Annotated in this window: 104 protein-coding genes, 5 tRNA genes, 1 pseudogene and 1 riboswitch (1 of these 111 running past the window's edge); of the genes and pseudogenes, 73 read left to right on the forward strand and 37 right to left on the reverse strand. The window is 42.5% G+C overall.

Annotated features, from left to right (window positions below):
• Nucleotides 1-126: 126 nt before the first annotated feature.
• From HX743_RS01095 to HX743_RS01110, 4 genes and pseudogenes are all read left to right on the forward strand, one after another.
• Nucleotides 127-933 (forward strand): annotated as a pseudogene (locus HX743_RS01095) (MFS transporter); the annotation flags it as partial.
• Between the two features lie 441 nt (nt 934-1,374).
• A complete protein-coding gene (locus tag HX743_RS01100) occupies nt 1,375-2,583 on the forward strand; it encodes an MFS transporter (RefSeq protein ID WP_178318290.1) in 1,209 nt (402 codons plus the stop codon).
• Nucleotides 2,584-2,777: 194 nt separating this feature from the next.
• Nucleotides 2,778-5,150, forward strand: a complete 2,373-nt coding sequence (locus HX743_RS01105; RefSeq protein ID WP_178318291.1) for a YgiQ family radical SAM protein — start codon at nt 2,778-2,780, stop codon at nt 5,148-5,150.
• A 344-nt stretch (nt 5,151-5,494) separates the two neighbouring features.
• Nucleotides 5,495-6,037, forward strand: coding sequence for a DUF2726 domain-containing protein (locus tag HX743_RS01110; RefSeq protein ID WP_178318292.1), 543 nt, complete (start codon nt 5,495-5,497; stop codon nt 6,035-6,037).
• A gap of 117 nt (nt 6,038-6,154) precedes the next feature.
• Here HX743_RS01110 and HX743_RS01115 read toward each other — a convergent pair whose 3' ends face one another.
• The 5 genes from HX743_RS01115 to mdtD all read right to left on the reverse strand — a co-directional run bounded on the left by HX743_RS01115 (nt 6,155) and on the right by mdtD (nt 11,383).
• The gene (locus HX743_RS01115; RefSeq protein WP_070154775.1) at nt 6,155-6,511 is read right to left on the reverse strand and encodes a RidA family protein; all 357 of its coding nucleotides are present in this window, start codon (nt 6,509-6,511) and stop codon (nt 6,155-6,157) included.
• Nucleotides 6,512-6,974: 463 nt separating this feature from the next.
• Nucleotides 6,975-8,030, reverse strand: coding sequence for a DNA polymerase IV (gene dinB / locus HX743_RS01120; protein WP_167845693.1), 1,056 nt, complete (start codon nt 8,028-8,030; stop codon nt 6,975-6,977).
• Between the two features lie 45 nt (nt 8,031-8,075).
• The gene (locus tag HX743_RS01125; protein ID WP_178318293.1) at nt 8,076-9,086 is read right to left on the reverse strand and encodes an MBL fold metallo-hydrolase; all 1,011 of its coding nucleotides are present in this window, start codon (nt 9,084-9,086) and stop codon (nt 8,076-8,078) included.
• A 34-nt stretch (nt 9,087-9,120) separates the two neighbouring features.
• Nucleotides 9,121-9,912 (reverse strand): GH25 family lysozyme, encoded by a 792-nt coding sequence (locus HX743_RS01130; protein ID WP_178318294.1) that lies wholly within the window; start codon nt 9,910-9,912, stop codon nt 9,121-9,123.
• 79 nt (nt 9,913-9,991) lie between these two features.
• Nucleotides 9,992-11,383, reverse strand: a complete 1,392-nt coding sequence (mdtD, locus tag HX743_RS01135; protein WP_178318295.1) for a multidrug transporter subunit MdtD — start codon at nt 11,381-11,383, stop codon at nt 9,992-9,994.
• Nucleotides 11,384-11,566: 183 nt separating this feature from the next.
• Here mdtD and HX743_RS01140 point away from each other — a divergent pair, with 183 nt between their 5' ends.
• Complete coding sequence (locus tag HX743_RS01140) at nt 11,567-13,453, forward strand: choice-of-anchor I family protein (protein WP_178318296.1); 1,887 nt, start codon at nt 11,567-11,569, stop codon at nt 13,451-13,453.
• A 151-nt stretch (nt 13,454-13,604) separates the two neighbouring features.
• On the opposite strand, the gene HX743_RS01145 is transcribed toward HX743_RS01140, so the two are convergent.
• Nucleotides 13,605-14,225, reverse strand: coding sequence for a TIGR00730 family Rossman fold protein (locus HX743_RS01145; RefSeq protein WP_096902251.1), 621 nt, complete (start codon nt 14,223-14,225; stop codon nt 13,605-13,607).
• Nucleotides 14,226-14,349: 124 nt separating this feature from the next.
• Between HX743_RS01145 and HX743_RS01150 the strand changes: the two genes are divergently transcribed.
• From HX743_RS01150 to HX743_RS01180, 7 genes are all read left to right on the forward strand, one after another.
• Nucleotides 14,350-14,562, forward strand: coding sequence for a hypothetical protein (locus HX743_RS01150; RefSeq protein WP_165492541.1), 213 nt, complete (start codon nt 14,350-14,352; stop codon nt 14,560-14,562).
• Complete coding sequence (locus tag HX743_RS01155; RefSeq protein WP_178318297.1) at nt 14,559-16,142, forward strand: TerC family protein; 1,584 nt, start codon at nt 14,559-14,561, stop codon at nt 16,140-16,142. Before HX743_RS01150 ends, HX743_RS01155 begins: the two co-directional genes overlap by 4 nt.
• 141 nt (nt 16,143-16,283) lie before the next feature.
• Entirely contained in the window at nt 16,284-16,751 is a 468-nt protein-coding gene (locus HX743_RS01160; RefSeq protein WP_178318298.1) for a YchJ family protein, read from the forward strand.
• Nucleotides 16,752-16,816: 65 nt separating this feature from the next.
• The gene (locus tag HX743_RS01165) at nt 16,817-17,461 is read left to right on the forward strand and encodes a trimeric intracellular cation channel family protein (RefSeq protein WP_004975638.1); all 645 of its coding nucleotides are present in this window, start codon (nt 16,817-16,819) and stop codon (nt 17,459-17,461) included.
• 156 nt (nt 17,462-17,617) lie between these two features.
• Nucleotides 17,618-18,937, forward strand: coding sequence for an MFS transporter (locus tag HX743_RS01170; protein ID WP_178318299.1), 1,320 nt, complete (start codon nt 17,618-17,620; stop codon nt 18,935-18,937).
• Nucleotides 18,938-19,111: 174 nt separating this feature from the next.
• A complete protein-coding gene (gene parC, locus HX743_RS01175; RefSeq protein ID WP_178318300.1) occupies nt 19,112-21,331 on the forward strand; it encodes a DNA topoisomerase IV subunit A in 2,220 nt (739 codons plus the stop codon).
• 148 nt (nt 21,332-21,479) lie between these two features.
• Nucleotides 21,480-23,156, forward strand: a complete 1,677-nt coding sequence (locus HX743_RS01180; RefSeq protein WP_178318301.1) for an AMP-binding protein — start codon at nt 21,480-21,482, stop codon at nt 23,154-23,156.
• Between the two features lie 108 nt (nt 23,157-23,264).
• On the opposite strand, the gene HX743_RS01185 is transcribed toward HX743_RS01180, so the two are convergent.
• On the reverse strand, nt 23,265-23,645 hold the full coding sequence (locus HX743_RS01185) for a hypothetical protein (protein WP_004975646.1): 381 nt from the start codon (nt 23,643-23,645) through the stop codon (nt 23,265-23,267).
• 104 nt (nt 23,646-23,749) lie between these two features.
• Here HX743_RS01185 and HX743_RS01190 point away from each other — a divergent pair, with 104 nt between their 5' ends.
• Both HX743_RS01190 and ppa read left to right on the forward strand, forming a co-directional pair.
• Nucleotides 23,750-24,148 (forward strand): MAPEG family protein, encoded by a 399-nt coding sequence (locus tag HX743_RS01190; RefSeq protein WP_096902243.1) that lies wholly within the window; start codon nt 23,750-23,752, stop codon nt 24,146-24,148.
• Between the two features lie 124 nt (nt 24,149-24,272).
• Complete coding sequence (gene ppa / locus HX743_RS01195) at nt 24,273-24,809, forward strand: inorganic diphosphatase (RefSeq protein WP_178318302.1); 537 nt, start codon at nt 24,273-24,275, stop codon at nt 24,807-24,809.
• Between the two features lie 99 nt (nt 24,810-24,908).
• On the opposite strand, the gene HX743_RS01200 is transcribed toward ppa, so the two are convergent.
• Entirely contained in the window at nt 24,909-26,219 is a 1,311-nt protein-coding gene (locus HX743_RS01200; protein ID WP_096902242.1) for an OprD family outer membrane porin, read from the reverse strand.
• 1,140 nt (nt 26,220-27,359) lie between these two features.
• Here HX743_RS01200 and HX743_RS01205 point away from each other — a divergent pair.
• A complete protein-coding gene (locus HX743_RS01205) occupies nt 27,360-28,112 on the forward strand; it encodes a TorF family putative porin (RefSeq protein WP_026438393.1) in 753 nt (250 codons plus the stop codon).
• Between the two features lie 118 nt (nt 28,113-28,230).
• Here the strand turns inward: HX743_RS01205 and HX743_RS01210 are convergent, their stop codons facing one another.
• Nucleotides 28,231-29,718, reverse strand: coding sequence for a YifB family Mg chelatase-like AAA ATPase (locus HX743_RS01210; protein ID WP_178318303.1), 1,488 nt, complete (start codon nt 29,716-29,718; stop codon nt 28,231-28,233).
• 69 nt (nt 29,719-29,787) lie between these two features.
• The gene (locus HX743_RS01215) at nt 29,788-30,015 is read right to left on the reverse strand and encodes an accessory factor UbiK family protein (RefSeq protein ID WP_168525650.1); all 228 of its coding nucleotides are present in this window, start codon (nt 30,013-30,015) and stop codon (nt 29,788-29,790) included.
• Nucleotides 30,016-30,290: 275 nt separating this feature from the next.
• On the opposite strand from HX743_RS01215, the gene glnK reads away from it, so the two are divergent.
• From glnK to HX743_RS01250, 7 genes are all read left to right on the forward strand, one after another.
• Entirely contained in the window at nt 30,291-30,629 is a 339-nt protein-coding gene (gene glnK / locus HX743_RS01220) for a P-II family nitrogen regulator (protein ID WP_004650081.1), read from the forward strand.
• 63 nt (nt 30,630-30,692) lie between these two features.
• Complete coding sequence (locus tag HX743_RS01225) at nt 30,693-32,105, forward strand: ammonium transporter (RefSeq protein ID WP_178318304.1); 1,413 nt, start codon at nt 30,693-30,695, stop codon at nt 32,103-32,105.
• Between the two features lie 139 nt (nt 32,106-32,244).
• Complete coding sequence (gene nrdR, locus HX743_RS01230; protein ID WP_004975665.1) at nt 32,245-32,703, forward strand: transcriptional regulator NrdR; 459 nt, start codon at nt 32,245-32,247, stop codon at nt 32,701-32,703.
• A 36-nt stretch (nt 32,704-32,739) separates the two neighbouring features.
• Nucleotides 32,740-33,843, forward strand: a complete 1,104-nt coding sequence (ribD, locus tag HX743_RS01235; protein ID WP_178318353.1) for a bifunctional diaminohydroxyphosphoribosylaminopyrimidine deaminase/5-amino-6-(5-phosphoribosylamino)uracil reductase RibD — start codon at nt 32,740-32,742, stop codon at nt 33,841-33,843.
• Complete coding sequence (locus HX743_RS01240; protein ID WP_178318305.1) at nt 33,840-35,132, forward strand: DNA adenine methylase; 1,293 nt, start codon at nt 33,840-33,842, stop codon at nt 35,130-35,132. Before ribD ends, HX743_RS01240 begins: the two co-directional genes overlap by 4 nt.
• Before the next feature lie 34 nt (nt 35,133-35,166).
• A complete protein-coding gene (locus HX743_RS01245; protein ID WP_178318306.1) occupies nt 35,167-35,826 on the forward strand; it encodes a riboflavin synthase in 660 nt (219 codons plus the stop codon).
• A gap of 123 nt (nt 35,827-35,949) precedes the next feature.
• A complete protein-coding gene (locus HX743_RS01250) occupies nt 35,950-36,495 on the forward strand; it encodes a VTT domain-containing protein (RefSeq protein ID WP_019838149.1) in 546 nt (181 codons plus the stop codon).
• Between the two features lie 107 nt (nt 36,496-36,602).
• On the opposite strand, the gene HX743_RS01255 is transcribed toward HX743_RS01250, so the two are convergent.
• The 4 genes from HX743_RS01255 to HX743_RS01270 form a co-directional block, all read right to left on the reverse strand.
• Nucleotides 36,603-36,821 carry a hypothetical protein gene (locus tag HX743_RS01255; protein ID WP_026438238.1) on the reverse strand — a complete coding sequence of 73 codons (219 nt, stop codon included), beginning with the start codon at nt 36,819-36,821 and terminating at the stop codon, nt 36,603-36,605.
• Between the two features lie 142 nt (nt 36,822-36,963).
• Entirely contained in the window at nt 36,964-37,584 is a 621-nt protein-coding gene (locus HX743_RS01260) for a hypothetical protein (protein WP_178318307.1), read from the reverse strand.
• Between the two features lie 48 nt (nt 37,585-37,632).
• Nucleotides 37,633-38,040 (reverse strand): DNA polymerase III subunit chi, encoded by a 408-nt coding sequence (locus tag HX743_RS01265; RefSeq protein ID WP_131260997.1) that lies wholly within the window; start codon nt 38,038-38,040, stop codon nt 37,633-37,635.
• The gene (locus tag HX743_RS01270) at nt 38,033-39,481 is read right to left on the reverse strand and encodes a leucyl aminopeptidase (RefSeq protein ID WP_178318354.1); all 1,449 of its coding nucleotides are present in this window, start codon (nt 39,479-39,481) and stop codon (nt 38,033-38,035) included. The genes HX743_RS01265 and HX743_RS01270 overlap by 8 nt, the downstream gene beginning before the upstream one ends.
• 158 nt (nt 39,482-39,639) lie before the next feature.
• On the opposite strand from HX743_RS01270, the gene lptF reads away from it, so the two are divergent.
• The 4 genes from lptF (at nt 39,640) to HX743_RS01290 (ending at nt 44,693) form a co-directional block, all read left to right on the forward strand.
• Nucleotides 39,640-40,740 carry an LPS export ABC transporter permease LptF gene (gene lptF / locus HX743_RS01275; protein WP_004975682.1) on the forward strand — a complete coding sequence of 367 codons (1,101 nt, stop codon included), beginning with the start codon at nt 39,640-39,642 and terminating at the stop codon, nt 40,738-40,740.
• A 1-nt stretch (nt 40,741) separates the two neighbouring features.
• On the forward strand, nt 40,742-41,812 hold the full coding sequence (gene lptG, locus HX743_RS01280; RefSeq protein WP_004975683.1) for an LPS export ABC transporter permease LptG: 1,071 nt from the start codon (nt 40,742-40,744) through the stop codon (nt 41,810-41,812).
• Between the two features lie 145 nt (nt 41,813-41,957).
• Complete coding sequence (gene gpmI / locus HX743_RS01285) at nt 41,958-43,505, forward strand: 2,3-bisphosphoglycerate-independent phosphoglycerate mutase (RefSeq protein ID WP_004975686.1); 1,548 nt, start codon at nt 41,958-41,960, stop codon at nt 43,503-43,505.
• A 24-nt stretch (nt 43,506-43,529) separates the two neighbouring features.
• Complete coding sequence (locus tag HX743_RS01290) at nt 43,530-44,693, forward strand: S41 family peptidase (protein ID WP_004975690.1); 1,164 nt, start codon at nt 43,530-43,532, stop codon at nt 44,691-44,693.
• Between the two features lie 49 nt (nt 44,694-44,742).
• On the opposite strand, the gene HX743_RS01295 is transcribed toward HX743_RS01290, so the two are convergent.
• The 3 genes from HX743_RS01295 to HX743_RS01305 form a co-directional block, all read right to left on the reverse strand.
• Nucleotides 44,743-46,176, reverse strand: coding sequence for a sigma-54 dependent transcriptional regulator (locus tag HX743_RS01295; RefSeq protein WP_178318308.1), 1,434 nt, complete (start codon nt 46,174-46,176; stop codon nt 44,743-44,745).
• A gap of 69 nt (nt 46,177-46,245) precedes the next feature.
• Nucleotides 46,246-47,808 carry a PAS domain-containing sensor histidine kinase gene (locus HX743_RS01300; RefSeq protein ID WP_004975700.1) on the reverse strand — a complete coding sequence of 521 codons (1,563 nt, stop codon included), beginning with the start codon at nt 47,806-47,808 and terminating at the stop codon, nt 46,246-46,248.
• 40 nt (nt 47,809-47,848) lie between these two features.
• The gene (locus HX743_RS01305; RefSeq protein WP_178318309.1) at nt 47,849-48,484 is read right to left on the reverse strand and encodes a response regulator; all 636 of its coding nucleotides are present in this window, start codon (nt 48,482-48,484) and stop codon (nt 47,849-47,851) included.
• 215 nt (nt 48,485-48,699) lie between these two features.
• On the opposite strand from HX743_RS01305, the gene HX743_RS01310 reads away from it, so the two are divergent.
• Nucleotides 48,700-49,791, forward strand: a complete 1,092-nt coding sequence (locus tag HX743_RS01310; RefSeq protein ID WP_131260992.1) for a serine hydrolase — start codon at nt 48,700-48,702, stop codon at nt 49,789-49,791.
• A 120-nt stretch (nt 49,792-49,911) separates the two neighbouring features.
• On the opposite strand, the gene thrC is transcribed toward HX743_RS01310, so the two are convergent.
• The 4 genes from thrC to xerD form a co-directional block, all read right to left on the reverse strand.
• Nucleotides 49,912-51,051: a threonine synthase gene (gene thrC, locus HX743_RS01315; RefSeq protein ID WP_004975706.1), complete on the reverse strand. Its 1,140-nt coding sequence runs from the start codon at nt 51,049-51,051 to the stop codon at nt 49,912-49,914.
• A gap of 57 nt (nt 51,052-51,108) precedes the next feature.
• Complete coding sequence (locus tag HX743_RS01320; protein ID WP_004975708.1) at nt 51,109-52,413, reverse strand: homoserine dehydrogenase; 1,305 nt, start codon at nt 52,411-52,413, stop codon at nt 51,109-51,111.
• A gap of 199 nt (nt 52,414-52,612) precedes the next feature.
• Nucleotides 52,613-53,428, reverse strand: a complete 816-nt coding sequence (locus HX743_RS01325; RefSeq protein WP_178318310.1) for a DsbC family protein — start codon at nt 53,426-53,428, stop codon at nt 52,613-52,615.
• 150 nt (nt 53,429-53,578) lie between these two features.
• On the reverse strand, nt 53,579-54,496 hold the full coding sequence (gene xerD, locus HX743_RS01330; RefSeq protein ID WP_004975712.1) for a site-specific tyrosine recombinase XerD: 918 nt from the start codon (nt 54,494-54,496) through the stop codon (nt 53,579-53,581).
• A gap of 185 nt (nt 54,497-54,681) precedes the next feature.
• On the opposite strand from xerD, the gene HX743_RS01335 reads away from it, so the two are divergent.
• From HX743_RS01335 to ftsW, 5 genes are all read left to right on the forward strand, one after another.
• Complete coding sequence (locus tag HX743_RS01335; RefSeq protein WP_004975713.1) at nt 54,682-54,942, forward strand: FeoA family protein; 261 nt, start codon at nt 54,682-54,684, stop codon at nt 54,940-54,942.
• Nucleotides 54,939-56,795: a ferrous iron transporter B gene (locus HX743_RS01340; RefSeq protein ID WP_178318311.1), complete on the forward strand. Its 1,857-nt coding sequence runs from the start codon at nt 54,939-54,941 to the stop codon at nt 56,793-56,795. Before HX743_RS01335 ends, HX743_RS01340 begins: the two co-directional genes overlap by 4 nt.
• Before the next feature lie 32 nt (nt 56,796-56,827).
• The gene (locus tag HX743_RS01345; RefSeq protein WP_004975717.1) at nt 56,828-57,079 is read left to right on the forward strand and encodes a DUF6587 family protein; all 252 of its coding nucleotides are present in this window, start codon (nt 56,828-56,830) and stop codon (nt 57,077-57,079) included.
• Nucleotides 57,080-57,250: 171 nt separating this feature from the next.
• Nucleotides 57,251-58,597, forward strand: a complete 1,347-nt coding sequence (gene murD, locus HX743_RS01350) for a UDP-N-acetylmuramoyl-L-alanine--D-glutamate ligase (protein WP_178318312.1) — start codon at nt 57,251-57,253, stop codon at nt 58,595-58,597.
• Nucleotides 58,598-58,616: 19 nt separating this feature from the next.
• Nucleotides 58,617-59,813, forward strand: a complete 1,197-nt coding sequence (gene ftsW / locus HX743_RS01355; protein ID WP_104852919.1) for a putative lipid II flippase FtsW — start codon at nt 58,617-58,619, stop codon at nt 59,811-59,813.
• Nucleotides 59,814-59,824: 11 nt separating this feature from the next.
• Here the strand turns inward: ftsW and HX743_RS01360 are convergent, their stop codons facing one another.
• From HX743_RS01360 to HX743_RS01390, 7 genes are all read right to left on the reverse strand, one after another.
• Nucleotides 59,825-60,064: a zinc-ribbon domain-containing protein gene (locus HX743_RS01360; protein ID WP_104852920.1), complete on the reverse strand. Its 240-nt coding sequence runs from the start codon at nt 60,062-60,064 to the stop codon at nt 59,825-59,827.
• 52 nt (nt 60,065-60,116) lie between these two features.
• Complete coding sequence (gene gluQRS / locus HX743_RS01365; protein WP_004975723.1) at nt 60,117-61,046, reverse strand: tRNA glutamyl-Q(34) synthetase GluQRS; 930 nt, start codon at nt 61,044-61,046, stop codon at nt 60,117-60,119.
• A gap of 2 nt (nt 61,047-61,048) precedes the next feature.
• Nucleotides 61,049-61,576 (reverse strand): RNA polymerase-binding protein DksA, encoded by a 528-nt coding sequence (dksA, locus tag HX743_RS01370; RefSeq protein WP_004975725.1) that lies wholly within the window; start codon nt 61,574-61,576, stop codon nt 61,049-61,051.
• 212 nt (nt 61,577-61,788) lie between these two features.
• The gene (gene cpdA / locus HX743_RS01375) at nt 61,789-62,595 is read right to left on the reverse strand and encodes a 3',5'-cyclic-AMP phosphodiesterase (RefSeq protein WP_178318313.1); all 807 of its coding nucleotides are present in this window, start codon (nt 62,593-62,595) and stop codon (nt 61,789-61,791) included.
• A gap of 10 nt (nt 62,596-62,605) precedes the next feature.
• The gene (locus tag HX743_RS01380) at nt 62,606-63,226 is read right to left on the reverse strand and encodes an NUDIX domain-containing protein (protein WP_178318314.1); all 621 of its coding nucleotides are present in this window, start codon (nt 63,224-63,226) and stop codon (nt 62,606-62,608) included.
• A gap of 77 nt (nt 63,227-63,303) precedes the next feature.
• Nucleotides 63,304-65,199, reverse strand: coding sequence for a phosphomethylpyrimidine synthase ThiC (thiC, locus tag HX743_RS01385; RefSeq protein ID WP_178318315.1), 1,896 nt, complete (start codon nt 65,197-65,199; stop codon nt 63,304-63,306).
• Between the two features lie 97 nt (nt 65,200-65,296).
• Nucleotides 65,297-65,444: riboswitch (TPP riboswitch) on the reverse strand.
• Nucleotides 65,445-65,543: 99 nt separating this feature from the next.
• The gene (locus HX743_RS01390; RefSeq protein ID WP_178318316.1) at nt 65,544-66,608 is read right to left on the reverse strand and encodes a hypothetical protein; all 1,065 of its coding nucleotides are present in this window, start codon (nt 66,606-66,608) and stop codon (nt 65,544-65,546) included.
• Between the two features lie 432 nt (nt 66,609-67,040).
• Here HX743_RS01390 and HX743_RS01395 point away from each other — a divergent pair, with 432 nt between their 5' ends.
• Together HX743_RS01395 and phoU are read left to right on the forward strand one after the other, a co-directional pair.
• Entirely contained in the window at nt 67,041-68,378 is a 1,338-nt protein-coding gene (locus HX743_RS01395; protein WP_104852922.1) for a TolC family outer membrane protein, read from the forward strand.
• Nucleotides 68,379-68,828: 450 nt separating this feature from the next.
• Nucleotides 68,829-69,551: a phosphate signaling complex protein PhoU gene (gene phoU, locus HX743_RS01400; protein ID WP_004975736.1), complete on the forward strand. Its 723-nt coding sequence runs from the start codon at nt 68,829-68,831 to the stop codon at nt 69,549-69,551.
• A 568-nt stretch (nt 69,552-70,119) separates the two neighbouring features.
• Here phoU and HX743_RS01405 read toward each other — a convergent pair.
• Both HX743_RS01405 and argH read right to left on the reverse strand, forming a co-directional pair.
• The gene (locus tag HX743_RS01405) at nt 70,120-70,392 is read right to left on the reverse strand and encodes an oxidative damage protection protein (RefSeq protein ID WP_004975738.1); all 273 of its coding nucleotides are present in this window, start codon (nt 70,390-70,392) and stop codon (nt 70,120-70,122) included.
• Between the two features lie 14 nt (nt 70,393-70,406).
• A complete protein-coding gene (gene argH, locus HX743_RS01410) occupies nt 70,407-71,837 on the reverse strand; it encodes an argininosuccinate lyase (protein ID WP_171458207.1) in 1,431 nt (476 codons plus the stop codon).
• Between argH and HX743_RS01415 the strand changes: the two genes are divergently transcribed.
• From HX743_RS01415 to HX743_RS01560, 30 genes are all read left to right on the forward strand, one after another.
• A complete protein-coding gene (locus HX743_RS01415; protein WP_178318317.1) occupies nt 71,828-72,982 on the forward strand; it encodes a sensor histidine kinase in 1,155 nt (384 codons plus the stop codon). The two genes, argH and HX743_RS01415, sit on opposite strands and share 10 nt — an antisense overlap.
• A 70-nt stretch (nt 72,983-73,052) precedes the next feature.
• Complete coding sequence (locus HX743_RS01420; RefSeq protein ID WP_004975743.1) at nt 73,053-73,793, forward strand: LytTR family DNA-binding domain-containing protein; 741 nt, start codon at nt 73,053-73,055, stop codon at nt 73,791-73,793.
• 122 nt (nt 73,794-73,915) lie between these two features.
• Nucleotides 73,916-74,836, forward strand: coding sequence for a hydroxymethylbilane synthase (gene hemC / locus HX743_RS01425; protein WP_178318355.1), 921 nt, complete (start codon nt 73,916-73,918; stop codon nt 74,834-74,836).
• A gap of 21 nt (nt 74,837-74,857) precedes the next feature.
• Entirely contained in the window at nt 74,858-75,637 is a 780-nt protein-coding gene (locus HX743_RS01430; RefSeq protein WP_178318318.1) for a uroporphyrinogen-III synthase, read from the forward strand.
• On the forward strand, nt 75,634-76,470 hold the full coding sequence (locus tag HX743_RS01435) for a hypothetical protein (protein ID WP_178318319.1): 837 nt from the start codon (nt 75,634-75,636) through the stop codon (nt 76,468-76,470). Before HX743_RS01430 ends, HX743_RS01435 begins: the two co-directional genes overlap by 4 nt.
• Nucleotides 76,471-77,664: a heme biosynthesis protein HemY gene (locus HX743_RS01440; RefSeq protein ID WP_178318320.1), complete on the forward strand. Its 1,194-nt coding sequence runs from the start codon at nt 76,471-76,473 to the stop codon at nt 77,662-77,664.
• Nucleotides 77,665-77,673: 9 nt separating this feature from the next.
• Nucleotides 77,674-78,105 carry a thioesterase family protein gene (locus HX743_RS01445; RefSeq protein WP_178318321.1) on the forward strand — a complete coding sequence of 144 codons (432 nt, stop codon included), beginning with the start codon at nt 77,674-77,676 and terminating at the stop codon, nt 78,103-78,105.
• 145 nt (nt 78,106-78,250) lie between these two features.
• On the forward strand, nt 78,251-78,577 hold the full coding sequence (locus tag HX743_RS01450) for an H-NS family nucleoid-associated regulatory protein (protein WP_178318322.1): 327 nt from the start codon (nt 78,251-78,253) through the stop codon (nt 78,575-78,577).
• Between the two features lie 162 nt (nt 78,578-78,739).
• On the forward strand, nt 78,740-79,480 hold the full coding sequence (gene gspN / locus HX743_RS01455; protein WP_131260974.1) for a type II secretion system protein N: 741 nt from the start codon (nt 78,740-78,742) through the stop codon (nt 79,478-79,480).
• The gene (locus HX743_RS01460) at nt 79,480-80,319 is read left to right on the forward strand and encodes a type II secretion system protein N (protein ID WP_178318323.1); all 840 of its coding nucleotides are present in this window, start codon (nt 79,480-79,482) and stop codon (nt 80,317-80,319) included. The genes gspN and HX743_RS01460 overlap by 1 nt, the downstream gene beginning before the upstream one ends.
• A 60-nt stretch (nt 80,320-80,379) precedes the next feature.
• Nucleotides 80,380-82,635 (forward strand): type II secretion system secretin GspD, encoded by a 2,256-nt coding sequence (gene gspD, locus HX743_RS01465; RefSeq protein ID WP_131260972.1) that lies wholly within the window; start codon nt 80,380-80,382, stop codon nt 82,633-82,635.
• A 69-nt stretch (nt 82,636-82,704) separates the two neighbouring features.
• Nucleotides 82,705-83,355, forward strand: coding sequence for an FHA domain-containing protein (locus HX743_RS01470; protein WP_004975761.1), 651 nt, complete (start codon nt 82,705-82,707; stop codon nt 83,353-83,355).
• A gap of 61 nt (nt 83,356-83,416) precedes the next feature.
• Nucleotides 83,417-84,088 carry a phosphoglycolate phosphatase gene (locus HX743_RS01475; RefSeq protein WP_004975764.1) on the forward strand — a complete coding sequence of 224 codons (672 nt, stop codon included), beginning with the start codon at nt 83,417-83,419 and terminating at the stop codon, nt 84,086-84,088.
• A gap of 160 nt (nt 84,089-84,248) precedes the next feature.
• On the forward strand, nt 84,249-85,742 hold the full coding sequence (gene trpE / locus HX743_RS01480; protein WP_104852931.1) for an anthranilate synthase component I: 1,494 nt from the start codon (nt 84,249-84,251) through the stop codon (nt 85,740-85,742).
• Nucleotides 85,743-85,840: 98 nt separating this feature from the next.
• Nucleotides 85,841-85,916: transfer RNA gene (locus HX743_RS01485), tRNA-Thr, on the forward strand.
• A gap of 55 nt (nt 85,917-85,971) precedes the next feature.
• A tRNA-Tyr gene (locus tag HX743_RS01490) sits at nt 85,972-86,055 on the forward strand.
• Nucleotides 86,056-86,091: 36 nt separating this feature from the next.
• Nucleotides 86,092-86,167: transfer RNA gene (locus tag HX743_RS01495), tRNA-Gly, on the forward strand.
• Between the two features lie 14 nt (nt 86,168-86,181).
• A tRNA-Thr gene (locus HX743_RS01500) sits at nt 86,182-86,256 on the forward strand.
• A gap of 148 nt (nt 86,257-86,404) precedes the next feature.
• Nucleotides 86,405-87,595 carry an elongation factor Tu gene (gene tuf, locus HX743_RS01505; protein ID WP_004975768.1) on the forward strand — a complete coding sequence of 397 codons (1,191 nt, stop codon included), beginning with the start codon at nt 86,405-86,407 and terminating at the stop codon, nt 87,593-87,595.
• Nucleotides 87,596-87,646: 51 nt separating this feature from the next.
• Nucleotides 87,647-87,722 (forward strand) — tRNA-Trp (locus HX743_RS01510).
• Nucleotides 87,723-87,795: 73 nt separating this feature from the next.
• Entirely contained in the window at nt 87,796-88,236 is a 441-nt protein-coding gene (gene secE / locus HX743_RS01515) for a preprotein translocase subunit SecE (protein WP_004975769.1), read from the forward strand.
• Nucleotides 88,237-88,243: 7 nt separating this feature from the next.
• On the forward strand, nt 88,244-88,777 hold the full coding sequence (gene nusG, locus HX743_RS01520) for a transcription termination/antitermination protein NusG (RefSeq protein WP_004975770.1): 534 nt from the start codon (nt 88,244-88,246) through the stop codon (nt 88,775-88,777).
• Between the two features lie 116 nt (nt 88,778-88,893).
• A complete protein-coding gene (gene rplK, locus HX743_RS01525; protein WP_004975771.1) occupies nt 88,894-89,322 on the forward strand; it encodes a 50S ribosomal protein L11 in 429 nt (142 codons plus the stop codon).
• A 3-nt stretch (nt 89,323-89,325) separates the two neighbouring features.
• Entirely contained in the window at nt 89,326-90,021 is a 696-nt protein-coding gene (rplA, locus tag HX743_RS01530; protein WP_004975774.1) for a 50S ribosomal protein L1, read from the forward strand.
• 321 nt (nt 90,022-90,342) lie between these two features.
• Nucleotides 90,343-90,849, forward strand: coding sequence for a 50S ribosomal protein L10 (gene rplJ / locus HX743_RS01535; RefSeq protein ID WP_096902333.1), 507 nt, complete (start codon nt 90,343-90,345; stop codon nt 90,847-90,849).
• A gap of 48 nt (nt 90,850-90,897) precedes the next feature.
• Nucleotides 90,898-91,269, forward strand: a complete 372-nt coding sequence (gene rplL / locus HX743_RS01540; protein ID WP_004975779.1) for a 50S ribosomal protein L7/L12 — start codon at nt 90,898-90,900, stop codon at nt 91,267-91,269.
• Nucleotides 91,270-91,576: 307 nt separating this feature from the next.
• Entirely contained in the window at nt 91,577-95,665 is a 4,089-nt protein-coding gene (rpoB, locus tag HX743_RS01545; RefSeq protein ID WP_178318324.1) for a DNA-directed RNA polymerase subunit beta, read from the forward strand.
• A gap of 157 nt (nt 95,666-95,822) precedes the next feature.
• Complete coding sequence (gene rpoC, locus HX743_RS01550; RefSeq protein WP_178318325.1) at nt 95,823-100,022, forward strand: DNA-directed RNA polymerase subunit beta'; 4,200 nt, start codon at nt 95,823-95,825, stop codon at nt 100,020-100,022.
• Between the two features lie 151 nt (nt 100,023-100,173).
• A complete protein-coding gene (locus HX743_RS01555; RefSeq protein WP_154321134.1) occupies nt 100,174-100,734 on the forward strand; it encodes a hypothetical protein in 561 nt (186 codons plus the stop codon).
• Nucleotides 100,735-100,843: 109 nt separating this feature from the next.
• Nucleotides 100,844-101,200 carry a DNA transfer protein p32 gene (locus HX743_RS01560; RefSeq protein WP_096902329.1) on the forward strand — a complete coding sequence of 119 codons (357 nt, stop codon included), beginning with the start codon at nt 100,844-100,846 and terminating at the stop codon, nt 101,198-101,200.
• A gap of 102 nt (nt 101,201-101,302) precedes the next feature.
• Here HX743_RS01560 and HX743_RS01565 read toward each other — a convergent pair whose 3' ends face one another.
• On the reverse strand, nt 101,303-102,154 hold the full coding sequence (locus HX743_RS01565) for an alpha/beta hydrolase (protein WP_096902328.1): 852 nt from the start codon (nt 102,152-102,154) through the stop codon (nt 101,303-101,305).
• Between the two features lie 208 nt (nt 102,155-102,362).
• Nucleotides 102,363-102,848, reverse strand: a complete 486-nt coding sequence (locus HX743_RS01570; protein WP_178318326.1) for a DUF4442 domain-containing protein — start codon at nt 102,846-102,848, stop codon at nt 102,363-102,365.
• A gap of 121 nt (nt 102,849-102,969) precedes the next feature.
• Here HX743_RS01570 and HX743_RS01575 point away from each other — a divergent pair, with 121 nt between their 5' ends.
• The 5 genes from HX743_RS01575 to htpG all read left to right on the forward strand — a co-directional run bounded on the left by HX743_RS01575 (nt 102,970) and on the right by htpG (nt 109,037).
• Complete coding sequence (locus HX743_RS01575) at nt 102,970-103,860, forward strand: alpha/beta fold hydrolase (RefSeq protein WP_178318327.1); 891 nt, start codon at nt 102,970-102,972, stop codon at nt 103,858-103,860.
• Between the two features lie 91 nt (nt 103,861-103,951).
• Nucleotides 103,952-105,328, forward strand: coding sequence for a Na+/H+ antiporter family protein (locus HX743_RS01580; protein WP_178318328.1), 1,377 nt, complete (start codon nt 103,952-103,954; stop codon nt 105,326-105,328).
• Between the two features lie 573 nt (nt 105,329-105,901).
• Complete coding sequence (locus tag HX743_RS01585; RefSeq protein ID WP_104852935.1) at nt 105,902-106,507, forward strand: OmpW family protein; 606 nt, start codon at nt 105,902-105,904, stop codon at nt 106,505-106,507.
• 174 nt (nt 106,508-106,681) lie between these two features.
• Nucleotides 106,682-107,026 carry a lysozyme inhibitor LprI family protein gene (locus tag HX743_RS01590; RefSeq protein WP_136144567.1) on the forward strand — a complete coding sequence of 115 codons (345 nt, stop codon included), beginning with the start codon at nt 106,682-106,684 and terminating at the stop codon, nt 107,024-107,026.
• A 94-nt stretch (nt 107,027-107,120) separates the two neighbouring features.
• A complete protein-coding gene (htpG, locus tag HX743_RS01595; RefSeq protein WP_178318329.1) occupies nt 107,121-109,037 on the forward strand; it encodes a molecular chaperone HtpG in 1,917 nt (638 codons plus the stop codon).
• Nucleotides 109,038-109,177: 140 nt separating this feature from the next.
• Here the strand turns inward: htpG and HX743_RS01600 are convergent, their stop codons facing one another.
• From HX743_RS01600 to HX743_RS01615, 4 genes are all read right to left on the reverse strand, one after another.
• Nucleotides 109,178-110,323 (reverse strand): hypothetical protein, encoded by a 1,146-nt coding sequence (locus HX743_RS01600; RefSeq protein WP_104852938.1) that lies wholly within the window; start codon nt 110,321-110,323, stop codon nt 109,178-109,180.
• Between the two features lie 94 nt (nt 110,324-110,417).
• The gene (locus tag HX743_RS01605; RefSeq protein WP_178318330.1) at nt 110,418-111,914 is read right to left on the reverse strand and encodes a hypothetical protein; all 1,497 of its coding nucleotides are present in this window, start codon (nt 111,912-111,914) and stop codon (nt 110,418-110,420) included.
• Between the two features lie 10 nt (nt 111,915-111,924).
• Nucleotides 111,925-112,104, reverse strand: a complete 180-nt coding sequence (locus tag HX743_RS01610) for a hypothetical protein (RefSeq protein WP_004975807.1) — start codon at nt 112,102-112,104, stop codon at nt 111,925-111,927.
• A 318-nt stretch (nt 112,105-112,422) separates the two neighbouring features.
• Nucleotides 112,423-112,587, reverse strand: coding sequence for a hypothetical protein (locus HX743_RS01615; RefSeq protein WP_178318331.1), 165 nt, complete (start codon nt 112,585-112,587; stop codon nt 112,423-112,425).
• A gap of 374 nt (nt 112,588-112,961) precedes the next feature.
• Between HX743_RS01615 and HX743_RS01620 the strand changes: the two genes are divergently transcribed.
• A complete protein-coding gene (locus tag HX743_RS01620) occupies nt 112,962-113,162 on the forward strand; it encodes a dodecin family protein (protein ID WP_178318332.1) in 201 nt (66 codons plus the stop codon).
• A 171-nt stretch (nt 113,163-113,333) separates the two neighbouring features.
• On the opposite strand, the gene HX743_RS01625 is transcribed toward HX743_RS01620, so the two are convergent.
• Nucleotides 113,334-114,035: a DsbA family protein gene (locus tag HX743_RS01625; protein WP_004975810.1), complete on the reverse strand. Its 702-nt coding sequence runs from the start codon at nt 114,033-114,035 to the stop codon at nt 113,334-113,336.
• 253 nt (nt 114,036-114,288) lie between these two features.
• Here HX743_RS01625 and HX743_RS16300 point away from each other — a divergent pair, with 253 nt between their 5' ends.
• From HX743_RS16300 to HX743_RS01635, 3 genes are all read left to right on the forward strand, one after another.
• On the forward strand, nt 114,289-114,687 hold the full coding sequence (locus HX743_RS16300) for a hypothetical protein (RefSeq protein WP_250316186.1): 399 nt from the start codon (nt 114,289-114,291) through the stop codon (nt 114,685-114,687).
• A gap of 33 nt (nt 114,688-114,720) precedes the next feature.
• Entirely contained in the window at nt 114,721-115,038 is a 318-nt protein-coding gene (locus tag HX743_RS16305) for a hypothetical protein (RefSeq protein ID WP_228262054.1), read from the forward strand.
• Between the two features lie 108 nt (nt 115,039-115,146).
• A protein-coding gene (locus HX743_RS01635) for a hypothetical protein (protein ID WP_004975814.1) crosses the window boundary here: on the forward strand, nt 115,147-115,343 show its 5' portion. Its footprint extends 76 nt past the window's final position; the window shows 197 of its 273 coding nt (coding positions 1-197); it begins with the start codon at nt 115,147-115,149; its stop codon lies beyond the right edge, outside the window.

Raw genomic sequence — 115,343 nt, forward strand, 5'->3', positions numbered from 1 at the left:
ATCGTTTGAAGGATAAAAAAAGAATTGGGATTCAGCCCCAGGTTGAAATTTAATACGAGATCAAAGGGGTCAATTTTACTTTGCCATTTGTAAGGTGAAAGGGGTCAATTTTAGAATGCCGTTGACATTGCAGGTATCCCATTGTTTTTATTGCCTGTGATTTGGAAATTCTTGCCAGAATCTTTAACCTTTATTGTCAAAGAAAATAAGCAAGATCAAGCCCGTCCAATCGTAGCGCGTTTAGCACCAGATTTAAAAATTACCGAAGACGCCACTTTTGAATTGTATCAGGTTGGTGTGCCTGAAGCTGCTAACGTGGTGAGCTTGTTCAAACGCGGTCGTGCAGTGAATACTTTATTGTTCTGGTTAGCGTTCTTTACTTGTCTATTAACCATGTATGCACTCAGCAGCTGGTTGCCAAAACTGATGATGGCGGCAGGCTATTCTATGGACAACAGCTTAATGTTCATGATGGTGATGAACGTAGGTGCAGTCGTTGGTATCGTGGGTGGTGGTATTTTAGCAGACCGTTTCCACTTAAAACCTGTATTGATGTTCTTGGGAATCATGGGTGCATTGGTGATGAGCCTCATGGGCTTCCAATCTAATCAATTCTTACTTTACATCTTAGTATTCTTGGCGGGTGCAGCATCTATTGGTTCACAAATGTTGTTGTATAGCTATGTGGCACAATATTACCCACTTGCGGTACGCTCAACAGGTATTGGCTGGTCATCTGCCATTGGTCGTATGGGTGCGATTGTGGGTCCAATTTTAATTGGCGGCTTATTGGGTATGAATTTACCTGCACACTTCAACTTTATGGCAGTAGGTTTGCCAGTGTTGATCACTGCAATTGCGGTTGCCTTGATTATGAGTGAAGATGAAGCTGAGCAAATTAAAGCAGGCAAAGCAGTTGCTGCCAAAGCTTAAACTTGTAATGTGCTAAGTTCAAAAGTCCTCAACCTTGTTTGGGGACTTTTTGATTATGGGGCGTGTAAATAGAAAGTGATGATAGATAAAGTTATATATTCAAGACACAGATAAAAATAAACCCCATCATCCTGACGGGGTTTATTTGTATTTCGTGTTTAGGTATAACTCCTGTCGTACCTCACGATCCTGTCGTACCTCACGATCCTGGTGCTCAAACCTATTAGTGTTGTTTTCTGTTTGGGAAACATCCTGTCTCCTTATGCTTTAAAGAATACCGTAAGCTCAAAATACTGCCTAGCCTCATTTTGCTTCAGTGCATGTAAGCAAAAACTGACAAAGTGATGAATGATACTGACGCTGTTTTTGAGCAAACGATAAAATACCGAGCTTATTTTTGTCCATAAACAGGCGTATACTGATTGCGTGATTGGAGTAAATATGTCTGATTTAGCTGCAGCATCTCATGTTCAGTATGGTACTAAGCCGTTTAAAGCCATTCTTTTTTCGTTGTTTCTAGCTGGTTTCGCTTCTTTTTCGACCTTGTACTGTGTGCAACCGATGATGCCAATTTTGGCCGATTTTTTTACGGTTACACCAACCCAAAGTAGTTTCCCGCTGTCATTTTCTACTGTGGCTTTGGCGATAGGTTTGCTTTTCACAGGTTTTATTTCAGATCGTTTTGGGCGTAAACCTATTATGGTTTTGGCTTTATTTTTAGCTGCCATTTTATTAATTCTGAGTGCCTTACTTCCAATCTGGTCATTCTTTTTAACCACACGAATTTTTATTGGCATTGCTGTGAGTGGTGTAGCTGCGGTCGCCATGACCTATATTGGTGAAGAAATTCGACAGCAAGATATTGGTTTTGCTATGGGGCTGTATATTTCGGGTACGGCCATTGGTGGCATGGGTGGACGTTTAATTGCTGGGGTCTTGGTCGATTTTATTTCTTGGCAAGCGGCAACCTTAATTATTGGTAGTTTGAACTTACTGATTGCAATCACCTTTTATATGTTACTGCCCGCATCGAAAAATTTTACAGCGTATCCGATTCGCTTCTCGCGGTTTAGAGATGCTTTTGTTGCCAATTTGGCAGACCGTAAATTAAGAATCCTGTTTTTACAGGGCTTTTTGCTGATGGGCTGTTTCGTTACTATTTTCAATTACATTAGCTATTATTTATTGGCTAAACCATTTGAGCTTTCTCAAGTTTGGATTGGGGTAATTTCAATTGCCTATTTGGCCGGTATTTACAGTTCACCACGCGCAGCAAGCTGGGGCAATCGTATTGGACGTGAACGTGTGTTGCCTATGGTGATTGTCCTAATGTTGATCGCATTATGGTTGATGTCGATTGCATATTTAGCCGTCGTATTGGCTGCCTTAGTGTTATTTACCTTTGCCTTTTTTGCTGCACATTCTACTGCCAGTAGTTGGGTGTCGATTCAAGCCCTGCAGTATCGTGCAGTGGGATCATCATTATATTTATTTAGCTACTACATGGGTTCAAGTTTGCTCGGCAGTGGTAGCGGATTGATTTGGGAACAATGGGGATGGTCTGGTCTGACATGGGTGATGACTGCAGTCTTGGGTGTGGCGCTTTATGGTACGTGGCGTTTAAAGCTTAAACCAACAGCGCTGCGATAAGCATTCAGGATTATTGCTTTTGGCATATCCGTTTACGCTTTTCTTATTTAGATACAAACTTAGGATATAAAAATAGTTTGCTGATTTTGTGTGTTTTATAATCAAGCAAGATGAAAGGAATTCATGCTAAAATAGTCGGCTTTCATCTTTGATCGACTTTTGATCTTCCACTTCCCAGCCGAGAATTGCAAGCCATGTCTACTGCTTATACTGCTCAGACCGCACCCAAAGCGTTGTTTGATTACGACAAATATTGGGCGTCATGTTTTGAGCCTGCGCCATTTTTGCCGATGTCACGCGAAGAAATGGATCAGCTTGGTTGGGATGCCTGCGATTTTATTTTGGTTTGTGGTGATGCTTATATTGATCATCCCTCTTTTGTATCGGGCGTGATTGGTCGTGTGCTTGAGGCGCAGGGCTTTCGTGTCGGGATCATCGCCCAACCAGACTGGACCAATGTGGAATCTTTTCGGGTACTAGGGAAGCCGACCATTGCTTGGGGTGTTACCGCGGGCAATATGGACTCGATGATCAACCGCTATACCGCAGACCGTAAAATCCGTTCTGATGATGCTTATTCGCCAGACAATCAGCCGAATAAACGTCCTGACCGTGCAGCTACGGTGTACTGTCAGCGTTGTCGTGAAGCCTTTCCAGATGTGCCTGTTTTACTTGGCGGGATTGAAGGCTCGTTGCGTCGTATTGCACATTATGATTATTGGTCGGATAAAGTTCGTCGCTCGATTTTAATGGATTCCAAAGCCGACTTATTGATGTACGGCAATGGCGAGCGTTCGATTATTGAAGTGATGCACCGTTTGGCCAAAGGCGAAAAAATCCACGAAATTACAGATGTACGTGGTACAGCATTTATTATCAATAAACATAACCGTGCGTCTAAAGCTCAATTTGTTGAAATTGCATCTAATGATGTAGACAGCGTAGGCCGTGTCGATCCAATCATCAACCCTTATGTGATGACCGAAGATTTAGACGGTTGTGAGATTGAAAAAGATAAGGGCAACAACCTCGCGCAATATCAAAATTTCCAGAAAGATGTAGTCAGCAATCCAATTGTTCGTGAAGGTGATCAGCTAGATGCAGATACCCAGATTGTGCAATTGCAGCCTGCTTCAAAAGCAATTAAACACAAATTACCCCCACGTGAATTGGCAGTGATTCGTTTGCCTTCTTTTGAGGAAGTGGCGAATGATCCTGTGCTGTATGCGCATGCTAACCGTATTTTGCATTTAGAAACTAACCCGGGCAATGCGCGTGCTTTGGTGCAAAAGCATGGTGAACGTGATGTGTGGTTGAATGCACCGCCTATTCCGTTGACTACGGAAGAAATGGACTATGTATTCGATTTACCGTATGCACGTTTGCCGCATCCATCTTATGGCAATGCACGTTTCCCTGCTTTTGATATGATCAAGTTTTCGGTCAATATCATGCGTGGTTGTTTTGGTGGCTGTACTTTCTGTTCGATTACCGAACACGAAGGCCGAATTATCCAAAACCGTTCTGAAGAATCCATTTTGCGTGAAGTGGAAAAAATTCGGGATACTGCACCCGGCTTTACTGGCATTATTTCAGACTTGGGTGGCCCGACTGCAAATATGTACCGTTTGCATTGTAAAGACCCTGAAATTGAAAAGAATTGTCGTAAACCTTCCTGTGTATTTCCGGGCGTATGTCAAAACTTACACACTGATCATGCACCTTTAACTCAATTGTATCGTAAAGCACGTGAACTGAAAGGCATTAAAAAAATTCTGATTGGTTCAGGTTTGCGGTATGACTTGGCGGTGTTGAACCCTGAATATGTACGTGAATTGGTGACGCATCATGTGGGCGGTTATTTAAAAATTGCACCAGAGCATACCGAAAAAGGTCCATTATCTAAGATGATGAAACCGGGTATTGGTACGTATGACCGCTTTAAACAAATGTTTGATCGTTTCAGTAAAGAGGCGGGCAAAGAGCAATATTTAATTCCGTACTTTATTGCCGCGCATCCGGGAACGACCGATTACGACATGATGAATTTGGCGTTGTGGCTGAAAAAGAATGGTTTCCGTGCCGATCAGGTGCAGACCTTCTATCCATCGCCAATGGCAACCGCTTCGACCATGTATTACACAGGTAAAAACCCACTGGCCAAAGTGGCGCGTTATACCGAAAATGTGGATATTGTCAAAGGCGAAAAACGTCGTCGTTTGCATAAAGCTTTCTTACGTTACCATGATCCAAACAACTGGCCGTTGTTGCGTGAAGCCTTAAAAGAAATGGGACGTGCAGATTTAATCGGAAACTCTAAACAGCACCTGATTCCAACTTATCAGCCGCAAGGCACAGATGGACAGTATCAAACGGCACGTAAGAAAAACTCGACTGTCGCGGGTGATTCACAAAAACGTACGGGGCAAAGTGGTAATCGTGCTCAGAACAGTAATCGTCCGAAGAAAGGGCAGATATTGACTCAGCACACAGGTTTGCCGCCACGTGAAACAGGTGAAAAACGTCCATTTTCACACAAAAAATCTAAGCCAAAATCGAAAGCTTAGTACTTGAAGTTAAGATCCATCAAAAGGCGCTGCAGCGCCTTTTTTGTTTGCTTTTCATTTCATCGGAATTGTCCGACAATCGAATCTGTTAAGCATTGCTTTGTTATTTTTTTGCATGCTATACAGTATTCGTATCTAATGATAAAAACACGCTTAGATGCTACAGCACTTAGACAAAAGGCTGGCTTGTGAAACAAAATTTCTGTTTCTATGATGGTTTTGTCAATGTTTCATGTAGTTTCTTAAATGGAACGTTTAAATATAAAAGCGTGTTATATACTGATTTGATGAAAAAATCGGCATGAAGCCGAAACAACTATAAAAATGATTTTAAGGATTGAATAATGACCATTTATATTTTGATTGGGGTTTTGATACTGATTTTCTTTCTCTTGATGGCGGTTAAGGGCTTGGAAAATAGAGAAAAACCTCAGGACAGTGCACTAAAGCAACGTGCAATTTTTAGCTTAAATGAACAGCTGACGTATACACGTTTGCAGGAAATTTTACCTCAACATATCATCTTGGCGCATGTGTCTTTTGATGCCTTGCTGACCACGAAATTTTCACGTACTCGACATAAATACCGCAATATGATTGCCGATTTTGTGGTGTTGGATGCCAATCATCAAGTTGTTGCAATTGTGGCTTTAGATGATTTGTTGATGTTGAAACGTAGCCGCAATGCACAATACCAAGATGAATTGCTGCGTTTGGCGGGTTATAAAGTGCTGCGTTATGAAGATGTGCCTGAATATCACGAATTACGCGAAGCTTTTGGGCAGTCATCGTCATCTTATGCAGATTTAGATGATTTGGATACTGCCTTAAAGAAGTATGATTTTTTAGCGCATTCTGTACGCCATAAAGTGAAGGTATTGGGCTAAACGCTTGCCGCTAAAGTCACTAGATAGACAATATGAATCAGCATGTCGCCATGACATGCTGATTTTTTTAATTGGCTGTGACTCTTGATTTAATCGTGTCTATTTTACGTTGGGTTGCTATTCAGGTTTGACTGCAACCACAGTCATCTCAACCAAAACGTCAGGATGGTATAACTTGGCTTCTACGCAGGTACGCGGTAAAGCTTGTATATCTGCCACCCAAGCATCCCAAACTTGATTCATTGCGGCATAATCGCGCTCAATGTTTTTTAGAAAAATCATCACCGACATGATGTGACTTTTATCTGTACCCGCATCTGCCAGTAAACGATCAATCAGGGCAAGTGTTTGTTGGGTTTGCCCCACAATATCTTGTTGTGTGTCTTCTGCCAGTTGCCCTGCCAAATGGACTAAATTTCCAGAAATTGCAATTTCAGAATAACGTTTTTGAATATGTAGACGTTGAACAGCCATTGGGTGTAATCCTCGCGCCAAGCGATTAGGTATAAAAAGCGTGAGGTATTATAGAGGCAGGCAAGCACGTGGAAAATATGCAGGCAGTAGTCTGCTTAAAATAAAAAGTAGTTGAATGGAAAATATGAGGAAAAGAGAGATGCGGTATTAAAGCGGCGAAGTGCCAAGCGCAGAGTTGTCCTGTAATCTTCGGATTTGATCGTCACGCCAATCACAGGACAAGTATGCCAAAAGTAATGGTGATTTTTGACATCTCAGCGTATGTACGGATAAATACATCGCGCGCATAGATTACTCTAAAAAGCACAACTGTGAAGGGTAAATTGTCTTATTTTTATTCTTTTGGCTGAAATTTATACAAAAGTTGGCTTTAGTATTCATCGGCAAGTATTGGCTAGGTATGTTTTATGTAGAGCGGGAAGTTTACCGCTTTAAAATCCGTGATATTTATGAGTTGTGATATTTACAGCAAAGATAGTTGTGCTTGCTCATCGGCAGGGCTGAGTTGATACAGACCGACCCCAATTAAACGGAATTGATCCTGTGCGGGAATATGCATTTCGTGAAGCAAAAGCTGCAGGACTTTTTCAAGATCATTTTTAGTTTCAAGAGGCTGTTTAAAACTTTTGCTATGTTGTAAGATCTGAAAATTTTTGAGTTTCAATTTGGCCGATACGCCACGTGCAACATATTGTTTTTTCACTAAACTGTGCCAAACCTGATCAATCAAGCTAGACCAGTAAGCTGCACATTCGGCTAAGTTTAAGTCATCATCAAAGGTGATTTCTTTGGAAATTTGCTGGCGCTCACGTTCTGCCTGCACAGGACGTTCATCAATCCCTTGGGCAAATAAAAACAGGCGTTTTCCATATTTGCCAAAATGATGAATCAACAGGTTTTCTTCAATGTGTTGCAAATCGCCCAAGGTATTTAAATTCAAGCTTTTTAATTTTTCCTGCGTGACTTTACCTACGCCTGGAATTTTCTTTAAGGGTAAGTCCTGAATAAACTGCTGCACTTGACTGGGTTTAATCACGCAAATGCCATTGGGTTTATGCCAGTCCGAAGCAATTTTGGCTAAAAATTTATTCGGTGCGACACCTGCCGAGGCCGTTAAACCTGTACTTTGAAAAATATCTGCCCGAATCCGCATTGCGACTTCAGTTGCACTTGGAATACCTTGTAAATTTTCGGTGACATCTAAATAAGCTTCATCTAAAGACAAGGGTTCAATAAGTGGTGTATAACGCTGAAAAATCTGATGAATTTGTGTGGAAACCTCACGATAGAGTGCAAAATTGGGTTCGAGTACCACCACCTGCGGGCAGCGTTTGCGGGCTTGTGCCATCGACATGGCAGAACGTAAACCAAACTCACGCGCAGGGTAAGATGCCGCGGCAATCACAGCACGAGGATGATGCGAAGCAATCACCACAGGTAAATGCTGCAATTCAGGACGACTGCGCAGCTCAACAGAGGCATAAAAGGCATCCATATCAATATGAATGATTTTCCGCATGGCACAAACTAGATGAAGCGTTTAGATTTCAACAGTATCGCATGTTTAGGAAGTCGGTTGTAGCATCGGAGCAAGCGGATAAGGCGTGTTGCTATTCAGCAAAATCACCTGTGTCGATTGCTGTTCTGCATAGTCGATCAAACGCTGTAAACTCCGTGGGCTATGGTCGGCAATGTGGGGCAAAAACTCTAAAGGGCGCGCTAAAGGCTGGAAAAAATTATCCCAATGAATTGGAATCACGACACGAGGGCGCAACGTTCCCACAGTTTCATCTAAATAATGCTGTTGAAAAGCAACCGATTGTTTAGAGAGCTGTGCAATCCCTAAAAATAAAGTATCTACCTGCAAGTGTTGTAATTGTTTAGAAATCGCGCCTGTACTGGCTTTGACTAAAATGTTCTGTTCAGGATGCTGAATGTAATAATCAAAACTGCCGCCTTCTTTAAATTCATAAAAACGGGCAGGTAAGGACAATGGTTGTTGAATTTGTTCACCTAAATCATTATTCACAGCGGTGGCAGGGGTATGCTGTGATGGAATAGCCGTAATCTTAAACTTTCCAATCTGTATTGGTTGGGCAGGATTGACAAGGCTTAATCGAGATTCAGGAATTGCGGCACCACGGGCAATGTTCAAACTACTTTCTGAACCGATGATTTGACTGTGTTTGAGTTGCTGCGCCAAAAATGGCAAATCTAGCGTGTGATCATAATGCGAATGGGTGATCAAAATCGCACGTGTGCGTTGTAATTGATGCTGTTGAATCAACTTGTGCAATAAGGCTGGTTGGCTGTCTAACTTGTTCCACATGACTTGTGCAAGAGAGGGGCGACTAAAAAATCCATCAATCAGAATTTGGTTTTCACCATCATCAAACAATAGGGTAGATACGCCAAAATAATGTACTTTTAAGTTGGCATTTGCGGTTTTTGTTGAATATTGCCATGCGGAAAATTGTTCTAGTTTGCCTGCGGGTTGTAATAGGTAAAGCAGTGCGAATCCTGCACAAATGCTGAGCGTAAGCGCAGCCCAAAGCAGTCCTTTCATAATTTTCATGACGGTACTTTTTTATTGTGATGCGGCTATCTTGTTATTTTTTCTGGTTCGGTTCAAGTCTTGCGGGTTGAATCGCGTTGTCTGTTAAAAAACGCTGCCATTGTTTGCTATTGCCATAAAAAACATTCAGGTCAACAGGGCTGTGAATACCTTTTATTTGACCCTGATTGGTATGTTGCCAAAATAACCATTTTGGCTGACCTGCCAGTTGTGGTTCACCCTGATATTCTCTGACCCAAAGTGGTGTTTGCTTAAAGCTTTCAGTTAATACCATATTGTAAAAGGCTTTAGATACATAAAAAATCGGTTGTTTTTCATAATGTTGATATAGCGCATCATGCATGATTTGAATTTCGCGCAGTAACTGTTCTTTGGTATAGGTATTGATGCAGTTGCTGTCATACTCCAAGTCAATTACAGGTGGCAAACTGTCGGATTTTTTTGGAACAGTCGCAATAAAGTTTTCTGCCTGAATTGCTCCATCACGGCATAAGCGATAAAAATGATAGGCGCCGACCAAAAAGCCATGTTCACGGGCTTTGAGCCAGTTATCCTGAAATTTACGGTCTTTAAAATCGCCCCCTTCGGTGGCTTTTAAATAGACAAAGGCATATTTTTGTGGGGAAATTTTATGCCACTGAACATCGCCTTGATGATGTGACACGTCAAAGCCTTGAATTGGATATTCTTCGGTTGCCGCAGGTTGTTGGCGCAACACACCCAAATACAATAAAACCGCCAAAACAGCACTGCCAAGCATCGCAATGGTCATACGATAGTGCGGTGTAAAAGCTGAGTTTTTAGCTTGATTGGACGGTTTGCGCATGTTGAAAAAGCTTCGCGGAGCAAAGTCATATCATAACGCGCAGTGCGGTGTAGCACCATGCGCTTTCGGTAATGGCGTTTTAAACAGCCGTGTGTTTGGGGATACTCCAAAACACTAAAAATGCCAAAATATTTAATACACCCAAACAAATTAAAGTGGCATGAAAGGCACTGACTAACTGTTCTGCGCCGTAATAGGCACTAAACATATTCACCAAAGTACCTGCCAATGCCACGCCAATACTCATCGACAGCATCATAATCATTGATAAAAAACTATTGCCGCTGCTGGCATCTTGTTGAGGTAAATCTTTGAGCGTAAAGGTATTCATACCCACAAACTGCAATGAATTAAGCACCCCAAATATAAAAAAATGTAAGGCACGTAACCAAGTCGCAGTTTCAGCAGTGGTCAGCGAAAAACTGGCAATACACGCCCCGACCAATAACGTATTGGTCAGTAAAAACTGCCGATAGCCAAAACGTTGAATTAAAGGCCGAATAATTGGTTTAGATACCAAAGAACCAAGCACAGTTGGAATCATCATCAAACCCGTGAGAAACGGTTCAAAACCAAAAGCCACCTGTAGCATGATTGGCATGATAAAAGGCATGGCATTGCCCCCGAAGCGGGCAAAAAAGTTACCTAAAATACCAATGGCATATAAGCGATTTTTAAATAAATCGCTGCGAAATAAGGCATTTTGATGAGTATGGGCATGGCGGGCATAGCATGCTGCGGCAATACCGCCAGCCAAGATTAACGCTAAATTCCAAAGCAGATTATGTTGTGGGTTGGCAAAATTTTCGATGCCTAAAGATAAGCCCGCCATCGCCACAACTAATAGGATAAACCCGAGAAAATCAAAGTTTTTAACTTCAGTTTCAGTCACATTTGGCATGGCTTTGATACAAATCCAACAGCCCAAGATGCCCATAGGAATATTGATCAGGAAAATCCAGTGCCACGTGGCGACTTCGACCAACCAGCCACCCAGCGTTGGGCCAATTAAGGGGCCAATCAACCCTGCCAGACTCATCAGGCTCATGGCAGATAAAAACTGGGTGCGTGGAATAATTTTTAACATCGCCAAGCGCCCGACAGGCAAGAGCAATGCGCCACCAATACCTTGAATCACCCGATAAAACAGTAATTCATTCAGACTCGCTGCTGCAGCACAACCCAAAGAGGCAAGGGTGAAAATGATAATCGCTGCAAAATAGGTGTTGCGTACTCCAAAACGATCTGCCAGCCATCCACTTAATGGAATACACGCTGCCACCGAGAGCACATACGCCACCACAACACTGTGCATCCGCAGCGGGTCTTCCTGCAGGCTATTCGCCATTGCAGGGATTGCTGTATTCACAATGGTGGTGTCGAGCGCCTGCATAAAAAAGCCAATTGAAACTAGAAATACCAAAAGGCGGTATTCAGGATGCAGGGCTTGATGGGTCGGTGTTTGGTTCATAACTCGGCAAAATGGACATTTGGTCTAGTTTAAACCATTTTGCAATCTAACGGATTGCATCTGAAAAAACATGAAAAGTGTTTGAAAATTCAAATAAATGCCATGAAATTGTCATTTATTTGTCACCGATTATTCACTTTGAGTTTGTAAGTTGGGTGCATTTAGAAAAATGATGAGTAATTTATGAAAACGAAAATTTCTGCATTAATGTTGGCTTTATTGTCTGTGGGGATGGTGGGCTGTAATGATAATAATGATCCTATTCCTGTAAAAGAAGAAGTTGTTGAAGCAACACCTACAACAATTAGTTTGGAGCGTTTAGGGGAATACGATGCACAAGTTTTTGGTGCGAGTGCTGCGGAAATTCCTGCTTATGATGCTGAAAGCAAACGTTTATTTGTAGTCAATGCGAAAAATGGCGTGGTCGATGTACTGGATTTAAGCAACCCAAGTGCACCTGTTAAGCTGAACAGCTTGGATGCCAAGACTCATTTAGCGAATTCTGAAGTCAATAGTGTTGCGGTACATCAAGGTATTGTCGCTTTAGCTGTTCAGGCAACACCTAAAACTGATAAAGGCATCGTGGCATTTTTTAAAGCCAAAGACCTGAGCTTTATCAGCAAAGTTGAAGTCGGTGCATTGCCTGATATGTTGACTTTTACTCCAGATGGCAAAAAAGTCTTGGTTGCCAATGAAGGTGAGCCAAATGAAGGTTATAAGATTGATCCAGAAGGTTCAATCAGTATTATTAATCTAACTGACATCAACAAGCCTACTGTAAAAACTGCAGATTTTCAGGCATGGAATACACGTAAGCAGGAATTGCTTGATGCGGGCTTGCGTATTTTTGGGCCAAATGCGACTGTCGCACAAGATTTAGAGCCTGAATATATTGCGGTGAGTGACGATGGTAAAACTGCTTGGGCAAGTCTACAAGAAAACAATGCTATTGCTGTGATTGATTTGATTCAAGACCAAGTGGTCGATATTTTCCCCTTGGGCTATAAAGACTTTGGCTTAGCTGCAAATGCTTTAGATGCTGGTGATCGTGATTGTGTTGTTGGTAAACAAGACTATAACGGTAAAACGATTACAGCCTGTGCTAAAAATGAGGGGATGATTAATATTCAAGCTTGGCCAGGCTTATACGGCATGTATATGCCAGATGCAATTGCGCAATATCAAGCCAATGGACAAAGCTACTTGGTCACTGCCAATGAAGGTGATGCGCGTGAATGGTTGGTTGATGAAGACTTATATTTTGGTACGGATGAAATAACTCAGGGTTATGCAGAAGAAATTCGTGTTAAACACTTATTCAATAATAAAGGCTTCAGTACCAATGGCGATTATGCAGCGCATTTACGTCTATTAAAGTCAGGGGTTAAAGGCGCAAAGCTTGATTCAAACGTATTTAAAGCATGTACCACTACAGATGCCAATGAAGTTTGTGCAGATAATTTAATTAAAGATTCACAATTGGGTCGTTTGACGATTACTTGGACGCAAGGTTACAAGAAAGATACAAATGGTGAGCCTGTGCTAGACAGCGATGGTTTCATGACCTATGACAAACTATATGCTTATGGTGGCCGCTCGTTCAGTATTGTAGATCCTAAAACCAAAAAAATTGTTTGGGACTCAAAAAATGACTTTGAACGTAAAGCTGCTGAATTATTTCCAGAATACTTTAATACCAATCATGAAAAATTAAGTATAGATGATCGTAGTGACAATAAAGGCCCTGAGCCTGAAGGCATTGCTTTAGGTAAAATTGGTCAAAAAACTTTTGCCTTTATTGGGTTGGAGCGTATGGGTGGCATTATGGTGTACGACATTACCCAACCGACACAAGCATCTTTTGTTGAGTATTTTAATGATCGTAAGTTTGGTGAAACCCGTACATCTTTCGATGCAGAAGGTAATGAGGTTACCGTTGAAAATTCAAATCTCGGTCCCGAAGGTTTGATCTTTATTGCAGCCAAAGACTCGCCTAACGGCAAGCCACTGTTAGTTGTGGGTAATGAAGTCAGTGGAACTACTGCTGTGTACCAAATCAAGTTTAACTAACAGCATTGCAAAATTAGAAATCTATTAAAGAGGGCACTTTGGTGTTCTCTTTTTTGTGCTGTAAAAACCAATGAACAGTGAATTAAAAAAAGCGAGTCACCGACTCGCTTTCACTTTCATTTTTATTGCTATTTCATGTAGCTAAAAAAGTTCAACCCACAAAATGACGTGGAGAATCCAAATTCTTCAAGGCATTAATAATTTTATGGGAGTGGTTACATACAATTAGTTTAGCGCGGTGTTGTGGCGGTAAAAAACCTTCGTGCACCGCATGATCTAACTGCTGAATCAGCGCATCATAAAAGCCATTTACATTATATAAAATCATCGGTTTTTGGTGCTGATTCAATTGCCCCCAAGTGGCAATTTCCAAAATTTCTTCAAAAGTACCCAAACCACCTGGCAACGCCACAAAGGCACTGGCGCGATCTGCCATCATCGCTTTACGCTCATGCATACTTTTTACTACGTGTAATTCGGTTAAATTGCTGTGGGCAATTTCATAATCCAGCATAAATTCAGGAATTACTCCCACCGCTTGCCCACCATGTTGCACAACGGTGTCAGCAACCAAACCCATTAATCCAATACTCGCGCCGCCGTAGACCATACCAAAGCCTTGCTCGGCTAGTTTTCTTGCCAGTTGTACTGCTTTTTCCTGATAAATCGGGTTATTGCCAGAGCGCGAACCACAGTACAGTGCCACCAAAGGTTGAGAGGTTTGAGGAGATGGATTATTGATATATTGGGTCATTCTTAATTCGCTATTCATTTATTTTCTTCACCATAGCATGTTCTTTTTGTTGGCTCTAGCTTAGTACTCAAATATGACAAACCCGTCAGTATGCAGTGTTCAATTTGCAAAGATTTGTGAAAGTGCTGCATTGGCGTGGATGATGTCGCAAAAAGGGGATGAATCTGAGCGCAAACTTTCCTATACTCAAAGCTTGTCTGACAACTATAGAATCGTCATGGACAGTGGCAGTAGTCGCACCGAACGAATATTTTTAAATTACATGCTGTGCCAACCAGAGCAAGCAAACTTATCTTTTCAGTGTCATCGCCGTGTGGCACGTTTGACCCATGATATTCAGGAGAAGAGCGCATGATCTTTGAATGGATGTCTGACCCCGCTGCGTGGGTTGGGTTATTGACCCTGATCGTACTCGAAATTGTATTAGGCATTGATAACTTGGTGTTTATTGCCATTTTGGCAGAAAAGTTACCGCCAGAACAACGCAATACGGCACGGGTGGTGGGCTTGCTTCTCGCCTTGGGGATGCGCCTGATTTTACTCGCCTCTATCGCGTGGGTCGTCACTCTGACCCAACCACTGTTTCATATTTTTGAACATCCTTTCTCTGGACGTGACCTGATTTTACTGTTTGGTGGTGTGTTCCTGTTGTTTAAAGGCACCATGGAACTGCGCGAACGCATTGAAGGCAAACCAGCACTAAAAGAAGAAAACCCTGTGCACGCGACTTTCTGGATGGTGATTGTGCAGATTGTGGTGCTAGATGCGGTGTTCTCACTCGACAGCGTGATTACCGCTGTGGGCATGGTGCAGCATTTATCGGTCATGATGATTGCGGTGATTATCGCCATTGGCATTATGTTGTGGGCCTCTAAAGCGCTCATGGACTTTGTCAATAAGCATCCTACCGTGGTGATTCTATGCCTGTGCTTCCTGATGATGATTGGTTTCTCATTGGTGGTGGAAGGCTTTGGTTATCACATTCCAAAAGGCTATTTATATGCCGCCATCGGTTTCTCGGTGATGATTGAATTCCTGAACCAAACCATCCGCAGAAATCAGGAAAAAACCGTGACCACCACCGATTTGCGCTACCGTACTGCTTCGGCTGTGATGCGGATGTTAGGTGGCAAAAGTCAAAATACGGCAGAAAGCAGTCATATCAATGAAGATGTTTTAGCTACCCGCGCCTTTGCCGATGAAGTCTTTGATGCTGAAAATGGCGTCTATCACAGCGTGATGGTACAAGGAGTGTTGGGCTTATCTGAGCGTCCTGTAAAGTCGGTGATGACGCCACGCCCTGAATTGGAATGGATTGATTTAGACGAAGATGATGCTTCAATTCGCAGCCAATTATTAAGTATGACCCATTCACGAGTGATTGTGGCACGTGGTGAACTGGACAATATTTCAGGCATTGTCTTAACCCATAAAGTTATGAATCAATACATTGAAACAGGTGTACTGGACTTTGAAACACATTTGCGTGAACCCGTAATTGTGCATGAAAATGCCCAAGTTTTGATGGTGATGGAGCAATTGCGTCAAGCACCGCTGCAAATGGCGATTGTGCTGAATGAATACGGCTCGATTGAAGGCGTTGCCACACCCATTGATATTCTGGAAGCAATTGCAGGTGAATTCCCAGATGAAGATGCACTCGAAGCCAGTGCTGAAAGTTTGGAAGATGGCACATTATTGCTAGATGGTTCCATTGATATTCGCCACGTATCTTTATTATTAGGTCGTGATTTGGTGGATGAAAGCGAGCAATATTCAACTTTATCAGGCTATATTTTATTCCATTTGGGACGTTTGCCTGAAAATGGTGAAAAGCTGCTTTCCGATGGTTATGTTTTTGAAATTGTGACCATGGATGGACATAAAATTGAAAAAGTGCATTTGATTCAGCAGGAATCTTCAAGCGCATCATAAACTGAGTGCCAAACTGTATTTCAGTCTTGTGCTTCCGCTAAAATAGCCTGCATTGTCAGGCTGTTTTGGGGCTGTTGCCATTGCAAATATAGACGAAGTGTCAACAGACCCTATTATTGATTTAAATTTCTGGAATTTTCTATGCATCACTTGGCATGTCCGTGCGGGCAAGGCGATTATCAATACTGCTGCCAACCTTTACACGTAGGGCAGGCACATGCGGAAACTGCAAGCCAACTCATGCGTTCACGCTATAGTGCTTTTGCCTTACAACAAATTGATTATATTGTGCAAACCACTGCGCTAGGACAACAGGCAAGTCTGGATGTTGGCGCAATTGCAGATTGGAGCAAGTCGAATCAATGGTTAAAGCTCGAAGTGCTGAATAGCAATGAAAAGTTAGATAAAAGCCATGCCCAAGTTGAATTTAAAGCCCATTACCATGATGCTAAGCAGGCGCAAATTCACCATGAATTTTCCCATTTTGTGCAACATCAGGCACGCTGGTATTTTCTAGATCCGACCACAGGGCAACAGCCGACCATGAAACAGCCGTGTATTTGTGGTTCGGGTAAAAAATTTAAGCAATGTTGTGCGCAATTTTTATAACTTTATCTTGGTTTTTCGCTTATTATAACGCGCATCTATTGGCCTAGTGAAAGAAGGGCAAGTCCATGTTGTTGTTGGTCATTTACTTAATCGCGATTACCGCAGAAGCGATGACAGGCGCATTGTCTGCAGGGCGTCGCAGCATGGACTGGTTTGGTGTCACCTTAATTGCCTGTGTCACCGCATTGGGTGGTGGTTCGGTGCGAGATGTGTTATTAGGGCATTATCCACTGACTTGGGTCAAACATCCTGAATATTTGGTGCTGACCTGTATTGCAGCTTTTATCACCATTTTAATTGCCAAATGGATGCGTCATTTACGTTCCATTTTCTTGGTGCTCGATGCTTTAGGCTTAATTGGCTTCACTATTATTGGTTGTCAAATTGCTTTGGAAATGGGGCATGGCTTTGTGGTGTCTGCCGTTGCAGGCGTCTTAACAGGTGTGTCAGGTGGGATTCTGCGTGATATTCTGTGTAACGATGTGCCTTTAGTGTTCCGCCGTGAGCTATATGCCAGTATTTCTTTTGTGTCCGTGATTTGCTATTGGTTGTGTATCGAAATCGGTTTGTCGCTTGAATTGACCGTGATCTCAACACTTGTTTTTGGTTTTACTTTGCGTTTGATTGCGATTTATTTTGGCTTAGAAATGCCTAAATTTATTTATCAGGACGATGATGAACATTCAGCATCCTCTAAAGATGAAACCTAATTGGTTATAAGAATTGTATTGAATATCTAAATAGAAGCGAACCGATCACCAGATCGGTTTTTTAATGCTATCCACATCCTGTCAACTCATAGTATAAAAATACAACAGCAGTTGTGTTTTAGCCCATATCCTTTTAGCCAACTTAAAGAGTGTGTTATGGATTTAGTTTCGCGTGTGCAACGTCTACCCATTGGAAAATTCCACTATAGCCTACTGGTGGTGATTGGTCTGGGCTGGATGTTTGATGCCATGGATACAGGACTGATCTCCTTTATTTTGGCAAAGATGGCAGAAGACTGGAGCATGACTCCTGCCGAAAAAGGCATGGTGGTGTCAATTGGCTTTGTCGGAATGGCCATTGGGGCAGTCTTTTCGGGCGGTCTGGCTGATAAAATTGGACGGAAAACCGTATTTGCTACAACCTTGGTGATTTACAGTCTAGCCACGGCCGCCTGTGCCTTTGCACCGAATTTAACTTGGTTGCTGGTCTTTCGCTTTATTGTCGGTTTGGGTTTGGGCGGGCAACTTCCCGTAGCAGTCACTTTGGTCAGTGAGTACATTCCTGCGCATGTGCGTGGGCGTTTTATTGTATTGCTGGAAAGTTTTTGGGGCTTGGGGTGGTTGTGTGCGGCATTGGTTTCTTATTTTGTGATTCCAAAATTTGATTGGCACACAGCATTTTTAATTGGTGGTTTGCCTGCTTTATATGCCTTAGTCATCTGGAAAAAAGTCCCTGAATCTATCCCTTATCTGATCAATCGTGGTCGCATTGCCGAAGCACATGCACTGGTACAAAAGTTTGAGCGTCAATGTGGAGTTGAGGTCATTGAACACATTGAAGTTCAGCCTGTTTCCGCCAAACAGCATATTTCTTTTATCCAATTGTGGTCGGGGCCATTTGCGCGTCGTAGTTTAATGCTGTGGCTGATTTGGTTTGGTATTGTTTATTCCTATTATGGCATTTTCACTTGGTTGCCTAGTCTGTTGGTGCAGCAAGGCTACAGCATCGTACAGTCATTTGAATATGTGCTAGGCATGATTTTGGCACAATTACCTGGTTATATTGCAGCCGCCTGGCTGGTCGAAAAATTAGGACGCAAAGCCACACTGGCAGGTTTTATTGGCATGTGTGCCTTATCGGCGTACTTCTTTGGTCAGGCGGATAGCGTGGCGATGATCATGTTCTGGGGCTGTTTGATGTCGTTCTTCAACTTGGGCGCGTGGGGGGTGCTATACACTTATACCCCTGAACAGTACCCAACCAATATTCGTGCTTTTGGTTCAGGTTGGGCCTCGGCCATTGGACGCATGGGCGGTATTGTTGCCCCAATGGTGGTCACACACATGATGGTCATGCAAAATGGTTTTAGCTATGTCTTTATGATGTTTACCGCGGTTTTATTGGCCGTTGCCTTAGTGATTGTGGTGTTGGGTGAAGAAACTAAAGGCAAAACTTTAGAGTCGATAGGTTTGTAAAATGACTGCAAGCCATCGTATATTTTGCATTGCTGTTTTTTATAAAATGAATATTTTTACGGCATAAGACACAAATTGTCGCAGAGCATCCTTACTAGCCCTTGTGCAGGATGCTGCTGCGGCATAGCATAAGCCGATTGATACAAAAACAAATGATTTAGGACGACAGGTTTTATGACAAGCCTTGCGCATCATGCAACAGAAAACCGTTCCGTAGCAGAATTTACTGAACGTGCATACCTTAACTATGCCATGTACGTGATTATGGATCGTGCATTACCCCATATCAGCGATGGTTTAAAACCTGTACAGCGCCGTATTGTGTACGCCATGAGTGAGCTTGGACTCAAACACAGTGGCAAACCGAAAAAATCGGCACGTACCGTGGGGGATGTATTGGGTAAATACCATCCGCATGGCGATTTTGCTTGTTATGAAGCTATGGTGTTGATGGCGCAGCCGTTCAGTTATCGATATCCATTTATTGAAGGACAGGGCAACTGGGGGTCACCCGATGATCCTAAATCCTTTGCGGCCATGCGTTATACCGAAGCCAAACTATCGCAATATAGTGAAGTACTTTTGGCTGAATTGGGGCAAGGTACTTGTGATTGGCAAGATAACTTTGATGGCTCATTAAAAGAACCTGTCAATTTGCCTGCGCGCGTACCGAATATTTTGCTGAATGGCACCACAGGTATTGCAGTAGGGATGGCCACCGATATTCCACCGCATAACTTGCGTGAAGTGGTGAAAGGCACAATTGCCCTGATTCGCAACCCAAATTTAACCGATGAAAAAGTTGCAGAATATATTCCTGCACCAGATTTACCGACCAAAGCTGAAATTATTACCCCGCCTGAAGAATTGCTGAAAATGCAAAGTACAGGTCGCGGTAGTTACCGTATGCGTGCGGTGTACAGAATTGAAAAAAATGAAATCGTGATCACAGAATTGCCGTATCAGGTTTCGGGTTCAAAAATCATTACTCAAATTGCTGATCAGATGCAGGCGAAAAAATTGCCGTTGGTGAGTGACGTGCGTGATGAATCTGACCATCAAAACCCAACTCGTTTGGTGATTGTGCTGCGTTCCAACCGTATTGATGCCGAAGCAGTGATGAGTCACTTATTTGCCACGACCGATTTAGAATCGAGCTATCGTGTCAATATGAACATGATTGGCGCAGATGGTCGTCCACAGGTGAAATCAATTCGTCATATTTTGCTGGAATGGATTGAGATTCGTAAAAATACCGTCACACGTCGTTTGCAATATCATCTCAATAAAATCGAAAAGCGACTGCACATTTTAGCAGGTTTGCTGATTGCCTATTTAGATATTGATACCGTGATTCGGATTATTCGTGAAGAAGATCATCCTAAAGCCGAGTTGATGGCACATTTTGGTATTGATGAAATTCAGGCCGAAGCCATTTTGGAATTAAAGCTACGCCATTTGGCCAAGCTTGAAGAAATGGAAATTCGCCGTGAACAAGAAGAATTAGAGGCACGCGCAGCCATTATTCGTGAACAATTGGCCAATCCTGAATCGTTGAAAAACTTAATTATCAGTGAGTTAAAAGAAGACGCGAAAAGGTTTGGTGATGATCGTCGTTCACCTATTGTATTGCGTGCCGAAGCGACTGCAATTAATGAACAAGATATGCTACCTGCCGATCCTGTAACGGTGGTGTTGTCTGAAGCAGGCTGGATTCGGTGTGCTAAAGGGCATGAAGTTGATGCGGAAAATCTGAACTTCCGTGCGGGTGATCAATATCTCAGTCATGCACAAGGCAAGTCTAATCAGCGCGTCTATATTTTAGATGATACGGGGCGTAGTTATGCGTTGCCAATTAATAGCCTGCCTTCGGCACGAGGTTTGGGTGAACCATTAAGTTCAAAACTTGCTCCTGCCAGTGGTGTTGGCTTTAAACAATTGCTGATTGCCGATGATGAGGCTGAAATTCTAGCAGTCAGTAGTAAAGGTTATGGTTTTAAAACACAGGCCAAACAGTTAGATACCAGTGCTAAAGCAGGTAAAGCATTCCTGTCTTTGCCTGAACAATCGACCGTGATGAACTTGCAAATGATTGAACACGCGAGTCATGTTGCACTGCTCAGTTCAGCAGGGCGTTTACTGGTGATTGAGCTGTCAGAATTGCCAATTTTGAACAAAGGTAAAGGTAATAAATTGATACAACTTGAGGAAAAAGATCAGTTGGTGTCTATGTTACCTTTAAGTTTAGATGAAACAATTCAAGTATTTGCAGGACAGCAACAACTCAAACTCAAAGGTGATGATTTGCTGAAGTATGTGGCGAAGCGCGGCACGAAAGGTCATCTCTTACCACGCGGTTACCAAAAAGCAAATAAACTGTTAATTCAAAGATAATACTAGCGTTTTTTAAGCAAAATACGTTATATATGGTTTGTGTTCGTGAAAATGGATGCAATACAGGGCATAAACAAGCAAACAACGACGTCTTGTATTGAGAAAAATAGTTTAAAACTAAGGATTACTGATTGGAGAAATTGGCATTATGGAAAAGATTTGGTTTGCTGAATACCAAAAGACGGGAATTCCAGAAACTGTAGAACTGCCTGCAGAAAATACGTCACTCGTAGACATTTTTGAACGTAATTTCCAAAAATTTGGTTCACGTGATGCCTTTATCTTTATGGATAAAGTTTTAAGCTTTAGTGAACTAGAAGAAGCTAGCCGTAAATTTGCAACTTATTTACAAAGTTTAGGTTTGGCACCAGGCTCGCGTGTTGCGGTGATGATGCCGAACGTACTTCAATATCCAGTAGTTGCATTAGGGGTGTTGCGTGCAGGCTTAGTATTGGTGAACGTGAACCCACTTTATACTTCACGTGAGTTAGAGCACCAATTAAATGACTCTGGTTCTGAAGTTTTAGTGATTATCGAAAACTTTGCATCGGTTTATCAGGCAATTATTGGTAAAACTCCTGTGAAGCATGTGGTTGTTGCTTCTGTGGGCGATATGCTAGGTGCATTAAAAGGCACGTTGGTGAATTTTGTTTTACGTTCAGTGCGTAAGCAAATTCCTGCATGGAACATTCCGGGTCACGTTAAATTTAACGCAGCAATGTCTAAAGTAAGCCCAAGCAACTACAAACGCCCAAGCTTAACTTTAAGTGATACGGCTGTGTTGCAATACACGGGTGGTACAACAGGTGTATCTAAGGGTGCAGAATTAACACACCGCAACCTTGTGGCAAACATGCTGCAATGTGATGGTATTTTCCAGAGTAAATTCGGTGCACAAGATGGTCAGCCAGATGACCGTATTTTCTGTGCATTGCCGCTGTATCACATCTTTGCATTCATGGTGTGTGCGCTTTACGGCATGTACAAAGGTCAGGCAAACGTCTTAATTCCAAACCCGCGTGACTTACCTGCGGTGATGAAAGAATTACGCAAATATCAACCAACTTTCTTCCCTGCGGTGAATACTTTATTCAATGCGCTTGTGAACAATGAAGAGTTTAAACAGCTTGATCACAGCAAATTGAAAATGGCGATGGGCGGGGGTATGGCAGTATTACCATCAACTGCTGAAGCATGGAAAAAAGTGACAGGCACTAACATCATTGAAGGTTATGGCTTGTCTGAAACTTCGCCAGTTGCAACGGCAAACCCGCCTGCATCTGAAGAATTCACTGGCACAATTGGTATTCCATTACCATTAACTGAAGTGGCTATTTTGGATGATGACGGCAATGAAGTTGCACTGGGTGAGCAAGGTGAAATTTCAATCCGTGGTCCACAAGTCATGAAAGGCTATTGGAACCGTCCAGATGAAACCGACAAAGTCATGATTAATGGTTTCTTCCGTACAGGTGACATTGGTGTTATGGATTCACGCGGCTATGTGAAAATTGTAGACCGTAAAAAAGACATGATTTTGGTATCAGGTTTTAACGTTTATCCATCTGAAATTGAAGAAGTGATTGCGAAGCATCCGAAAGTATTGGAAGTGGCTGCAATTGGTGTACCAGATGAAAAATCAGGTGAAGTGCCAAAACTGTTTGTGGTGAAAAAAGATCCATCATTAACCACAGAAGAAGTATTAGCATTCGCTAAAGAGAACTTAACTGGCTATAAACGCCCACGTTATGTGGAGTTTATGGATGAATTGCCAAAATCGAACGTAGGCAAAATCTTGCGTAAAGATTTGCGTAAAACTGCGTAATTCATTCTGCTTTGAAATAAAAACGCCCCCGAAAATTCAGGGGCGTTTTTTTATATGCTTAGAAAATTGATTGCTTCTTGTTCAACATAGATGAAGTATTAACAGACCCTACTCTTTCATCAGCCAACGGTCAAAGTAACGACGCCCAACACCCACAATACCCAAGAAAATAAACATCGCACCAAATTGGCGACTAAAACCTGATTGATTAAAACTGCCATAACTTAAAATATTATCAATTAAGCAATACACCACAATCACAATAATCCAGTGCCAGAGCGGTAAGCGCTTAATCCCCACCGCATAAAACGCCACCCAAAGCACAACGAAGGTAAAAATGGTCGACCATACGTTCATGTTGGCGCAAATCACCATCAATAAAAATGCCACAATAGGCAACACAATTTTTAAAACACGATCCACTCGCAGTTGATGTTGGCGCTGCTTTTCAAGTACATCTAACATTTCCTTTTGATCTGGGCTGACCATAATGGATCCTTTATATAATTCCTTAAAACATGCTATTTAACAAAATTTATTCAAGAAATGCCATGTTATGATAAGTTCTCAATACAGTTTATGAGAAAAAATTGATGCAAAGCATAAGTGGAATTGTTTATCTAATTATAATTGCTTGCTTATTGCCGTATGTCTTTGCTGTTGTCGCAAAAATGGCAGGCGGCTTTAAACGCGAAGATAACCAAAATCCACGTGAATTTTTAGCCAAAACCACAGGTTTTGCTGCACGTGCTAACGCCGTACAGCAAAACAGTTTTGAAAGCCTGCCTTTGTTTATTGCTGCAGTGCTCATGGCGGAATATATGGTCATCCCACAAGTGGTGGTGATGATGTTTGGTATTGCTTATATTGTGCTGCGCATTATTTATGGAATTTGTTATTTAGCCAATTGGGCGACGCTGCGTTCAATTGTTTGGATGCTGTCTTTACTTTGCCCTATTTGTATTTTACTGATGGTGATTAAACTGACCTGATCAAGTCAGGTGTGAAAATATGTATTTTTGCCTTGCAGATGTATAATCGCGCAGTAATTCAGGACAGAAAACCGTTATAATTGACGCGGTTTTAAAAAGATTTAACTTGTTTAAGAGTGATGCTATGAGCTACAGCAATATCCCTGCGGGTAAAGATGCACCAAATGACATCTATGTGATCATTGAAATTCCTGCCAATGCAGCGCCAATCAAATACGAAATTGACAAAGATTCTGATGCATTATTTGTAGACCGTTTCATGGGTACAGCAATGTTCTACCCAGCAAACTACGGTTATGTACCTAATACACTTTCTCTTGATGGTGATCCACTTGACGTATTGGTTGTAACGCCACACCCAGTAGAGCCAGGCTCTGTGATCCGTTGCCGTCCTGTCGGTAAACTGAACATGGAAGATGATGGTGGTGTTGATGCGAAACTGGTTGCAGTTCCACACGACAAATTGACTCCAATTTATAAAGATGTTCAAGAATATACTGATCTTCCACCATTATTGATCAGCCAAATTGAACACTTCTTCCAGCACTATAAAGACTTAGAGCCAGGCAAATGGGTTAAGTTAAGTGGTTGGGAAGGTGCTGATGTTGCGAAACAAGAAGTATTGAACTCAATTGAAGGCTACAAAGCTGCAAATCCATAATTTGCGTAGCCTGTTTGGCTTTTACATAAAAGCTAAAATATAAAAAAACCTGCACAGAATATGTGCAGGTTTTTTTATTGGATTGGCTATTCTGAGAAATTAGAATAATTTCACAGGAATATCTAACCAGATACGCCATTCATTAGTTGAGCCAATACCTTCGCTGTTATTCACTTTTTGGTTATTGTAGCTACTACTTGAACGCAAGTAAGAGTAGCGTAAGCGTAAGCTCGCATCTTTAAATGCACCAGATTGAACGGTGTATTTCACTTGGTTGAAAAATTCATGTTCTTCAGCTTGATCAATAATTTCAGTTCGATTGTTGCGATCCGCAACATCAATATCCCAACCGTAAACAAATGCACTTGTCCAGTTCAAGCCAGGTAAACCGTGGTTTTTAAAGTTGTAGTTATATTGCAAGCCAACTGATTTTTCATCATTGCCGTTGAAATCAGATAAGTATGAATTTGGTACATAAATACTTTGTAGACCATCTGCATTGTATGCATAGTCGTAACCTGTATTGCCAGCATTATCTTGATAAGCCAGCATTACATTGTGAGCATCTTTATTATAGGTTGCCGAAACTCCCCAAATAGTGTTTTCACGGTCTGCAAGGTTATCTGTAGTATGTGAACCTGTGGCTGCACCAGCTTCCCACTGTGTGTTATAAGCCACAGCATCTAAGGTTACATTTGCATCGTTAGGTACAGCAAAGTTGTAATTTGCATTGGCATAGTGGCGTTCTAATTTATCTTTAACATCTACCCCATAATAAGAGGCATTAACTTGGTCGTTAAATTTGTATTTTGCACCCCAGAAAATAGCACTATCCAAACCTTGTTGGTCTGAGCTGATGTCATTTGACCATTGGTTTTTAGTAAATTTACCACCAATTAACGTCAAGTCTTTAATTTCGTTACTTTCAATATAAAGACCAGTGTAGTATTCAGGTGTTAAGCGTGCTGTATTGCTTGCAATTACTGGTATTTCAGATACTTGCGTACCATATTTAGCTGTTGTATTTGATACGCGTGCTTTTACATAAGCACCACCACGTGCCCAGTGGTCATAAGCAGAACCATCGTTGTGGACTGGAATCATTTGGTTGCCAGTATTTTTGTTTTCACCTAGTTTGAATGAAGCATCACCAATGATACCTGCACCAAAACCAACAATACCTTTAGTAAAGCCAGAATCTAGATTGATAATTGCTGTTTGAGCTGCAGAGCTTGTGTCGTTTGTTAGTCCATCTTTTTTATCACGATTCAAATAACCTGTACGGAATAAAACCGAACCGTTTGCGTCTTCTACAAAGCCTTTAGATTCACTTTGTTCGCTAGCAAATGCAGTTGAAACAAGCGCTGCGTTGATCAGCAACGCAAGTGTTAATTTTTTAGATTGCAGCATTGGGAGATGGCCTCATGCAGTAAATGTGTAGTTGAAACGTAGGCGAATTGTATCGCTATTTATGCGCGAAAATATCACTTTTAAAGCACTTATGACACTAAAGTTAAGCATTTTTTCGATAAACTGTGGGGTCATTAAAAATATCGACTTTTCAAAAGTTGAATAAATATTTTATTTTTTAGTAAAAATAAAAACATAATTTTAAATTTATTGAATTGCTGTAATTTACCAAAATGAAGCGCATCTGAAACTTTTTTGTAACTCGCACATTAAAAATACAGTTTGTTTAATATTTCAACAGTTTAAAGTGTGATAAAAGGTCGTAAAACACAACATAAGCCTTAAAATGGCGTGAAATTTTTTCTGTGATGCAGTTATCTTTTGAGTCTAACTTTGGATGATAGGTGAGTTGGAAAATGAATTTATAAATCTTTATTTGAATTAAGAGTATAAAAATTACATTTTATTTAAGCTTTGAGTAATAGCTTTTGGCTATTACGGATTTCATGTGAAACATCGGTGTTTAGTTTTGGCATTACGATGAAAACAGAACTGTTTAAGCAGATATTTTATACATAACTTTTATATGGTCGTTGGCTTGCGAAAATTAAAATTGATCTATCGTTTTGGTCATTGAATTATTTTTGATGTGAAGATTGAAGTGTCGCGTCGTATATTGATGTCAAATTTTGGTGCAGAAATCTAGTGCAGTTTAGGACAGGATTTCTGTCTGTTCACTGAGTTTTGATAGTTGATGGCGTAAGGATGAACAGAGGATAGGCATGACTTTCTATTTTTTGATCAGGATAGGCTTGTGATTCTTGACTGCACTTTTTTAGGTATGTGATTTAGCTTTATTGCTATGCAAGGATGCAAAAAATAATCATAGCACTGTGTAAATTCATGTTTAAAGTGCAGTGGTTATAAGACGAGTATTGATGCAAATCAAAATTCATTCCAATCAAAACAAAAAACACACTAAAAATAATTGATGTATAACAATAGTTTAAATTTATATCTATTGCTTTTAAACGTAAAATTGCTGTTCTGAATTTCATCGTTGGCATAGAGTTTGCAATTCCTTCATTGAGTCAAAAAAAATAGACAAAGGCATCTCATCCGATGCAGGGGGAATCTAAAATGAAATTCGTACTTCAAACACTTTCTTTGGCGATGTTCGCAGCCACATCAAGTCTCAGCTTTGCTGCAGAAAATGCGACAGGCATGTCGTTTAGCGGGACAGCAGCCTTAACCAGTGATTATCGCTATCGTGGTTTAACTCAAACCTTTAATGATCCCGCAGTGCAAGCAGGTTTTGCTCTCAGCCATGATTCTGGCGTGTATGCAGGCGTGTGGGGTTCCAATGTCGATTTTGGTGGTACGGCACATTTAGAGCTTGACCCTTATATGGGCTATACCACAAGCCTAGATTATTTTGCCAGCAAACCCATTTTGGATGTGGGTTTTTGGTATTACGCCTACCCAAGTGAGAGCGATTTAAACTGGCTCGAAGCTTATGCAAAATTAGGTTTTAGTGATGTTTTGTTTAAAGATGCCAGCTTATTAACAGCCATTAACTACAGTAATGATTTCTTAGGTGGTGACACCGATGCTTGGTATTTCAATGCCACTTATACCGCACCCATTGGAAGTACCGGCTTTTCTGGGGTTGCTGGATTAGGTTACACCCAAGCAGATGACTTTGATTTTGGCGGTGGAAAAGACAGCTATGTAGATTGGAAAGTCGGTGTAAGCTATAACTTTGCTTCAGTTGAAGGTTTATCTGCTGAATTGGCTGCTGTAGGAACTGATATTGATACCGATGGTTTTTCGCATGCGGCAAAGCGTGGCGTTGAAACAGGAGCTGTATTTACTTTAACTAAAGCCTTCTAAAGATAGGGCTACGACGATAAATAAAAGCTTCAGTTTGGAGTGAAACTTAAAACAATAAAAACAACTCGCCCATTGTCAGGCATGGCAATGGGCTTTTTTTCATCTCTTAGACTTTCAATCAGGCTTCATGGGCACGATAAGACAGCGCTTCACTCAAATGTGGACTTTGAATCTGTTCACTTTGGGCTAAATCTGCAATGGTGCGTGCCACCCGTAACACCCGATGATAAGCACGCGCCGATAAGTTCAAACGCTGCTGCGCAATGGCTAAAATATTTTGGGCAGTATTATCTAAGTGTGCAAATTGCTCTAATTGTTTGGGACTGAGCGCCATGTTTAAACACTCTTGGCGTTGCAATTGTCGTGTATATGCTTGAATGACACGGCTTCGCACGGTTTCAGAATTTTCCACTGGTCGGGTGTCCTGTAATTCATGTGCTTGCAGAGGTGGTACATCAATGTGTAAGTCGATACGATCCAATAACGGCCCTGAAATACGGTTTTGATAGCGTTTAATACTTTCTGCAGAACATTGGCAGCGCACATCCTGATTAAAAGCATAACCACAAGGACAGGGATTCATGGCGGCAATTAGTTGAAAGTTGGCTGGAAAGGTAATTTGCCGAGAAGCGCGGGAGATCACAATTTCTTTGGACTCTAAAGGTTGGCGCAGCACTTCTAACACTTTTTTATCAAATTCAGGTAATTCATCTAAAAATAAAACGCCTAAATGCGCCAAGGTAATTTCACCGGGTTTGGGATATGAGCCTCCACCGACCAAGGCTACAGCAGAAGCGGTATGATGTGGGGCGCGAAAAGGACGCTGTCCAAACGTATGCGGGCTATTGGCCACTGAATAGATACTGGCAACCTCTAAATTTTCCTGCATATTCAATGGCGGTAAAATACTGGAAAGCCTAGATGCCAATAAGGTTTTGCCTGTACCGGGTGGGCCTTTGAATAGCAATGAATGTCCACCTGCAGCCGCAATTTCCAAAGCACGTCGTGGGCGCAACTGTCCTTTAACATCGACTAAATCAAAGGCGGAATGTGATAACTGTGGTTGGGCAGTCGCGGTGACTTTATTTAAAGGCTGGCTTTGTGCCAAATGTTCGCAAACTTGTTTTAAATGTGTGGCGGCAAAGACTTCAAAGTCAGGCAATTGAGCAGCTTCTTGTGCATTTTGTTCAGGTAAAACCAAACGATGCTGTGCCTGTTGGCAGGCAATCGCAATACTGAGTGTGCCTGTGGTGGGACGCAATTGACCATCTAAAGCCAATTCTCCAATAAACTCTAAACTTTCAGTGCTTTGTTCGGGCAATTGTCCCGAAGCAATTAAAATGCCTAAAGCAATGGCTAAGTCCAAACGCGAACCATCTTTGGGCAAGTCGGCAGGCGCTAAATTAATGGTCAGACGTTTGGTCGGAAATTGAAAACCACTGTTAATAATGGCAGAGCGTACCCGATCTTTACTCTCACGTACGGCAGCTTCGGCTAGACCGACAATGGTTAAAGAAGGTAAACCTTGACTCAGATGGACTTCGACTTCAATTGCAGGGGCGTGCAAGCCGAGCAGCCCCCGCGTATACACTTTGGCAAAAGACATTATTATTATGATCCGTTTTGGTGCGTTATTTTTATAGGTGTTTGGTCTTTTATGGCACTAAATTGGTGCTTATTTTTTGATCTGCATCTTTTGTTCGAGCATTTCGACTTGTTTTAACAATTCATTTAAACGCAAATTGGCATTATTCAGCGCGGTACGTTGGCGATCTAGCTCATCTTGAGAGACCAAATCCATTTTTGTCACGGCTTCATTCAGTAAAGCACGTAAATTATGTTCTAAATCTTTTTTGGGTTGTTCAATTTGTTCCAAAATGGCTTGTAATAAAGTTTCAATCATTGTTGTTTCCACACAGATGGACAAAGGTAGGCAGTGTAGCACTGGTCTTGAATAGACTATAGCATTTCAGACGAAATATGGATTTATTCGATGAGTAAAATCGTAAATTTTCTAGTAAATATGTCTATTTTTTGAAGATCAAAACCATATAAATGTATAAAATAAGGTATAAAGAAAACTCATGTCACGGTTTCTAATTTCCCCCGACCTTAGAACTTTGGCATGGAATTTGAACATAAAACCTTACTGGTGAATTAAGCCGAAGGAAAACAAACATGAAGCTCGTAACTGCAATTGTAAAACCCTTTAAATTAGATGATGTGCGTGAAGCATTATCTGAAATTGGTGTTCAAGGGATCACCGTAACAGAAGTCAAAGGCTTCGGTCGCCAAAAAGGTCACACCGAACTTTATCGTGGCGCTGAATACGTCGTTGACTTTTTGCCTAAAGTTAAAATTGAAATCGCAATTAGCGATGAAATGGTGGATTCGGTGATTGAGTCAATCACTCGTGTTGCTAGTACAGGCAAGATTGGTGATGGCAAAATCTTTGTGACTAACCTCGAACAAGTCATCCGTATTCGTACAGGTGAAACGGGTGCAGACGCTGTTTAAGAAAATGGCACGAAGTTTGCTGAGTACCTAATAACTCACAAAAACAAAGGTCGGGGGACACAAATGAAAAAAATGCTACTCGCGCTGAGTCTATCAGGCGCACTTCTTGGTGGTTCTGTTGCTTGGGCTGAAGAAGCCGTAACAGCCACCGCACCAACTTCAGATGTTGCAGTGCTTGAAACTGCCGAAACATCTCCTATCGAAACAACAAATGCAACAACAGAAGTTGCAGCCGTAGCAGAAGTCAGCACGACTGAAGCTGCTGAACCAGAAGCTGTATTAGATACAGGCGATACCGCTTGGATTTTAGTTTCGACTGCTTTAGTTTTACTCATGACCATTCCTGGTTTGGCACTGTTTTATGGCGGTATGGTACGCAAGAAAAACGTACTCAATACTATGGCTTATAGCTTTGTAGCAGCAGCCGTGGTCAGTATTGCCTGGGTTGCAGTGGGCTATAGTTTGGCTTTTGGTGAAGGTAATGCCTTTATTGGTGGTCTAGACAAAGTCATGCTGGCAGGCATTGGTACCGATGCGCTCAGTGGCAGTATTCCTGAAATTCTATTTGTGATATTTCAAATGACCTTTGCCATCATTACTGTGGCAATTATCAGTGGTTCAATTGCAGAACGAATGAAGTTTGGTGCCTTTGTTGCCTTTATCGCGATTTGGGTGGTCGTGGTCTACGCACCAATTACCCACTGGGTATGGGGTGGTGGTTGGTTAGGCAATGATGGTGCTCTCGACTTTGCTGGTGGTACTGTTGTTCATATTAACTCGGGTGTTGCAGGTTTAGTTGCTGCATACATGTTGGGCAAACGTATGGGCTTGGGCCGTGAATCTATGGCTCCGCACAACCTGACTTTGACTGTACTGGGTGCAAGTTTACTCTGGGTGGGCTGGTTTGGTTTCAACGGTGGTTCTGCTTTAGGTGCCAATGGTGCAGCGGGTTATGCCTTAGTTGTGACTCAAGTGGCAGCCGCAGCCGCAGCAATTGCATGGCTTGTAGCAGAAAAACTGGTACGTGGTAAAGGTTCTGTATTAGGTGCTGCATCGGGTGCTGTAGCAGGTTTGGTGGTGATTACTCCAGCAGCAGGTTTTGTGACTGTTGGTGGTGCATTAGCGATGGGTTTAATTGGTGGTGTGGTATGTTTCTGGGGTATTACTGCCTTAAAACGCGCCCTGAAAGCTGATGACTCTCTAGATGCCTTTGGACTACATGGTGTAGGTGGTATTGTTGGTGCAATTTTAACAGCCTTCTTTGCCAGCGAGTTTATTATGGGCGATGCTGCACCAAGCAACTTGATGAGCCAACTTTGGGTGCAAGTTGAAGGTGTGTTAGCGACCATTGCTTACTCTGCTGTACTGACTTTCATCATCTTAAAAGTAATTGATCTAACCATTGGTATTCGTGTGGCTGCAGAAGATGAGCGTATGGGACTCGACTTAAGCCAACATGGTGAACGTGTAGAATAATCTAGACAGTACATAATCAATATATTGTGTAAAACAGCCCTTCGGGGCTGTTTTTTTTCTATATGTTGCGTAAAACTCTACAAAGTTTGGAATTTTTGCTACACTGCATTTTCATTCAAATTTGTGCAATTAAACCGCTATGCATTGTCCATTTTGCAACGCTGCAGACAGTAAAGTGATTGACTCACGTTTGGCGGCAGAAGGCTGCCAAATTCGCCGACGTCGTGAGTGTATTGGCTGTGGTGAACGCTTCACCACTTTTGAAAGTTATGAAGTCGTCATGCCACGTGTGATTAAATCGGATGGGAAAAGTGAACCCTTCGATGAGGCCAAGCTGCGTCGTTCACTGATGCATGCTTTACAAAAGCGTCCTGTGACCCAAGAGCAAATCGAAACTGTACTCAGCGACATCCAATTACAAATTCGCCGTTTGGGTGAGCGCGATGTGAAATCGCGTACCATTGGTGAAATTGTCATGCAGGCCTTATTTGCACTGGATCATGTGGCGTATGTTCGTTTTGCTTCGGTGTATCAAGACTTTCAGGATGTCGAAGCGTTTCGTCGTCAAATTGAACAAATGCAGTTACGTGAGCAATAAACCCTCATGTCAGCAAAAAGCACACAACATCTGAATATGACTGAATCCACTTCCAATTTACCACCCGATGATCTTTTTTGGATGCGTCGTGCGATTGTATTGGCACGTTTGGGGCAATACAGCACCAAACCCAATCCAAATGTCGGCTGTGTGATTGTCAAAGATGCGCAATTATTGGGCGAAGGTTATCATCCGCGTGCAGGGCAACCGCATGCCGAAGTCTTTGCTTTACGTCAGGCAGGTGAACAGGCACGTGGTGCAACTGCCTATGTAACTTTGGAACCGTGCGCGCACTATGGGCGCACGCCACCTTGTGCCAAAGCATTGGTCGATGCAGGTGTGGCCAAAGTGGTGGTGGCATGTCCAGACCCAAATCCATTGGTGGCAGGTAAGGGTGCTCAGATTTTAAAAGATGCAGGCATTCAGGTGGAGGTCGGTGTGGCAGAAGCTGAAGCGCGTCAGTTAAATTTAGGCTTTTTAAAAGCCATGGCTACGGGCATGCCCTATGTGCGTTTAAAAGTAGCTTCAAGTTTGGATGGTCGCACGGCAATGGCTTCGGGTGAATCCAAATGGATCACAGGCACGGCTGCACGTGCCGATGTGCAGCATTGGCGGGCAATTTCTGCTGCAGTATTAACGGGGATCGACACGTTACTGGCCGATGACTGTCTGCTTAATGTACGCCACTTAGCGGGTGTAGATGACACTCACAGCGTAGTACAACCTAAACGGATTATTTTAGATCGCCAAGGTCGTTTGCCTTTGAGCGCACAAATTTTGCAGCAGCCTGAAACGGTGATGGTGATGGGACCGTATCGTGCAGAGTTGGCTGCTTTGGGCGTGTTACAATTGGAACCGCAACCTTTAGCCACCTTACTTGCCCAATTGGTACAGCAACATCAAATTTATGATGTATTGGTTGAAGCGGGAGCAACCTTATCGACCGCTTTCTTGCAGGAAGATTGGGTAGATGAAGTGATCAGCTATGTGGCACCTACATTGTTAGGGAGCTCGGCTCGTACCATGTTTAATGCAGAATTTGAGCAGATGTCAGAGCAACTTCGATTTAAACTTTACGATGTCACTCAATTGGGTGATGACGTGCGCCTTAGGTTAATTCCTTCTCAAGAGACACTATGAGTTCAGAGTCAACGGTTTATCATAAACGCCGTCATGCGGCACGCACTACTGATGAGTATTTATTTCATCAGTTAGTGCCTTATTTGGGCAATAAACGCCGTTTGCTGCATCTGATTTTAGAAGCGCTTGAACAGACAGGAACGCTGCATCCTAAAAATGGTCGTGCCCCAATTTTTGCCGATTTTTTTGCAGGTTCAGGAGTGGTATCACGTTTGGCGCGCCAAAATGGTTATCGCGTGATTGCCAATGATTGGGAACCGTACAGCCATGCCTTAAACCATGCGATTTTGGCCTGCACTGAAGCACCTGCATTTAAAGAATTAGGCGGCTATCAAAAAGCCATTGATTATTTGAACCGTTTGCCTGAAGTCAAAGGCTGGGTGACGCATAATTTATGTCCGCGCAATGACGAGATTTATGACCCAAGTCGTGACCGTTTGTTCTTTAAACGTCGAAACGGCATGCGCATAGATGCGATTCGTCAACAAATTGCCACGTGGCAAGCGCAGGGCGCCATTGATGATGTCGAGATGTCGGCATTGTTGGCGCCGTTGTTGTACTCTGCCAGTTTTGTCAGCAATACCAGCGGGGTGTTTAAAAGCTTCCACCACGGCTGGGGCGGCAAAACCCAAACTGCACTCGAACGAATTGAATCATTATTGTGGCTCACGCCAAGTCGTTTTTGTGACATTGGCGAACCGAATAAACCTGCTGCAGAAATGTGGTGTGTAGATGCCCAACATCTTGCCAATCAAATGAGTGGTTTTGAGGTGGATGTGGCTTATTTAGACCCACCGTATAATCAACATGCTTATAGCAGTAACTATCATGTGTTAAATGCCTTAACTTTGTGGGATCAGATTGATTTACCAACTCCAGACACCAAAGGCTTTAAAAGCGGTATTGACCGCGCATGGCGCAAAGAACGCCCAAGTCCATACAACTCATCTAAGTACGCCAAAGAGGCGTATGAAACCTTATTGGACACCATTAATGCACGTTTTATTCTAACCAGTTATTCTACCGATGGTAATATTAGTGCCACAGACTTGTTGCAAGCCAATTTAAAACGCGGTCGAGTGACGTTATTGACGCAAGATGTTCCGCGTTATCGCGTGAGTAAACAGCGTCAGTCTGAGCGTGCGCGTGTACTGGAATTTATTGTGATTACCGATACGCATGCCAAGTCAGGCCCACCTATTCGCCAGTTGTTAGGGCAACTTTACCATTTTGCAGAATTGGGTGGTGTAGACACCTCAGGTGTGAGTACCCAATTGGCGTTGTGGTAAATCCACAAATCCTCAGTGAATGAGAGAAAAGATTATGTTTACAGGCATTATTGAAAGTTTAGGTAAAGTAGAAAGCCTGCAAAGTGTGGGCGGTGATGTACGTTTGCGTATTCAGACTGATTTGGATATGTCGGATGTGCATTTGGGCGATTCAATCGCCACCAATGGTATTTGCCTGACTGTGATTGAATGGGGCGACAATTGGTATGCCGCAGATGTTTCCCGTGAAAGTTTAAACCGTACCACTTTAGGCACATGGAAAGTGGGGCAGCCTGTGAATGTTGAAAAAGCCATGCTGCCGACCACACGTTTTGGTGGGCATATCGTAAGTGGTCACGTTGATGCAGTCGGTGAAATTACCGTGGTACGTGAAGATGCACGTTCGATTTACTATGAAGTAACCGCACCTGCAGAAATTGCCAAATACTTGGCAGAAAAGGGTTCGGTGACAGTTGATGGGATTAGCCTGACCATTAACCATTTACGCGGTAATGTCATTAGTCTGAATTTAATTCCGCACACGGCAGAGCGTACCAATATTGGCACATGGAAAGTTGGTAGCAAGGTCAACTTAGAAGTGGATGTCTTGGCACGTTATATTGAGCGTTTGCTCTTGGGCGATAAAGCGGCAGAAACAACGCAGCAGTCTAAAATTAGCATGGAATTCTTGGCAGAAAATGGCTTTTTAAAATAAGCACTGAGCCGAATGAAATTTAAACAGTCTGATTGAAAAATTAGACTGTTTTTTTGTTTTTAGGGATAATTAAAGAAATATAGATAGTTTTTTCATCATAAACACCCTTTTGGCTTAATGTAGATGATTGATTTTTTAATGAATTTGGAACACTGGTTACCATTATTACTCGATAATTATGGTCTGTGGATTTATGCCATTTTGTTTCTGATTATTTTTGCAGAAACAGGTTCCGTGTTCATGTTTTTTTTACCAGGCGATAGTTTGCTGATCGCCATTGGTGCCTTGTGTTCCACTACCGATGTGGTGCATTTGCACTATATGGGGGTTTTGCTTTTTGTCGCTGCGGTCTTGGGGTATAGCGTCAACTATTACACTGGACGAATTCTAGGTGTGAAGTATTTTCATCAACATTCACGTTATTTCAAACCTGAATATATTGTAAAAACTAACCATTATTTTATGAAACATGGCGGCAAAACTATTTTAATGGCGCGTTTTATACCGTTTGTACGTTCATTTGCACCCTTTGCGGCAGGGTCTGGGCACATGCCTTTGGCGACTTTTAGTTTTTATAATGTGGTGGGTGCTGCCGTGTGGGTTTTTTCTTTAATGGCAATAGGTTATGGTTTGGGCAATATTTTGTCTTGGTTGGGTGATTGGATTTAATTCCTAATGTTTCCTATTTTCTTATTCTAAATCCAAAGCGATAACTCAAAAAACTGATTGACGACCACAAAAAAGCCCACCGTGTGGACTTTTGGTCTGGTTCAGTTTTAGTGTTTGGTGACAATTAATTCTGTGCCACCCAAGCGCGAGCTAAAAGTATCGTTTGTTTGAATTGAAAACTTACCCTTTTCCGCTTCTTTAGACAAATAAATGCTTAATGATTGGAAATCTGCACGACTGATCCATAAATCCTGAGCACGAATACTGCACTGTTCGCCCGTATTAAGATGGTCGATTTTGCCTGAAATTTTCGTCAAGATATCCATTTGAAACCCGAGATTGTCAAAATTATTAAGAAGATAAAAGCTGAAAATTCAACTTTTTCTGGATGACAATCATGAGACAAAATTATTTCATTTTGATGACACTTGATTTAAGGCTATGGGCGAATAGGGGGTAAAAGTAAATTTATTCTTTAGAAAAACTTGAATTTTTTAAGATATAGTCAATTTCTTCTTGGGCTGCGGCATGCAGTCGCGCACGAAAGATCGTTACCGCCTGCTCAATTTGAGTTTCGGCTTCTAGCTCTAAACGCAAACGTACACTTTCAAGTTCAGAAACAATTTGATCATCACTTACCGCAGTTGCGGCTTGATTAAAAGTCACTGCAGGTAATTCAGGATTTTGCTCATAACGTGCAGTATAGTTTGAAATTTCCTGATCCAGACTTTGACGCATCAACTCAAGTGCTTGAGTTTGTTCTGCAAAGCGTTGCGCTTCATCTTGCTGTAGCTGTGCAGCATAAGCGGCTTGTTCTGCACGTTGCTGTTCTAATTTGAGTTCGAGTGCCAATTGGCGACGTTGCCGTGCTTCTTCAATCAAACGTGCTTTCAGGTCAGCATAGGCTTGTTCAATTTTTTCCTGTGATTGTTGCTGAGCGCGCTGATCTTCTGCAATCCAGTTGTGTAATTGCGTTTCAGGTTGCAAGACCTCACAAATTCGATGCAGATCATCCATAAATGTCTGGCGCACAGCCTGAGGCGCGGTTAACCAGCGCTGTTTAAAATCTGAGCCGACATTTAAAGTCACCGCATCTCTCCTTATTTTGAGCAGTATTTTTAAAAAAACGTTTTAAAATTAAAGCTTAAACGTCTGTGGTTCTATGCCCAAACGTCGATATTGTTTAAATTTTTCACGTCCAAGCACTTTAGCTGCTTCGTGATTTTCAATAATCTCAATAATGTGACTAAATTTTGCATAGGCTTCAAGTGCCTGACTGTTAAAATTAAACACAATCCAGTCCGATTGCTGCGGTAATTCGGCAGAAATACATACGCTGGCCTGTGTTTGGTTAATGCCATGTGGAATAAAGCTGCTGGCATCAAAACTCCACAGACGCTCATCCAATATTTGCTGTAACTCTGGATCAGGGCAATGCAGCCAAATGCGTGCCTGCTGCCGCAAAATTTTGCGGCATAAACGGCAAGTGCTTTCCACTTGCCGTTCAGGACTTTTTTCAAACAAATAAAAGCTAACTTTAGCCATTATTGCTTGCACGTTGTGCGAGGAACTGCATCAATAACGGTACAGGACGACCTGTTGCGCCTTTATTGCTGCCTGAATTCCATGCAGTGCCTGCAATATCTAAGTGTGCCCAGCGATAGTCACGGGTAAAGCGTTGCAAGAAGCATGCTGCAGTAACTGAACCTGCTTTAGGCCCACCAATATTGCCAATATCGGCAAATGGTGAATCCAGTTGTTCTTGGTAATCGTCAATCACGGGCATACGCCATACACGGTCAAATGCAGTGTGTCCCGCAGCATCCAATTCCGCCGCAAGTTCATCATCTGGGGTAAACATGCCTGTCAGTACCGAACCGAGTGCAACCACGCAAGCGCCTGTTAAAGTCGCAATATCAATCACCAAAGCAGGGTTGAAGCGTTTCACATAGGTTAGGGTATCGCACAGCACCAAACGACCTTCGGCATCGGTATTTAAAATTTCGATGGTTTGGCCGCTCATACTGGTCACAATATCACCCGGGCGAGTGGCTTTGCCTGACGGCATATTTTCTGCAGCGGCAATCGTGCCGACCACATGGATAGGTAAACGTGCTTCACATAGCGCGCGCATGGTGCCTAAAACTGAAGCAGAACCACACATATCAAATTTCATTTCATCCATCCCTAAGCCGGGTTTGAGTGAAATGCCGCCTGTATCAAAGGTGATGCCTTTACCGACCAATACCACAGGTGCTTCATCATGCTGTGCTTGATATTCGAGGCTAATAATGCGCCCTGGACGATCTGAACCTTGACTGACTGCAAGGAAAGCGCCCATGCCTAATTCTGCCATTTCTGCTTCATCTAAAATGGTGACTTTGAGTAAGTCTGGATATTCTGCCGCAAGTGCTTGTGCTTGTTCTGCCAAATATTCAGGGAAACAAATGTTGCCCGGACGGTTGCCCAAGTCACGTGCCATGTTTTGACCCGATTGCATGGCTTCAATCAATTGAAGTTGATCTGCGCTGAGTGGGCTGTTGTTGGCAATGAAATGGATTTGTTCAAGCTGAAACTCATTCTTTTTGCTTTTGTATTCATCAAAAGCATAGGCTGCTTGGGTCAGGCTGAGTGCAAATACATAATGCAGCTCGCTAGGCAGAGCAGACAAATCAATGCTGATCTGTTTAAATTTTTTTTGTGAAGATTTGATAATGCTTTGTGCAATTTTTGCCAGCTTTGCGGCTGGTAATTCTTCGGTTTTACCCAAACCGATCAGGTTGCTATTGGCGCATTCAACAACGCTAGCCACCAAACTTAAACTTTCATTAAAGCCTGCTTTAAATTGTGTCGCTTGAATAATGCTGTCTAAATCCTTGATTTGATAAGCAGCAGTTGCCTGTGGCACCTGTTCTGCAGCCACTAAAATTGACAAAGATTCACTCGCGCTGTGTTCTTGGAATGAGGGACTTAAGCTAAATTTAATCACTGGATTTTATGCCTATCTAAATGTGCAAACTATGCAACCATTGAAACATTTTTATGCGTCGAGTTTCAATGTATAACAAGGCGATAGGTTTTATATTTTCAACATTCAGGTAAACTAACGCGAATTGGATTCCCTCACATTTTGGAAGAAATAATTTGATTATTCGGCGTTATTTGGTCAAGCAAGTTGTGTCGACATCCTTGGTTGTGATTGCCTTACTGACCTTGATCATGATGGGTGGTCGACTGATCAAGTATTTTGGCGTAGCCGCGCAAGGGCGTTTGGATGCGAGTATTTTATTCAGCATCATTGGCTATCGCTTGCCTGAATTTTTGACGCTGATTTTACCTTTAGGTTTCTTTATTGGTCTGATGCTGGTCTTTGGTCGTTTATATGTCGATCATGAAATGGCGGTACTCAACAGTAGTGGTGTGAGTCGACATCAGTTGGCACGTTTATTGGTGCCTATGACGTTGGTGTTTCTGATTGTGCAAGGCTTTTTGATGCTGTGGGCATCGCCTTGGGGACTGCGTCAGTTTGAAGCACTGACCACCAGTCAGGCGGTACGTACAGGTTTTGACTTGGTGCGACCCAAAGAATTTATATCTTCGGGGCCATACACCATTTATGCAGGTGATTTATCTGAAGACCGTAAAAACCTGAAAGATATTTTCTTTTATCAACGTGCAGAAAAAGCAGGTCGTCCTGATGTCATGATTCTGGCAAAAGAAGCGACACGGGTAGAGTTGGAAAATGATCCTGCCAATGTGGTGGATTTGGTCGAAGGGCGTCGTTATGAAATATTTCCGGGCACAGCCAAATATTCACAGGCAGAATTCCAAAGTTATCGTTTACGTTTAGAGAATGACAAAGAAGCTAAATTTGAAAGTGCCGAAGTAGAAGCCTTAACCACCTCGCAACTTTGGAAAAACCGTGCAGACCCTGTGGTCGCAAGTGAACTGGGATGGCGTATTTTTGTGCCTTTTGCGATTGTGGTGGCGTTGTTTTTAGCCGTGGCATTGTCAGAAGTTAGTCCGCGTCAGGGGCGTTATTTAAAACTGTTTCCTGCCTTGTTAATTTTCGCCAGTTTGATTGTGGCGCTCATGGCGGTTAAAACCCGTATCAGCAAACAAGAAATGGGCATGATTGCTTATCCGTTGGTGTTGTTGGCTTATGCGATTGCGGCAGCCTTGTTCTCACGTAAACAAAAACTAGCACCTAAAATTAAGCAGCAAATTCAGCGAGTGAGGTCTTAAGATGTTGGCACGTCGTATAGTTGCAAAACACGTTACCAAGACCACAGCACTGGCTATGTTTGGTGCAACGGCAATTTTGTCTGGTTTGCAGGTGTTGTTTACCTATTTGGGCGAATTGGGTTCACTCAATGAAAACTATAGTGCATGGCAGGCATTGCTGTATGTATTGTGGGGTGCGCCAAATTATCTCTATGAAATTTTGCCGATTTCTGCCTTGATTGGCGCAGTGTTAGGCTTGGGTACGTTGGCATCCAACAGCGAATTGATTGTGATGCGTTCTGCAGGGATTAGCCTGTGGCGTATTGTGGGATGGGTGATTCGTTCCGCCATGGTATTGGTACTGCTGTCTTTTGTGCTCAGTGAATGGGTGATTCCATACACCAATGAACAAGCCAAAAGTGTTAAAAGTCACCGTAGCGTCGCTGAGCTGGGTGAAGTTCGTGGCTATTGGTCGCGCGAAGGCAATCGTTTTATTTATATTGACTACGCCAATGCCCAAGGGCAGCTCAAAAATGTACAAGTGGTCGATTTTGATGATAATTATCGCTTGCGTGGTACATTGTCTGCAGATCAGGGACAGTTTGTTAAAGACGGTAGTTGGTTGCTCAATCAAACTGAACAGATGGATATTTTGCAGGCGGGCAACGCGACTTTAGCTAAAAACAGCGAACAGGCTTTGGCTTTAGCATTGCAACCGAAATATGTGCACATGGTCACCATCGACCCTGAAGATTTATCCCCAAGTCAATTGGTCAGTTTCATGAGTTATATGCATGAATACAGCCAAGTGCCAAAAACCTACCAATTGGCGTTTTGGCAAAAACTTGGTGCGCCCTTTGCGCTGATTGCTTTGGTGGTGATTGCTTGCTCCTTTATTTTTGGGCCGTTACGTCAGCAATCTATGGGTTTCCGTTTGGTGATTGCTTTATTTGTCGGCTTAACCTTCTTTTATTTACAGGATTTCTTGGGCTATGCCAGCTTGGTCTATGCACCATCGCCTGCGTGGTTCGTATTTATCCCTATTATTTTAATGTTTGTCATCGGCGGTTACTTACTGCATCGTGCGCGTTAAGTGCGGGCCGATGCTGCTGCTTTTTCCGTGTGATTGGGTAAACCTATCTGAATCAGTGGCGGAAACCATCTTCTGAACATAGAGTCTTGACGCAAAATTCGTTAAGATAGCATGATTAATTTGTAGACGAAAAAGAGTATTGATTATGGCGGATGCAACTGCTGGCAAAATCCCTCACGTATTGGTGATTATGGATGGTGTGGGTCATCGCGAAGCGGTCGAAGACAACGCGTTTTTAGCAGCGAAACGACCAAATTTGACTGCTATGCAGGAAAAGCATCCGCATGGTTTGATCTCTGGTTCAGGTGAAGATGTGGGCTTGCCAGATGGTCAAATGGGTAACTCTGAAGTTGGTCACATGAACTTGGGTGCAGGACGTGTGTTGTACCAAGATTTTACCCGTATTACCAAAGACATTCGTACAGGCGCTTTCTTTGAACATGAAGTGTTGGTCGATGCGGTAGAAAAAGCCAAAGCAGCCAACGGTGCAGTGCATCTGCTTGGTTTATTGTCTGAAGGCGGTGTGCATTCGCATGAAGATCATATCGTGGCGATGGCAGAATTGGCATTAAAACGTGGTGCAAAAGTTTATCTACATGCCTTTTTAGATGGCCGTGATACGCCACCAAAAAGCGCGCAGCCTTCTTTGGAAAAACTGGACGCATTATTTGCACAATATCCAAATCAAGGTCGTATTGCCAGCCTGATTGGTCGCTACTATGCGATGGATCGTGACAACCGTTGGGATCGTGTAGAACAAGCCTATCGTCTACTTACCGAAGGTGAGGCAGTACGCACTGCGGCAACTGCGGTTGAAGGCTTGGCAGCGGCTTATGCGGCAGATGAAAGCGACGAGTTTGTTAAAGCCACCCGTATTGGTGAAATTGCCAAAATTCAAGATGGCGACAGCGTGGTGTTTATGAACTTCCGTGCTGACCGTGCACGTGAATTGACCAAAGCCTTTGTGGAACAGGATTTTGCTGGTTTTGAACGTAAAGTTGTGCCGCAATTGTCTAAATTTGTGATGCTGACCCGTTATCAAGCCAGCATTGCTGCGCCAGTGGCGTACATGCCAGAAGATTTGAAAAACTCGATTGGTGAATATTTATCAGACTTGGGCAAAACACAATTGCGTATTGCTGAAACTGAAAAATACGCACACGTGACGTTCTTCTTTAGTGGTGGTCGTGAAGATGAATATCCGGGTGAAAAACGTATCCTGATTCCATCGCCAAACGTAGCAACCTACGACTTAAAACCTGAAATGAGCGCTTATGAAGTGACTGATGAACTGGTTGCAGCCATTAATTCAGGTGAATATGATTTGTTGGTGGTGAACTATGCCAATGGCGATATGGTCGGTCATACTGGTGTGTTTGATGCAGCTGTCAAAGCAGTGGAAGCAGTAGATACCTGTTTGGGTCGTGTCTATGAAGCGGTGATGGCGAAACAAGGTCACATGATTATTACAGCTGATCATGGTAACGTCGAGCAAATGCAAGACTATGACAGTGGTCAGGTACATACTCAGCACACCACTGAATTGGTGCCATTCATTTATGTAGGCCCAACTCAGGCCACCATTTTGGAAGGTGGTGTGTTGGCAGATGTTGCACCAACTTTATTGAATTTGATGCAATTGCCAGTGCCAGCAGATATGCAAGGTCGCAACTTAATTCGCCTACAGGCATAACCCTCGAGACAGGTAGATGATGGAATGACGGCTCACAAAATTTATGCGGTTGTGTTGGCAAGCGTGTTGTGTGCCAGTCATTCGAGTGTTTGGGCTGCGCCAGATTGGGAGTTAGATGGCCCTACACTACAACAGGACTATGTCGATGTGCCTGTAGAGTCGATACAGGAATTTGTACAAATCTATGGCATTGTCAAAGACAACTATGTGACTGAAAAAAGTGATGATGCCTTGTTTCAGCAAGCCATTCGTGGCTTGGTGAGCGGTTTAGACCGTTATTCACGCTATTTAACTGCTGAAGAATATAAACAACTTTTACAATATACCGAAGGCGACTTGGCCTCGGTTGATTTTACTTTGCGCTATGACGCTGCCCAGCAACATTGGGTCATTCAAAATTTAAGTGCCAATGCCGACTCGGCTAAACAAGGGCTGAAGAATGGCGACAGCCTATTTAAAATTGATAACCAAGAACTGAAAAAGCTGAGTGCAGATCAGGTCAATAACCTGCTCACAGGCTCAGTGGGATCGACTGTAAGCGTACAACGTGCAGCCAATCAGCCTGAAATTATGTTGGTACGCAACAAAAAAGTAGAAACCGATATTCAGGCGCAGATGCTTTCTAATCAGGTCTTGTTGTTAAAAGTACGTGTGTTTCAGCAAGACACCGCCAATGAAATTAAACGCTTAATTGAAGAACATAGCACGCCACGCTTAAAAGCCGTATTGATTGATCTGCGTAATAACCCAGGAGGCTTACTGTCTGCTGCGGTGGAATCTGCCGATTTATTTTTAAATCAGGGTGTGATTGTATCGACCAAAAGTCGTTCTGAAGGCGATCAACAATTTCAGGCGTTACCTAGCTTTGAATTTCAAAATTTAAAAGTCGGAGTACTGATTAATCATCGCTCTGCATCTGCGGCAGAAGTCTTTACCGGTGCTTTAAAAGACCATTCACGCGCTTGGGTGATGGGCGAAAAAAGTTATGGCAAGGGGGTGGTGCAAAAGCTGTTCCCACTTAGCGATGGTGCTGCCTTACAAATGACGGTTTCGCATTATTACACCCCACGCGAGCAAATGATTGAAGGGGTTGGGATTCAGCCGAATCAGCAATATATTCAAAGTCCTGAAATGAAAGAAGAGGCTTATCTTGAGCATGTGGCAGATTTACTGCTGAGCCGCCGTTAAGTCTCATCTGAGTAACACGTATTTTTAGACAGTCTTCATTGTTTAGCGTTTACTCATCTTCAGTATCTAATCCAAACTTTTTCAGACGATAGCGCAAAGAACGGAAAGACATGCCCAATTTTTTTGCTGCCAACGTACGGTTCCAGTGGGTCAGGTGCAGCGCATTCAGTAAAATGTCTTTTTCTACTTTTTCCAAGTAGGCTTCTAAACCTTCTTCAGGCAGTTTGCGTCCTGTCAGCAATACATCTGTCACGATCTGCTGTGGTGTTTCTGCTGTAGGTTGTGATTCAGTGGTTGCTGTATTGCTCATACTGAATTGGCGCAAGGGTGCGGTTTGTAAGTGTTTGAGATCAATAACATCATCATCACTCAGGGTAATGGCACGTTCAATAATATTGCGTAACTCACGCACATTACCCGGATAGTACTGTTCTAATAAAAATTGCTGGGCACGAGGTGTCAGTTGTTTGGCAGGAATGTCCCATTCTTGTGCAACTTTTTGAATGAAGTGGTCTGCCAATAACAGAATATCTTGTCCACGTTCACGCAAGGCAGGCAAGACCAAATCCATCACGTGAATACGGAAGAATAAATCCTGACGGAAACGTCCTTGCTGAACCAAACTTTCTAAGTCCTGATGACTGGCGCTGATCACACGAAAATCGACATCAATTTCACTATCTGAACCCACAGGACGGATGCGCTTTTCCTGAACGGCACGCAGCAGTTTGACTTGCATGCTCAGTGGCAGTTCGGCAATTTCATCTAAAAATAAGCTGCCACCATGTGCAGATTGAATCAGACCTTGTTTGTCTTGAGTCGCTCCTGTAAAGCTACCTTTTTTGTGTCCAAATAGCTCGCTTTCCATGAGTTCGGTGGGGATTGCACCACAGTTAATTGCAATAAATGGTCCTTCGTTGCGGTTACTTAAACGGTGAACCAAATTGGCGACAACTTCTTTCCCCGTACCCGATTCGCCTGTAATAAATACAGGCGCTTGCGAGCGCGCAATTTTTTTGATGGTGCTGCGCAATTGTTGAATAGGCAAAGACTGCCCAATCAACATTTTATATTCAAGCTGATCTTGGCTGTGATGATCGGTGGTGTCGAAAGGTTTATTCAGTGCTTTTTCAAGGAGTTGCTGTAAATGTATTTGATTGACAGGCTTGCTGACAAAGTCAAATGCACCTGCTTTTAAAGCAGCAATCGCAATATCCATATTGCCGTAGGCGGTCAATACGGCAACAGGTACATTCGGATATTGTTCGGAAATCCATTCAACCAGTTGCAAGCCATTGCCATCGGGCAGGTTTAAGTCGGTTAAGCAAGCATCGTACTGATGTTCTGCCAATAACTGCTTGGCTTGCACTAAACGATACGCGACATGGGTTTGAATCCCCATACGTGCCAAAGTCATCTGCATGAGGGTACAAAGGTCTTCTTCGTCATCGACCAATAAAACCAAAGGTTGAACAGCGTGCATATTTTCCCCAAAACCACACAAAATTAAATCAAAACCACAGCAACAAGATTGATCCAATATCAATCGCGTTTATTCAATGGCACGTAGACATTTCATCCTGAAACATGCGCCTTGTTCTTGTTCTACATAGCTCAGCTTGGCTTGATTCGCCTCGCAAAAACTATGCGATAGATACAATCCTAAACCAGTTCCATTGATTTCGGTACTGAAAAATGGCTGGAATAGATAGAGGAGATCTTGACTGGCGACACCTGCACCAAAATCCCGCACATCAATATAAATATAAGTTGTTTGCGGGTAGACCGTAATCTCAATGGGCTGCTGTGCAGCATTGTGTCGAATGGCGTTACGAATCAGGTTAATCAGCACTTGGCGAAACTGTGATTCATCAAACTGGATGCTCAGTGGTTCGGTCAGTGTAAGCTGAATTTGACTCGCTGCATCAGGTAAATCTTCCTGAATGAATTGTGGCAAAAATTGATTGAGCTGAATCGCGACAGGCGTGGTTTGTTTATTTTTGACCATACTCAGCGTGTCGTGAATAATTTTATCAATCCGGGTCGCTTGTTTGCTGATCATGTCGGACAGCAATTGTTGCTGTGCAGCATCACTGCCTGTAAATAAATTGTTGGCTTGTACAATGGCTGCCAAAGGGTTACGAATTTCGTGCGCAATACTGGCAGAGAGTTGTCCTAAGGCGGCTAATTTGAGTTGCTGGACTTGCTGATTGATTTTACGTCCATCCTGCAGCGCCAATAAAGTCAGCGTTTGATGTGGCACTTTGAGTTTTTGCACCTGAATATGCACATGAAAATGACTCAGTTGTGACTCGAATTGAAATTTTTCTCCATCTTGCAATTGATCAAATTTGAACAGATCAAATAAATCGGGCTGAATTTTATACAATGGATAGGTCGCGTGCGCATATTTAGGATGAATCCCCAACAGATGACAGGCTGCAGGGTTGCTGAGGACGACATAGCAATTTTCATCTAAAACCAAATAGCCCATTTCGGTTTGTTCTAAAATATAACGGTTGATATTTTGTAGGCGGTTTAATTCCAAAGATTGCGAAAAATTTAGATTTTCTAAAATTTGGAAACGCCGTACTGCAATACGTCCACTGCCATAAACTACCCAAAATAAAAATGCCAATAGCGCACTTTGACCAATATTATTAAGCGATGAAAAGTCAAGCAAACTCCCAACAAAGTGTTGGTAAATCACCATAATCATCGCGATGAGGGTAATGGCTAAGGCTTTACGCTTTTGCAGCAAGAGTGATGCTGCAAAAATCGTGATCGCAAACAGCAGACTTAAATATAAATTAGGGCCATCGCTGGCAAAAGTCAGGCTACTGAGCGCGATAATATCGACTGCAAAAAACAGGGTCAGTTGTTGCGTGCTTTTAAAAGGAATATATTTATAGCTGATCAGTTGCAGGCAGCTAAAAATAAAATAGCAGACCAAGGTGTATAGATATAAACCCGGGTGCTGATATTGTGTGCCAAGCTGCTGAAAGGTGAGTAGGGTAATCAGCAGCAAACAAAAGGCAATCAGCAGTCGGTAAGTACCATACCACATGCCAAGATGATACTGATTTAACTCAGAATGTTGTTTTAAATCTGGCATATCGTAAAGGTCTTATTTGTGCATCAACAGCGTTGAAAATTTAGGGTTTAATCAGTCCATAACGAATGGCAAGGTGAGTCAGTTTGACATCACTATCAATATTTAATTTTTCAAAAATACGGTAACGATAGGTATTTACGGTTTTTACACTGACAAACAACTTATCGGCAATTTCCTGTGCGCTAATACAATTCACCACCATCATCGCCACTTGCATTTCACGTTCTGAAAGACAATCAAAAGGCGATTGTTGTGTGTCAGATAAGTATGAACTTGCCAGTTGTTCGGCAATGTCGGCACTGAAGTATTTACCGCCCTGCATGACTTTTTTAATGGCACGTACCATTTCACTGACAGGTGCGCCTTTGGTGATATAGCCTTTTGCACCTGCTTTCAGCAATAAAGAAGGGTAGGGTTCTTCTGCCAAACCACTCACCGCCAAGACCTTAGTGTCTGGTGCAGTTTGCAATAGACGACGTGTGGTTTCTACGCCTCCAATCCCAGGCATGTTCACATCTAACAACACCACATTAGGATGATGCTGACGCACTAAGGTAATCGCTTCTTCACCCGATTCAGCTTGTCCAATCACCTGCACATCGGCATGGTCTTCGAGCATACGGCAAATCCCAGTACGTACCAATTCATGATCGTCGACTACTAAAACTGTGATCACCTACACTCTCCCTTTGAAAAAATCATCTTTTTTGTTACATAAAGCAAAATTAGCTTGCAATGAAACGACAAAATTAGCAATGCTATTCTTAATCTAGAATGAAAAGTTCTGCACAATATGGTGTCAAAAACGATTCATTGTTGTATTTTTAAATGTAAGGCATATTTGAGGTAATACGCAAATGTATCTTACCTCCCTGAGTTGAGTAAGCAGTCGTGAAAAATTCTAAGAAGTCGTTCATGCATGTGCTGGTCGCATCTATGATGTTCAGCCTAAGTTCTGTCAGTTTTGCTGAACTTGTCATCAATCCTTCCTCTGGGAGCGACGGTCAGGCGACCTTAAGTTGGTCTTCGGAGCAAGCCGATCAATTCTTAAATGGTGATCTGGAAAGTACCAGTGCGAGCGCTCAGGCTGCGCCAGAGAGCTATGTTGCTGAACCTACTCCGCCAGGTTCAACGAAAATTACCACTACAGTGCGTAGTAGCAATGGTGTTGCACCTGCTTCCACTGCGCCTAAAACAGTCCGTATTTTAGATACCTCTGCTTATAGCAACCAACCATCAGTTAATGCACGTGCGGCTTTGGTGATGGATGCGCAAACAGGTGAAGTGCTGTATAGCAAAAATACCAATGTGGCATTACCTATTGCATCTGTGACCAAGGTGATGACTGCCGTGGTGACTTCTGATGCACGTTTGAATATGTCTGAACAAATCACTTTGCAATCGATTGATTTTGCAGGTGCAGCAGGTAAAAACTCAAGCTCAACTTTGCGTGTGGGCGACAAGTTAAACCGTGCCGAAGCGTTACTGTTTGCATTAATGAAATCTGAAAATCCTGCAGCAGCAGCGTTGGCACGTACTTATCCAGGTGGGAAAAATGCCTTTGTAGCCGCAATGAATGCTAAAGCGCGTGAATTGGGCATGCATTCTACCCGTTTTACCGAAGCAACAGGCTTAGACCCACGTAATGTATCTTCTGCACGTGATTTGGGTATTTTGGTGAGTACTGCCTCGCAATATGGTTTGATTCGTCAATTCTCAACGACGCCAACGTATGACTTTAACTTGGGTTATCGAGTCTTGAAATCTAACAATACCAATGCACTGGTACGTAATGGTGGTTGGAATATTAATCTGTCTAAAACAGGCTATATCAATGAAGCAGGGCGTTGTGTGGTGATGCATACCACTTTGAATAACCGTCCTGCAGTGGTGGTGCTTTTGGGTGCAGATACTTCACAAGCACGTACCAATGATGCAACTCGCTTAATGAGTTGGGCAAGCCAGTTACCTAAACGTATTTAAGATCACATTCAGCTTGGAGCGTTGAGTTATCAATCGTATGACTCAACTTCCGTTAAAGTTGCATGATTCCAAATACAAAAAAACCTGCTAATGCAGGTTTTTTTGATCACGATTCAAAACTTACATGTTTGAAAGGATAGAGTCTTTTACTTGTTGCATTGTAGCATCAATAGAGAGCATCACCGCATCTGCACATTGTTTCATTGCAGTGTCAGGATCTTTCAGACCGTTACCTGTTACGGTACATACAATCACAGAACCTTCTTTGATTTTACCTGCTTTGATGTCGCGCATTGCACCACCAATAGACGCAGCAGATGCAGGCTCAACAAATACGCCTTCATACATTGAAAGCATGCGTTGTGCTTCTAAGATTTCAGCATCAGTTAGCTCATCAAACCAACCTTCTGAATCGCGTACAACGGCTTTGGCATGGTTCCAGCTTTGTGGGTTACCAATACGAATTGCAGTTGCAACAGTTTCAGGGTTTTCTACAGGCGCACCACGTAAGAATGGCGCAGCGCCAGACGCTTGATAACCCACCATGATTGGGCGGCCTTCAGGGTTTGGACCTGTGAATTTGTCCGTTGCTGCGTCATAGACCACTTGCTCGAATTGATCGGCAGATTGGTTGGCAACCGCTTCGGTATAACCCATCCAGTGTGCAGTAATGTTGCCTGCGTTACCTACAGGTAAGCAGTGGTAATCTGGTGCACGACCTAACTCATCTACAATTTCATACGCAATGGTCTTTTGACCTTGTAGGCGGTAAGGGTTGATCGAGTTCACAATGGTCACAGGTGCTTGGTCAGCAACTTCTTTAACTAGACGCATACCATCGTCAAAGTTACCGCGGATTTGCATGGTGATGGCACCGTACATCATCGCTTGTGCCATTTTACCCATGGCAATTTTGCCTTCAGGAATTAAAACGAATGCTTTGATGCCTGCACGTGCAGCATAGGCAGCAGCAGCAGCAGAAGTATTACCTGTAGATGCACAGATAATGGCTTTTGAACCTTCTTCAACTGCTTTAGTAACTGCCATGGTCATACCACGGTCTTTAAATGAACCTGTCGGGTTTAAGCCTTCATACTTCACATAAATTTCAACATCTTTACCAATAATGCGTGGAATATTCTCAAGCTTAATCAGTGGCGTGTTTCCTTCGCCTAGAGAGATTGCACGTGTGGTTGCAGACACTGGTAAACGGTCACGATAACGGTCAACTAAACCAGTATAACGATTGGCATTCGACATGATGATGTTCCAATTGTGTGTAGAGCTTGGCAAGGGGAAATACTCCCCTCCACCCGATTAATTATCAAGCGATTCTAAACGAATTCGTACAATTTCGCCATGAATGGTTGGCAATGCTTGAATTTGTTGTAACGCTTCATCCATTTTTGATTCTAGGACTGGGTCAGTCAGAATCACGATAGGAATAAGGTCTTTTAAGCGTGATTGCTGCATGATGGCATCAATACTGATTCCCGCGCGGCTTAAAATAGTGGTCACATCAGCAAGTACGCCAGTTTGGTCTTCGGCATTAATGCGAATGTAGTAACCCGTGGTCATTTCTTCACGGCTTAAAATTGGCAAGTCGGTTAAGGCTTCAAATGCCAATTGCGGAATTGTACCTGCGCCATCTTCGGTATAAGAAATGTCACGGACAATATCAACGACATCTGCAACTACTGCAGAGGCTGTTGGGCCTGCACCTGCACCTGCGCCATAATAGAGCGTTGGACCAACCGCATTGGCTTGTACCAAGACCGCGTTTTTCACGCCATTAACATTGGCAATCAATTCTTCTTCAGGAATTAAAGTTGGGTGAACACGCAATTCAATACCTTTATCGGTACGACGGGCAATCCCCAAGTGTTTGATGCGGAAACCGAGTTCTTCGGCATATTTCACATCTTGTGCGGTCACTTTGCCAATACCTTCGGTAAAGACTTTGTCAAACTGTAGTGGAATACCAAATGCACATGAAGCCAAAATAGTCAGTTTGTGTGCAGCATCAATACCTTCGACGTCAAAAGTCGGATCGGCTTCGGCATAGCCTAACTCTTGCGCTTCTTTCAGTACATCTTCAAATGCACGACCTTTTTCACGCATTTCACTTAAAATGAAGTTGCCTGTACCGTTGATGATGCCTGCCAACCATTCAATTTTGTTGGCAGCCAAACCTTCACGGATGACTTTAATAATTGGAATACCACCTGCAACCGCAGCTTCATAGGCAATTTGTACGGCATTGTCTTCAGCTGCTTTAAATAGCTCATTGCCGTGTTCTGCAAGTAGGGCTTTGTTGGCTGTCACTACTTGTTTGCCGTGCTTCATGGCTTCCATGATCACGTCATAAGCAGGGTGAATACCGCCCATCACTTCAACCACCACGTCTACATCGGGTTGACGGACAATGTCCATCAAGTCGGAGCTTTGCTTGACCGATTCAGGCAAGTTTAGGTCAGGACGCGGACGACGTGTTCCCACATAAGTGATTTCAATTTCACGACCGGTGCGACGTCTAATCTCAGCAGCATTTTCTTTTAATAGTTTAAGGGCACCACCACCCACAGTACCAAGACCGAGGATTGCCAGACGAACTGGTTTCACGTCACACTCCATATTTTAATAACTTTAAGCAAGCCTAGATCATAGCTAAAAAAACGCGCTGACTCTAGGGCAGATCTCACTTATCTTCACAGTATAAAAAAAAGTAAAATAACGCATAAAAAATCGTTATTTATATTGGCTTCATAGATGCTACGTCTTGGTGTATTGGGATGATGCAGCATCCACAGATCCGCTATTTTTATTTGTCTAAGCGCTTGATCAATTCAGCGGTAGACAGATAGCCGCCTAAATATACGCCTTCGGCATTATAAATCGCAGGTGTGCCATTGACGCCCATATTTAAGCCCAATTGATACTGAGCACGAACAGGGTTTTTACAGTTGGCAGGTGCAATTTGTGCGCCATTCATGACCTGATTAAAGGCAGCGTGACGATCTTCGCTACACCAAATTGCTTCCATAGCAGGCATGTGCTGTTCACCACGCGGCCAAGCAATGTAACGGACTTCAATGCCTTTACCATTCATTTCATCCATTTGTTCATGTAGACGATGGCAATATGGACAGCTGACATCGGTAAATACATAAATGACGTGTTTGGTTTTGCCTTTGGCAGGGAATACCAATAAATCTTCCTGTTTTAATTCAGCAAAAATTTTCTTGTTCACGCCTGCTTGCAGGTTTTCACTGACGTTATGTAGTTCTTTGTCACCTAAACGGATCACATCGCCCTGAATAATGTATTTGCCATCACTGGTGGCATAGACCGATGACATGCCTTCAAGACTCACCCAAAATAAATTTGGAACTTCAGTGGCTTTAATGTCGGTAATTTTGGCGTTGATACCTGCAGTTTTAAAATGTTGCTGCAAGGTTGTACTTAAACGCTGTTGTGCATTGCGTTCAATTAGGGTTGATGCTTCACCCGTTGCAGGCGCACTGGCGGTGAGTGTGGTTTGCTTTTTATCTTCATTGTTTGCATTTGAACATGCGGTGATTGCAAAAGCATTTGCCAGTGAACAGGCAATCAAAAGTGTCGAGCGGGTAAATGTCATAAACAACCCTTTCTTGTTGGCATAAAAAATAGAGCGTTAGCATAACAAAAAATATTCGTGATCGTTAGGGTCTGTTGCCATTTCATAAATGGCTTACGTTCATAGACGAAGTTTCAGTAGATCTTATGCTTCGACGTCGTTTTTGTTTTTTTAAGCCCGTGGATGATGCTGGGCATGCAATTGCTGCATACGGATTTGTGCGACGTGGGTGTAGATTTGTGTGGTGGATAAATCACTGTGCCCGAGCAGCATTTGTACCACGCGTAAATCTGCCCCATGATTGAGTAAGTGTGTGGCAAAGGCATGTCTTAACGTGTGTGGCGATAACTCGGCTTGAATGCCTGCTTGCAGGGCATAGCGTTTAATGGCATACCAAAAATTTTGTCGGCTCATAATGCCGCCATGCACCGTTAAAAATAGATAATCGGTAGCACTTTTATACAGTTGCGGACGCGACTCGGTTAAATATTTTTCTATCCATTCACAAGCGACTTGTCCCATAGGCACCAAACGCTCTTTATTGCCTTTACCTACAATTCGTAAATAGCCTTGTTTTAGGTTGATTAATTCTAAACGTAAATTCAGCAATTCCGTCACTCGTAAACCGCAAGCATATAAGACTTCAAGCATGGCACGATCTCGTAATCCGAGTGCAGTGTTGATGTCGGGGGCGTGAATTAAAGCTTCAACATCGGCTTCAGATAAATCTTTGGGTAAGGCACGACCTAATTTTGGGGTTTTATGCGCAGCAACAGGGTTGTCAGAGCGCAGTTTGTGCTCTCTTAAAAATTTATAAAAAGAACGTAGTGCAGACAGGCAGCGTGCAATAGAGCGGGGGCTTTTTTGTTGTTTGGTGAGTTCGATGAGTACATCTGAAATATCGTCATGATTCCATTCAGGCATGGGTTTGCTGACATAGTCACTGCATTGAATTAAATCGGACAGATAGGCATTGCGGGTATGCGGGCTGACACTTTGCGCGATTAAATCGTTGCGATAGCCTTCCAAAAAGCTTAAAGCTTCTGGAATTTGTATTGCAGCAGGAATACGAGGTTTTTTGTTCAGCATAGGAATCACAGGCGAAATCACAAAATTAATTGAGAAATTCGATAATAAGCAGCGTTATTTTCTACTCTAATCCAATTCAGCAAGGCTGTCGATGTGATATAAAGCATTTAAATGTAAGTCGACCTTATTTGTTAATTGTTCTCATTTGCATGTTATAATGTGCAAAATGGTATAGGAATTTCACGGTGCGTTTGTCAGAACTTAAAGCAAAACAAACAGCCATCATCCGTCAGGTATTACGTACCGCCGATGGTGGAACATCCCTTAGTGACTTGGTGGCAAACCGCTTAGAAACACTGGGTTTTGTGCCGGGTACGCAGGTGCAGGTGATTACCAAAGGTATTTTTGGTGGTGATCCAATCCTGATTCAAGTGGGATTTACCCGTTTTGCTTTGCGCAAAGTAGAAGCTGAACGCATTGAAATTGAACAAGGGGTGTCCGCATGAGCGATGCCTTACGTATCGCACTTGTAGGGAATCCAAACTGCGGTAAAACATCTTTATTTAACCATTTGACAGGGACACGTCAAAAAGTTGGCAACTACGCAGGCGTGACTGTAGAGCGTAAAGTCGGGCAATTCACCTTGCCTTCGGGACAGGCGGTGCGGGTGTTGGATTTGCCCGGAACTTATAGTTTAGAAGCCACCAGTCCCGACGAAGCCATTACTCGAGATGTGGTACAAGGCAAAATAGCCGAAGAAGGTCAGCAAGATGCCTTTCTTTGTGTCGTGGATGCCACCAACCTGAAATTGCATTTGGGCTTGGTTTTGGAAATGATTGCACTGGGTCGTCCGATTTTGTTGGTACTCAACATGATGGATGAGGCGCGTCGTCGTGGCATGCAAATCAACACGCAAAAATTGTCTGAGCGTTTGGGTGTACCTGTGGTGGAAACCGTGGCAGTGCGTGATTCAGGTATTCAAAACTTAATGCATGCCTTAGATCAGGGCAAATTTGCTGTTCCGCAGACAGAATTGACAGGCTTAACAGGCAGTCAGCATCAACGGATTCAAACCATTTTGCATGATGTGGTGCACTTTGTAGATCAAGAAGACAAACGCTCCGACTTCCTCGATAAAATTTTTTTACATCCTGTATTCGGTTTAGTCAGCCTTGCGGTGATGATGTTTGTTGTCTTTCAAGCGGTATTTGCTTGGGCTGCACCGTTTATGGATGGCATCGAAAGTTTATTTGGCTGGCTAGGTGAAGTGATTGGCGAAAACATTAGCCATCCCTTGCTGAACAGCTTGATTGTGGATGGCATTATTGCGGGCGCAGGCGGTGTGGTGGTGTTCTTGCCGCAAATTTTAATTCTGTTCCTGTTTATTTTAATTCTGGAAGAATCAGGCTATTTGCCACGTGCCGCATTCTTGCTCGATAAACTGATGTTTAGCGCAGGTTTGAGTGGTCGTGCCTTTATTCCATTGCTGTCTAGTTTTGCCTGTGCAGTGCCGGGTATTATGGCAACACGTAGTATTGCCGACCCACGTGATCGTCTAACCACGATTATGGTCGCGCCGTTAATGACTTGTTCTGCGCGCTTACCTGTATATGCCTTACTCATCGCTGCATTTATTCCCAATCAAACCGTTTGGGGTATGTTTAATTTACAAGGCCTCGTGCTATTCGGTCTGTATATGGCGGGCATTTTGAGTGCCTTAGGCGTATCTTTTGTGCTTAAATTTTTGCAAAAAGATAAATCTGAGCATGTCTTGTTGATGGAACTACCAAGTTACCGTTTTCCAGACCTAAAAAGTGTTTGGATTGGTTTGCTAGATCGCGCCAAAATTTTCTTAAAGCGTGTCGGTGGCATTATTTTTGCACTGTCGATTTTATTGTGGTTCTTGTGTACGTTCCCGCAGCCGCCTGAAGGCGCGACCATGCCTGCAATTGACTATAGTTTTGCAGGGATGCTGGGGCATGTATTACAGCCAATTTTTGCTCCTGTGGGCTTTAACTGGCAGATCGTGATTGCCTTGATTCCTGCGATGGCAGCGCGTGAAGTGGTGGTGGCTGCATTAGGCACAGTCTATGCCTTATCTGCAGTGGATGAAGATGCCATGTCCCAAGGTTTGGCTGCTTTAATTAGTGGTGGTGGTGAACTGGGCTGGTCATTGGCAACGGGTTTATCGTTATTGGTGTGGTTTATTTATGCACCGCATTGTTTGGCAACTTTAGCAACGGTAAAACGCGAAACAGGATCATGGCGTACGGTCAGTATTATGACCTGCTATCTATTTGGTTTGGCTTATTTCATGTCATTCCTGACTTATCAAACGGCATCGTATTTGTTGGGTTAAGGCACATGCCTGACCTACAGGAGTAGATGAACATGGTTGAAATTTTAATTGTTGCTGCATTGGTACTGTGGAGTGCTGTAGTAGTCTTTAAAAAAGTCTTTCCCAAGACTTCTGGCGCAGTTTTTCTAAAACTCTCCAATTTCTGTACTGAAAAAGGCTGGCATGGCTTGGCCAAATGGCTAAAACCTGCAGCCGCGGCAGGCTGTGGCGGCAGTTGTGGTTGTGATTCTCAAGATCAACCCGCAGAAAAGAAAGTTGAAGTTCAAGCGGTGAAGTGGAAATAGGCTTGTTTATTCACTTTAGCAATATTCTTTTTAAAAACCGTCTGCAATATGACAGTTTTTTTACGCACTGACACAAAAAAACTGCAGGAACTGCAAACAGAAAAAGCATTCAAAACAGCAAAGTGCTACTATTTTGTCTGTTTCAAAATTAGCGCACAAAATGGGGCAAAAATGTTAATACAACGTGGTGGATTAAAAGTCGTTGCAGGACTTGGTATTTCTGGTGTTGCAGCCGTTAATTTTTTACATCATCAGGGTTACCGCGTTGCTGTGACAGATTCTCGCCCCACACCTCCAGGGCATGACCAAATTCCTGCCGAAGTAGAAACCCGTTTTGGTCAGTTTGATCAGGATTTATTGCTGTCTGCGGAAGAAATTGTGATTAGCCCAGGTTTAGATCCAAAACTCCCTGAAATTCAGGCTGCGATGGCGCAGGGCATTCCTGTGGTGAGTGAAATTCAGATTTTACGTCGTGCGACCGACAAACCTATTGTGGCAATTACAGGGTCTAATGCGAAAAGTACCGTTACCACACTGATTGGTTTAATGGCAGAGCAGGCAGGTAAAAAAGTCGCGGTAGGTGGAAATTTGGGACGCCCTGCGCTGGATTTGATTAAAGATGATCCTGAACTGTATATTTTAGAACTCTCCAGTTTTCAGCTAGAAACCACCTCGAATTTAAATGCAGAAGTGGCGGTAGTGCTGAACATGAGTGAAGACCATTTAGACCGTCATGGCGATATGTTTGGTTATCACACCGCCAAACATCGTATTTTTCAGGGTGTGAAAAAAGTGGTGTTTAACCGTGATGATGCTTTGAGTCGTCCGTTGGTGCCAGATCAGACTCCTATGCAAAGTTTTGGCTTAAATGCGCCTGACCTAAACCAATACGGCTTATTAAAAGATGATGATGGCAGCATGTGGTTGGCACGTGGGCGTGAGCGTTTATTAAAAAGCACCGAGATGTATATTCAAGGCACACACAATATTGCTAATGCATTAGCGTGTTTGGCATTGGGTGAAGCCATTGGTTTATCTATGCACAGCATGCTGGAAACGCTGAAAACCTTTAAAGGTTTGGAGCATCGTTGTGAATTCGTCAAAGAATTACATGGGGTGCGTTATTATAATGACTCCAAAGGAACCAACATCGGTGCAACTTTGGCAGCTTTAGATGGCTTGGGTGCAGCAATTCAGGCACAAGGCGGTAAGGTTGCGATTATTTTAGGTGGGCAAGGCAAAGGGCAGGACTTTACTGCGCTACGTCAATCATTGCAACAATATGCCAAACTGGCAGTGTTGATTGGTGAAGATGCCACGAAAATTGAAACAGCAGTTGCGGGAACAACCCAACTCTTAACTGCAGATACCTTAGAACAAGCAGTTGAAATCTGCCAACAACATACACAAGCGCATGATGTGGTGCTATTGTCACCTGCATGTGCAAGTTTTGATATGTTCTCGGGCTATCCAGAACGTGGTCACAAGTTCGTTGCTTATGTCAACGCACTGGTATAACAACAATAAGGTGTGAGATATGGCTGGCTTTGCTCAGACAACAATCAATAAACTCAATCAGGTCTATGATCGCTGGTTACCCAAACTGCCAGCGGAAGTGAATGTACGCAATGTACTGATTTTTAGCGTACTGGCGCTGTTATGTATTGGTTCAATCATGGTGGCATCGGCTTCGATGCCTTATGCCGAGCGCATGCATGAAAATGCCTTTCACTATGTATTGCGTCATGGCATTTCTATTGTGGTGGCATTAATCGCTGCCGTGATTGCCTATAGAGTGCCGCTGAATACCTGGTTTAACAACACCTTCTTTCTGTGGATTGTGACCATTGCCTTGTTGGCTGCAGTGTTGTTAGTGGGTACTGAAGTCAATGGTTCTAAACGCTGGATTCGGGTCGCAGGTTTTACCCTGCAAGCTTCCGAAGTCGCTAAAGTGATGATGGCCATTTTTACCGCTGACTATGTGGTGCGCCGTGCCGAAGAAGTGCGTAATAACATTAAAGGTCTGATTCGTCTTGCAGTGATTATGGCAGTCACGGTAGGTTTGGTGATTGCAGAGCCTGACTTGGGGGCGACCGTGGTGATTGCCTTGACCATGTTAGGGGTCTTCTTTTTAGCTGGTGCGCCATTAATTCAGTTTGGTATTGCCTTTGGCGCGATTATTGCCGCCTTTGTGTTTTTGGTGGTATTTGAGCCTTATCGTTTTGAGCGTTTAATGTCGTTCTCAAACCCGTGGAATGACCCTTTGGGTGTCGGTTATCAGTTGTCTAACGCCTTAATGGCATTTGGACGCGGTGAATGGGCAGGCGTAGGCTTGGGGCATAGTATCCAGAAAATGTCCTATTTACCTGAAGCACATACGGACTTTATGTTGGCTGTCTTAGGTGAAGAGTTTGGCTTTTTAGGCATTTTTGTGGTGTTGAGCTTGTCTTTTGCTATGCTGATTGCCTGCATTAAAATTGGTCATCGCGCCCTGAAAAACCAGTACTTACGTGCAGGATATTTGGCTTATGGCATCAGCATTATCTTCTTATTACAGATTATGGTGAATGCAGGCATGAATATGGGTATGTTGCCTACCAAAGGTTTGACTCTACCTTTTATTAGTTATGGTGGTTCATCGTTAATTATGTGTGCAGTGATGGTGAGTTTGATTCTGAAAATTGAAGCCAGCACGCATGAGATTAACCCTAGCCGTGAAGAATCCAGCTTCTAGAATTTATCCTTCTATTTCGCTTCTGGCTGAGCATGGTGCAAGACCATGCTTGGCATGACTGTTCCGCAGTGTAAGCACTTGACTGTAGTATTTTTTTGTTTAGACATAGGAAACAAGGGAATAAAAAATAAGGAAAAATATTGTCGTTGCTGTCTGAGTTCATAGCTACTGCGAGTGCGGCAAACGGGGCAGCTAAATTGACTTTTCTCGACCACTTTGGTTTTCGGTCCAACACCAAAAATAAAAAACATGACACAACCTCAAATGATCCATTTCAATTTGAGCATAACTGAATTTTAAATTTTATAAATAATAGCCGTGTAAAGCTGTGCCTGCAGGAATACGTGAAAGATCCCATTGCTGAATGGCTTGCGTAAGCATGCGTGCAGGGGTGTCTAATTCGACAGTGGCTTGATTTAAGGCAGTTAAAGCGGCTTGTAGCAGCTTCGGTGCTTGGGCTAAATCTAAAGCTTGTGCCAAGTTCTGTTTAGACAGTTTTTGCCCTTGTGCATTCATGGCTAAAGGCAGGTGCGTGTAGCTGAGTTTAGGGTAGCCTAACAGTTGCCCCAAATAGATTTGCCGTGCGGTGTTGTCGAGTAAATCTGCGCCGCGAACCACATGGGTAATGCCTTGCAAATAATCATCCACCACCACTGCCAGTTGATAATTGATAATGCCATCACGCCGTTTTAGGACAAAATCGCCCAAGTCCTGCGCAAGGTTGGAACATTGTTTGTCTTGCAGGCGGTCTTGAAAGCAAATCTCTTGGTCTGTGACTTTGACTCGAATCGCTTGATTGGCAAAATCTAAACCTAAATTGCGGCAAGTCCCTGCATAAATATGATTGGAGCCAAGCATTTTGCGGGTGCATTGACAGGCATAGACCAAGTCGCGTTGCTGCAATTGTTGCAACACGGCTGCATAGAGATCGAGGCGATCTTTCTGGAAAATAATTTCGGCATCCGGCTCAAATTGAAAGGCATCAATACAACGCAAGATATGATTTTCACTGCCAGGGTAAATGCGTGGGATGTCAGTATCTTCAATACGTACCAGCCAAGTGCCGTGCTGGGCTTTGGCATCGCAATAACTGGCAACGGCAGTAATGAGAGAGCCAAAATGCAAAGGGCCGGTTGGCGATGGCGCAAACCGACCTGAGTAGCGCGTCAGCGAAATATGATCTCGCTGCTGCGCATGGGGAGCATGCTCCGCTAAAGAATTTTCAACAGTCACAATTAACCGTTATTTTGCTTCTCTTTGATCTCTGCCAAAGTTTTGCAGTCAATACATAACGTTGCCGTTGGGCGTGCTTCTAAACGACGCAGACCAATTTCGATACCACAAGTTTCACAGAAACCATAGTCATCGTTTTTAATCGCTTCAATGGATTGTTCAATTTTACGAATCAATTTACGTTCACGGTCACGGGTACGTAATTCAATCGCAAATTCTTCTTCTTGTGTCGCGCGGTCATTCACATCAGGCAAAGCGGTATTTTCGTCTTGCATGGTGTTGAGTGTACGATCTACTTCTGACATTAACTCTTCTTTCCACGCCATTAAAATTTGACGGAAATGTTCGAGTTGTCCTTCAGACATGTATTCTTCATTCTTTTTCGGCTGATAAGGTGCAATACCAAATAAGCTAGCTGTAGAACCACCCTCTAAAGCCTTTGGCTTTGCCTTACGCACGCGTTTTGTAGCTTTTTCTTCTACAAGATCTGTTTGTTCGTCCAAGACTTGATTTTGGTTGTCATTCGCCATGTAGGGCATTCCTCATCATATGCGTAAGATTCATACGCGAAAAATATGGTGATATGCAAGTGTTTTTATCCACTCCCTCAGAAAGAATTCTCTCTTCGGGGGACGTCATCATATAGACTTTTTTTGATTATGGATAGTCTTTGATGTTTGGATGTGTTATCGCATTTTTTCGTTGAAGGCATAAAGTAAAGCAAAAAAAATAAAATGGAAAGTTAATAACCTGAAATTTCAAAATTTATTTGTTGTGTGACATGCTCAACCCGATGCACTTGGGTGCTAAAACTGCCATCTGCATTCAAATGTAACACACGGTAACCCGGTGCCTCAGGCCCAAGCGCAAAGTGCTGGCTATGTGGTTTAAATTGCACGCAGGTCGAAGGCGTAGAGTAAAATTGAATCCCTTGCCATTCATTTAATGAGTCTTGATGCACATGCCCACACAGCACCAATTTGACATTGTTGTGGCGTGCCAATACATCAATTAAGGCTTCGGTATTTTTAAGTTTGTGCTGATCTATCCAGTGCGATTGCATATCAAAAGGATGGTGATGACAGGCAATAATCACCTGCTGCTGCGCATGTTGTTGCAGAACCTGATCTAATTGTTGTAACTGTGCTGTATCCATCCAGCCATCAATCCGACCTTTGACTGCAGTATTCAGTAAAATGACACTCCAATTGCCCAACTCAATTGCATGAACTTGATTGGACTGTAAATGGAATGGGAAAACTGCGGCATCATCATGATTACCCGGAATCTGGAAATGCGGCGTATTTAAAGACTGCATAAACTGCAAATAACGCTGATAGGTTTCAGTAACGGGTATTTGTGCTAAATCGCCCGTATGGAAAATAGCATCAAGCTGCGGGTATTGCTGTTGAATATCATGCATCACCGAATGAAAGCTACGTTCAGGATTCATATGCACAAACTCTAAATCTTCCTGATTCATGAGGTGCGTATCGGAAATTTGTACAATGGTCCAGCGTTGCTGGTGATTGTTTGAGAATAAAGTCATGCCTGACCCCTTAGACATCCTTTACGGTTTTAATTTGTTGTTGTAACCATTGCAATGCCATGATGACAGGTGCATTTTTTAGCCGACCATTGGTCAGTAAGTTTGAAATTTCCCGATAATCAATAATGTGTAATTGAATATTTTCTCCTTCATCAGGCATACCAAACACGCCACCTTCCTGTGGTAAGGTGGTGTTCGCACTATATAAGTGGAACAATTCTGCGCATGCCCCTGCAGATGGATAAAAACTGAATAAATGTTGTAATTCTTTTAACTCGCAGCCCGATTCTTCTAAAGCTTCACGGCGAATGCAACTTTCAGGTGATTCATCACCATCTAGCACCCCTGCAATCACTTCGAGTTGCCAAGGCGAGTCGCAATCATCAATTGCACCAATGCGGAACTGTTCAATCAGTGCAAATTTTTGTTGTGCGGCATCATAAATGAGTACCCCAGCCGCTTCAGGGCGCTGAATAAGTTCACGCTGAAGGACTGGGGTATAGGTGGTTTGATTAAACAAGCGATGGCTCAGGCTGACTTTCTCAACCTGAATAAACCCGCGATACAGGTATTCACGCTGGTGAATCTGTGCATCGTGTTGACCATAAGTTGCTTGTTGAATAATCTTCATTAACTCTCATCAGGATGAGCAAAGCATAATTTCATCCTAACTGAGATTTGATTGAATACAAACGCTTTTTAAACAATTTATAGCTTATGGTACAATTTTTGACCATGTTCCTGATAAGCGGTTTTCATGGCTTTGAGACCTGATTCTACCTCTGCATCTGCTTGCTCTGTCTTGTTCGCAGCATTTTGATTTTGTGCATAATCTCTCACATTTTGGGTGATTTTCATGGAGCAGAACTTCGGTCCACACATTGAACAGAAGTGTGCAGACTTATGCGCTTCTTTTGGCATGGTTTCATCATGCATGCTGCGTGCAGTATCTGGGTCAAGGCTCAGGTTAAACTGATCTTCCCAGCGGAATTCAAAACGTGCTTTAGACAGCGCATTGTCACGGGCTTGTGCACCTGGATGACCTTTGGCAAGGTCAGCCGCATGGGCTGCAATCTTATAGGTGATGATGCCGTCTTTGACGTCTTTTTTGTTTGGTAAGCCCAAATGTTCTTTCGGTGTCACATAGCACAGCATTGCTGTACCGTACCAGCCAATCATCGCTGCACCAATCGCAGAAGTAATATGGTCATAGCCCGGTGCAATATCCGTGGTTAATGGGCCAAGTGTGTAGAAAGGTGCTTCTTTACAGACTTCAAGTTGCAAGTCCATATTTTCTTTGACCATGTGCATTGGCACGTGCCCCGGGCCTTCAATCATCACTTGCACATCATGTCCCCAAGCGCGGTGAGTCAATTCACCCAAAGTCCGTAGTTCGCTGAATTGTGCTTCATCGTTGGCATCTTGAATACACCCCGGTCGTAAACCATCACCCAAGCTGAACGATACATCGTAAGCTTTCATGATTTCGCAGATTTCATCAAAGTGTGTGTAAAGGAAGTTTTCTTCATGATGCGCCAAACACCATTGCGCCATGATTGAACCGCCACGCGATACAATACCTGTTAAGCGATTGGCCGTGAGTGGTACATAACGCAATAACACGCCTGCGTGAATGGTGAAGTAATCCACACCTTGTTCAGCCTGTTCAATCAGCGTGTCTTTAAAGATTTCCCAAGTGAGGTCTTCGGCAATGCCGTTTACTTTTTCTAGTGCCTGATAAATAGGTACAGTACCAATTGGCACAGGCGAGTTGCGGATAATCCATTCACGGGTTTCATGGATGTTTTTACCTGTCGATAAATCCATGATGGTATCTGCGCCCCAACGGGTCGCCCAAGTCATTTTCGCGACTTCTTCATCAATACTTGAACCCAGTGCCGAGTTACCAATATTGGCATTGATTTTGACCAAGAAGTTGCGACCAATAATCATTGGCTCACATTCTGGGTGGTTAATGTTGGCAGGAATAATTGCACGGCCTTCAGCCACTTCCTGACGTACAAATTCAGGCGTGATTTCAGTTAAGTTTTTAGCCCCAAAGTTTTGCCCTGGATGCTGACGCATATCGACACCTTCGCGTTGGCGTTGGTTTTCACGAATGGCGATATATTCCATTTCAGGGGTAATGATGCCTTGTTTGGCATAGTGCATTTGGGTGACGTTTTTACCCGCTTTGGCACGACGCGGCTTTTGAATATGGGCAAAACGAATCTCTGCAGTACGAATATCGCGTAAACGCTCTTGACCAAAGGCTGAGCTGAGGGTTTCTAGTTTTTCGGTGTCTTGGCGCTCTTCAATCCAGCTGTCGCGGATGTTCGGCAAGCCTTTGTTCAGATTAATTTCAACATTTGGATCGGTATATACACCTGAAGTGTCATACACCATGAGCGGTGGATTGTGCTCACCGCCTAAACCTGTTGGAGTGTCGGTCAGTTCAATTTCACGCATTGGCACCTGAATGTCTGGGCGTGAGCCTTGAATATAGACTTTTTTCGATGCAGGTAAAATGCGGGTTAAATCTTTGGCATCTTGCTCGTGTTGAGCAGAAATATCAGCAGGGGATAGATTCGTTAATTGGTTCATTGCAATGATCCTGAAGAATGAAATCAACGAATCAAGCACGACCAAAAACAAGGGCAAACTGATCTGTTTTGAACAAGGGAACAATTTGGGTGCTATGTTTTTAGATGGGCTTGATTCCTACGCAGGTTTTAACCTGATCAGGTTCAACGGTACTTGGGTTTACAGCTTGGTTTGCAGATTTTAGGCTACAAACTCAGCATGGACACAATCTCAGCGAGGCATTACTCGCGCTCCGTCAAGCTGTATAAATAGTAGCACGTTGTTGGTATAAAAGCAGGCTTCGCGCGGCTTTTATTCTTTGATGCCTAAGGACAAGGATTTGAGCTTTAAGCGACTTTGAATTATTAGCGAGTAATACAAACGGCATCACTAAAACAATCGCGTTTTGCATGGATGGAGATGTTCTTTAAATTTAAATATTGATGCAACTGTGCATGTACTAAAGCATCATCGCCATATTCACGCTGTTCACGTGCAGTGGGCTGTGCTGCAATTTCAGTGAGTCGTTGTTCACTGCTCATGTATAAAAAGGCAAGGAATTTACGCGCTTGCTGTGCTAAGGGAGATTTTTGCAACTTTGCCAGTTTTTTAATTTCAAATAATACGGCAGGTTGGATACTGTATTCATCGACATAATCCTGAGAAACAGGACTGTTGACTGTGCCTTTAAACAGCAGCAAGGCATACACTTCGGCTAGATAACGTGCATCCCGTATAAAGTGACTTTTAGGATAACGCTGCACGTAATCTTCCCAAAATAAGGCGCGTTCAGTCAAATCGGCAGCATCAAGGGTGAGTCCACCATCACGCAGGCTGTGCTGCATATTGTCATTGGCCATTCTTTCAATAAAAATCTGCTCGGCATCGGGCATGTAGGGCGCAAAAATAATGGCTAAGTATTGCGGGCTTCGACGATAAACCAACTGTGCTTCACCTGCATCGTATAGCTCTAAATAGGCTTGTCCCTTATGTTTCAATAAATATTGATCACGCAAGGCAAAGTTTTCAAAATGACTTTGCTGAATGGTCGGATGCTGTGCCATATCAAAAGCGTGTTGGTCAAAGGCAGCTTGTTCTGCAGCGCTGCGTTCTACATGCAAAAAGCGTTGATACATTTGGGTCGAAAGATTGAGCAAATTTAATTGCTCATTCAAAGGCAGCAAGGGTAGGCAGACTTTTAAATCCTGATTAATTTGTTCTAGCGCAAACGTGGTGCGGGTATTGTCAATTTGCTGCATATTGTGCTGAATATTTTCACACATTTGGGTCAAATCCACAGGCTCGCTGGCACTGGCCTGTACCTTTGGTGGTTCAGCTACGGGAGGTGTATCTGAATTTTGGCAGGCGAGCAAATACAGACAACTGCCAAGCAGTAGGGCAAGTTTACTGGCGCGAAGAAATTTAACCATTACAGCAATTCAACATGAGTATTCATTCATCATCTAGTGCCTTCATTTAGGCACTATGGATTCCAAAAATTCAAAATGAGTCATTCATACCAAAATTCTAAATTTAAAATATCCGCTGTGAGGCACACGGTTTTAGAAGCTTGGGTCGAAGGACGAGGGGAGAGCTTGCATTGTAAAGTCAAAGCCACGGAGTAAATTGTAGTATTCTGCTAGAGTTTGGTTACATGCCTGTGAGTAAGTACCACTTTATGCAGCGATTGTTAGCACGTGTATGGCTTTGCTTAATTATTGCAATGAATTGAAATAATATGAAAAATTATCAAAATTAATGAAAATCATACGAAAAAAATGCAAATTCGCTTTAGTATGGGCGGTGTAAAAATACATTGCAGTAGGATTGACGAAATTACAGAGTGGGTTGATCGAAAAATAATGAAAAAAATGATGTTAGTGACATGCTTATGTTGGATGAGTTCAAGCGCTTTTGCTTTGGATTTAATGCAAGCCTATCAGCGTGCTCAAAATAGCGATCCGACTTGGCGCGCACAGCAATTACAATATCAGGCCGATCAATTAAATTTAGGGCTTGCGCAAGGCAATTTACTGCCAACTGTGACTCTGTCGGGCAATATCACCCGTAAAAGTCAGGAAATGAGTCGAGTCAATATTGCCAGTTCCTCGCCAGAGCTTTTAAGCAGTTCATCTTCAACTTCACGTCAAGTCGCGTTAACAGCACGTCAGCCTTTATTTCGTTGGGATGCTTGGCAAGCCCTGAAACAAGTCAAAACCTCGTTAAGCCTGAGTGAAGTCACCTTACGTTTACAACAACAGCAACATATTTTGAATGTATCAGAAGCGTATTTTAATGTGCTGAGACAGCAGTCTTTAACAACAGCATATTTACAAGAAGAAAAAGCTTTGTTGGAACAGCTCAATATGATGAATGCCAAACTGCGTGAAGGTTTGGTGGCTAAAAGTGAAGTCAGTGAAGCCAATGCGCAATATCAAAATGCACGAGCGAACAGGATTGGAACACATGTGCAGTTGGTTTTGGCACAAGAGCAGTTGGCACAATTGATTGGGCCATATCAAGAAAGTTTGGCAGTTTTGCGAGATGACTTTCAATTTCAAAAACCTGTGCCTGAAAGTTTAGAGGCATGGTCGCAATTGGCACAAACTCAAAATTTGGCTATTCAACAGGCACGTTTGCAGCGACAATATGCCGAAGATGCACGTCGGGTTGAACAAGCAGCACGTTATCCGCAGGTAGAAGCTGTGGGCAGTTATGGTTATGCCAAACAAAGCCCTGAAAGTATCATGTCGCCCGATGGTCAGTTCGACCAGGTCGGGATTGAAATGAACTGGAATGTGTTTAGCGGTGGGCGGGTCAATAAAAATGTGCAAAAAGCAGTGGTTTTGGTACAAAAATCTGAAGCCGAGCTAGATGCAGCAATCCGTAAAGCCAATACCGATGTGAAACAGGCATATTTACAAGTCGAAACTGATCAAGCCAAATTGCAGGCGCGACAGGCTGCAATGAATTCAGCAGATTTAGTGGCACGAGCATCCAAAGCGCAATATCAGGAAGGTTTAAAAACCATGGTGGATGTACTGTTGGCACAGCGTAACGCCTTTTCTGCCAAGCAGGATTATCTCAATGCACAGTATGACTATTTGAAGCATGTGTTACAGTTGAAAGCAGCCGTTGGGCAATTGACTGAACAAGATGTGCAGGAAATGAATGCTTGGTTGATTCGGAAAGCCATATAGGGTCTGTTGACATTTCATAAATGGCTTGCGCTGTAGGCTAAAACTGAGCAGATCAGGCATGAAACGCAGGGAATAGCGAGACTATTGCCAAGTTTCATAACGCAATCTGAGAAAGTTTTAGCCACATGAGCAAGAACAAAGCGTTGCTTTGTTTGCTGCGCAAGGGGGCGAGCATATTTTTGCTACTATTGCTTTATGAGTCAGTCATTTAGAATGACTAAATTTCCTGTCCCATGCCTTATATCAGCTAAAAAATATGCGTTGCCGCAAACATAGACGAAATGTCAACAGACCCAAGTCATTTTGTCATCTGAATGGCTTATGCTGTTTAAAGACAGAAACGATCAGACTTGAGAGTTTGGTGAGAAAATGTCATAAAAACGTCATCATTGCTGTGCTTTAATATTCAATCATTGCGTCAGTCTATCCTTTTGTTGTGGAGTGTATTCCTTGAGTACGAATAATCCTGTGTTAAGTCACCATATTTCTTCTCAGTTCAATGAAGATTTGCAGGATGTAAATACCAAATTTATGGCCATGGGTGGTTTGGTAGAGCAGCAGGTTGCCAACTCGATTCACGCACTCTTGGATACCGATGCAGCCTTGGCGGTAGAAGTTCAGTTCCAAGACAACGTTGTCAATCGCATGGAAACCGAAATTGATGAAGCCTTAACTTTGATTTTGGCGCGTCGTCATCCAGCCGCAATTGATTTGCGTATGGTGATTGCCATGTCTAAAGCCAATACTGACTTAGAGCGTATTGGTGATGAAGCTGCAAAAATTGCCCGTATTGCCCAAAACTTATGTGAAGAAGGTGGTTCGCCACGCGGCTATATGGAAACACGTCATATTGGTAACCAAGTGCGCGTCATGATTCACGATGCACTCGATGCTTTTGCGCGTTTAGATGTCGATCAAGCACTGCGTGTTTTACTTGCCGATGCCGATATTGACCGTGAATATCAATCTGCAACACGTACTCTTATGACGTATATGATTGAAGATCCGCGTCATATTTCACGTGTGATTAATGTGATGTGGGTGTTACGTTCATTAGAGCGTATTGGTGACCACGCACGAAATATTTCAGAACAAGTGATTTATATGGTCAAAGGTTTTGACGTACGTCATACCAGCGTCAAAGAAATTGAAGAAAAAGTACAGGAACGCTAAGTTCAGCTTTTTTTTGAATATTCAGCCTCATCTAATGATGGGGCTTTTTTTATGGCTTGAATGAGTCTTTTGGATTTTTTGCTGATCTTTAAGATTTTGAAACAGCCTGAATTTTGGATAAAAAAAATCTCAGACTTTGGGGGAAATCTGAGATTGAAATCGGGGATATTTATTATAGTGAGAGATAATTGCTTATCTCCTTGAAAATAAGTATAGGAAAATCACACTCAAGAATCATGTGGTTTATTGTAGTGGAATGTAGCGTTTTATATACAAATGTATTTTTAAATTACATTATTTTTAGTGTGATTATTTTTAAAACTATTGTCTTTAAAATCAATAATTAATATATTTTTGAGTGTTTTGTTGTGACTGTGTATTATACGTTTCAATCGAGAAATAAAAATAGGAAGTCAGCTTAACTTTTTGAATCTATTTTCATTTATTTAAAACATTGTTGCTGCAATCTATAATCAAAAATGGAATAAAAAAAGAGCCTTCGTAAAGACTCTTTTAATGATAATGCGAACAAGGTTTGAATTTTCTAAAATGAAAAACAGTACTTGGATTAGTTTTGAGGTTTTAAGCCTTCTGCGACTTCCAAACTGGCATCATTGTTGAGAAACTTCTCACGTTGTTCTTCCAAAAACTTTTTCGCTTCAGGTTCAAACACATTTAAACGCTTTTCATTAATGAGCGTAGTTTGGTGTTTGAGCCATTCCTGCCAAGCCTGTTTAGATACCGTTTCAAGTAATTCTTGACCTTTGGCACCCGGAAAAGGAGCGAAATCCATCGCTTCCATGTCGGTTTGATATTTACGACAAAATACTTGTTTAGACATCTCTCACTTCCTGATTATGCATAAAGTTGAGCAAGACGTGTTTGAGCACGTTCAATTGCCGCTGCAACTTGTGCAGGCGCTGTACCGCCAATATGATCACGTGCATTTACAGAGGCTTCAAGGGTCAGTGCTTTTTCAAATACATCAGCTTGAATTAAATCTGAGAATTGCTGTAATTGTTCTAGGCTAAGTTCAGACAAGTCTTTGCCTTCTTGTACGCCCAATGCTACGGCTTTACCTACAATTTCATGTGCATCGCGGAATGCCACGCCATTTTTTACTAAGTAATCTGCAAGGTCAGTTGCCGTAGAGAAACCACGTAATGCAGCTTCACGCATTTCTGCAATGTTTGGTACTAAAGCAGGAATCATATCGGCAAATGCCATGAGCGAGCCGCGCACGGTATCAATGGCATCAAACAAAGGTTCTTTGTCTTCTTGGTTGTCTTTGTTGTAGGCAAGCGGTTGACCTTTCATCAGGGTCAACAGGCTCATTAAATCGCCATAAACACGACCTGTTTTACCGCGCACCAATTCTGGTACGTCTGGGTTTTTCTTCTGCGGCATAATGGATGAGCCAGTGCAGAAACGGTCTGGAATATTCACAAATTTGAACTGTGCCGATGTCCATAAAATCAGTTCTTCAGACATACGCGACAAGTGCATCATAATTAAAGATGCAGCAGCGTTAAACTCAATCCCGAAATCACGGTCTGATACAGCATCTAACGAGTTTTCAGATACAGCTTCAAAGCCCAACAATTCTGCGGTAAAAGCACGGTCAATTGGGTAAGTGGTACCTGCCAAAGCAGCAGAACCCAAAGGCATACGATTAACACGTTTGCGGCAGTCAATTAAACGCTCAGAGTCACGTACCAACATTTCGAACCATGCCATAAGGTGATGACCAAAAGTCACAGGCTGTGCGGTTTGCAAATGGGTAAAACCAGGCATAATGGTATGCGTGTTTTTGGCTGCCAAGCTCAAAATGCCGTGTTGTAATTTTTTTAATAATTCTAAAATGGCATCAATTTCGTCACGGACATACAAACGAATATCGGTTGCCACTTGGTCATTACGGCTACGACCAGTGTGTAATTTTTTACCTGTAATGCCAATACGCTGAGTAAGGCGCGATTCGATGTTCATGTGAACATCTTCAAGGTCAATACGCCATTCAAATTGACCTGCTTCAATTTCAGCCTGAATGGTATTTAAACCTTGGATAATATCGTCACGCTCTTCAGTCGTAAGTACGCCTACTTTGGCAAGCATCGTTGCATGTGCAATTGAGCCAGCAATATCTTGTTTATAAAAGCGTTGGTCAAATTGAACAGATGCTGTAAATTCAGCAACAAAAGCATCAGTCGCTTCAGAGAAACGACCGCCCCACATACCCGAAGTTTGGGCTTGTGACGGATTTGAGGAATTAGAAGATGTGGTCATATCGGCTCAATAAAGTAAAAAGCGGTGATTTGGACAAGAGTATAACAAATTCAGATTCACTTGCCGAAGAACAAGCCAATCAAACTTATGCTGATACGCAGGCAGAGCAACATGAGCTGTATTTTTTTACGAAAATAGGGCGTTGGCAATATCTAATTGAATTATTTATTGGCAGTAATGCTTTGGCAATGGTCTTGGCATTGGCTGAAGCACAAGGCTGGCATGGCTTAAGTTTTGCTCGGGTGCTGCAATACGTGCTCTATATTAATTGGGTGGTGTTGTGTTTTGCGGCCTTGGTGGAGTTTTTTCAGGCGCGTTTTTTACGCATGGGCTTGAGTTTATCTTTTTTGGTCAGTTTTTTGCTGCTGCAAGGCATCGTGTTGCTGACCACACTCAGTTTAAATACCTTGTTGCATTTTGGGCAAAACTTTCATCTACAGCAATTTGGTATAGATGATCTGTTACATGGCGTTGGACTGCATTTGAGTTATGGCGTGTTATTGGGCGCATTTTGCTTTCGTTATATTTATGTACGTGAACAGGCGATTCAGCAACGGCATAGTGAATTACAAGCGCGGGTACATGCCATGCAGGCGCGTATTCACCCACATTTTTTATTCAACAGCCTCAATAATGTGATTAGTCTCATTGCCATAGATCCCGATAAAGCCGAGCAAATGTTGCTCAATTTGTCGCGTTTATTTCGTGCCAGTTTGCAAGAATTAAAACTGGTTAGCCTGAAAGATGAGATCGAACTTTGCCAGCGATATTTAGACATAGAACAAATTCGTTTAGGCGAGCGTCTGACCGTGGAATGGAAAATTGAACAACCGCAACTGCTCAGTCAGGTACAAATACCCTTATTAACTTTACAACCCTTGTTAGAAAATAGTATTTTTCATGGAGTTGAAAAAGTTTTAGCAAAGAGTACGATAAGTATATTGATCGAAATATTGCAAAACCAAGTCAATATTGTCATTACAAATCCGTATGTCAGCGATAAAATAAATTTAAGACAAGGACACGGTATCGCGCTACAAAACGTGAAACAGCGTTTACAGGCTTATTATGGGCGCAGTGTCGCTTTTCAAAGTTATGCGGGGAATGGTATGTACACGACGGTGTTGCAATATCGCTATAAATAAAAAAACTTGTGATTGTTCTGATTTTTCTTAACTTGATAAAAATAAAGTATTCAACTGAAAAGGAGGGGAAATGGACATCCTAATTTGTGATGATGAGCCTCTGGCAAGAGAGCGATTATCACGTTTGGTCACTCAATTGGGGCATCATGTGGTGGCAACGGCAGCTCATGGGCAACAGGCGATTGAACTGGCAGATGAACATCAGCCGGATGTCATATTATTAGATATTCAAATGCCGGGAATGGATGGTTTAAGTTGCGCTCAACATTTGCGTGAGCTTGACCCAATGCCAGCCATTGTGTTTTGTACCGCCTACGATGAACATGCACTCGAGGCATTTAAGTCCAATGCGGAAGGCTATTTGTTAAAACCTATTATGCAACAGGAATTGCAACAGGTTTTAGATCATTTAACAAAACTCACGCAAGCGCAGATGAGTCATTTAAAACAAAAAGAAAATATGGACGAATTAAAAATAAAACGTCACCAAATTGCTGCGAAAACTTATCGTGGTGTAGAGTTGGTGCCTATAGAAAATATCTATTATTTTTTAGCCGATCAGAAATATGTCACGGTGCGTCATAAAAATGGCAGTGTCTTGATTGATGAAACGCTGAAAGATTTAGAAACCGAATTTGGTGATCAGTTTATTCGGATTCACCGAAATGCCTTGGTCTCGATTCAGTTTTTGGAGGGGCTAGAAGTGGTCAATTCAGGACAGTATCAGGTACGTTGCCGCGAGCTAGATGAGCGTTTGGCTGTTAGTCGACGACATTTGCCTTTATTGCGAGAACGCATCCAAAAACTCTAATTGATCAGCCTCATCGCAGATGAATACGCAACAGATTGATAAATCGGTAAAGAAATAGACTTGCATTTTTAGGGGATCAGGTTAAGTTTAGATGAACTTATTTATCTTGCTTAGCCACTATGATGAAAACCCTGAAAATTGCAACTCGACAAAGCCCACTTGCGTTATGGCAGGCTGAACACATTCGTGCCCGTTTAGAGGCGATGCATGCCGATTTAACTGTTGAGTTGGTGACCTTTGTCACACAGGGCGATAAAATTTTAGATACCCCATTGGCAAAAATTGGGGGGAAGGGCTTATTTGTCAAAGAATTAGAAGCCGCTTTAATGGATGGGCGTGCCGATTTAGCCGTACATTCTATGAAAGATGTACCCATGGCATTGCCTGAAGGTCTGAGCTTGGCGGTCATTTGTGAGCGTGAAGACCCACTCGATGCCTTTGTGTCGAATCACTATGCCAGTTTTGCAGATTTACCACAGGGCGCTAAAGTTGGAACCTCAAGCTTGCGCCGTAAATGCCAAATTTTAAAAGCACGTCCAGATTTAGAGATTATTGATTTACGTGGCAATGTGGGTACGCGCTTGTCTAAGCTAGATGATGGTCAGTATGACGCGATTATTTTAGCCAGTGCAGGATTAAAGCGTTTGGGCTTGGCAGAGCGTATTCGTCATACCATTCAGCCTGATGTGAGCTTACCTGCCGTTGGGCAAGGGGCTTTGGGTCTGGAATGTCGTAGCCAAGATCAGGCGGTGTTGGATTTAATTTTGCCGTTAATGCATGCCGAAACCAATGTCTGTGTACGTGCGGAACGTGCCTTTAATGCCTATTTGGAAGGTGGTTGTCAGGTGCCAATTGCAGGCTACGCAACTTTGCAGAATGGTCAGTTGCAGATTGAAGGTCGTGTTGGTAGTGTCGATGGGCAAACCATTCTTAAAGCTGTGCAATATGGCGCACCTGAACAGGCTGAAATGCTAGGTGAAGAATTGGCAAAAGCTTTATTGGCACAAGGTGCGGGTGAATTGCTCAAAGCCTTGTATCAATAATTCATATTGCACCAGAAGCCCATGCTCTTCATTAATACCCGACCTCAAGATCGTGCAGAGGCCTTAACTCAGGCTTTGCAACAACAGCATATTGAGGTCATTGATTTGCCCTTGTTGCAGCTTTCTGCACAGCCGTGGTCGGAGCAACTGGCTAATTTATATGCCCAGTTGCCTCACACGCATATTATTGTGGTGGTTAGTCCGACTGCTGTCGATATTGGGATGCAATATTTAGCCCGAAGCCAAATATCATTGCAGGATTTGCAGCATATACGTTGGGTGGCTGTGGGCGAAAAAACTGCAGAAGTTTTAAGTGGATATGGTCTTTACAGTGAAGTCCCACAGGTTGAAACTTCCGAAGGGATGCTGAGTTTGCCGTGTTTGCAAAATTTGAAAGTCGGCACACAAATTGCCTTTTGGCGTGGTGTGGGCGGTCGGCAATTTATGATGCAAACACTACTTGATCAGGGGATGCAGATCCATAATTTTGTGTTGTATCGACGGGAGTGTCCTGCCAGTTCTATTGAAAAAATGCAGGCAGTACGCGCGCGTTTAATACAATCTTCAGAATTTATCATGATGATCAGCAGTGAAGCCAGTTGGTTAAACTGGCTAAGCTTAATTCAGCGGGATTTCGATCTACTGAACAAAGGTCATTATTGGGTATTGGGTGATCGTTTAGAGAAAATTTTGCTCGATTATCAAACGCAGCATCATACAAAATATAACGTATTCAAGTTGACCCATTTAAAAACAGAATTAATATTGCACCACATGATGCGCATGCAAGGAAAACTATGAAAAAACTGGTTGTGATAGTGGTGTTGATCGCTTTGGTCTGGATCGTTAAATTAAGTTTTGATGTGATGCAAGTCTCGACGCAACAACAGCAACTCAGTCAAAGTTTGCATTTTGTAGAAAAAAATATTGCCAATTTAAATGATCAATTGGTGGCTTTGCAGCGCCGTAATTATACACAAGGTGCAGCAGAACAGCCCGCAGTATCCAGCGCTGTGCCGCAAGTAGATGCTATTCAACCAATGGAGATGGTGGCGCAGCAATTGGACTTGGTGGAATTTTCTTTACAGCAACAGCAATTTCACTATGCAACCGAAATGCTGGCAAATTTAGACCGTGAGTTAAACGAATATGCTTTAGCGCCAGCTTTGAAACAAAGTTTGCACCAAGTTATTCAGCAAGATCAGAAACAAATTCAACAATTTATAACAACACGCGATGCGCAATATCAACAAGTGAGTCAGTTGTTACAACAGTTAGATCAACACATAAAACAGCAAGTTCAACAACCTGAGCTGAACCCTGCCGATGTCGATGATCGTTTTTTTTGGCAAAAATGGCTGAGTATTGAATCTGCCAAGCAACCTGCGACACAGTTGATGCAGCGCCAGATTATTTTAAAAGAAGCACAATTGCGTCTATTGCTGGCTCGACAAATCTTTATACAAGGTCAATATGTGCAATATCAACAAGAAGTGAATGACATTATTCAGTTATTACAACAATTGCCTGATCAGAAAGCACAGCAATTGGTTCAGCAATTAGAAAAAATTAAAAATTTAAATATCGTTCCAACGCCAAGTTTAAAAACACGTGCTTTATTGGGGGCGGTATAAATGAAACAGATTTTACTCGCCTATGTGGTGGTCAGTATTGTACTGGTCGCTTTGCTGAGCGTACTGAGTTATGGGCATGGTTCAGGCTATGTTTATGTGTATTGGCGCGAATGGCAATTACAAACCAATATTTGGTTGTTGTTGTTCTTTTTCTTGTCGATTAGTGTTTCGCTACAAATTTTATGGTTGTTGTTAAAGCGCTATTTTAGCCGTGAACAGCGTAAGGTTGAAACAGTATTTAACTTTAAAAATCTGCATCCTTATGAGCAATTCGCGGTCATTTGGTTGCTAGATGCTGCAGAAGATCAACACCAGTTTATTCGACAGGTGTTTGCCCAGTCAGGCTTGCTGAAAGGGGTGATGGAAGCACGTATGTACTCCATTCAACAGCAATATCCGCAAGCATTGGCTGCTTTAAATCAAAGCAGTGCCATGGCGTTTGAGTTGGCAGAAATACAGCGTATTGAAATTTATTTAGCGCAGCAACAACCTGAACAAGCTTTGACGCATTTAGAGTTTTTGAATCAGCACGAATTATCGCCGTGGTTATTTAAAGTCAAAACGGCTTATCAAAAACGTTTAATTGCCTTGTGGGGCGAATTTGCCACGCAATATCCTTGGCATTATTTACGTTCGACCAAATACGGGCATTTAGATGCAGACACCAAGCAAAAGTGGCTGACTGAGTTATTAACCCAATTTGAGCAGGCTGATGCAGAAAATTTACAGGCTTTGCAGCAGCGTTATAGTGATTTAAGTGAGCAGATTTTCAGTCAGTCTTATGCCATTCAGGTGTTGTGGTTGAAGTTATTGTCGCGTCTGCCTGATTTAGCCGCACAACATGAACGTCTTGCGGTACAGATGTTGAGTGAACAGTTTAATCAGGAAGTGTTTTATTTATGGTTCCAACAGCAGTTGTTAAAACAACAACCTGATTATGCCAAAATTGAAAAGCAAATAAATCTGTGGGAACAGAAATACCCTGCATTACCTGTATTTAGTTTTGCCAAATGGCATATTTTTACAGCAACAGCGCGTTATTCAGAAGCCGAGCAATTACTGGATTTATATCCTGAACACGTATTAATGAGTTATTTAAGAGTTAAATCTAATTTAAAAGATCAGCCTGAATTATTAAAACAGTTAAATTTAATCTTTGAAAATAATTCTAATTTTGTCGAAATTAAAATTTAAGGGTGAGTTGTGTTAACACTAGCAGATTATCCAATTGTTTTTGAGCAGCGTGTTGCATGGGGAGATATGGATGCTTTTGGGCATGTCAATAATGTGATCTATTACCGTTATATTGAAAGTGCGCGTTTATATTATTTAGCCCATTTAAAAATTTTACAGCAAGATGTTTTGACTGTGATTGCCTCAAATCAGTGCAAATATATACGTCCTGTGGTTTATCCTGATATTTTAAAAATTGGCGTTCGGGTAGAAGAATTGCGTAATAGTGCCATGCGTATGCATTATTTAATTTACAGTGAAGCACAGCAAATGGTGGTGGCAGAGGCAGATGCGGTGATTGTATGTGTAGATCGCGTCAATATGCAAAAAACCTTAATCCCTGAAAATGTACGCGCGGGTATTCATAAAATAGAAAAAACCGTACAGCATATTCTTGATTAAATCTTAATAATCAGTTCATAATATGTCCGACTGTTATTTATATGTAGAGTAGTAGATTTTTTATTGACGCTTCGGTTTGATAAAAATAGAATGAATCTGCTTAATTTAATAACTGAATATAAAAAGCATAGTTTTTGGAGTAAGTATGATGCCTGATATTAGCAATTTGTCTGTAGAACAGTTAAAGCGTTTACAAGCTGAAGCGGAAGCATTAATTGCCACGAAAAAAGATCAAGCAATTGAAGATGCCTATAATCAAATTTTAGCGATTGCAGACAATTTGGGTTTAAGCATTGAGCAGATTTTGGAAGTTGGCGAAAGCAAGCGTATGAAAAGCCCACGTAAAACTGTAGCGCCACGTTATCGTAGCAAAATCAATTCTACAGATACTTGGACTGGTCGTGGTAAAAAACCACGCTGGTTAGTCGCTGAATTAGAAAAAGGTGCAAAACTTGAAGATTTTCTAATCTAAGCTTCATCAATTTGTCATTGATTTGACTTAGAGTTCAAAAACCAAGCAATACGGCTTGGTTTTTTTATCTGTATCAATTGGCGACGCCGAAAAAGTGTGCATAATGTGTGAGTGTTATAAAAAGTCATTCATAGAAAAATTAGTAAGGTTGGTCGTGGTGGCATGATAAAGAAACCCAAATACATCACGTGGTGGATTTTCGCCCTCATTGCATCTTTGTTTTTTGTGTTATTACAAATTCCAGCAGCGTGGTTAATTTCAAAATTTTATAAAAATAATCAGACCTTACATAATGTGAGTGGCAATATCTGGAAGGGACAAGCCGATTGGCACAATGGACAGTTACGTGGTTCTTTAAGTTGGAATACACGTCCTTTAGATTTGGTTTTATTGCGTGTCGCTGCCGATGTTGAAGTACACAGTGGTAATACTAAACTCGAAGGCATTGTTGGCTATCGTTTTGGTAGCGTCTTGGTGCAATCTTTAGATGGGCAAGTTGCGCCAGAAACCTTAAAAAGTATTGTGGATTGGCAGTGGCCAAGTAATGCGATTCAACTCAAAGACATTCATTTGAATTTTAAAAAACAGCAAGGCTTCACCAAAGCCAAAGGACAACTGCAGTGGGCGGGTGGCGAATTGCTGTATCGTTTTGCTCAGCGCCAAGACCGTATGAATATCCCTGCGTTAAAAGGCAGTTTGTCCGATGAAAATGGCAAACTGTTATTTGATATTCGCGATCAACGTGAACAAAAAATGCTGAATATTGCGCTTGATCAAAGCTTGATGCTAGATGTGCAACTCACGCAACGCTTATTGATGAATATCGCCTCTTATGAAGGCAAAGCGGGCTTAGATACCTATGTGATCAGTACTCGCCAACCTCTATTAAAAGGAGGTTTCTAATGGGTACACTCTCTGAACGATTAGGGAATTTGCACTGGAAGCAGTTTGATCGTGCTGCGCCAGTATTTTTAGCTTTTTTGATTTTGTATCTGTGTTGGAAACTGGCGAGTTTATTTTGGTGGGTTGTTGCGCCGCCCCAAGTCATGCAAATTGATCGGGTGGAGTTGGGTTCACAGCAACCACAAATCCCGAATATTACCTCCTTTGCATTGTTTCAAGAACTTGGGCGCAGCAACACTGCCGATGATCAATTAAATATGACTTTGCAAGGTGTAGTGGTTGGGCAGCCGAGTCAGTTTTCTTCTGCGGTCATTAAAGTGAATGAGGTGGCAGAGCGTTACCGTGTGGGTGATGTGATTGATTTGAGTCAGTACCAATTGGCAGAAGTCTACTGGGATCGGGTGATTTTACGTCATAGCAGTGGCGCGACGCGTGAAGTATTGTTTAAAGGTATTGAAAATGGTTTAAATCAACCTATCGCACCTTTAATTCCAAGTGGTAATCAAGCTCCTGTAACTGCACCTACGCAGTCCGCACAACCGAATAATGCCATTGGACAGGCAGTGCAGCGCATACAGGAAGATCGCGAACAATACTTAAAAGAGATGGGTGTTGAAGCAAATACGGGCAATGGTTATGAAGTGACTACACGTACGCCAGCCGCTTTAAGAAATAAACTGGGTTTACAGCCAGGTGACCGTATTTTGTCTTTAAATGGGCAAAACGTCGGGCAAGGACAAAGCGATGCACAATTGCTTGAACAGGCACGTCGTGAAGGTCAAGTGAAATTAGAAATAAAACGTGGTGATCAAGTGATGACCATACAACAAAATTTTTAAATGGATCGGCATCGTAACTACATGCAGAGACATATTTAGGGTTAGGAAACACAGTAGATTATGGCTTTATTGAATTATGAGCGTCCATTTTGGGCATTACTGGCTGCTGCACCGCTTGTTGCAATGGTGAGTACTGCAAGTCATGCGCAAACCTGGAAAATTAATTTACGTGATGCGGACTTAACTGCATTTATTAATGAAGTGGCCGATATTACGGGCAAGAACTTTGCAGTCGATCCGCGTGTGCGTGGCAATGTCACGGTGATTTCCAACAAAGCCCTGAATAAAAATGAAGTCTATGACCTGTTTTTAGGCGTATTGAATGTGAATGGTGTGGTGGCAATACCATCAGGCAATACCATTCGCCTTGTACCTGACAGCAATGTAAAAAGCTCAGGCATTCCCTATGATGGTCGTCAAAATGCGCGTGGTGACCAAATTGTAACGCGAGTGATTTGGCTAGAAAATACCAATGCCAATGACCTGATTCCTGCTTTACGTCCGCTCATGCCTCAGTTTGCGCATTTGTCTGCGGTCGGGGGCACCAATGCTCTAATCGTGTCTGATCGTGCCAGTAACATTTATCAGTTAGAAAGCATTATTCGTAACCTAGATGGTACGGGGCAAAATGACATTGAAGCGATTAGCCTGCAATCCAGTCAAGCCGAAGAAGTCATTGGCTTGCTTGAGTCGATGAGTTCGACAGGGGCAGCGAAAGATGTTAAAGGTTCGCGTGTGCGTATTGTGGCGGACAACCGTACCAATCGTATTATCATCAAAGGCGATACCGCAACACGTAAACGCATTCGTCAAATGATTGAAATGATGGATGTGCCTGCGGCAGATCGTTTGGGTGGTTTGAAGGTTTTTCGCTTGAAATATGCCAGTGCACAGAATTTAGCAGAAATATTGCAAGGTCTGGTTTCAGGACAGGCGGTGAGCAGCAGCTCTAATGCAAATAGCAACAGTAACAACAACAGTGCTAGTAATTTAAGCAGCACCAATAACAACACAGGTAATTCATCGACTATTTCCACCCCAAGTATTAATTTGGGGGGCAGCTCGAATAGCAACAATCAAAACAACATCACCAGTTTTAATGGTAATGGTGTCAGTATTATTGCCGATGGCTCGCAAAATGCTTTGGTGGTCAAAGCCGATCCGCAGTTGATGCGTGAAATTGAATCGGCCATTCAGCAACTAGATACCCGTCGTCAACAAGTGTTGATTGAAGCTGCGATTATAGAAGTGGAAGGTACCGATGCCGACCAATTGGGTGTGCAGTGGGCATTGGGCGATTTAAGCAGCGGTATCGGTCTAATTAATTTTGACAATATTGGTGCAAGTTTAAAAAATGTTGCTGCAGGCTATTTAACTGGTGGTGCAGCAGGCGCAGGCAGTGCGATTGGTGCAGGTACGTCATTGGTGTTGGGTGATTATCGTGAAGGTCGTGATGGTTCACGCAAGCTATATGGTGCGATGATTCAGGCCTTGAAGGAAAAAACCAAATCCAATTTATTGTCTACGCCATCTATTGTGACCATGGACAATGAAGAAGCCTATATTGTGGTTGGTGAAAACGTTCCTTTTGTAACAGGTTCATTATCTACCAATGGTGGTGTGGCAAATCCGTATACCACTATTGAACGTAAAGATGTCGGGGTTACTTTAAAAGTCGTGCCACATATTGGTGAAGGCGGAACACTACGCTTGGAAGTTGAACAAGAAGTGTCAGATGTCAAAGCCAATAAAGGTCAGGCGCAGGATTTAGTCACCAGCAAACGCGCAATTAAAACTTCTATTTTGGCCGAGCACGGACAAACCATTGTCTTAGGTGGCTTAATTTCTGATAACTCGGTTTATAGTCGTCAGGCTGTGCCAGGTTTGGGTGCTATTCCAGGGTTGGGGCGTTTATTCCGTTCCGATGGTCAATCTAATCAAAAACGTAATTTATTGATTTTTATTCACCCAACCATTGTGGGAGATAGTCAGGATATTCGCCGTATTTCGCAGCAGCGTTATAGCCAATTGTATAGCCTTCAGTTGGCAATGGATGCCGATGGTAGCTTTGCTAAACTGCCTGAGAATGTTAGCGATGTTTATCAGCAGCGTTTGCCTGTATCTCGAGTGGCGCCGCAAACAGGAACTTATCAAACCTTACCATCAGCAGTGTCTGCAAACCGCACAGCAACGGTGGTGAGCACCCCTGTTGCGATTGAGCCTGCGGTACAGCGCCAAAACGTAGTTTTGCCGCAGCAGGAAGTCAGCAAAACTAAAAATACAGTCACTACGACCACAATTCGCGCTACACCTTAATCGTATCCTGCGCAGATTGTGGTTGAGGGCATGTTATGATGTCGCCAAATCACACGAGAGAAGTTATTTATGACTTGGAAAATACAAGCAATTAGCGGTGAATTTACTGGCCAAGAAATTAGTATCGACCGTGATATGTTGGTGGGGCGTCATCAAAGTGCAGATTTGGTGCTGCAATCGGCAGAAATTTCACGTAAACATGCGGCTTTTTTACTTAAAGAACAAGCGCTGTATGTGCAAGATTTAAATTCTTCCAACGGCACTTTTGTAAATGATTTACGCATTGCCGATGAAACCTTACTTAAAGAAGGTGATATCGTCCAATTTGCCAGCTTAAAGTTTTCAGTATTTGCGCCTGCGGTTGAATTGGAACATGCGGCAGATGTCGCCGAAACTGCTGAAAAAGTCACAGCACAAACAGAAAAAACACCTGCACAGCAAATGAACGAGCAGGGAATGCCTGAATTGAATCAACGTGACAGTTCTGTGCAATTAAACCGTGATGGTATGCCGCAAGGCGTGGCAGTACCAAAACCAGCACCTATTCCAGAAGGCGTGGATATTCATGCAGTTCCAGCAGAGCCAACACCTGTGTCTGTCGAGCAGCCTGTTTCTCGTGTGGAACAAGAGAAAGAACAGCAAAAAAATGCTTCTGTTGGCTTGATTTCACTGATTGTCTTGGTGATTTTGGCAGTTTTGGCTTGGCTATTGTTTAAATAAGCAGCCTTTGCTTTACAATCAAGGCATGCGATCGCATGCCTTTGTTCATTTAGGGGGAAGAATGTCTATTGCTCAGCTTGATACACGTCAAGTCATTTTATTTGATTTAGATGGCACTTTGGTCGATTCTGCGACAGATTTATACCGCGCCATGAACATGAGTTTAAATGCACTGCAACTGCCTTTGGTAACACTGGAACAAGTGCGAACTTGGGTGGGGAAGGGAACTGCGGTATTTTGCAATAGTGTCTTATCGCACTTAATGGGCGAAGTTCATCCTGAACAGCAACAACAGCTACTGAACACCTTCTTAGAAATTTATAATGCCGATCCGTGTATCGACACACAACCATTCCCGGGCATTATTGAATTTTTGGACTGGGCAAAAGCACAACAAAAAACCTTAGTTTGTGTGACCAATAAACCTGAACTACCTGCTCGTGCCATTGTTGAAGCATTAGAGATGCAACACTATTTTGCTGATGTGATTGGTGGAGATCGCTTTGAGGAGCGTAAACCACACCCGCGTCAATTGCTGCATTGTGTTGAACATTATCAAGTGGAGAAGTCTCAAGTCTTGATGATTGGTGATTCTTCTAATGATGTTGAAGCCGCGCGTCGAGCGGGGATTGATTGTATTGTGGTCAGCTACGGCTATAATCATGGTGAGCCGATTGCCAATTGTCAGCCGCAACAAATTGTGGACAATTTAACTGAATTGTTAAATATTTAAGATTCAAAAATCAAATAATTTTACGCTAATTGCTATAAAGGATATCAATATGAGTCAGGCTGTAATGCCCATATTTCGATGGCGACGCTAGTCAATCTACAACCGTCCTTCACTTCGTCTTATCGAAAACATTGCTACATCGAAATATAGAGAGCTTCACATGACCACTCTGACTCAATTTGAACAACTTAAAGCAGCAGGCTACAACCTCATTCCTGTATATCGCCAGCGTTTGGCCGATACCGAAACTCCATTGTCGGTATTTGCACGTTTGAAGCAGCATCAACAAGCCTATTTGTTTGAGTCTGTAGAAGGTGGTGAAAACTGGGCACGTTATTCAATTATTGGTTTGGGTGAATCTACAGTTTTCTCCTGTAATGCGGGTGAACTCACCATCCAACATGCTGACGGTTCAATCGAAAAACAAACTTGTGCACAGCCGTTTCAGTATATCCGCGATTTTCAAGCGCAATTTAAAGTGCCTACGCAAGCTGACTTGCCTGAATTGCCAAGCTTTACAGGTGGTTTGGTGGGTTATTTTGGTTACGATGCAGTGCGTTATATCGAACCGCGTTTAAAAAACGTGCCTGCAGCAGATCCAGTCGGTTTGCCTGATATTTGGATGATGTTGTCTAAAACAGTCATCGTGTTTGATAACTTAAAAGATACCTTGTTCTTAATTGTGCATGCCGATGCAGCGCAGGCAGATGCTTATGACAAGGCACAACAACAACTCGATGCACTAGAAGAAATTTTAGCAACCCCGATTAGTCTAAAAGCAGAAAAACATACGCCACCACATTTTGAATCGCTTACAGGCAAAGAAAAATTCTTGGCGACCATTGATACCGTCAAAGAATACATTCGTGCAGGCGATGTTATGCAAGTGGTGCCTGGACATCGCATGGTGTCAGATTTTGATGGTGAGCCGTTACAGGTTTATCGTGCTTTGCGCCATCTCAACCCATCGCCGTACTTATTCTTGGTACAAGGCAAAACTTTGGGCGATGATCAGCCGTTTCATATTGTCGGCTCATCACCTGAAATTTTATCGCGTTTGGAAAATGGTATTGCCACTGTGCGTCCTTTAGCAGGTACACGCCCGCGCGGTAAAACCAAAGAAGAAGATTTGGCACTTGAGCAAGATTTGTTGTCGGATGAAAAAGAAATTGCCGAACACTTAATGCTGATTGACTTGGGGCGTAATGATGTCGGGCGTATCGCCAAAATTGGTAAAGTACAAGTGACTGATCAAATGGTGATCGAGCGTTATTCGCATGTCATGCATATTGTGTCCAATGTGCAAGGTGAAGTGCGTGACGATGTCGATGCTTTGGATGTTTTTCAGGCAACTTTCCCTGCAGGGACACTTTCGGGTGCACCAAAAATTCGTGCCATGGAAATTATTGATGAAGTTGAGCCTGTAAAACGTGGTGTTTTTGGTGGTGCTGTTGGTTATTTAGGCTGGCATGGCGAAATGGACATGTCGATTGCGATTCGTACCTGTGTTATTCGTCAAAATAAGGTCTATGTGCAGGCAGGCGCAGGTCTAGTTGCGGACTCAAATCCTGAATCTGAATGGAATGAAACCCAAATAAAAGCTCGCGCAGTGATCAAAGCGGTTGAATTATCATCAAATGGATTGATTTTATGAGTTTTTAGCGTTTTTTTTGAAAAAAACACTTGCACGGATTTCAAGTTTTGCTAAACTGCACACCGTTCCGATACGAAACGTACGAAACACTAAGAGACGCCGGCATAGCTCAGTTGGTAGAGCAACTGACTTGTAATCAGTAGGTCCACAGTTCGAATCCGTGTGCCGGCACCATCTTAGGGAGTTTGAGTTGTTAAGTAAAGAACGAACACTGAGTAAGTGTGAAAATGGTGGGATTCCCGAGCGGTCAAAGGGAGCAGACTGTAACTCTGCCGCGTAAGCTTCGAAGGTTCGAATCCTTCTCCCACCACCATTAACTTCGATAGAAGTGGTAATTACCAACATAGATGCGGGAGTAGCTCAGTTGGTAGAGCGGCAGCCTTCCAAGCTGCATGTCGCGAGTTCGATCCTCGTCTCCCGCTCCATCGAAGGATTTGTCGCTCTTATAGCTCAGTGGTAGAGCACTCCCTTGGTAAGGGAGAGGTCTCGAGTTCAAATCTCGATAAGAGCTCCAGGTACAGTTTAGCGATTATTCGCACAAGATTTTCAAAAAGCAGGCTTATTAGTCTGCTTTTCAAGTATTAGGTGTCTAGTTTTTTAGGCGATATGTCGGGGCAGAGTTTTACTCAGCATTGTGTTCGACGTAAACGAGGAAGATGAACATGGCTAAGGCTAAGTTTGAACGTAATAAGCCACACGTTAACGTGGGCACAATCGGTCACGTTGACCATGGTAAAACAACTTTAACAGCTGCGATTGCTACAGTATGTGCACGTAAGTTTGGTGGTGAAGCGAAAGATTACGCTGCTATCGACTCTGCACCAGAAGAAAAAGCACGTGGTATTACAATTAATACTTCTCACGTAGAATACGACTCTCCAACTCGTCACTACGCGCACGTAGACTGCCCAGGTCACGCCGACTATGTTAAAAACATGATCACTGGTGCTGCTCAGATGGATGGTGCGATCCTTGTTTGTTCAGCGACTGATGGTCCAATGCCACAAACTCGTGAACACATCCTTCTTTCTCGTCAGGTAGGTGTACCTTACATCATCGTATTCTTAAACAAATGCGATATCGTAGACGACGAAGAGTTAATCGAATTAGTTGAAATGGAAGTTCGTGAGCTTCTTTCTACTTACGACTTCCCAGGCGACGACACTCCAGTAATCCGTGGTTCAGCACTTGCTGCACTTAACGGTGAATCAGGTCAATATGGCGAAGATGCTGTAGTTGCTCTTGTTGAAGCGCTTGATACTTACATCCCAGAGCCAGTACGTGCAATCGATCAAGCATTCTTAATGCCAATCGAAGACGTATTCTCTATTTCTGGTCGTGGTACAGTAGTAACTGGCCGTGTAGAAACTGGTATCGTGAAAGTAGGCGAAGAAGTTGAAATCGTTGGTATCAAAGACACAGTTAAAACAACTGTAACTGGCGTAGAAATGTTCCGTAAACTTCTTGACGAAGGTCGTGCGGGCGAGAACTGTGGTGTTCTTTTACGTGGTACTAAGCGTGAAGACGTACAACGTGGTCAAGTACTTGCTAAGCCAGGTACAATCAAGCCACACACTAAATTCGATGCGGAAGTATACGTACTTTCTAAAGAAGAGGGTGGTCGTCACACTCCATTCCTTAACGGTTACCGTCCACAATTCTATTTCCGTACAACTGATGTAACTGGTGCAATCCAGTTGAAAGAAGGCGTTGAAATGGTAATGCCAGGTGACAACGTTGAAATGTCAGTAGAATTAATCCACCCAATCGCAATGGACCCAGGTCTACGTTTTGCGATCCGTGAAGGTGGTCGTACTGTAGGTGCGGGTGTTGTTGCTAAAGTAACAGCATAATTATAGAATGTGTTAAACAGGTCGAGAGCTTTGGCTCTCGTTCTGTTTTGTAGGTCAGTAGTTCAATTGGTAGAGCGTCGGTCTCCAAAACCGAATGTTGGGGGTTCGAGTCCCTCCTGGCCTGCCACTTTTTTTAAAAAAGCTTGATGTCGGCTAATCTAGTCATATAATAAGTCGCGAATTCTACGACGAGTACAAAAATGTCGAATGATAAATCGCGTGACGCATTAAGCGACGCGCCAATCCCTCAAAGAAATAATTCTGCTGAAGTTGTTCAATCGAGTTCTCCATTAGACTACGTGTTGTGGGGTATCGCTTTGATTTTATTCATCGCTTCGATGATGGTGAATCAGCATCTTCCTGCGTATTGGGCACCAGCCAATGATATTTGGGTGCGTGTTGGGGTAATTTTGGCTTGTATCGTTGTGGCTTTAGGTTTATTATACGCCACCCATCAAGGCAAAGGCTTTGTTCGTTTGCTTAAAGATTCACGTATTGAGTTACGTCGAGTCACTTGGCCTACTAAACAGGAAACTGTAACAACGTCATGGCATGTATTGATTGTTGTTGTAGTCACTTCAATTGTATTGTGGTGTTTTGACTATTTGTTAGGCTGGGCAATCAAGTTAATTATCGGGTAAAAGAGCTATGAAACGTTGGTACATTATTCATGCCTACTCAGGTTATGAAAAACAAGTGATGCGTTCGCTTAATGATCGAATCCAGCGTAGCGCTGTTGCCGATAGCTTTGGTGAAGTCCTTGTTCCTACCGAAGAAGTGGTAGAAATGAAGGATGGTAAGAAACGTAAGTCAGAGCGTAAGTTCTTTCCAGGCTATGTATTGGTTGAAATGGAAATGAACGATGAAACTTGGCACATTGTTAAAGAGTGTCCAAAAGTTTTAGGTTTTATTGGTGGTACAGCAGAAAAGCCTGCCCCAATTACGCAAAAAGAAGCTGACGCGATTCTTGCACGTGTACGCAATACTGGTGAAGCACCTCGTCCGAAGACGATGTTTGAACCAGGCGAAGAATTACTTGTGATTGATGGTCCATTCACCGACTTTAAAGGCGTGGTGGAAGAAGTTCAATACGAGAAGTCACGTTTAACGTTGACAATTAATGTATTTAATCGACCTACTCAGGTTGAGCTGGAATTTCGTCAAGTCGAAAAATCCGTTTAAGTTTGAGTGGTTGGAAAACGCCCGATTTATGATGAATCGGGCATTGTTGTTGTAACGGTATCGTTACTTAAAATATTGGGGAGCCTAGCGGCGTTTGTACCCAGAGGTAATTTGAAATGGCTAAGAAGATTGACGGCTATATCAAGCTGCAAGTTCCAGCTGGTAAAGCGAATCCATCTCCACCAATTGGTCCTGCATTAGGTCAACGTGGTGTTAACATCATGGCATTCTGTAAAGAATTCAATGCTGCTACACAAAAAGTTGAACCGGGTTTGCCAATTCCTGTAGTGATCACTGTGTACAACGACAAGTCGTTCACATTCATCATGAAAACTCCTCCTGCTGCAATTCTTCTTAAGAAAGCTGCAGGCATTCAAAAGGGTTCAGCTGTACCTAACAAAAACAAAGTTGGTAAGTTGACTCGTGCTCAATTAGAAGAAATCGCGACTACTAAAGAACCAGATTTAACTGGTGCTGATTTAGAAGCACGTGTGCGTACCATTGCTGGTTCTGCACGTTCTATGGGCTTGGATGTGGAGCTATAAGACATGGCAAAGTTAACTAAACGTCAAAAAGCCATTGCTGCTGCTGTAGAAGCAAACAAAGTTTACACTTTGGAAGAAGCAGTTGAAGTTCTAAACAACCTTCCTGCTGCTAAATTCAAAGAATCTTTGGATGTTGCGGTAAACCTAGGTGTTGACCCACGTAAATCTGATCAGGTTGTTCGTGGTGCGACTACACTTCCTGCAGGTACTGGTAAAACTGTACGTGTAGCTGTTTTCGCTCAAGGTGCTGCTGCAGAAGCTGCTAAAGCTGAAGGCGCAGACGTAGTTGGTTTCGACGACTTAGCTGAAAGCATTCAAGCGGGTAACCTTGACTTTGACGTTGTGATTGCAGCTCCGGATGCAATGCGCGTAGTAGGTAAGTTGGGTACGATTCTTGGTCCACGTGGCTTAATGCCAAACCCTAAAGTGGGTACTGTAACTCCTGACGTTGCGACTGCAGTTAAAAATGCAAAAGCAGGTCAAGCGCGTTACCGTGTAGACAAAGCGGGTATTATCCACGCTGCGATTGGTCAAGTTGGCTTTACTGCTGAAGCAGTTCGTTCAAACGTTGAAACCTTAGTTGCTGACTTGAAAAAGTTAAAGCCTGCAACTTCTAAAGGCGTATACATCAAAAAGATCACTTTGAGCTCTACTATGGGTCCTGGTCTTGTTATTGATGTACAGAACGTTTCTAACTAAGTCTGACTTAGAAAGAATTTTAAAGTCCTGAAAAGTCTCCTTCTCCCTCTGGGAGAAGGTCGGGATGAGGGTTAACCCTCTCCCTAACCCTCTCCTAGCAGGAGAGGGGGACATTCAGGCGGACTTTGAATTGGTAAATGAGAATTTATCAGCGTCAAAGACCTCAGGCGAGAGTAGTTTTATGCTGCTTTCTTAATCTTCCAGCCTGGGTAGACGCGGTGGTGTGATTTATTCCTCCTCCGCGTGTAAGTTCAGCAATGAATTTACGAATTGGGAGTGTGCTTCACGTAAGCACATAAATCACCGTTAGGAGGTTTTACAATGGCTCTTCTTATCGAAGACAAAAAACAGATCGTAGCAGAAGTTAACGAAGTTGCTTCTAAAGCGTTCTCTGCTGTTGTTGCTGACTATCAAGGTATGAGCGTTGAGCAATTAACGGCTCTACGTGTTGAAGCGCGTAAATTAGGTGTTACTACACGTGTTGTACGTAATACTTTGGCTAAACGTGCTTTTCAAGATACGCAATTCACGATCTTGAACGACAACCTTGTTGGCCCAACAATTTTAGCTTTCTCAACTTCTGAAGACGACATGGGTGCAGCTGCACGCTTGTTCGAAGAATTCGCTAAAACGAATAAAGCATTTGAACTTAAAGCTGCTGCATTTGACGGCAAACTTTATCAAGGTGCTGAAGTTAGCGTAATTGCGAATCTTCCGAACCAAGAAAAAGCGCTTACTATGCTTGCAAACGTTCTTCAAGCTCCTATTTCGAAATTGGGTCGCCTTATTACTGCGCTCAAAGAGAAAAACGAGTCAGAAGCTGCATAAGCTTAAATTTATTTCCACACCATTCAATTTCCATTTGGAGTTATTCTCATGGCTTTAACTAACGAAGAAATCTTAAACGCAGTTGCTGAAAAAACTGTTCTTGAACTTGTTGAACTTATCTCTGCTTTTGAAGAGAAATTCAATGTATCAGCTGCTGCTGTTGCTGTTGCTGCTGCTCCAGGCGCTGGCGCTGCTGCTGCAGAAGAGCAATCTGAATTCAACGTTGAGTTGACTTCTTTCGGTGCGAACAAAGTTGCTGTAATTAAAGCAGTTCGTGAAGCTACTGGCCTTGGTCTTAAAGAAGCTAAAGACATCGTTGAAGGCGCTCCTTCAGTGATCAAAGAAGCTGTTTCTAAAGAAGAAGGTGAAGAGCTTAAGAAGAAACTTGAAGAAGCTGGTGCTACAGTTACACTTAAGTAATCTTAAGGGGAGTCGATTTTTTTATAATCGACTCCAAAAAATGGCTGATGGCTCTTGGGTCATCAGCCTTTTTGCGTTACAATTATCGGCTCGATTTTTGTTTGAATGATGGGAAAACCATCGAAAACAATATAAATCAATAAAATCAAACGCTTACCAATATTTTTCCACATTTAAAAATATTGTTAAGCGTTTTAATACCACTAAAAATTGCAGCATTTGTAAAGAGTGGTGGCCATATCGGCCTGCGTAATTCCTTCTAAACCCGTTCTGCAGGCGGGTTTAGTTTACTTTCCGAGGACTCCAGATGGCATACTCATATACCGAAAAGAAACGGATCCGTAAGAATTTTGGTAAATTGCCCCAAGTAATGGATGCACCGTACTTGCTTTCGATTCAAGTCGACTCGTACCGTACTTTCCTTCAAGATGGCAAAACTCCAAAAAGCCGCGAAGATATCGGTCTCCAAGCCGCATTTCGTTCAGTTTTTCCTATAGAAAGTTATTCTGGCAATGCTGCTTTAGAATTTGTTGAGTATAGTCTTGGTAAGCCTGAGTTTGATGTACGTGAGTGTATTCTTCGCGGCTCAACTTATGCGGCACCAATGCGCGTAAAAATTCGTTTGATCATTAAAGATCGTGAAACGAAATCAATCAAAGATGTGCGTGAGCAAGAAGTCTACATGGGCGAAATGCCATTGATGACGGATAACGGTACCTTTGTGATTAACGGTACTGAGCGTGTAATTGTTTCTCAATTACACCGTTCACCAGGCGTGTTCTTTGACCATGATAAAGGTAAGACCCACTCGAGCGGTAAAGTGTTGTATTCAGCACGCATTATTCCTTACCGTGGCTCATGGTTAGACTTTGAATTCGATGCCAAAGACCTCGTTTATGTGCGTATTGACCGTCGTCGTAAATTGCTTGCGACTGTAGTGTTGCGTGCATTGGGCTATAGCAATGAACAAATCCTAGACTTGTTCTTTGAGAAAGTACCTGTCTATTTAGACATGGGTAGCTACCAAATTGACCTTGTCCCAGAACGCTTACGTGGCGAAATGGCACAATTTGACATCACTGATACTGACGGCAAAGTGATTGTTGAGCAAGGTAAACGCATTAATGCGCGTCACGTACGTCAAATGGAAGCAGCTGGTCTTGAGAAGCTTTCAGTTCCTGATGAGTACTTGTACGAACGTATTACTGCAGAAGACATCCAGCTAAAAGATGGCGATGTGATTGCTGCAAACACCTTGTTAAGCCATGAAATCATGGTGAAACTTGCAGAAGGTGGTGTTAAACAATTTAACATCCTATTCACCAATGACATCGACCGTGGTTCGTTCATTGCGGACACCTTACGTGCAGATACAACTGTTGGTCGTGAAGATGCTTTGGTAGAAATCTACAAAGTGATGCGTCCAGGTGAGCCACCGACGAAAGAAGCCGCTGAAAATCTGTTCAATAACTTGTTCTTCTCTTCTGAGCGTTATGATTTATCGCCAGTAGGTCGTATGAAGTTCAACCGTCGTTTGGGTCGTCCTTACGAAGTGGGTACAGATCAGAAATCACGTGAAGTTGAAGGTATTTTGTCTAACGAAGACATTACCGATGTACTTAAAACATTGATCGAAATCCGTAACGGTAAAGGTGAAGTCGACGATATCGACCACTTGGGTAACCGTCGCGTACGTTCAGTGGGCGAGATGACTGAAAACCAATTCCGTGTTGGTTTGGTACGTGTTGAGCGTGCTGTAAAAGAGCGTTTGTCACAAGCTGAAACAGACAACCTGTCTCCGCAAGATTTAATCAATGCGAAGCCAGTGGCTGCTGCAATCAAAGAATTCTTTGGTTCAAGCCAATTGTCTCAGTTCATGGACCAAAACAACCCGTTGTCTGAAATTACCCACAAGCGTCGCGTATCTGCGCTTGGTCCAGGTGGTTTGACACGTGAACGTGCAGGCTTTGAGGTACGTGACGTACACCAAACTCACTATGGTCGTGTGTGTCCAATTGAAACGCCTGAAGGTCCAAACATTGGTTTGATCAACTCGCTTTCTGTTTATGCAAAATGTAATAATTTTGGCTTCTTGGAAACGCCATACCGTAAAGTGGTTGATGGTCGTGTAACCGATGAGGTTGAGTATTTATCTGCAATTGAAGAAGTGGGCACGATCATTGCGCAAGCGGACTCAAGCGTAGACCAAGATGGCAATTTAACAGAAGAATTCGTATCTGTACGTCACCAAGGTGACTTCGTGCGTATGCCGCCAGAGCGCGTGACGCACATGGACGTTTCTGCACAGCAGGTTGTATCTGTAGCAGCATCACTGATTCCATTCCTTGAGCACGATGACGCCAACCGTGCCTTGATGGGATCGAACATGCAACGTCAGGCTGTTCCGACGCTTATCGCTGATAAACCACTTGTGGGTACAGGGATGGAAGCGAACGTAGCACATGACTCAGGTGTATGTGTGATTGCAAACCGTGGTGGTCGTATTGAATATGTCGATGCTTCACGTGTAGTCATTCGTGTGAACGAAGAAGAAATGATCGCGGGTGAAGCAGGTGTAGATATCTACAACCTGATCAAATACACACGTTCAAACCAAAACACTTGTATTAACCAAAAAGTTTTGGTGAAGATGGGTGATAAGGTAGGTCGTGGTGATGTATTGGCTGACGGTCCATCTACAGATGGCGGTGAGCTTGCACTCGGTCAGAACATGCGTGTCGCGTTCATGACTTGGAATGGCTATAACTACGAAGACTCGATCTTGCTTTCTGAGCGTGTACTTCAAGAAGACCGTTTAACTTCGATTCACATTCAAGAATTGTCATGTGTTGCACGTGATACCAAATTGGGTGCGGAAGAAATCACAGCTGATATTCCAAACGTGGGCGAAGCTGCACTGTCTAAACTAGACGAGTCTGGTATCGTTTACATTGGTGCTGAAGTGACTGCAGGCGACATTCTTGTTGGTAAAGTAACGCCTAAGGGTGAAACTCAGTTAACGCCTGAAGAAAAATTGCTTCGTGCAATCTTCGGTGAAAAAGCAGCAGATGTGAAAGATTCATCATTGCGCGTTCCATCAGGTACTAAAGGTACTGTGATTGACGTTCAAGTCTTTACCCGTGATGGTCTAGAAAAAGACGAACGTGCACAAGCGATTGAAAAAGCACAACTTGATGCATATCGCAAAGACTTGAAAGAAGAATACAAAATCTTTGAAGAAGCAGCGCGTGAACGTATTATCCGCTTATTAAAAGGTCAAGAATCTAACGGTGGCGGTACAACTAAACGTGGCGACAAACTTTCTGAAGATGTGTTGTCTAGTTTAGAATTAGTTGACTTACTTGAAATCCAACCAAGTGATGAAGCAATTGCTGAGCGTTTAACTCAAATTCAAACTTTCTTGAAAGAGAAGAGCTTTGAAATTGATGAGAAATTCGCTGAGAAGAAACGTAAGCTTTCTACAGGCGATGAACTCACTACGGGCGTGTTGAAAGTTGTTAAAGTTTATCTTGCTGTTAAGCGTCGCATCCAACCGGGTGACAAGATGGCGGGTCGTCACGGTAACAAAGGTGTTGTATCAAACATCTTGCCTGTAGAAGACATGCCGCACGATGCTAACGGTGTACCAGTAGATATCGTATTGAACCCACTAGGCGTACCATCGCGTATGAACGTGGGTCAGATTCTTGAAACACACTTGGGTATGGCAGCCAAAGGTTTGGGTGAGCAAATTGATAAAATGCTCAAACAACAACGTGAAATTGCTGAACTACGTGAGTTCCTAGACAAGATTTATAACAAAGTTGGTGGCGAGCAAGAAGATCTTGACAGCTTAACTGATGATGAAATCTTGGTATTGGCTGGCAACTTACGTGCAGGTGTTCCGTTGGCTACTCCTGTATTTGATGGTGCAGAAGAAGGTCAAATTAAAGAATTACTTGAACTGGCTGAATTACCACGTTCTGGTCAAACCGTGTTGTACGATGGTCGTACAGGCGAGAAATTTGACCGTCCAGTGACTGTAGGTTATATGTACATGCTCAAACTCAACCACTTGGTGGATGACAAGATGCACGCACGTTCTACAGGTTCTTACTCACTTGTAACGCAACAGCCGTTGGGTGGTAAGGCACAATTCGGTGGTCAGCGTTTCGGTGAGATGGAAGTCTGGGCACTTGAAGCATACGGTGCTGCATACACGCTTCAAGAAATGCTCACTGTGAAGTCGGATGACGTTGAAGGTCGTACCCGTATCTATAAGAACATTGTAGATGGTAACCATTATATGGACCCAGGTATGCCTGAATCGTTTAACGTATTGACCAAAGAGATCCGTTCTTTAGGTATCAACATTGAACTGAAAAATGGTGACTAAGCATCTCCATTAAATCTCCCTAAATCCCTCTTTATAAAAGAGGGACTTTTCCCCCTTTGAAAAAGGGGGATTAAGGGGGATTAAAACTCAGTTAAAAAACAATATTTGTGACCCAGTTGGGATGTGAAAACAGCCTCCCAGCACACGGAGAAAAAAATTGAAAGACTTGCTCGATATCATGCGCAAAAAGACGGATTCAGACGGTCATGCTCCAGTAGAGTTTGACCGCATCCGTATTGGTCTTGCGTCACCAGAAATGATTAAGTCATGGTCTCACGGTGAAGTTAAAAAGCCAGAAACCATTAACTATCGTACGTTTAAGCCTGAACGTGATGGTTTATTCTGTGCCAAAATTTTTGGTCCAGTAAAAGATTACGAATGCTTGTGTGGTAAATACAAGCGTATGAAATACAAAGGCGTCATTTGTGAAAAATGTGGCGTTGAAGTAACGACTGCAAAAGTTCGTCGTGAGCGTATGGGTCACATCGAACTCGCTTCTCCAGTTGCACACATTTGGTTCTTGAAATCATTACCAAGCCGTATTGGTTTATTACTTGATATGACTTTACGTGATATCGAGCGCGTATTGTATTTCGAATCTTATGTGGTTACTGACCCAGGTATGACGCCATTTGAGAAATATCAACTTCTCAATGACGAAGAATACTTCAATGCTCTAGAAGAGCATGGTGATGAATTCACTGCGAAAATGGGTGCTGAAGCAGTTCAAGACTTGTTAAAAGACATCGATCTTGAAGCTGAAATTGCTCGTTTACGTGAAGAAATTCCACAAACAACTTCAGAAACTAAGCTGAAAAAAGCCTCTAAGCGTTTGAAGTTGATGGAAGCGTTCAAAGAGTCGAACAACAAGCCTGAATGGATGGTGATGAATGTACTGCCTGTACTTCCACCAGATCTTCGCCCGTTGGTTCCACTTGAAGGTGGTCGTTTTGCGACTTCTGACTTGAACGATCTTTATCGTCGTGTGATTAACCGTAACAACCGTTTGAAGCGTCTTCTTGACCTTGCAGCGCCAGACATCATCGTACGTAACGAAAAACGTATGTTACAAGAGTCTGTTGATGCCTTGTTAGATAACGGTCGTCGTGGTCGTGCAATCACAGGTTCAAACAAGCGTCCGCTTAAATCTTTGGCAGATATGATCAAAGGTAAGCAAGGTCGTTTCCGTCAAAACTTACTTGGTAAGCGTGTTGACTATTCAGGTCGTTCGGTGATTACCGTTGGTCCAAACCTACGTTTACACCAGTGTGGTCTTCCGAAGAAAATGGCACTTGAACTGTTCAAGCCATTCATCTTTGCAAAATTACAAGCTTCAGGTCAAGCAACCACCATTAAAGCTGCGAAGAAAATGGTTGAGCGTGAAACGCCAGAAGTTTGGGACGTTCTTGCATCTGTCATTCGTCAACACCCAGTGATGTTGAACCGTGCGCCTACACTTCACCGTTTAGGTCTTCAAGCATTTGAACCGATCCTGATTGAAGGTAAAGCCATCCGTTTACACCCACTCGTTTGTGCTGCGTTCAACGCTGACTTCGACGGTGACCAAATGGCGGTACACGTACCATTAACACTTGAAGCGCAATTAGAAGCGCGTGCGTTAATGATGTCGACCAACAACATCTTGTCTCCTGCGAACGGTGAGCCAATCATCGTACCATCTCAGGACGTTGTCTTGGGCTTGTATTACATCACGCGTGATGCAATCAATGCCAAAGGTGAAGACATGGTGTTTGCAGATACGCACGAAGTAAACCGTGCACTTGCAACGGGTCAAGTTGACTTACACGCTCGCGTAAAAGCACGTGTACACCAAACCGTAATCAATGAAAATGGTGAGCGTGAGCAACAAACTATTGTTGTAGATACGACACCAGGTCGCTGCTTGCTTTGGGAAGTTGTGCCTGAAGGTTTAAGCTTCGAGCAAATTAACCTAGAGATGAACAAAAAGAACATCTCAAAGTTAATCAACTCTTGCTACCGTAAATTAGGTCTAAAAGACACGGTTATTTTTGCAGACCAATTGATGTACTTGGGCTTCCGTCAAGCGACACGTTCAGGTGTTTCTGTGGGTATGGAAGACATGGTTATTCCACCACAAAAACAAGCAATTATTGAAAAAGCAGAAACTGAAGTTCGTGAAATTGAACAACAGTTCGAGCAAGGCTTCGTAACTGCGGGTGAGCGTTATAACAAAGTGGTCGATATTTGGGCACGTACCAACGACCAAGTTGCTAAAGCGATGATGGACAACTTGTCATTTACCACTGTTAAAAACAAACAGGGTGAAGACGAGAAGCAAAAATCATTCAACTCGATCTACATGATGTCGGATTCAGGTGCGCGTGGTAGTGCGGCACAGATTCGTCAGTTGGCGGGTATGCGTGGTTTGATGGCGAAACCAGATGGTTCGATCATTGAAACGCCAATTAAAGCGAACTTCCGTGAAGGTTTGACGGTACTTCAGTACTTCATTTCAACTCACGGTGCGCGTAAAGGTTTGGCCGATACCGCATTGAAAACAGCGAACTCAGGTTACTTGACACGTCGTTTGGTTGACGTTGCACAAGACTTGGTAATTACTGAGCCAGATTGCGGTACTTATGGCGGTTTAGTGATGACACCATTCATTCAAGGTGGTGATGTCATTGAAAACCTTGGTACGCGTGTATTAGGTCGTGTAACTGCTGAAGACGTGAAGAAAGCGGGTTCAGACGAAGTTATTCTGCCACGTAACACACTCATTGATGAAAAACTTGCTAACTTCTTAGAAGAGCAAGGTGTCGATGAAGTAAAAGTACGTTCAGTGGTATCTTGTGAATCGACCTTTGGTGTATGTGCGAAGTGTTATGGTCGTGACCTAGCACGTGGTCACTTGGTGAATCCAGGTGAATCTGTGGGTGTAATGGCTGCTCAATCGATTGGTGAGCCAGGTACACAGTTAACCATGCGTACATTCCACGTGGGTGGTGCGGCAAGCCGAACTTCTGCAGCCAATAGCGTACAAGTGCGTAACAAAGGTTCAGTACGTTTCCATAACGTGAAAACTGTACAACACGCTAAAGGTCACTTGGTATCTGTTTCACGTTCAGGTGAAATTGGTATTGCCGATGAGTTAGGTCGTGAGCGTGAGCGTTATAAACTGCCATACGGTGCGTCAATCTTGCTCAAAGATGGCGAAGCGGTAGAAGCTGGCGGTATTGTGGCGACTTGGGATCCACACACGCATCCACTTGTGACCGAAGTTGCGGGTAAAATCCGTTTCAGCCAGATTGCTGATGGCGTGACTGCGACCTCGAAAACAGATGATGCGACTGGTATGACCACAGTTGAAATCTTGCCAGTGACTTCACGTCCTGCGTCAGGTAAAGACTTACGTCCTGCAGTCGTGTTAGACACTGTGGATGGTGGCGAACAGTTCTACTTCTTGCCACAAAATACCATTCTTTCTGTGCGTGATGGCGAAAGCATTGGTGTGGGTGACGTTATTGGTCGTGTACCACAAGAATCTTCACGTACTCGTGATATTACCGGTGGTTTACCACGCGTTGCAGACTTATTTGAAGCACGTAAACCAAAAGAGCATGCGATTCTTGCAGAAGTGTCAGGTATCGTGAGCTTTGGTAAAGAAACCAAAGGTAAGAACCGTTTAGTGATTACACCAGATGATGGCTCTGAGATTTACGAAGAGTTGATTCCAAAATGGCGTAACATCAACGTGTTTGAAGGTGAGCATGTGAACCGTGGTGAAACCATTTCTGATGGTCCACAAAACCCACATGACATCTTACGCTTGAAAGGTGAAGTGGCATTAACCAACTACATCGTGAACGAAGTTCAAGACGTTTACCGCTTACAAGGTGTAAAAATTAACGATAAGCACATTGAAGTCATCGTGCGTCAAATGTTGCGTAAAGTTGAAATCACCGATGGTGGCGATACGAGCTTCATCAAAGGCGAACAAGTGGATTACATTCGCGTGGTACAAGAAAACCAAGCTGTACTTGCACAAAACAAGTTCCCAGCGAAGTTTGAACGTCAATTGATGGGTATCACCAAAGCATCGCTTTCAACAGACTCGTTCATTTCTGCTGCATCGTTCCAGGAAACTACACGTGTGTTAACTGAAGCGGCTGTAACAGGTAAAGAAGATGATTTACGTGGCTTGAAAGAGAACGTTGTTGTGGGTCGTTTGATTCCAGCAGGTACGGGTCTTGCTTACCACCTAGAGCGTCGTCGTCAAGAAGCTGAAGCTGCTGAATTGGCATTAGTGAATGATTTCTCTGATGTAGATCAAGCATTAAGCCAAGCATTTAGCGATGAATTTAACGATCTCTAATTCGTTTTAAAGCATCATTTAAAGACGCCTTTCGAGGCGTCTTTTTTTTGCCAACGTTTTAGTTGCATATTTTGCTTTAATAAAGCCGCAATATTGCATATAGTGAATTAAGAACAATTTAAAAATATCAAGAAAACTAAGGGGATAGCTTATGCAATTTAGAGGACTGACACTGTGTTTATCGGCAATGCTACTGAGTGTGTCTGTTTCGGCTGCACCAATGCCAAACAGCATTGTGGTGAAAGACAAAGCCATTGTGCCTATTCTAAAAACTGAAGTGATTCGTACAGTGACAGGTGAAAAGCCTATACGCCATGTAGAAGCCACGATTTTTGAAGTGAGCAATCAGGGTAAAGATATTGTGGCAAAGGAAGTTGTTTTTGATGATGATCAAGCACAGTTTTCAGAGAAACAATTGGGTATTCCTGTGATTCAAAAAGGTGGGGTGATTGTACCAACCTCAAAAATTGAGTTGAATAAAACCCTAAAGCAGGATGGTAAAGTCATTTCTGAAGTGAAAACGATTGATGCAGAAGGCATGGAATATAAGCAGGGGCAGGCGCCAATTCATCGCACATTAAAACTGGATCGGGTCAAAACGCCTGAAAGCAAAGAAACAGTTTCTCATGCTGTGTTTACTGAAGATGGTAAAACCACACGTGATGTGGTGGTACTTGAAGAAGAGGGTACAGAATCCTTTATGATGCCTTAAGCATTTTACAGAAATACTCATATCTTACTGTGCTTGGTAACAGATTTTTCAAAGTTGATGCCGCAAGATGCACTACACTTAAAATCAACAACAGCGGGGAGACATCGCGATGAAAAAAGTATTTAGCGTATTGGCAGTTGCAACTGTATCGACCATGTTAATGGCGGGTTGTGAGAGCATGAGTTCAAATGACCAACGTATTGGTGCAGCAGCATTAGGCGGTGCCGTTGGTGGCGCAGCGGGTAACAGCGTAGGTGGTAGTGTTGGTGCAGCAGCAGGCGCAGGTGCAGGTGCAGCAGTTGGAAGTAAAACCCAAGATGGTTCTAACCGTAACGCAACCTATAGTGGAATTGGCGGTGCGATTGGTTCAATTTTAGGTAAAGAAGTGATAGGTGGTAATGCAGGCGCTGCAATCGGTGGTGCTGTTGGTGGTGGTGCTGGTGCAGCCATCGAGCAAAAGCGTTAATCTGAATACGAACAGCCATGCCATCCTACTGAAGTATTTATATTTCAGTACATCCAACGCAGAGTCTTATGATTCTGCGTTTTTTATGCGCTAGCTGAAAAATTAATGCGTTTGGATAAATTGATTGACTGCTTGAGTATAAGCATTATTTTGTCCCAATGACTTGTTGATTTCAGCATGTGAAAGTCGGACAGGCAATAACTGGGTTTGAGTTCCGAATTTCTGTGCTTGTTGAATAAATTGTCGAGCTTGAGTACAGGGTTGATCTGCACGGATGGTTGAGCACACCGCGAGAAATGCAGGTAAAGCTTGATGTAGCTGAGCTATCGGAGAAAGGGCTTTCCAGTTGGAAGGTTGATCACCAAAGGCTTGATCATAAAAACGTGCATGACGTGTTTGCATTATCTTTTCTATATCATAAGCCGCGCTATCTAAAGCAACTGTAGCACGCCAAGGCTGTGGCTGGGGTGCCAGCCAATGGGGGCGAACGGTTAATAGACTGACCAGGTGTGCGCCCGCAGAATGTCCCATCAGCACCAAGCGTTTTGAGTCAGCATGCCAATGCGGTGCCTGATTTTGGATATAAATAAGCGCTTGGGCGATATCCTGAGTTTGCTGCTGTACGGTCACATCTGGAACTAATCTATAGTTGATAGACACAAAAATCCAGTTTTGCTTGGTCCAGTAACTCAGCTTATTTTTGACCACAGCAGCATGATTTTTATCACCCATTTTCCAAGCACCGCCATGGACCATCATCATGAGCGGGGCTGGTGTTTGATCTGTGAGTACTTTGGCAGGGAAATAGACATCCATCACTTGTTGAGGATGAGATCCATAAGCCACATTTTTCAAAGTCTGGACTTTGGTAAATGTATTCGGCACCAAAGCATGGAGGGATGTCGATGAATAGAAACAAAGTAGGGAAAAGATTGGCACAAGATTTTTTTTCATTTTAATAATCCTTTAATTTTAAATACTATCAATGTTTATAATTTTTATGATCCACTGATGTATCAACAGTAATACGTTAATTAATTCATACCTGCTCAAAAAGAGTAGAGAAGTTTGTCGGTGACATTGATCTTTTTGTCTTTTGATTAAAATAATATTACCAACAACGCAGAATCATTAGATTCTGCGTTTTTATGTGAGCTAAAAATTACGTTGCTACGGCTTTGGGCTTTTTGCGTCGGATATATAATGTTTTATGCACTTCTGCGATTCGTACGCCTGATTCATCGACAATATTGAGCGTATATTGACGTGTAACAGGCGCATAGTCTTCTGCGAGTTGTTTAATTTCTTCGACTTCAGCAGCACTTAGGCGAATATCGGCATACACCGTACTGCGCCCAGGGGCGAGGAAATGAATCGTCGCAGCTTTATCCCAAACAATATATGTTGAACCCAAGTGATGCATCAGAATTAACATATAAAAGGGATCGACCATGGAATAGAGACTGCCGCCAAAATGCACCCCGACAATGTTTTGATTTTTGCGGGTCAGTGGCATTTTGACACGGACATGGTGGTTGGCTAAATCGATTTGATCGATTTCAATGCCTGCACCCCGATAGGGTGGATAGCGATTTAAAAAGTATTTGGAAACGATAGGAAGTTGCTGTAATTTTTTGATGAGATTCATGTGATATTTCATAGAGCCTAGAGCAGATTGTCTTTTATATTAGTATGAAATTTAAGCAAACCTATGGCATATTTTGTTATTCTCAACAGCAATCGTGTCAATAAAAACCAACAGGATGTTTATGCAAGCGCAAACGCAATGGATTGAAACCTCTGATCGACAACAGCTCTATGTCAAAACTTGGGGCGAAAAAAAAGCACCTGCACTGATTTTGGTGCATGGCTATCCAGATAACCAAGAAGTCTGGGAGCGGGTGATTGCCGTGTTGGTGCAAGATTTTTATGTGGTGAGTTATGATGTGCGCGGTGCGGGACAATCCTCCATTCCTAAATCCATTCGTGTCTATAGCTTGGCTCAATTGGCTGCAGATTTAATGGCTGTTGCTAATGCCGTTTTGGGGCAGCGTGCATTTCACTTGGCAGCTCATGACTGGGGTTCAATTCAGTCTTGGGAAGCTGTAACTGATCCAGATTTAAAAGGACGAATTTTATCTTACAGTACTATTTCAGGCCCATGTTTGGATCATGCAGCGTTCTGGATGCGTAAGCAGTTTTCTGAAAATAAAATTAAATTTTTCAAACAAATGCGTAAATCTTGGTATATTGCCGCCTTTCAACTTCCTGCACTTGCACCTACAGTTTGGCAGTTTTTTCAACCTGAACAATGGCGTCAGGTAGTGATACGTTTAGAACGTGATCAAGATATTGCGATCAATCCTAATATCCGCAAAGATGGGCGCTATGGCGTCAATTTATATCGTGCCAATTTTATCCCACGTTTATTAAAGCCGCGTCAACGTTATGCAATTTGTCCTGTGCAAGCTATTGTCTTGAAATATGATCAATTTGTGGGTGCTGAATTGATTGATGAAATGTCGCATTGGGTAGATGATTTTCAACGTGTGGAGTTGGCAGCTAATCACTGGGCGATTCTTAGTCAGCCGCAAGCGGTTGCTACTGCCATCCGTGATTTTGCCTTAGGTCATTCAAATTCACATGCTGCAGTAATTTAAATCAGAAACGCTTGTCGGAGTTGAATGTTTGGTCAACTCCAATCTGCATAATCTCTGATAAAATAGCTTCTTTTTTGAATTTTCATCTCTTATGTTCGCAATTCTTGCTGCCATTGCAATCATGTTCGGATTGTCGTTGGCTCGTGTGCCTGTGGTTTTTGCCTTGGTTATTGGTGCAGTTTCAGGTGGTTTACTGGCTGGTTTAGGCTTACAAGGCACTTTAGATGCGTTTAATAATGGCTTAGGTGGTGGTGCAAAAATTGCCCTTGCTTACGGTATTTTAGGTGCATTTGCTTTGGCTTTGGCACGTTCAGGTTTGCCTGACTTATTGGCCTACAAACTGATTCGCACTTTAACAGGTAGCAGTAATACTAAGGTACAGAACCGCGTTAAATATCTGATTTATTTTACTGTGGCTTTGGCAGCGGTCTTCTCACAAAACTTAATCCCTGTACATATTGCATTTATTCCTGTATTGATTCCACCTTTATTAAGTGTTTTCAATCATTTAAACCTAGACCGTCGTGCAGTGGTTTGTTTGCTGACTTTTGGTTTGGTTGCCACTTATATGTTTGTTCCTGTGGGTTTCGGTGCAATCTTTCTGAATGATATTTTGGCGCACAATATCAACACCTTTGGTGCTCCGTATGGTTTTGCCATTCAAAATGAAGATATTCCTGCTGCCATGTTTATTCCTGTGTTTGGGATGTTTATTGGTCTATTGTTTGCGTTATTTGTGAGCTATCGTAAGCCTCGACATTATCAAGATGTGCAAATAGAGCGTACCCAAAGCATTTCGAGTGAGCTCAATGCAAATACCGCCGCGCCAACCCTACAAGCGCCTCAGATTGCAAAATTTACCTTGTGGATGGCAGTGTTTGCGATTATTGCAACCTTGGCGGTGCAATTGTATTCAGATTCGATGATTCTGGCAGGTTTGGTGGGTGTTGCCATTTTAAGCTGTGCGGGAATTTTCAAATGGAAAGAAGCAGATGATGTGATCATTACAGGTATGCGTATGATGGCACTCATCGGCTTTATTATGATTGCTGCACAAGGTTTCGCTTCAGTGATTGAAGCGACTAATCAAGTGCCTGCTTTGGTAGAAGCGTCGGTGGAATGGATTGGCAATAGCAAAGCTTTGGCTGCATTTTTAATGTTATTGATTGGTTTGTTAATCACCTTGGGGATTGGCTCATCTTTCTCTACCGTGCCTATTTTAGCAATTATTTATGTGCCTTTATGTTTGCAGTTCGGTTTTAGTCCTGCAGCGACCATTGCAATTATTGGCACAGCAGCAGCCTTGGGAGATGCGGGTTCTCCAGCATCGGATTCAACATTAGGGCCAACTTCGGGCTTAAATATGGATGGGCAGCACGACCACATGAAGGACAGTGTAGTACCGACTTTTATTCACTTTAATATCCCATTGATCATTTTTGGTTGGATTGCTGCGATGGTGCTGTAAATCATCACCAAAATGTGTAAGCGCACGTGTTCAGAATAGGTTGGGCACGTTGCAGCATCGTGCTAAAACGACAAGAAGAATCTTTCTCAAATTCATCCTTGCATCTGCCGATTGAATCTCAATACACGATTTAAAATCTTCAAACAGAATGATTCATTTTCGTTGTAATTAACTTCTAATATTAGAATGAAGATGATTTTAATTCTCTTTATTTAATTTAAATAATTTTTATTGGTTTTTTGTTTTTTGAAAATATAAAAACCGAGTGAATTAATCTATTTAAAATAAATTTGTTTTAATTTTTAAATAAATATAAGATGTATTTTAAATAAACCTTTTAATATATTTTTTAAATAAAATTGAGTAATATAGTCGGGAAATAATAATATAAACTCTATTAATTAACTCGGGTTTTAAAACCAAGTAATTTAGTCTATTTAAAATAAATTTATATAATAATGAATAGCTTATAAAATAATTTAAATATTGTGTTTAATATGTGTTGCATATTAATAGTGGTCGTGTTTAATATTAATTAAGCGTTAAGATTTTTATTCTAAAGGTGGTTTTGAAATGTTAAAGCAAGTTGCTCTAATAGCATTAATGGGAATATCTGCTTCTGCTATGGCAGGTCAATGGCAAGTTAAAGTTGGTGGCTCGGTTATTTCTCCAACTCAAGATACAGATATTCTAAATGGCGCAGTGAATGTAGAAGCTGATCATGAATATGCATTTACACCATCGGTAGAATATTTCTTTAATGACAATATCTCTGCAGAACTATTGTTGGCTACACCAATTAGTCATGATGTACTAGTGAATGGTGAAAATGGTGCGAAGATTAAGCATTTGCCGCCAACGTTAACTGCTAAATACCACTTTAAAAATTCAACTGGTTTTACACCATACATTGGTGTAGGTGGTACGGCATTTGTTGCTTGGGATGAAGAAGGTGTTGTTAAAGATGTAAAAGAAGACTTTGGTTTTGCAGGTCAAATCGGTTTTAACTTCCAACCTGCCGATGCGAAAAATTGGGGTGTATTCTTTGATGCACGTTATGCACAATTAAGTCCTGAAGTTACGTTAACTGATGATACTGCTGCAGCATTAGGAATTAAAAAGTTTGATTTAGACATCGACCCAATGGTGTACACCATCGGTTATAGCTACAAATTCTAATTATAAAATGTAGCTCTTTATAATAATAAAAATCAGCGCAACCCCATCTTTAGGGTGGGGTTTTTTTTATTGCAAAAAATAACAAATGTAGCGAATGAAAAAATTGAGAGCATATGCCATGTTCATTTACAGTCTGAAAGATAAAGTAAAGAACAATAAATAAGGAATTCATTCATGTCGATCAAATATGGTTGGTTAGTGTGTCTTGGTTTAATGCTAAGTGTTGCGGGGCATGCGGCAAGTTTTTCTTGTGAGAAAGCCAGAACACAAACGGAACATGCCATTTGTGAACATCCTGCGGTCAATGATGCCGATGTGAAAATGGCCACCACCTATCGTATCGTCAGCCGTTTGGTCGCTATGGGGACCCGCTCACAAATTCGTGATGAACAATTTCGCTGGTTAGAGTTGCGTGATCGTTGTGGTACTTCAGTCGATTGTTTAACCCAAGTGTATAATTTGCGTCAGCAGAAATTAGAGGATCATTTAAATCAGGTCTATCAACGTGCACCTTTTTAAATTTTTCTGGGTTTAGGCTTGAAAAATCAGGCAATCACTCCAATTCATAAACACATCCAACAATAACCATGTTTATGAATTTAAGGAGTGATGAATGAGCGAGCACAGCCAAAAACACAGTTTCCAAGCCGAAGTGGCGCAGTTATTACATTTGGTGACCCATTCTCTTTATTCCAACCCTGAAATTTTCTTGCGTGAACTGATTTCTAACGCATCGGATGCCTGCGACAAATTACGTTTTGAAGGCATCAACCATCCTGAATATTATGAAAATGATCCTGATTTACGTGTGCGTATCCGCTTAGATCAAGACAAGAAAACCCTGACCATTTCAGACAATGGCATTGGTTTAAGTCAGCAGGATGCGATTGAACATTTGGGTACCATTGCCAAATCGGGCACCAAAGACTTTATGTCAAAATTGACGGGCGATCAAAAAGCCGATGCGCAATTGATTGGTCAATTTGGTGTGGGTTTCTATTCAGGTTTTATCGTGGCAGATAAAATTACTGTGGAATCACGCCGTGCAGGATTGGCTGCAGATGAAGCCGTGCGTTGGAGCAGTGCGGGTACTGGCGAGTTTGATGTTGAGCAAATTCACAAAGCAGAACGGGGTACCGATATTATTCTGCACTTGCGTGAAGATGCGCTGGATTATTTAGAAAGCTACAAAGTTAAGCAGATCATCAATAAATACTCTGATCACATCAGTTTGCCAATTCAAATGCAGAAAGAAGTATGGCAGCAAGAAGAAGCAGCTGAAGGTGAAACACCGAAAGCAGGTCAGTATGTGAAAACTGATGAGTGGGAAGCAATTAACTCGGCCAGTGCGTTGTGGACGCGCAATAAAAACGAAATTAGTGCAGAACAGTACATTGAGTTTTATAAAAACCTTAGCCACGATTTTGACGCACCATTGGCATGGGCGCATAACCGCGTTGAAGGCAGTACTGAATACACCCAGTTGTTGTATGTGCCAAGTAAAGCACCGCACAACATTTTTACTCGTGAAGCCAAAGCGGGGATTAAATTGTATGTGAAGCGCGTATTTATTATGGATGAGGCAGAGAACCTGATTCCAAATTATCTGCGCTTTGTGCAAGGTGTGGTGGATAGCGCCGATTTGCCATTGAACGTGAGCCGTGAGTTATTGCAAGAAAGCCGTGATGTGAAAACCATCCGCGAAGGCAATACCCGTCGTGTGTTGACCATGTTGGACAATTTAGCCAAGTCTGAAGATGAAAAAGACCAAGAAAAATTTAAGCAATTCTATCAAGAATTTGGTTCAGTTTTAAAAGAAGGCTTAGGCGAAGACTTTGGCAACCGTGAACGTATCCTGAAATTATTACGCTACGCTACTTCAAGTAATGATGACATCAGTACCTCATTGGCGGACTATAAAGCGCGAATGAAAGAAGGTCAGAAAGCCATTTACTACGTTACGGCAGACAACTTGAACGCAGCAAAGCATTCTCCACAGTTGGAGTTGTTTAAGAAAAAAGGCATTGAAGTGTTGTTGATGGCAGAACGCGTAGACGAGTGGGCGATGAACTTTGTGCAGGAGTTTGATGGCACGCGAATGCAAAACGTATCTAAAGGTGCGGTTGATTTAGGCGATCTACAAGATGCTGAAGAGAAGAAAGCTTTAGACGCGGCTGCAGAACAATTTAAACCTGTGGTTGAGCAATTGTCTGCATCTTTAAGCGGTAAAACCAAAGAAGTGCGTGTGACTACACGTTTGGTTGATTCCCCTGCTTGTTTGGTAACAGGTGAAGGTGAACTGTCACCACAATTGATTCGTATGTTGAAGGATGCAGGGCAAGCTGTACCTGATATGAAGCCAATTTTGGAAATCAACCCAGAGCATCCTTTGGTGAAAAAATTACAGGACTCCAATCAATTTGATGATTTGGCGCATGTGATTTTTGATCAAGCTGTGATTGCTGAAGGTGGCTTGCCTGAAGACCCAGCGGAATATGTGAAACGTATTAATAGCTTACTGTTAAAGTAAGTCTGCTTTCGCATGAACATGATCGATGATGCGTTGTACAAATAATGCATCGTCATCTTGCAAGATCATCTTGCAAAAAAACCAAGTCCTGTTCGCAAGACTTGGTTTTTTAATTTGGCTTGATTGTAGATGTTACCTGTTTAGAAAATGGCTTCTAAACGCACTAAAGCACCGAGATAATGATTACGATCTGCGCGATCATCATTTAAATAATTGACATCGCCCTGAATAAAGAACCATTCACGTAAAAATGGTTGACGCCAAGAGACAAATGGCCCCCAACGATTTAAACGTAAGTCATCATCGTGATAATAACCGCCTGTATAAATGCCATAGTTAAAGCGGTTGCCTGCAAAGAATTGATGTTGTCTAAAGGTGTAGTTGTCCCAAACCAAATCATCATCTTGTTCATCGGCATAGGTCAGGCTAAATTGATTGGACAAGAAAGCCTGATTGGGGCGTGCGTGCGTGAGCTCCAAGTTGGTTCTGAGATAATTTTCACTGTCGATGCCATAACGATAAATTTGTTCGGCATGAAAAGAGAAATCATTTTCCAAAGTCCAGTCTTTAGAGGCTTTTAAACGCAGATAAATATCATCGCCAGAACGTACCCCTAAATCGACATCTGTTTCAAAAGGTAGACGCTCGGCAAAGTTCGACCAACGTAATGCCAGAGAACTGTTGTCTTCACGGCTACGTTTGCTGTCTACAGTTTTGTCTGCATCATGCGCTGGGTTTTCGTTGGTAATGGCGACGTTATTTTGCAATTCGTTATCGAGCGAGTCATCACCAAAGACCACACTGAGTTTATTTTCAAGCGTAGGCAGTTTGATTTTCCCGCGAATACGAGGTTTGACTTCATATTCATTATGCTTATCCCAACTGCTATCGACCAAAACCCGCAAAGTGGCTGAGGCAGGCTGTTCAGGACTTGGTTCACCAAACCAGTTATCCAGTTTATGTGCTGTTTTATCTGCCCAGTTGCGAATATTTTTTTGACGTTGATCGAACCAAGTTAAATGTTCCGTTTCTGCGGTGGCAGGTACAATGGGTTCATTGGATTGTTCGGGTAACACCGTCGGTGTGGCATCAATCCAACGTGGAATCGTGTAATAAAAACTGCTTTTATCTACTGCACTTGGCGGAGCGACAGGCAATTCATAAGGTGGCAGTGACGTATGGGCTTGATCCACTGCTTGAGTTGATTCTTGTGCAAAAGTGATGCCTGCGACCCCACTTAAGAGACAGCTTAATATAAAAGGCGATGTGTGCTTTATTCTTGACATTATTTACTGATCTTTAAGCCATTTTTGTTAGTGTTGAAAATCTATGAGATAAAAGCAAGACTTGGCTACAAAATCATAATATAAACGGCAGTTTTTAGGCAGAAACCTCTTTTTCTTGATACATTTGAAGTGCTTGGCATAACTGCAAAGCATCAATCGGTTGCTGTAATTGGGAGATGACTTTTTGAATCATTTGCCAACTAATACCTTGTTGTCGATCTAATAAAATGTGCGGTATAGCTTGTTCAGTACGGGACAGTTGTAAGCGCTTTTGACCATGAATCACACGAATTTTTTGTCGTTCTTTCAGTAAAATCAAAGGGGTATGACTCTGTGCTTCACTTTCTTCAAACTGAATAAACTTAGTAGTTTGAATGTGCTGTATCGGAATGAAAGGAAAATAATGCACTTGCTGCCACACGATTTGAGCATCATGACTATAGCATTGAAAAAGCTGATCAAAATTAAATAAATGTTCTTGTAATTTTTCCCAAGAAATTTCACGTATTGCTGCAATTTCATGTTCAAACTGTTGGCAAAAGTTTTGAGTCAAACGAATCGCTTGCATTTGATCTAATGCGCCAAGCAGTACCACATATTTAATAAAGCGTCCTTGCGTATTGGTTTGTTCTGCCAAATATACCGCACGCGCCAACACCTGTTGCTGATCTTCTTCGGGATCAGACAAATGCACCAATACATCGGCATATTGCGTGACTTCTGGCGCTTCAGGCAAAAAGACCCGATACAACTGTGCTGACTCATTTTGGCTAAGATTGAGCGCAGAAATGGGGCAACTATATTGGCTTAACAATAGATTATAAGCTGGGTTGACGCTTGGTTTTTGTGTGCCAGCCGTCATCTGGGCAGTATCTATTGTCGTTGCATCAGGCTGAGTTGTATTCAGTATTGCGTTGGAAATGATCGTTTGGTCTGCTGTCGGTTCAATTGTAAGTTCATCTTTAGCCACGTCCACAACTTGAGTATCAGACGAGGCAACTTCTTCTGTAGCGATGTGGTCTGTAATGAATTCAAATTGAATTGGCGAATCTACAGCTTTATTTTCTTCCAAGTCTGCAGTGACAAAGACTGGCTGAGTTTGCGCAGCTTCTAGAACTGCAGCTTGTTTCAGTTCTGCATCGGTTTGAAGGCAGTGATACTGTTGCTGCTGTTCCAACATCCAGCGATAGACCTGCTCTAAATCTTGAAATTCGCTTAGCAGAGCAGTGCGGTCTGCAGCAGGAATTAACCAAATTTGCCAACCTGCTTTCGGTTGATACAAAATCGCCCAACCTGCTTCAGGCTGTTGATAAAGTGCTGTTTCAAGTGCTTCAAGTTGTGTAAATACGCCACGAAAAGATTGTGCATATAAACTTTGTTCTGCAAAAGTTACCGCAGTTTGAATTGGATTTTGTGAGGCTTTAAATGTGAGCAACTGTTTTTGAAAAATCGGTTTATCGCACAGCATAAAAATTTCTTTAATGCGTGCTTTGGCTTTGGCTGTTTCATACAGACTGAGTCTTTTATGCGTTAAAGCATCAATTAAGTCGCGTAATTCTTTAATCAACAGTGATTTTTCTAGTGTATTCATTGATGCATACTTAAATATGTTGTTGTGCTTTTTCCAAATAATCTGCCAAGACAATATTCAGAGCCAATTCAATCAATTTATATTCTGCCGATTGTGGTTGAGGATAGCGTTTGGCTAATTCGATTAAATGGCTGACCTCAATCGCTTGAGGTGGAATTTTTCTTTGTATAAGTGCTTGAAGTTGTTGCATAGGCATCTGCTATAGCAATGAAAACAAAATCACTTTAATTATATGGATTTAATTAAAAAATACATGCTAAAAATTGTCAGCTTTTGTGCTTTTTTAGACATTATTGACAAAAAATGCGCTTTTTATATGAAAAATAATCAAAAAAATTTAAATCGCAGTGCCAAAAAAGTATTAGCAATTGGGTAGAACACAGTTTTTAGATGTTGCATGGACGATTTAAAGCAAATTTAGCACTAGAAAAACAAACAGCAGCCTGATTTAGACTGCTGTTTGGGGAGAGAAATGGGAGAGATTAATTAAGTAGATAAAACGTGAAACTTAAGCTGCTTTTTGCGAAGTTGGTTCATTTACAACAGCTTCAGATGCAGCCGATTCTGTATTTACTTTTTGAGTTGGAAAATCAGGTACATGCACAATTTGAGCAGATACATTTGCAGCAATTGTTAGAAGTGAAACCATCAAAACAGATTTAAACATATTCATGGGAATATCCATCCAAAGTGTTGATGTCTAGGCAGAAGACTAGACATCGCAGGGAGATCAAACGAAATAAAAAATTCACATGAATCATAACAAAGTTTAAAATTTACAAAATGATCATTTCGGCAATTATTTTAAAAATAGCAATATAAAACAATGTATTAGAGTTTTAACTCTAGTTTTTTATGCAGGCTTAAATGGTTGAGATGTCTGCAAAATTTGTATTTGGATAAGTCTGAAATGAGGGTGAATGGTGACAATTTTTGACAGTGTGAAATCATGTAATGTTTTGGCTGTGATTGGTTAAACAGTCTAAAAATGCGGTTTTTTTAATCTATGATGGAATTCCAATAACGATAAAGGACAGTGAGAAAATCATGGCAATTGCAAAAGTAGTTGAAGTTAATTCAAGCAGTAAAAAAAGTTTTGAAGACGCGATTCAAACTGGAGTCGCTAAAGTGACAGAAACAATTAAAAATGTCCAAGGGGCGTGGATTAACGAACAAAAAGTGGTGGTTAAAGACAATCAAATCACGGAGTATCGGGTCAATTTAAAAATCAGTTTCTTGGTTGAATAACACCTCGCTTCATTAACCAAGCATAGTAAGATGACAACTAACCGAAGCATGGTTGCGGGCCAAAGCTGGAACTTTGACCCATTTTAAAAGCACAAAAAATCCCGTAATGGGATTTTTTTGTGCGTCTAATCAGCCGGAAGAACACTATTCAGCCTTGTCTGTATTTCAATCTTAAGCTTTGGGTTCAGACACATCGCATTGTTCTGCATCGCAGCTTGCTGCATCTTCAAGCTCTAGCTCGCTTGCTGTTTCAAGGGCTTTTTGCAGAACTTGCACAAAGACTTCACGTGGCTGCGCACCTGCTAAAGCAATACGCTGATCAAATACGAAGAACGGTACGCCAGTGACGTTTAATTGTTCACGTGCAACTTCTTGGTCAAATTTTACAAAGTCGGCATATTCGTCAGAATCTAGAACATCATCCACTTCTACAGGGTTCAGCCCAATACGTGATGCAACATCTTCCAGTGTTTCACGCTCGCCAATTGCCAAACCTTGAGTCATATAGCTATAGAAAAAAGCTTCTTTGGCTTCGCTGCCCAAGCCTTTACTTTGCGCCAAATGCACCAAACGATGGGCATTAAAGGTATTGCCTGAATTGGCATTTTCCCATTGAAAGTCAATGCCTTCAGCTTTTGCCATTTCGGCAATATTACGCTGCATGTCTTCTACTTCGGCAAGGCTGCGCCCATATTTTTGTGCCAAACGCTCTGAATTGGACACTTCCTGACGCGGTGGCGCATCTGGATCGAGTTCAAAACTGTGCCAATGCACTTCTAATTCTACACCTGCTTCTTCAGCAGCAGCCTCTAAACGTTTTTTGCCGATATAGCAAAACGGGCAAACAATATCTGACCAAATATCAACGCGCATGAACAATCTCAAATTCTGTTTTTTACTAAGATGGGGATGTTACATAAAATTTAAAGCATAAAGCGATGCTAAACTTATTTTTGAGCATCTGGTCAAATAGCGTCATGGATACAGAATCATATAAAGGTATAAATGAATTGATTTATTTCACTATATTCTAATGGCTGCATTAGAAAATAAGCATAAAATGCTATACAAATGTGACAGGCTTCACGCTAAGATATTGCAAATACTAAAAAATAAGAGGGCACGCATGCGACGTATAGTGCTAATTATAGGATGTGCAACGCTGCTGATTTTTGGCGGGATGTTTTATCAATATCAACAGCAGCAAAAACAAGTCACTCAATTGCATGCTTATCAAAATGTGATTTATGGAAAAGCCGAACAAATTTTTGTACAGGCACAGGATTGGTCTAAGCCGATTCAAATTGACTTAAAAGATAATCGTTTAGATGGCGACTATCAAATTATGGCGAGTTTTGTCTTGAGTCACATGGTGCAAAGTGCCGAAGCGCGCAATAGCTATTTACGTGAATTAAAAGCCTTGAATTGGGATCAGTTTTTAGATCCTCAACGACTTGCTGCAGATAAAAAACAAGACTATGCCGATACCGAAGCCATGTTGGTGCAAGTACGTGCCATGGTATAGCTGTATCAGGAACATTTAGAACAGCATGAAGCGATGGCTTTGGAGCAGATTGAGAATCTTGAAATCAATCATAATTTGCGCCGTCATTTAGCAGAATCTTTGCTAGAAAGCCGCCATAATGACCAAGGACACGCATTATTTGAATTGGAAAAGAAAAATTTGGGTAAGGCGTATGTGTTGTTTGCAATTTTAAAAAACAATAAATGGGAGCTCAAAAACAATACCTTCATGTTCTATGAAGATGCAGCCTTGAAAGAATTTAATGCGGTATATCAAGAGATGGTGCAGCTCAATACGCAAATGCAAGAGATCACTCAGCAGCATCAGCGGGCACTGGAAAGCAAGTTGTAAGGTCTGGCAAATCCTTACATCAAATTGTCAAAAGAATGTCATCTGCCGTTCAAATCTCTTGCCTAAACTGTGCCTGTTGATTTAATTGCTCAGCTAGGCAGGTCCAATATGAACAGCATTCAAGTCTTTGATGATATTCAACAACTGTATTTGCAATTCTTAGAAAATAAAAACTACCCGAAACTCGAAAATTTAAATAATTGGGGCAAGAACCGTTACTTCTTTAATCAGCACTTTCGTTTGGTTGAAGATTGGCATCAGACTGAACAAATTGTGATTGAATTTAATCAACAATATTATTGCTT

Source organism: Acinetobacter sp. Swhac1 (assembly GCF_013390985.1).
GTDB lineage: Bacteria > Pseudomonadota > Gammaproteobacteria > Pseudomonadales > Moraxellaceae > Acinetobacter > Acinetobacter towneri.

Coding starts and splice junctions, on each gene's coding strand:
- HX743_RS01100 (WP_178318290.1), top strand. CDS start 1,375: ATGTCTGATTTAGCTGCAGCATCTCATGTTCAGTATGGTACTAAGCCG.
- HX743_RS01105 (WP_178318291.1), top strand. CDS start 2,778: ATGTCTACTGCTTATACTGCTCAGACCGCACCCAAAGCGTTGTTTGAT.
- HX743_RS01110 (WP_178318292.1), top strand. CDS start 5,495: ATGACCATTTATATTTTGATTGGGGTTTTGATACTGATTTTCTTTCTC.
- HX743_RS01115 (WP_070154775.1), bottom strand. CDS start 6,511: ATGGCTGTTCAACGTCTACATATTCAAAAACGTTATTCTGAAATTGCA.
- dinB (WP_167845693.1), bottom strand. CDS start 8,030: ATGCGGAAAATCATTCATATTGATATGGATGCCTTTTATGCCTCTGTT.
- HX743_RS01125 (WP_178318293.1), bottom strand. CDS start 9,086: ATGAAAATTATGAAAGGACTGCTTTGGGCTGCGCTTACGCTCAGCATT.
- HX743_RS01130 (WP_178318294.1), bottom strand. CDS start 9,912: ATGCGCAAACCGTCCAATCAAGCTAAAAACTCAGCTTTTACACCGCAC.
- mdtD (WP_178318295.1), bottom strand. CDS start 11,383: ATGAACCAAACACCGACCCATCAAGCCCTGCATCCTGAATACCGCCTT.
- HX743_RS01140 (WP_178318296.1), top strand. CDS start 11,567: ATGAAAACGAAAATTTCTGCATTAATGTTGGCTTTATTGTCTGTGGGG.
- HX743_RS01145 (WP_096902251.1), bottom strand. CDS start 14,225: ATGAATAGCGAATTAAGAATGACCCAATATATCAATAATCCATCTCCT.
- HX743_RS01150 (WP_165492541.1), top strand. CDS start 14,350: ATGTCGCAAAAAGGGGATGAATCTGAGCGCAAACTTTCCTATACTCAA.
- HX743_RS01155 (WP_178318297.1), top strand. CDS start 14,559: ATGATCTTTGAATGGATGTCTGACCCCGCTGCGTGGGTTGGGTTATTG.
- HX743_RS01160 (WP_178318298.1), top strand. CDS start 16,284: ATGCATCACTTGGCATGTCCGTGCGGGCAAGGCGATTATCAATACTGC.
- HX743_RS01165 (WP_004975638.1), top strand. CDS start 16,817: ATGTTGTTGTTGGTCATTTACTTAATCGCGATTACCGCAGAAGCGATG.
- HX743_RS01170 (WP_178318299.1), top strand. CDS start 17,618: ATGGATTTAGTTTCGCGTGTGCAACGTCTACCCATTGGAAAATTCCAC.
- parC (WP_178318300.1), top strand. CDS start 19,112: ATGACAAGCCTTGCGCATCATGCAACAGAAAACCGTTCCGTAGCAGAA.
- HX743_RS01180 (WP_178318301.1), top strand. CDS start 21,480: ATGGAAAAGATTTGGTTTGCTGAATACCAAAAGACGGGAATTCCAGAA.
- HX743_RS01185 (WP_004975646.1), bottom strand. CDS start 23,645: ATGGTCAGCCCAGATCAAAAGGAAATGTTAGATGTACTTGAAAAGCAG.
- HX743_RS01190 (WP_096902243.1), top strand. CDS start 23,750: ATGCAAAGCATAAGTGGAATTGTTTATCTAATTATAATTGCTTGCTTA.
- ppa (WP_178318302.1), top strand. CDS start 24,273: ATGAGCTACAGCAATATCCCTGCGGGTAAAGATGCACCAAATGACATC.
- HX743_RS01200 (WP_096902242.1), bottom strand. CDS start 26,219: ATGCTGCAATCTAAAAAATTAACACTTGCGTTGCTGATCAACGCAGCG.
- HX743_RS01205 (WP_026438393.1), top strand. CDS start 27,360: ATGAAATTCGTACTTCAAACACTTTCTTTGGCGATGTTCGCAGCCACA.
- HX743_RS01210 (WP_178318303.1), bottom strand. CDS start 29,718: ATGTCTTTTGCCAAAGTGTATACGCGGGGGCTGCTCGGCTTGCACGCC.
- HX743_RS01215 (WP_168525650.1), bottom strand. CDS start 30,015: ATGATTGAAACTTTATTACAAGCCATTTTGGAACAAATTGAACAACCC.
- glnK (WP_004650081.1), top strand. CDS start 30,291: ATGAAGCTCGTAACTGCAATTGTAAAACCCTTTAAATTAGATGATGTG.
- HX743_RS01225 (WP_178318304.1), top strand. CDS start 30,693: ATGAAAAAAATGCTACTCGCGCTGAGTCTATCAGGCGCACTTCTTGGT.
- nrdR (WP_004975665.1), top strand. CDS start 32,245: ATGCATTGTCCATTTTGCAACGCTGCAGACAGTAAAGTGATTGACTCA.
- ribD (WP_178318353.1), top strand. CDS start 32,740: ATGACTGAATCCACTTCCAATTTACCACCCGATGATCTTTTTTGGATG.
- HX743_RS01240 (WP_178318305.1), top strand. CDS start 33,840: ATGAGTTCAGAGTCAACGGTTTATCATAAACGCCGTCATGCGGCACGC.
- HX743_RS01245 (WP_178318306.1), top strand. CDS start 35,167: ATGTTTACAGGCATTATTGAAAGTTTAGGTAAAGTAGAAAGCCTGCAA.
- HX743_RS01250 (WP_019838149.1), top strand. CDS start 35,950: ATGATTGATTTTTTAATGAATTTGGAACACTGGTTACCATTATTACTC.
- HX743_RS01255 (WP_026438238.1), bottom strand. CDS start 36,821: ATGGATATCTTGACGAAAATTTCAGGCAAAATCGACCATCTTAATACG.
- HX743_RS01265 (WP_131260997.1), bottom strand. CDS start 38,040: ATGGCTAAAGTTAGCTTTTATTTGTTTGAAAAAAGTCCTGAACGGCAA.
- lptG (WP_004975683.1), top strand. CDS start 40,742: ATGTTGGCACGTCGTATAGTTGCAAAACACGTTACCAAGACCACAGCA.
- gpmI (WP_004975686.1), top strand. CDS start 41,958: ATGGCGGATGCAACTGCTGGCAAAATCCCTCACGTATTGGTGATTATG.
- HX743_RS01290 (WP_004975690.1), top strand. CDS start 43,530: ATGACGGCTCACAAAATTTATGCGGTTGTGTTGGCAAGCGTGTTGTGT.
- HX743_RS01295 (WP_178318308.1), bottom strand. CDS start 46,176: ATGCACGCTGTTCAACCTTTGGTTTTATTGGTCGATGACGAAGAAGAC.
- HX743_RS01300 (WP_004975700.1), bottom strand. CDS start 47,808: ATGCCAGATTTAAAACAACATTCTGAGTTAAATCAGTATCATCTTGGC.
- thrC (WP_004975706.1), bottom strand. CDS start 51,051: ATGTCGAATGCCAATCGTTATACTGGTTTAGTTGACCGTTATCGTGAC.
- HX743_RS01325 (WP_178318310.1), bottom strand. CDS start 53,428: ATGACATTTACCCGCTCGACACTTTTGATTGCCTGTTCACTGGCAAAT.
- xerD (WP_004975712.1), bottom strand. CDS start 54,496: ATGCTGAACAAAAAACCTCGTATTCCTGCTGCAATACAAATTCCAGAA.
- HX743_RS01340 (WP_178318311.1), top strand. CDS start 54,939: ATGAGCGATGCCTTACGTATCGCACTTGTAGGGAATCCAAACTGCGGT.
- HX743_RS01345 (WP_004975717.1), top strand. CDS start 56,828: ATGGTTGAAATTTTAATTGTTGCTGCATTGGTACTGTGGAGTGCTGTA.
- murD (WP_178318312.1), top strand. CDS start 57,251: ATGTTAATACAACGTGGTGGATTAAAAGTCGTTGCAGGACTTGGTATT.
- ftsW (WP_104852919.1), top strand. CDS start 58,617: ATGGCTGGCTTTGCTCAGACAACAATCAATAAACTCAATCAGGTCTAT.
- HX743_RS01360 (WP_104852920.1), bottom strand. CDS start 60,064: ATGTTTTTTATTTTTGGTGTTGGACCGAAAACCAAAGTGGTCGAGAAA.
- dksA (WP_004975725.1), bottom strand. CDS start 61,576: ATGGCGAATGACAACCAAAATCAAGTCTTGGACGAACAAACAGATCTT.
- cpdA (WP_178318313.1), bottom strand. CDS start 62,595: ATGACTTTATTCTCAAACAATCACCAGCAACGCTGGACCATTGTACAA.
- HX743_RS01380 (WP_178318314.1), bottom strand. CDS start 63,226: ATGAAGATTATTCAACAAGCAACTTATGGTCAACACGATGCACAGATT.
- thiC (WP_178318315.1), bottom strand. CDS start 65,199: ATGAACCAATTAACGAATCTATCCCCTGCTGATATTTCTGCTCAACAC.
- HX743_RS01390 (WP_178318316.1), bottom strand. CDS start 66,608: ATGGTTAAATTTCTTCGCGCCAGTAAACTTGCCCTACTGCTTGGCAGT.
- HX743_RS01395 (WP_104852922.1), top strand. CDS start 67,041: ATGAAAAAAATGATGTTAGTGACATGCTTATGTTGGATGAGTTCAAGC.
- HX743_RS01405 (WP_004975738.1), bottom strand. CDS start 70,392: ATGTCTAAACAAGTATTTTGTCGTAAATATCAAACCGACATGGAAGCG.
- HX743_RS01415 (WP_178318317.1), top strand. CDS start 71,828: ATGTGGTCATATCGGCTCAATAAAGTAAAAAGCGGTGATTTGGACAAG.
- argH (WP_171458207.1), bottom strand. CDS start 71,837: ATGACCACATCTTCTAATTCCTCAAATCCGTCACAAGCCCAAACTTCG.
- HX743_RS01420 (WP_004975743.1), top strand. CDS start 73,053: ATGGACATCCTAATTTGTGATGATGAGCCTCTGGCAAGAGAGCGATTA.
- hemC (WP_178318355.1), top strand. CDS start 73,916: ATGAAAACCCTGAAAATTGCAACTCGACAAAGCCCACTTGCGTTATGG.
- HX743_RS01430 (WP_178318318.1), top strand. CDS start 74,858: ATGCTCTTCATTAATACCCGACCTCAAGATCGTGCAGAGGCCTTAACT.
- HX743_RS01435 (WP_178318319.1), top strand. CDS start 75,634: ATGAAAAAACTGGTTGTGATAGTGGTGTTGATCGCTTTGGTCTGGATC.
- HX743_RS01440 (WP_178318320.1), top strand. CDS start 76,471: ATGAAACAGATTTTACTCGCCTATGTGGTGGTCAGTATTGTACTGGTC.
- HX743_RS01450 (WP_178318322.1), top strand. CDS start 78,251: ATGATGCCTGATATTAGCAATTTGTCTGTAGAACAGTTAAAGCGTTTA.
- gspN (WP_131260974.1), top strand. CDS start 78,740: ATGATAAAGAAACCCAAATACATCACGTGGTGGATTTTCGCCCTCATT.
- HX743_RS01460 (WP_178318323.1), top strand. CDS start 79,480: ATGGGTACACTCTCTGAACGATTAGGGAATTTGCACTGGAAGCAGTTT.
- gspD (WP_131260972.1), top strand. CDS start 80,380: ATGGCTTTATTGAATTATGAGCGTCCATTTTGGGCATTACTGGCTGCT.
- HX743_RS01470 (WP_004975761.1), top strand. CDS start 82,705: ATGACTTGGAAAATACAAGCAATTAGCGGTGAATTTACTGGCCAAGAA.
- HX743_RS01475 (WP_004975764.1), top strand. CDS start 83,417: ATGTCTATTGCTCAGCTTGATACACGTCAAGTCATTTTATTTGATTTA.
- trpE (WP_104852931.1), top strand. CDS start 84,249: ATGACCACTCTGACTCAATTTGAACAACTTAAAGCAGCAGGCTACAAC.
- tuf (WP_004975768.1), top strand. CDS start 86,405: ATGGCTAAGGCTAAGTTTGAACGTAATAAGCCACACGTTAACGTGGGC.
- secE (WP_004975769.1), top strand. CDS start 87,796: ATGTCGAATGATAAATCGCGTGACGCATTAAGCGACGCGCCAATCCCT.
- nusG (WP_004975770.1), top strand. CDS start 88,244: ATGAAACGTTGGTACATTATTCATGCCTACTCAGGTTATGAAAAACAA.
- rplK (WP_004975771.1), top strand. CDS start 88,894: ATGGCTAAGAAGATTGACGGCTATATCAAGCTGCAAGTTCCAGCTGGT.
- rplA (WP_004975774.1), top strand. CDS start 89,326: ATGGCAAAGTTAACTAAACGTCAAAAAGCCATTGCTGCTGCTGTAGAA.
- rplJ (WP_096902333.1), top strand. CDS start 90,343: ATGGCTCTTCTTATCGAAGACAAAAAACAGATCGTAGCAGAAGTTAAC.
- rplL (WP_004975779.1), top strand. CDS start 90,898: ATGGCTTTAACTAACGAAGAAATCTTAAACGCAGTTGCTGAAAAAACT.
- rpoB (WP_178318324.1), top strand. CDS start 91,577: ATGGCATACTCATATACCGAAAAGAAACGGATCCGTAAGAATTTTGGT.
- HX743_RS01555 (WP_154321134.1), top strand. CDS start 100,174: ATGCAATTTAGAGGACTGACACTGTGTTTATCGGCAATGCTACTGAGT.
- HX743_RS01560 (WP_096902329.1), top strand. CDS start 100,844: ATGAAAAAAGTATTTAGCGTATTGGCAGTTGCAACTGTATCGACCATG.
- HX743_RS01565 (WP_096902328.1), bottom strand. CDS start 102,154: ATGAAAAAAAATCTTGTGCCAATCTTTTCCCTACTTTGTTTCTATTCA.
- HX743_RS01570 (WP_178318326.1), bottom strand. CDS start 102,848: ATGAATCTCATCAAAAAATTACAGCAACTTCCTATCGTTTCCAAATAC.
- HX743_RS01575 (WP_178318327.1), top strand. CDS start 102,970: ATGCAAGCGCAAACGCAATGGATTGAAACCTCTGATCGACAACAGCTC.
- HX743_RS01580 (WP_178318328.1), top strand. CDS start 103,952: ATGTTCGCAATTCTTGCTGCCATTGCAATCATGTTCGGATTGTCGTTG.
- HX743_RS01585 (WP_104852935.1), top strand. CDS start 105,902: ATGTTAAAGCAAGTTGCTCTAATAGCATTAATGGGAATATCTGCTTCT.
- HX743_RS01590 (WP_136144567.1), top strand. CDS start 106,682: ATGTCGATCAAATATGGTTGGTTAGTGTGTCTTGGTTTAATGCTAAGT.
- htpG (WP_178318329.1), top strand. CDS start 107,121: ATGAGCGAGCACAGCCAAAAACACAGTTTCCAAGCCGAAGTGGCGCAG.
- HX743_RS01600 (WP_104852938.1), bottom strand. CDS start 110,323: ATGTCAAGAATAAAGCACACATCGCCTTTTATATTAAGCTGTCTCTTA.
- HX743_RS01605 (WP_178318330.1), bottom strand. CDS start 111,914: ATGAATACACTAGAAAAATCACTGTTGATTAAAGAATTACGCGACTTA.
- HX743_RS01610 (WP_004975807.1), bottom strand. CDS start 112,104: ATGCAACAACTTCAAGCACTTATACAAAGAAAAATTCCACCTCAAGCG.
- HX743_RS01615 (WP_178318331.1), bottom strand. CDS start 112,587: ATGAATATGTTTAAATCTGTTTTGATGGTTTCACTTCTAACAATTGCT.
- HX743_RS01620 (WP_178318332.1), top strand. CDS start 112,962: ATGGCAATTGCAAAAGTAGTTGAAGTTAATTCAAGCAGTAAAAAAAGT.
- HX743_RS01625 (WP_004975810.1), bottom strand. CDS start 114,035: ATGCGCGTTGATATTTGGTCAGATATTGTTTGCCCGTTTTGCTATATC.
- HX743_RS16300 (WP_250316186.1), top strand. CDS start 114,289: ATGCGACGTATAGTGCTAATTATAGGATGTGCAACGCTGCTGATTTTT.
- HX743_RS16305 (WP_228262054.1), top strand. CDS start 114,721: ATGGCTTTGGAGCAGATTGAGAATCTTGAAATCAATCATAATTTGCGC.